Source organism: Rhizobium sp. G187 (genome assembly GCF_051549525.1).
Taxonomy (GTDB): domain Bacteria; phylum Pseudomonadota; class Alphaproteobacteria; order Rhizobiales; family Rhizobiaceae; genus Allorhizobium.
Genome location: NZ_JBPUGM010000001.1, coordinates 737,960 through 851,536, shown reverse-complemented (window position 1 = coordinate 851,536; position 113,577 = coordinate 737,960). Strand labels below are relative to the sequence as shown.

109 protein-coding genes, 6 tRNA genes and 1 pseudogene (1 of these 116 running past the window's edge) are annotated in these 113,577 nt (G+C 59.5%); 69 read left to right on the top strand and 47 right to left on the bottom strand.

Translation table 11 applies throughout. The features are described from left to right. Positions 1–730: 730 nt before the first annotated feature. The 7 genes from ACSV9I_RS04065 (at position 731) to ACSV9I_RS04035 (ending at position 7,533) form a co-directional block, all read left to right on the top strand. Positions 731–1,375, top strand: coding sequence for a precorrin-8X methylmutase (locus tag ACSV9I_RS04065; RefSeq protein WP_438327700.1), 645 nt, complete (start codon positions 731–733; stop codon positions 1,373–1,375). Then, positions 1,368–2,609 carry a precorrin-6y C5,15-methyltransferase (decarboxylating) subunit CbiE gene (cbiE, locus tag ACSV9I_RS04060; RefSeq protein WP_438327432.1) on the top strand — a complete coding sequence of 414 codons (1,242 nt, stop codon included), beginning with the start codon at positions 1,368–1,370 and terminating at the stop codon, positions 2,607–2,609. The genes ACSV9I_RS04065 and cbiE overlap by 8 nt, the downstream gene beginning before the upstream one ends. Beyond that, positions 2,606–3,346: a precorrin-2 C(20)-methyltransferase gene (gene cobI, locus ACSV9I_RS04055; protein WP_438327431.1), complete on the top strand. Its 741-nt coding sequence runs from the start codon at positions 2,606–2,608 to the stop codon at positions 3,344–3,346. The genes cbiE and cobI overlap by 4 nt, the downstream gene beginning before the upstream one ends. After that, the gene (gene cobJ, locus ACSV9I_RS04050; protein WP_438327429.1) at positions 3,343–5,229 is read left to right on the top strand and encodes a precorrin-3B C(17)-methyltransferase; all 1,887 of its coding nucleotides are present in this window, start codon (positions 3,343–3,345) and stop codon (positions 5,227–5,229) included. Before cobI ends, cobJ begins: the two co-directional genes overlap by 4 nt. After that, positions 5,226–6,011 (top strand): precorrin-4 C(11)-methyltransferase, encoded by a 786-nt coding sequence (cobM, locus tag ACSV9I_RS04045; RefSeq protein WP_438327426.1) that lies wholly within the window; start codon positions 5,226–5,228, stop codon positions 6,009–6,011. Before cobJ ends, cobM begins: the two co-directional genes overlap by 4 nt. 36 nt (positions 6,012–6,047) lie before the next feature. Further along, positions 6,048–6,503 (top strand): GFA family protein, encoded by a 456-nt coding sequence (locus ACSV9I_RS04040; RefSeq protein ID WP_438327424.1) that lies wholly within the window; start codon positions 6,048–6,050, stop codon positions 6,501–6,503. Positions 6,504–6,567: 64 nt separating this feature from the next. Then, positions 6,568–7,533 carry a nucleoside hydrolase gene (locus ACSV9I_RS04035; protein ID WP_054159919.1) on the top strand — a complete coding sequence of 322 codons (966 nt, stop codon included), beginning with the start codon at positions 6,568–6,570 and terminating at the stop codon, positions 7,531–7,533. 95 nt (positions 7,534–7,628) lie between these two features. On the opposite strand, the gene ACSV9I_RS04030 is transcribed toward ACSV9I_RS04035, so the two are convergent. Then, the gene (locus tag ACSV9I_RS04030; protein ID WP_082352630.1) at positions 7,629–7,775 is read right to left on the bottom strand and encodes a DUF1127 domain-containing protein; all 147 of its coding nucleotides are present in this window, start codon (positions 7,773–7,775) and stop codon (positions 7,629–7,631) included. 574 nt (positions 7,776–8,349) lie between these two features. On the opposite strand from ACSV9I_RS04030, the gene ACSV9I_RS04025 reads away from it, so the two are divergent. The 4 genes from ACSV9I_RS04025 (at position 8,350) to tig (ending at position 11,937) form a co-directional block, all read left to right on the top strand. Continuing rightward, entirely contained in the window at positions 8,350–9,459 is a 1,110-nt protein-coding gene (locus ACSV9I_RS04025) for a DUF2157 domain-containing protein (RefSeq protein ID WP_054159918.1), read from the top strand. After that, positions 9,456–10,043 carry a GDYXXLXY domain-containing protein gene (locus ACSV9I_RS04020; protein ID WP_438327421.1) on the top strand — a complete coding sequence of 196 codons (588 nt, stop codon included), beginning with the start codon at positions 9,456–9,458 and terminating at the stop codon, positions 10,041–10,043. The genes ACSV9I_RS04025 and ACSV9I_RS04020 overlap by 4 nt, the downstream gene beginning before the upstream one ends. A 147-nt stretch (positions 10,044–10,190) precedes the next feature. Then, positions 10,191–10,275: transfer RNA gene (locus ACSV9I_RS04015), tRNA-Leu, on the top strand. A gap of 186 nt (positions 10,276–10,461) precedes the next feature. Further along, positions 10,462–11,937, top strand: coding sequence for a trigger factor (tig, locus tag ACSV9I_RS04010; protein ID WP_054159916.1), 1,476 nt, complete (start codon positions 10,462–10,464; stop codon positions 11,935–11,937). A gap of 134 nt (positions 11,938–12,071) precedes the next feature. Here the strand turns inward: tig and ACSV9I_RS04005 are convergent, their stop codons facing one another. The 6 genes from ACSV9I_RS04005 to phaC all read right to left on the bottom strand — a co-directional run bounded on the left by ACSV9I_RS04005 (position 12,072) and on the right by phaC (position 19,412). Beyond that, entirely contained in the window at positions 12,072–13,280 is a 1,209-nt protein-coding gene (locus tag ACSV9I_RS04005) for an MFS transporter (RefSeq protein WP_438327419.1), read from the bottom strand. Between the two features lie 140 nt (positions 13,281–13,420). Next, the gene (gene sthA / locus ACSV9I_RS04000) at positions 13,421–14,845 is read right to left on the bottom strand and encodes a Si-specific NAD(P)(+) transhydrogenase (protein WP_438327417.1); all 1,425 of its coding nucleotides are present in this window, start codon (positions 14,843–14,845) and stop codon (positions 13,421–13,423) included. Positions 14,846–14,994: 149 nt separating this feature from the next. Continuing rightward, positions 14,995–15,843 carry a RadC family protein gene (radC, locus tag ACSV9I_RS03995; RefSeq protein ID WP_438327415.1) on the bottom strand — a complete coding sequence of 283 codons (849 nt, stop codon included), beginning with the start codon at positions 15,841–15,843 and terminating at the stop codon, positions 14,995–14,997. 142 nt (positions 15,844–15,985) lie between these two features. After that, positions 15,986–16,813 (bottom strand): type I methionyl aminopeptidase, encoded by an 828-nt coding sequence (map, locus tag ACSV9I_RS03990; RefSeq protein ID WP_054159913.1) that lies wholly within the window; start codon positions 16,811–16,813, stop codon positions 15,986–15,988. Between the two features lie 19 nt (positions 16,814–16,832). Beyond that, on the bottom strand, positions 16,833–17,567 hold the full coding sequence (sfsA, locus tag ACSV9I_RS03985; RefSeq protein WP_438327414.1) for a DNA/RNA nuclease SfsA: 735 nt from the start codon (positions 17,565–17,567) through the stop codon (positions 16,833–16,835). A 12-nt stretch (positions 17,568–17,579) separates the two neighbouring features. After that, positions 17,580–19,412, bottom strand: a complete 1,833-nt coding sequence (gene phaC / locus ACSV9I_RS03980; protein WP_438327412.1) for a class I poly(R)-hydroxyalkanoic acid synthase — start codon at positions 19,410–19,412, stop codon at positions 17,580–17,582. Between the two features lie 121 nt (positions 19,413–19,533). On the opposite strand from phaC, the gene ACSV9I_RS03975 reads away from it, so the two are divergent. From ACSV9I_RS03975 to recJ, 5 genes are all read left to right on the top strand, one after another. After that, the gene (locus tag ACSV9I_RS03975; RefSeq protein WP_438327410.1) at positions 19,534–19,974 is read left to right on the top strand and encodes an SHOCT domain-containing protein; all 441 of its coding nucleotides are present in this window, start codon (positions 19,534–19,536) and stop codon (positions 19,972–19,974) included. 228 nt (positions 19,975–20,202) lie between these two features. Continuing rightward, positions 20,203–21,423: an LL-diaminopimelate aminotransferase gene (locus ACSV9I_RS03970; RefSeq protein ID WP_054159910.1), complete on the top strand. Its 1,221-nt coding sequence runs from the start codon at positions 20,203–20,205 to the stop codon at positions 21,421–21,423. Positions 21,424–21,484: 61 nt separating this feature from the next. Continuing rightward, positions 21,485–22,804, top strand: a complete 1,320-nt coding sequence (locus ACSV9I_RS03965; protein ID WP_054159909.1) for a homoserine dehydrogenase — start codon at positions 21,485–21,487, stop codon at positions 22,802–22,804. Between the two features lie 156 nt (positions 22,805–22,960). Next, the gene (locus ACSV9I_RS03960; protein ID WP_438327407.1) at positions 22,961–23,161 is read left to right on the top strand and encodes a hypothetical protein; all 201 of its coding nucleotides are present in this window, start codon (positions 22,961–22,963) and stop codon (positions 23,159–23,161) included. Between the two features lie 154 nt (positions 23,162–23,315). After that, positions 23,316–25,130, top strand: a complete 1,815-nt coding sequence (gene recJ, locus ACSV9I_RS03955; RefSeq protein ID WP_438327404.1) for a single-stranded-DNA-specific exonuclease RecJ — start codon at positions 23,316–23,318, stop codon at positions 25,128–25,130. A gap of 18 nt (positions 25,131–25,148) precedes the next feature. Here recJ and ACSV9I_RS03950 read toward each other — a convergent pair. The 5 genes from ACSV9I_RS03950 to gloA form a co-directional block, all read right to left on the bottom strand. Continuing rightward, positions 25,149–25,223: transfer RNA gene (locus ACSV9I_RS03950), tRNA-Glu, on the bottom strand. A 179-nt stretch (positions 25,224–25,402) separates the two neighbouring features. Next, positions 25,403–25,477 (bottom strand) — tRNA-Glu (locus ACSV9I_RS03945). A gap of 182 nt (positions 25,478–25,659) precedes the next feature. Further along, a tRNA-Glu gene (locus tag ACSV9I_RS03940) sits at positions 25,660–25,734 on the bottom strand. A 94-nt stretch (positions 25,735–25,828) separates the two neighbouring features. Continuing rightward, positions 25,829–26,803 (bottom strand): hypothetical protein, encoded by a 975-nt coding sequence (locus ACSV9I_RS03935; RefSeq protein WP_438327402.1) that lies wholly within the window; start codon positions 26,801–26,803, stop codon positions 25,829–25,831. 97 nt (positions 26,804–26,900) lie between these two features. Continuing rightward, a complete protein-coding gene (gene gloA / locus ACSV9I_RS03930) occupies positions 26,901–27,341 on the bottom strand; it encodes a lactoylglutathione lyase (RefSeq protein WP_054158337.1) in 441 nt (146 codons plus the stop codon). 183 nt (positions 27,342–27,524) lie between these two features. Between gloA and ACSV9I_RS03925 the strand changes: the two genes are divergently transcribed. From ACSV9I_RS03925 to ACSV9I_RS03900, 6 genes are all read left to right on the top strand, one after another. Then, complete coding sequence (locus ACSV9I_RS03925; protein WP_054158338.1) at positions 27,525–28,103, top strand: cold-shock protein; 579 nt, start codon at positions 27,525–27,527, stop codon at positions 28,101–28,103. Positions 28,104–28,113: 10 nt separating this feature from the next. Further along, complete coding sequence (locus tag ACSV9I_RS03920) at positions 28,114–28,608, top strand: DUF192 domain-containing protein (RefSeq protein WP_054158339.1); 495 nt, start codon at positions 28,114–28,116, stop codon at positions 28,606–28,608. 94 nt (positions 28,609–28,702) lie between these two features. Then, positions 28,703–28,779 (top strand) — tRNA-Pro (locus ACSV9I_RS03915). An 83-nt stretch (positions 28,780–28,862) separates the two neighbouring features. Next, entirely contained in the window at positions 28,863–29,168 is a 306-nt protein-coding gene (locus ACSV9I_RS03910; RefSeq protein ID WP_438327400.1) for an ETC complex I subunit, read from the top strand. 39 nt (positions 29,169–29,207) lie between these two features. Further along, positions 29,208–29,284, top strand: a tRNA-Arg gene (locus tag ACSV9I_RS03905). Between the two features lie 146 nt (positions 29,285–29,430). Beyond that, positions 29,431–30,168, top strand: a complete 738-nt coding sequence (locus tag ACSV9I_RS03900; protein ID WP_438327398.1) for a nuclease — start codon at positions 29,431–29,433, stop codon at positions 30,166–30,168. 94 nt (positions 30,169–30,262) lie between these two features. Here the strand turns inward: ACSV9I_RS03900 and ACSV9I_RS03895 are convergent, their stop codons facing one another. From ACSV9I_RS03895 to ACSV9I_RS03880, 4 genes are all read right to left on the bottom strand, one after another. Beyond that, entirely contained in the window at positions 30,263–31,036 is a 774-nt protein-coding gene (locus ACSV9I_RS03895) for an amino acid ABC transporter ATP-binding protein (protein ID WP_438327396.1), read from the bottom strand. Between the two features lie 14 nt (positions 31,037–31,050). Further along, on the bottom strand, positions 31,051–32,205 hold the full coding sequence (locus tag ACSV9I_RS03890) for an amino acid ABC transporter permease (RefSeq protein WP_054158343.1): 1,155 nt from the start codon (positions 32,203–32,205) through the stop codon (positions 31,051–31,053). Between the two features lies 1 nt (position 32,206). Beyond that, complete coding sequence (locus ACSV9I_RS03885) at positions 32,207–33,400, bottom strand: amino acid ABC transporter permease (protein WP_438327394.1); 1,194 nt, start codon at positions 33,398–33,400, stop codon at positions 32,207–32,209. Between the two features lie 116 nt (positions 33,401–33,516). Beyond that, entirely contained in the window at positions 33,517–34,545 is a 1,029-nt protein-coding gene (locus ACSV9I_RS03880) for an amino acid ABC transporter substrate-binding protein (protein WP_054158345.1), read from the bottom strand. Positions 34,546–34,902: 357 nt separating this feature from the next. On the opposite strand from ACSV9I_RS03880, the gene ACSV9I_RS03875 reads away from it, so the two are divergent. Next, complete coding sequence (locus tag ACSV9I_RS03875; RefSeq protein ID WP_438327391.1) at positions 34,903–36,093, top strand: cystathionine beta-lyase; 1,191 nt, start codon at positions 34,903–34,905, stop codon at positions 36,091–36,093. 15 nt (positions 36,094–36,108) lie between these two features. Here ACSV9I_RS03875 and ACSV9I_RS03870 read toward each other — a convergent pair whose 3' ends face one another. Next, a complete protein-coding gene (locus ACSV9I_RS03870) occupies positions 36,109–37,272 on the bottom strand; it encodes an FAD-dependent monooxygenase (protein ID WP_438327388.1) in 1,164 nt (387 codons plus the stop codon). A gap of 27 nt (positions 37,273–37,299) precedes the next feature. Further along, positions 37,300–37,545: a zinc-finger domain-containing protein gene (locus tag ACSV9I_RS03865; RefSeq protein ID WP_438327699.1), complete on the bottom strand. Its 246-nt coding sequence runs from the start codon at positions 37,543–37,545 to the stop codon at positions 37,300–37,302. A 163-nt stretch (positions 37,546–37,708) separates the two neighbouring features. Here ACSV9I_RS03865 and ACSV9I_RS03860 point away from each other — a divergent pair, with 163 nt between their 5' ends. Then, positions 37,709–38,494, top strand: a complete 786-nt coding sequence (locus ACSV9I_RS03860) for an alpha/beta fold hydrolase (RefSeq protein WP_438327386.1) — start codon at positions 37,709–37,711, stop codon at positions 38,492–38,494. A 3-nt stretch (positions 38,495–38,497) separates the two neighbouring features. Here ACSV9I_RS03860 and ACSV9I_RS03855 read toward each other — a convergent pair whose 3' ends face one another. Beyond that, a complete protein-coding gene (locus ACSV9I_RS03855; protein WP_438327384.1) occupies positions 38,498–39,301 on the bottom strand; it encodes an enoyl-CoA hydratase-related protein in 804 nt (267 codons plus the stop codon). Between the two features lie 71 nt (positions 39,302–39,372). Between ACSV9I_RS03855 and cysE the strand changes: the two genes are divergently transcribed. From cysE to ACSV9I_RS03820, 7 genes are all read left to right on the top strand, one after another. After that, positions 39,373–40,197 carry a serine O-acetyltransferase gene (gene cysE / locus ACSV9I_RS03850; protein WP_054158350.1) on the top strand — a complete coding sequence of 275 codons (825 nt, stop codon included), beginning with the start codon at positions 39,373–39,375 and terminating at the stop codon, positions 40,195–40,197. 123 nt (positions 40,198–40,320) lie between these two features. Then, positions 40,321–40,524, top strand: a complete 204-nt coding sequence (locus ACSV9I_RS03845; protein ID WP_054158351.1) for a DUF3126 family protein — start codon at positions 40,321–40,323, stop codon at positions 40,522–40,524. A gap of 201 nt (positions 40,525–40,725) precedes the next feature. After that, positions 40,726–41,073 (top strand): phasin family protein, encoded by a 348-nt coding sequence (locus ACSV9I_RS03840; protein WP_438327382.1) that lies wholly within the window; start codon positions 40,726–40,728, stop codon positions 41,071–41,073. A 240-nt stretch (positions 41,074–41,313) separates the two neighbouring features. Then, on the top strand, positions 41,314–41,661 hold the full coding sequence (gene clpS, locus ACSV9I_RS03835; RefSeq protein ID WP_054158353.1) for an ATP-dependent Clp protease adapter ClpS: 348 nt from the start codon (positions 41,314–41,316) through the stop codon (positions 41,659–41,661). A 9-nt stretch (positions 41,662–41,670) separates the two neighbouring features. Beyond that, positions 41,671–44,151, top strand: a complete 2,481-nt coding sequence (gene clpA / locus ACSV9I_RS03830; protein WP_438327380.1) for an ATP-dependent Clp protease ATP-binding subunit ClpA — start codon at positions 41,671–41,673, stop codon at positions 44,149–44,151. A 69-nt stretch (positions 44,152–44,220) separates the two neighbouring features. Then, the gene (locus tag ACSV9I_RS03825) at positions 44,221–45,000 is read left to right on the top strand and encodes an AzlC family ABC transporter permease (protein WP_438327377.1); all 780 of its coding nucleotides are present in this window, start codon (positions 44,221–44,223) and stop codon (positions 44,998–45,000) included. Continuing rightward, positions 44,997–45,335, top strand: coding sequence for an AzlD domain-containing protein (locus ACSV9I_RS03820; RefSeq protein ID WP_438327374.1), 339 nt, complete (start codon positions 44,997–44,999; stop codon positions 45,333–45,335). The genes ACSV9I_RS03825 and ACSV9I_RS03820 overlap by 4 nt, the downstream gene beginning before the upstream one ends. A gap of 13 nt (positions 45,336–45,348) precedes the next feature. Here the strand turns inward: ACSV9I_RS03820 and ACSV9I_RS03815 are convergent, their stop codons facing one another. The 4 genes from ACSV9I_RS03815 to ACSV9I_RS03800 form a co-directional block, all read right to left on the bottom strand. Continuing rightward, a complete protein-coding gene (locus ACSV9I_RS03815; protein WP_438327371.1) occupies positions 45,349–45,771 on the bottom strand; it encodes an HIT family protein in 423 nt (140 codons plus the stop codon). Positions 45,772–45,843: 72 nt separating this feature from the next. After that, positions 45,844–47,043 (bottom strand): GNAT family N-acetyltransferase, encoded by a 1,200-nt coding sequence (locus ACSV9I_RS03810; protein ID WP_438327369.1) that lies wholly within the window; start codon positions 47,041–47,043, stop codon positions 45,844–45,846. Positions 47,044–47,064: 21 nt separating this feature from the next. Further along, positions 47,065–47,796 (bottom strand): glycerophosphodiester phosphodiesterase, encoded by a 732-nt coding sequence (locus tag ACSV9I_RS03805; RefSeq protein ID WP_438327367.1) that lies wholly within the window; start codon positions 47,794–47,796, stop codon positions 47,065–47,067. Continuing rightward, entirely contained in the window at positions 47,793–48,263 is a 471-nt protein-coding gene (locus ACSV9I_RS03800) for a RidA family protein (RefSeq protein WP_438327365.1), read from the bottom strand. Before ACSV9I_RS03800 ends, ACSV9I_RS03805 begins: the two co-directional genes overlap by 4 nt. Positions 48,264–48,379: 116 nt before the next feature. Between ACSV9I_RS03800 and ACSV9I_RS03795 the strand changes: the two genes are divergently transcribed. From ACSV9I_RS03795 to lpxB, 14 genes are all read left to right on the top strand, one after another. Further along, a complete protein-coding gene (locus ACSV9I_RS03795; RefSeq protein ID WP_438327364.1) occupies positions 48,380–49,207 on the top strand; it encodes a cell envelope integrity EipB family protein in 828 nt (275 codons plus the stop codon). 191 nt (positions 49,208–49,398) lie between these two features. Continuing rightward, a complete protein-coding gene (gene rpsB / locus ACSV9I_RS03790) occupies positions 49,399–50,166 on the top strand; it encodes a 30S ribosomal protein S2 (RefSeq protein ID WP_054158360.1) in 768 nt (255 codons plus the stop codon). A 248-nt stretch (positions 50,167–50,414) separates the two neighbouring features. Beyond that, a complete protein-coding gene (tsf, locus tag ACSV9I_RS03785) occupies positions 50,415–51,341 on the top strand; it encodes a translation elongation factor Ts (RefSeq protein ID WP_438327361.1) in 927 nt (308 codons plus the stop codon). Between the two features lie 97 nt (positions 51,342–51,438). Continuing rightward, on the top strand, positions 51,439–52,161 hold the full coding sequence (gene pyrH, locus ACSV9I_RS03780; protein WP_438327359.1) for a UMP kinase: 723 nt from the start codon (positions 51,439–51,441) through the stop codon (positions 52,159–52,161). 57 nt (positions 52,162–52,218) lie between these two features. Continuing rightward, positions 52,219–52,779 carry a ribosome recycling factor gene (gene frr, locus ACSV9I_RS03775; protein ID WP_054158511.1) on the top strand — a complete coding sequence of 187 codons (561 nt, stop codon included), beginning with the start codon at positions 52,219–52,221 and terminating at the stop codon, positions 52,777–52,779. Between the two features lie 48 nt (positions 52,780–52,827). Beyond that, entirely contained in the window at positions 52,828–53,574 is a 747-nt protein-coding gene (locus tag ACSV9I_RS03770) for an isoprenyl transferase (RefSeq protein WP_438327357.1), read from the top strand. 8 nt (positions 53,575–53,582) lie between these two features. Continuing rightward, the gene (locus tag ACSV9I_RS03765) at positions 53,583–54,416 is read left to right on the top strand and encodes a phosphatidate cytidylyltransferase (RefSeq protein WP_438327355.1); all 834 of its coding nucleotides are present in this window, start codon (positions 53,583–53,585) and stop codon (positions 54,414–54,416) included. 51 nt (positions 54,417–54,467) lie between these two features. Next, complete coding sequence (gene rseP / locus ACSV9I_RS03760; RefSeq protein ID WP_438327353.1) at positions 54,468–55,601, top strand: RIP metalloprotease RseP; 1,134 nt, start codon at positions 54,468–54,470, stop codon at positions 55,599–55,601. 195 nt (positions 55,602–55,796) lie between these two features. Continuing rightward, positions 55,797–58,151, top strand: a complete 2,355-nt coding sequence (bamA, locus tag ACSV9I_RS03755) for an outer membrane protein assembly factor BamA (RefSeq protein ID WP_438327351.1) — start codon at positions 55,797–55,799, stop codon at positions 58,149–58,151. Between the two features lie 50 nt (positions 58,152–58,201). Next, complete coding sequence (lpxD, locus tag ACSV9I_RS03750) at positions 58,202–59,266, top strand: UDP-3-O-(3-hydroxymyristoyl)glucosamine N-acyltransferase (protein WP_438327348.1); 1,065 nt, start codon at positions 58,202–58,204, stop codon at positions 59,264–59,266. Continuing rightward, on the top strand, positions 59,259–59,726 hold the full coding sequence (gene fabZ / locus ACSV9I_RS03745; RefSeq protein ID WP_438327346.1) for a 3-hydroxyacyl-ACP dehydratase FabZ: 468 nt from the start codon (positions 59,259–59,261) through the stop codon (positions 59,724–59,726). Before lpxD ends, fabZ begins: the two co-directional genes overlap by 8 nt. Further along, positions 59,723–60,538: an acyl-ACP--UDP-N-acetylglucosamine O-acyltransferase gene (gene lpxA, locus ACSV9I_RS03740; protein WP_054158369.1), complete on the top strand. Its 816-nt coding sequence runs from the start codon at positions 59,723–59,725 to the stop codon at positions 60,536–60,538. The genes fabZ and lpxA overlap by 4 nt, the downstream gene beginning before the upstream one ends. 11 nt (positions 60,539–60,549) lie before the next feature. Continuing rightward, on the top strand, positions 60,550–61,431 hold the full coding sequence (locus ACSV9I_RS03735) for an LpxI family protein (protein WP_438327343.1): 882 nt from the start codon (positions 60,550–60,552) through the stop codon (positions 61,429–61,431). Further along, positions 61,428–62,606 (top strand): lipid-A-disaccharide synthase, encoded by a 1,179-nt coding sequence (gene lpxB / locus ACSV9I_RS03730; protein WP_438327341.1) that lies wholly within the window; start codon positions 61,428–61,430, stop codon positions 62,604–62,606. The genes ACSV9I_RS03735 and lpxB overlap by 4 nt, the downstream gene beginning before the upstream one ends. Positions 62,607–62,676: 70 nt before the next feature. Here lpxB and znuA read toward each other — a convergent pair whose 3' ends face one another. Then, entirely contained in the window at positions 62,677–63,708 is a 1,032-nt protein-coding gene (gene znuA, locus ACSV9I_RS03725; protein WP_438327339.1) for a zinc ABC transporter substrate-binding protein ZnuA, read from the bottom strand. A 98-nt stretch (positions 63,709–63,806) separates the two neighbouring features. Between znuA and ACSV9I_RS03720 the strand changes: the two genes are divergently transcribed. Genes ACSV9I_RS03720 through ACSV9I_RS03710 form a run of 3 tightly spaced genes read left to right on the top strand, consistent with a single transcriptional unit; the run spans position 63,807 to position 65,954 of the window. Then, on the top strand, positions 63,807–64,754 hold the full coding sequence (locus ACSV9I_RS03720) for an ATP-binding cassette domain-containing protein (protein WP_438327337.1): 948 nt from the start codon (positions 63,807–63,809) through the stop codon (positions 64,752–64,754). Continuing rightward, entirely contained in the window at positions 64,744–65,565 is an 822-nt protein-coding gene (locus tag ACSV9I_RS03715) for an iron chelate uptake ABC transporter family permease subunit (protein WP_054158373.1), read from the top strand. The genes ACSV9I_RS03720 and ACSV9I_RS03715 overlap by 11 nt, the downstream gene beginning before the upstream one ends. Beyond that, complete coding sequence (locus ACSV9I_RS03710; protein ID WP_054158374.1) at positions 65,562–65,954, top strand: Fur family transcriptional regulator; 393 nt, start codon at positions 65,562–65,564, stop codon at positions 65,952–65,954. The genes ACSV9I_RS03715 and ACSV9I_RS03710 overlap by 4 nt, the downstream gene beginning before the upstream one ends. 13 nt (positions 65,955–65,967) lie before the next feature. Here the strand turns inward: ACSV9I_RS03710 and ACSV9I_RS03705 are convergent, their stop codons facing one another. From ACSV9I_RS03705 to ACSV9I_RS03680, 6 genes are all read right to left on the bottom strand, one after another. Beyond that, positions 65,968–66,495: a gamma carbonic anhydrase family protein gene (locus ACSV9I_RS03705; protein ID WP_438327335.1), complete on the bottom strand. Its 528-nt coding sequence runs from the start codon at positions 66,493–66,495 to the stop codon at positions 65,968–65,970. Between the two features lie 10 nt (positions 66,496–66,505). Further along, a complete protein-coding gene (locus tag ACSV9I_RS03700; protein ID WP_054158376.1) occupies positions 66,506–66,778 on the bottom strand; it encodes a hypothetical protein in 273 nt (90 codons plus the stop codon). Between the two features lie 41 nt (positions 66,779–66,819). Continuing rightward, complete coding sequence (locus tag ACSV9I_RS03695) at positions 66,820–68,229, bottom strand: serine hydrolase (protein WP_438327697.1); 1,410 nt, start codon at positions 68,227–68,229, stop codon at positions 66,820–66,822. Positions 68,230–68,390: 161 nt separating this feature from the next. Beyond that, the gene (locus ACSV9I_RS03690) at positions 68,391–69,137 is read right to left on the bottom strand and encodes a hypothetical protein (RefSeq protein WP_438327332.1); all 747 of its coding nucleotides are present in this window, start codon (positions 69,135–69,137) and stop codon (positions 68,391–68,393) included. A 304-nt stretch (positions 69,138–69,441) separates the two neighbouring features. Beyond that, positions 69,442–70,053, bottom strand: coding sequence for a transglutaminase-like cysteine peptidase (locus ACSV9I_RS03685; RefSeq protein WP_438327331.1), 612 nt, complete (start codon positions 70,051–70,053; stop codon positions 69,442–69,444). Between the two features lie 268 nt (positions 70,054–70,321). Then, positions 70,322–70,927, bottom strand: coding sequence for a PilZ domain-containing protein (locus ACSV9I_RS03680; RefSeq protein WP_156318551.1), 606 nt, complete (start codon positions 70,925–70,927; stop codon positions 70,322–70,324). A 181-nt stretch (positions 70,928–71,108) separates the two neighbouring features. Between ACSV9I_RS03680 and ACSV9I_RS03675 the strand changes: the two genes are divergently transcribed. Beyond that, positions 71,109–71,876, top strand: a complete 768-nt coding sequence (locus ACSV9I_RS03675; RefSeq protein WP_438327329.1) for a rhomboid family intramembrane serine protease — start codon at positions 71,109–71,111, stop codon at positions 71,874–71,876. 95 nt (positions 71,877–71,971) lie between these two features. After that, the gene (locus ACSV9I_RS03670) at positions 71,972–72,406 is read left to right on the top strand and encodes a CBS domain-containing protein (protein WP_054158515.1); all 435 of its coding nucleotides are present in this window, start codon (positions 71,972–71,974) and stop codon (positions 72,404–72,406) included. A gap of 30 nt (positions 72,407–72,436) precedes the next feature. Here ACSV9I_RS03670 and ACSV9I_RS03665 read toward each other — a convergent pair whose 3' ends face one another. The 3 genes from ACSV9I_RS03665 to folE form a co-directional block, all read right to left on the bottom strand. Next, positions 72,437–73,393: a patatin-like phospholipase family protein gene (locus ACSV9I_RS03665; protein ID WP_438327327.1), complete on the bottom strand. Its 957-nt coding sequence runs from the start codon at positions 73,391–73,393 to the stop codon at positions 72,437–72,439. Positions 73,394–73,477: 84 nt separating this feature from the next. Continuing rightward, positions 73,478–73,939 carry a phosphoribosyl-AMP cyclohydrolase gene (hisI, locus tag ACSV9I_RS03660; RefSeq protein ID WP_438327325.1) on the bottom strand — a complete coding sequence of 154 codons (462 nt, stop codon included), beginning with the start codon at positions 73,937–73,939 and terminating at the stop codon, positions 73,478–73,480. Between the two features lie 36 nt (positions 73,940–73,975). Beyond that, a complete protein-coding gene (gene folE / locus ACSV9I_RS03655; protein ID WP_054158516.1) occupies positions 73,976–74,581 on the bottom strand; it encodes a GTP cyclohydrolase I FolE in 606 nt (201 codons plus the stop codon). A 266-nt stretch (positions 74,582–74,847) separates the two neighbouring features. Here folE and ACSV9I_RS03650 point away from each other — a divergent pair, with 266 nt between their 5' ends. The 5 genes and pseudogenes from ACSV9I_RS03650 (at position 74,848) to ACSV9I_RS03630 (ending at position 79,219) form a co-directional block, all read left to right on the top strand. Then, positions 74,848–75,297, top strand: a complete 450-nt coding sequence (locus ACSV9I_RS03650; protein WP_438327694.1) for an iron-sulfur cluster assembly scaffold protein — start codon at positions 74,848–74,850, stop codon at positions 75,295–75,297. 1 nt (position 75,298) lies between these two features. Continuing rightward, positions 75,299–75,655: pseudogene (gene yidD / locus ACSV9I_RS03645) on the top strand (membrane protein insertion efficiency factor YidD); the annotation flags it as partial. Positions 75,656–75,676: 21 nt separating this feature from the next. Then, positions 75,677–76,042: a nuclear transport factor 2 family protein gene (locus ACSV9I_RS03640; RefSeq protein WP_438327693.1), complete on the top strand. Its 366-nt coding sequence runs from the start codon at positions 75,677–75,679 to the stop codon at positions 76,040–76,042. Between the two features lie 225 nt (positions 76,043–76,267). Then, complete coding sequence (gene thrS, locus ACSV9I_RS03635) at positions 76,268–78,265, top strand: threonine--tRNA ligase (protein ID WP_054158384.1); 1,998 nt, start codon at positions 76,268–76,270, stop codon at positions 78,263–78,265. A 99-nt stretch (positions 78,266–78,364) separates the two neighbouring features. Beyond that, the gene (locus ACSV9I_RS03630; RefSeq protein ID WP_054158385.1) at positions 78,365–79,219 is read left to right on the top strand and encodes a lysophospholipid acyltransferase family protein; all 855 of its coding nucleotides are present in this window, start codon (positions 78,365–78,367) and stop codon (positions 79,217–79,219) included. Positions 79,220–79,267: 48 nt separating this feature from the next. Here ACSV9I_RS03630 and ACSV9I_RS03625 read toward each other — a convergent pair whose 3' ends face one another. Next, entirely contained in the window at positions 79,268–80,215 is a 948-nt protein-coding gene (locus ACSV9I_RS03625; protein ID WP_438327322.1) for a hypothetical protein, read from the bottom strand. A 109-nt stretch (positions 80,216–80,324) separates the two neighbouring features. Between ACSV9I_RS03625 and ACSV9I_RS03620 the strand changes: the two genes are divergently transcribed. From ACSV9I_RS03620 to ACSV9I_RS03610, 3 genes are all read left to right on the top strand, one after another. Then, positions 80,325–80,909 carry a nitroreductase family protein gene (locus ACSV9I_RS03620; protein WP_438327319.1) on the top strand — a complete coding sequence of 195 codons (585 nt, stop codon included), beginning with the start codon at positions 80,325–80,327 and terminating at the stop codon, positions 80,907–80,909. Continuing rightward, positions 80,909–81,523: a flavin reductase family protein gene (locus ACSV9I_RS03615; protein WP_438327317.1), complete on the top strand. Its 615-nt coding sequence runs from the start codon at positions 80,909–80,911 to the stop codon at positions 81,521–81,523. Before ACSV9I_RS03620 ends, ACSV9I_RS03615 begins: the two co-directional genes overlap by 1 nt. Positions 81,524–81,700: 177 nt before the next feature. Then, positions 81,701–82,840, top strand: coding sequence for a DUF2336 domain-containing protein (locus ACSV9I_RS03610; protein WP_438327315.1), 1,140 nt, complete (start codon positions 81,701–81,703; stop codon positions 82,838–82,840). Positions 82,841–82,846: 6 nt separating this feature from the next. Here ACSV9I_RS03610 and ACSV9I_RS03605 read toward each other — a convergent pair whose 3' ends face one another. Further along, a complete protein-coding gene (locus ACSV9I_RS03605; protein WP_438327313.1) occupies positions 82,847–83,299 on the bottom strand; it encodes a hypothetical protein in 453 nt (150 codons plus the stop codon). 240 nt (positions 83,300–83,539) lie between these two features. Between ACSV9I_RS03605 and ACSV9I_RS03600 the strand changes: the two genes are divergently transcribed. Beyond that, entirely contained in the window at positions 83,540–85,267 is a 1,728-nt protein-coding gene (locus tag ACSV9I_RS03600; RefSeq protein ID WP_438327312.1) for an ABC transporter ATP-binding protein, read from the top strand. A gap of 9 nt (positions 85,268–85,276) precedes the next feature. Here ACSV9I_RS03600 and ACSV9I_RS03595 read toward each other — a convergent pair whose 3' ends face one another. From ACSV9I_RS03595 to parE, 3 genes are all read right to left on the bottom strand, one after another. Beyond that, on the bottom strand, positions 85,277–86,476 hold the full coding sequence (locus ACSV9I_RS03595) for an AI-2E family transporter (RefSeq protein WP_245281445.1): 1,200 nt from the start codon (positions 86,474–86,476) through the stop codon (positions 85,277–85,279). A 132-nt stretch (positions 86,477–86,608) separates the two neighbouring features. Next, positions 86,609–90,112, bottom strand: coding sequence for a putative Ig domain-containing protein (locus tag ACSV9I_RS03590; protein ID WP_438327310.1), 3,504 nt, complete (start codon positions 90,110–90,112; stop codon positions 86,609–86,611). A 348-nt stretch (positions 90,113–90,460) separates the two neighbouring features. Next, positions 90,461–92,542 (bottom strand): DNA topoisomerase IV subunit B, encoded by a 2,082-nt coding sequence (gene parE / locus ACSV9I_RS03585; protein ID WP_438327690.1) that lies wholly within the window; start codon positions 92,540–92,542, stop codon positions 90,461–90,463. Positions 92,543–92,763: 221 nt separating this feature from the next. Here parE and ACSV9I_RS03580 point away from each other — a divergent pair, with 221 nt between their 5' ends. The 5 genes from ACSV9I_RS03580 (at position 92,764) to ACSV9I_RS03560 (ending at position 97,390) form a co-directional block, all read left to right on the top strand. Continuing rightward, a complete protein-coding gene (locus ACSV9I_RS03580; protein ID WP_438327688.1) occupies positions 92,764–93,645 on the top strand; it encodes an alpha/beta hydrolase in 882 nt (293 codons plus the stop codon). A gap of 123 nt (positions 93,646–93,768) precedes the next feature. Then, complete coding sequence (gene tpiA / locus ACSV9I_RS03575; RefSeq protein ID WP_438327308.1) at positions 93,769–94,539, top strand: triose-phosphate isomerase; 771 nt, start codon at positions 93,769–93,771, stop codon at positions 94,537–94,539. Positions 94,540–94,658: 119 nt separating this feature from the next. Continuing rightward, a complete protein-coding gene (gene secG, locus ACSV9I_RS03570; RefSeq protein ID WP_438327307.1) occupies positions 94,659–95,060 on the top strand; it encodes a preprotein translocase subunit SecG in 402 nt (133 codons plus the stop codon). Between the two features lie 132 nt (positions 95,061–95,192). Beyond that, positions 95,193–96,830 carry a CTP synthase gene (locus tag ACSV9I_RS03565; protein WP_438327305.1) on the top strand — a complete coding sequence of 546 codons (1,638 nt, stop codon included), beginning with the start codon at positions 95,193–95,195 and terminating at the stop codon, positions 96,828–96,830. Between the two features lie 119 nt (positions 96,831–96,949). After that, positions 96,950–97,390, top strand: coding sequence for a hypothetical protein (locus ACSV9I_RS03560; RefSeq protein ID WP_438327303.1), 441 nt, complete (start codon positions 96,950–96,952; stop codon positions 97,388–97,390). Between the two features lie 6 nt (positions 97,391–97,396). Here ACSV9I_RS03560 and ACSV9I_RS03555 read toward each other — a convergent pair whose 3' ends face one another. From ACSV9I_RS03555 to gltA, 6 genes are all read right to left on the bottom strand, one after another. Further along, entirely contained in the window at positions 97,397–98,620 is a 1,224-nt protein-coding gene (locus tag ACSV9I_RS03555) for a molybdopterin molybdotransferase MoeA (protein WP_438327302.1), read from the bottom strand. Further along, entirely contained in the window at positions 98,620–99,117 is a 498-nt protein-coding gene (moaC, locus tag ACSV9I_RS03550; RefSeq protein WP_438327300.1) for a cyclic pyranopterin monophosphate synthase MoaC, read from the bottom strand. Before moaC ends, ACSV9I_RS03555 begins: the two co-directional genes overlap by 1 nt. Then, on the bottom strand, positions 99,114–99,929 hold the full coding sequence (trpC, locus tag ACSV9I_RS03545; protein WP_438327298.1) for an indole-3-glycerol phosphate synthase TrpC: 816 nt from the start codon (positions 99,927–99,929) through the stop codon (positions 99,114–99,116). The genes moaC and trpC overlap by 4 nt, the downstream gene beginning before the upstream one ends. Before the next feature lie 8 nt (positions 99,930–99,937). Beyond that, positions 99,938–100,960 (bottom strand): anthranilate phosphoribosyltransferase, encoded by a 1,023-nt coding sequence (gene trpD / locus ACSV9I_RS03540; protein ID WP_438327296.1) that lies wholly within the window; start codon positions 100,958–100,960, stop codon positions 99,938–99,940. A 24-nt stretch (positions 100,961–100,984) separates the two neighbouring features. Beyond that, a complete protein-coding gene (locus ACSV9I_RS03535) occupies positions 100,985–102,874 on the bottom strand; it encodes a SurA N-terminal domain-containing protein (protein WP_438327295.1) in 1,890 nt (629 codons plus the stop codon). Between the two features lie 213 nt (positions 102,875–103,087). Next, the gene (gene gltA, locus ACSV9I_RS03530; protein ID WP_438327293.1) at positions 103,088–104,377 is read right to left on the bottom strand and encodes a citrate synthase; all 1,290 of its coding nucleotides are present in this window, start codon (positions 104,375–104,377) and stop codon (positions 103,088–103,090) included. A 403-nt stretch (positions 104,378–104,780) separates the two neighbouring features. On the opposite strand from gltA, the gene ACSV9I_RS03525 reads away from it, so the two are divergent. Then, complete coding sequence (locus tag ACSV9I_RS03525; RefSeq protein ID WP_438327686.1) at positions 104,781–107,144, top strand: ComEC/Rec2 family competence protein; 2,364 nt, start codon at positions 104,781–104,783, stop codon at positions 107,142–107,144. 29 nt (positions 107,145–107,173) lie between these two features. Here ACSV9I_RS03525 and lexA read toward each other — a convergent pair whose 3' ends face one another. After that, the gene (gene lexA, locus ACSV9I_RS03520) at positions 107,174–107,887 is read right to left on the bottom strand and encodes a transcriptional repressor LexA (protein WP_054158404.1); all 714 of its coding nucleotides are present in this window, start codon (positions 107,885–107,887) and stop codon (positions 107,174–107,176) included. Positions 107,888–108,065: 178 nt separating this feature from the next. On the opposite strand from lexA, the gene ACSV9I_RS03515 reads away from it, so the two are divergent. The 4 genes from ACSV9I_RS03515 to eno all read left to right on the top strand — a co-directional run bounded on the left by ACSV9I_RS03515 (position 108,066) and on the right by eno (position 111,858). Next, the gene (locus ACSV9I_RS03515; RefSeq protein WP_438327291.1) at positions 108,066–108,617 is read left to right on the top strand and encodes a DUF1003 domain-containing protein; all 552 of its coding nucleotides are present in this window, start codon (positions 108,066–108,068) and stop codon (positions 108,615–108,617) included. A gap of 13 nt (positions 108,618–108,630) precedes the next feature. After that, positions 108,631–109,524: a VOC family protein gene (locus ACSV9I_RS03510; RefSeq protein WP_438327288.1), complete on the top strand. Its 894-nt coding sequence runs from the start codon at positions 108,631–108,633 to the stop codon at positions 109,522–109,524. After that, the gene (gene kdsA / locus ACSV9I_RS03505; protein WP_438327286.1) at positions 109,521–110,369 is read left to right on the top strand and encodes a 3-deoxy-8-phosphooctulonate synthase; all 849 of its coding nucleotides are present in this window, start codon (positions 109,521–109,523) and stop codon (positions 110,367–110,369) included. The genes ACSV9I_RS03510 and kdsA overlap by 4 nt, the downstream gene beginning before the upstream one ends. Before the next feature lie 214 nt (positions 110,370–110,583). After that, on the top strand, positions 110,584–111,858 hold the full coding sequence (eno, locus tag ACSV9I_RS03500; RefSeq protein ID WP_438327285.1) for a phosphopyruvate hydratase: 1,275 nt from the start codon (positions 110,584–110,586) through the stop codon (positions 111,856–111,858). A gap of 174 nt (positions 111,859–112,032) precedes the next feature. Here eno and ACSV9I_RS03495 read toward each other — a convergent pair whose 3' ends face one another. Continuing rightward, positions 112,033–113,280, bottom strand: coding sequence for a multidrug effflux MFS transporter (locus ACSV9I_RS03495; protein WP_438327283.1), 1,248 nt, complete (start codon positions 113,278–113,280; stop codon positions 112,033–112,035). An 88-nt stretch (positions 113,281–113,368) separates the two neighbouring features. Further along, positions 113,369–113,577, bottom strand: the 3' portion of a protein-coding gene (grxD, locus tag ACSV9I_RS03490) for a Grx4 family monothiol glutaredoxin (RefSeq protein WP_438327281.1). It continues 124 nt past the right edge of the window; the window shows 209 of its 333 coding nt (coding positions 125–333); the start codon falls outside the window, past its right edge — the gene reads right to left on this strand; its stop codon occupies positions 113,369–113,371.

Here is a 113,577-nt window from a genome sequence, read left to right as displayed (position 1 = left end):
CTCGCGCTGGAATGGAACCTATTTTCCCGGGGAACCGCGCTTTTGGGGGCGGCCGCATCAACATGCCTATCCGCATCTGGGCGCCAAAAAGCCCGGCCCGTGGCAAACCGCACCACTCGCGTTCCGTCGCTCTGAGGTGTCTGTCGCGACGGCGAAATCTGTTTGGCAATTGGTGGGCGTCGGCGTGGTCGGCAGTCAGTCGTTGCTCGGGATTGCCCGCCTCTCTCGCTTCCTCGACGATTCCGGCCTGAACAAGCACATCGCCGTCTGGCCCTTCGAGACCGGATTCAGCACGTTTCTCGACAAACCAGTGGTCTTTGCAGAGACCTATCCCTCGTTGTTCACGCTCCCAGATAGTGCAGAGGTCAAGGACGCAGCACAGGTTCGCACGGTAGCGGAAGCCTTCGGAGAATTTGACATCGACGGACGTCTGGCCATGCTGATGGAGCGACCGATCATGTTGTCGGACGAAGACGTTGAGGTTTCGATCGCAGAGGAAGGCTGGGTGCTTGGCATCGGTCACCGCGACCTGGTGGGGGCGGCTGCCGCGACTTTGCCTGATAGCCACCGCCCGCCTCAGACTGAGGTCGCTCTCGAACTCAAATACGAAGCCAACATGGAGGTTTCTCCATCGGCTATTGGTCTGGCAGAAACGGATTGCGGCGTTCCGCTTTCCTTGTGTTTCTCGCCGGCCCTGAGCGAGTCAAAAAGCGGCAATAGCGCGGCTGCCCTGGACACATCTCTCGACTACATCCGCGACCCCGCCGAGATCTATCGTCAGTCCTTTTCCACGATTAGGACGGAGGCGGATCTCGACCGGTTTCCGCCAGACCTGCAGCCGCTGGCCATCCGCCTCATCCATGCCTGCGGCATGGTCGATCTCGCCAATGATATTGCCTTTTCAGATGGTGCGTTTGAAGCCGGTGCTGCAGCACTTGAGGCCGGCGCCCCGGTGCTGGTGGATGTCGAAATGGTACGCCATGGGGTGATCCGTCGCCTGCTGCCTGCCGACAATGAAATACTCTGCCTGCTGAATGATGAGCGTGTGCGGCCCAGGGCGAGCGAGATCGGCAATACGCGCTCGGCGGCCCAGGTCGATCTCTGGGATGACCGGCTTGAAGGTGCGGTCGTCGCAATCGGCAATGCCCCGACGGCTCTGTTCCGTCTGTTGGAACGCATCGATTCGGGAAGTCCCAAGCCGGCGATCATTCTCGGTTTTCCCGTTGGCTTTGTCGGGGCTGCCGAAAGTAAGGACGCGCTGATCGCCGACAGCCGCGGCATTCCGTATATTGCGGTGCGTGGCCGTCGGGGCGGCTCGGCCATGGCGTCTGCTGCGGTTAACGCGCTGGCGGGAGGGCTCGGTACCAATGTCTGAGTTTCTCCAGGGGCCCTGGCTCACCATCATCGGTATCGGCGACAATGGCCTCGAAAGCCTGACACCAGAGGCCCAATCTGTGGTCTGGCAGGCCGAGACACTGGTGATCGGCGAACGCCTCGACGCTGTCATTGATGGCAGTTCTCTGCCGAGCCTCAAGCGCATCCTGACCTGGGGCGCGGGCTTCCGCGAGACGCTGGCCGAGATCTTGAAGCTGCGCGGCACGCCGGTAACGGTGCTGGCAACTGGCGACCCGATGCATTTTGGCATTGGTGCAACACTCCGGCGTTACGTGGCATCGGAGGAAATGTTTGTCCTGCCGAGCCCATCGGCCTTTTCGCTCGCTGCTGCACGCCTCGGATGGCCGTTGCAATCGGTCACGCAGATTTCGCTGCATGGTCGTCCGCTGTCTTTCCTCAATCGCCATGTCCTGCCGCGGGCCCGCATTCTGGCGTTAACATCAGATGCCTCGACCGTGCAGGCTGCCGCGGTGCTTCTGGCCGAGCGCGGCTTCGGGGCTTCGGTCCTGCATGTGCTCGAACATATGGGCGGGGCGAGGGAGCGTCTGCTGCGCATGACGGCGCTGGAAATGGCCGAAACCCGCCCCAAGATATCCGACTTCAACACGCTTGCCATCGACTGCGCTCAGGATGGCCCGCTACTCGCCCCCGTGCCAGGTCTGCCGGACGAGGCCTTTCGCCATGATGGTCAGCTGACCAAACGCGAGATCCGCGCTGCAACGCTGGCCCAGTTGGCGCCATTCCCCAATGCACTGCTTTGGGATGTCGGCGCGGGCTGCGGGTCGATCGCGATTGAATGGATGCGGGCCGGCATGGGCACGAAAGCGATTGCGATCGAGGCAAAGCCGGAGCGTCTGATGATGATCCGGCAGAATGCCGACACGCTTGGGGTCCCGGATCTGGAAATCGTTGAAGGGGAGGCACCGACAGCACTCGTCGGCCTGAAAGTTCCTGATGTCGTCTTCATCGGTGGTGGGATCACAGGCGAGGGCCTGTTCGAGACCTGCTGGCAGGCACTCGGCCCCGGCGGACTTCTGGTCGCCAATGCCGTGACCATCGAGGGAGAGGCGCGGCTTGCCGAACTGCGCGGCATCTGGGGGGGCGAGCTTACGCGCATCCAGGTCGCGCGTGCTGCGCCGGTCGGTCGCTATTGCGGCTGGAAGTCACTGATGCCCGTGACGATGTGGACGGTGGTGAAGGGAGAGGGTGTATGACGGGGAAACTTTATGGACTGGGCCTTGGTCCTGGCGATCCGGAACTCCTGACGCTCAAGGCGCACCGCATTTTGACTTCCTGCTCCGTGGTCGCCTATCCGGCACCCGGTACGGGCCCGAGCTTTGCCCGCCAGATTGCAGCGCCCTACCTGACGGCCGCCCAACTTGAAGTGCCAATCATCGTGCCGATGCGCGTCGAGCGGTTCCCGGCTCAGGACATCTATACCCAGGCCGCCGAGACGCTGTCGCGTCATCTGGATGCGGGTTCGGACGTCGCCGTGCTCTGCGAGGGCGACCCTTTCTTCTACGGCTCCTTCATGTATCTCTTCGAACGGTTGGCTGATCGCTATCCGACCGAAGTTGTCCCCGGCGTTTCCTCGATGATGGCCGCCGCAGCCGGTCTCGGACGGCCGCTCGCGGCCCGCAATGACGTCTTGACCGTCCTGCCGGGCCCACTGTCGGATGAGGAGCTTGCCGCCCGGATCCAAGCCTCGGGCGCTGTTGCCATCATCAAGCTTGGTCGCCATTTCGCCCGCATCCGTGCGCTGATCGAAAGCCTCGGGCTGACAGGACAATCGGGTTATGCCGAACGGGTAAGTCTCGCCGAACAGAAACTCGTGCCGCTTGCCGATGTGGCCGACGATACCGCGCCGTATTTCTCGATGATCCTGATCTACAAGGGCGAAGAGCGTTGGCACCCTGCATTGGCAAAGACGCTCGGAAGCGAGATGCGATGAGCGCACCCGTACCCGTACCCGTTGTAATCATTCTAAGCGAAGCAGCACGGCCGCTCGGTTGCCGTCTGGCGACGATGATCGGCGGCGAATTGCATGGTGCTGCCGCACGGGTTGGTGAAGCCGATGTGCTCTTTGCCTCGGTCAAGGACCACGTCCAGCAGCTTTTCCTGGCGGGCCGCCCGATCGTCTCGATCATGGCATCCGGTGCGTTGATTCGCCTTCTTGCGCCAATTCTTTCCAATAAACAGTCCGAGCCACCGGTTCTGGCGGTCGCCGAGGACGGAGCCTCTGTCGTGCCCCTTTTGGGTGGCCATCATGGCGCCAATGATCTCGCCCGCCAGATAGCAGTTGCCCTGGACGCCCATGCCGCGATTACCACCGCCGGCGATCTGAAATTCGGCGTGGCACTCGACCAGCCACCAAAGGGCCATGTGCTCGCCAATCCTGCAAGTGCAAAGGGCGTGATGGCTGAACTGGTCGCCGGTGCCAGCGTCCGTCTGAACCTTCAACCGTCCCTGATGCCGCCAGACGGTTCCCTTAGTGCCTATGGCCGACAAGCCAATGTCGCTGCCTGGCTCACCCAATCCAGACTTCCATTCGATCAAGAGGCCCGCGTGACCCTGACCGTGACCACAGAGAACAAAGCCGCTGGCGAGTTGGAACTCGTCTATCATCCAAAGACGCTGGTGCTTGGCATGGGGTGCGAGCGCCACGCTCATGCGCAGGAGGCGATTGCGCTGGCCGAAGAGGCACTCGCCAAGGGCGGTTTCGCCCGCCAGAGCCTGGCTGCCGTGTGCTCAATCGATCTGAAGGCAGACGAGACGGCGATCCATGCGGTCGCCCGCCATTTCGGCGTGCCGGCCCGGTTCTTTTCTGCCGAAACGCTGGAAGCCGAAGCCTCGCGCCTGAAGAACCCGTCCGAGGTAGTCTTTGCCGAAGTCGGTTGCCACGGCGTCGCTGAAGGGGCCGCATTGGCGGCGGTCGGGAAGGCCGGCGCGCTCGTCGTCGAAAAGATCAAGTCGAAAGGCGCAACGGCGGCCATTGCCGAAGCCGCTGACACAATCGATCCCGCCACGATCGGCCGGGCCCGAGGTACGCTTTTTGTCGTCGGCATAGGCCCAGGGTCTGATGACTGGCGCTCGCCGGAAGTGTCTCGCATGGTCGCCACCTCGACGGATCTCGTCGGATATTCGCTTTATCTCGACCTGCTCGGGCCGCTTGCTGCGGACAAGATCCGCCACGATTTCGATCTGGGCAAGGAAGAGGCTCGCGTGGTGCGTGCCATGGAGCTGGCGGGTGAGGGCAAGACAGTCTCGCTCGTCTGTTCTGGCGACGCCGGGATCTACGCCATGGCGACGCTGGTCTTTGAACTCTTCGAAAAGGGTGGCATCAGCAATGCGGCGAGCCGAATCGAAGTCCAGGTCTCGCCCGGCATTTCAGCGCTTCAGGCCGCTGCCGCGAGAATTGGCGCGCCGCTGGGCCATGATTTCTGCACGATCTCGCTCTCGGATCTGCTCACCCCCTGGGAACATATCCAACGGCGGGTCAAAGCGGCAGGCGAGGGTGACTTCGTCATCGCTTTCTACAATCCGGTATCGATGAAGCGTCGGACCCAACTCGCCTATGCCCGCGATGAGTTGTTGAAATACCGCCCGGCCTCGACGCCGGTCATCCTTGCCACCAATCTGGGTCGTGAGGGTGAGACTGTTCGCACCGTGCCGCTCGGGGAGTTGAATGTCGACGATGTCGACATGCTGACCGTCGTCGTCGTTGGTTCGTCCGAGAGCCGCACCGTCAGGACGGGCGATGGCAAGACCTGGGTCTACACGCCGCGCGGCTATTCGGGCAAAGCGGACACGGGAATGAAGGGAGTTGAAGCATGACCGTCTATTTCATCGGTGCCGGCCCGGGCGCCCCCGACCTCATCACCGTGCGCGGCTTGCGCCTGATCGAACGCTGCCCGGTCTGCCTCTATGCGGGTTCGCTGGTTCCTGCGGAAATCGTTGAGGCGGCGCCCGAGGGGGCGATCGTCAAGGATACCGCACCCATGCATCTCGATGAGATCGTGGCAGAAATGGTGGCCGCCCACGAACGCGGAGAGGATGTTGCCCGCGTGCATTCGGGAGATCCGTCGATCTATGGCGCGATTGCAGAGCAGATGCGCCGGCTCGACGCATTGGATATTCCCTATGATGTCGTTCCCGGCGTGCCGGCTTTTGCCGCGACCGCCGCACGCCTGAAGACCGAACTGACCCTGCCGGAAATCGCTCAGACAGTGATTGTCACCCGGACCGAGATGAAGGCATCTTCGATGCCGGAGTTCGAGACGCTGGAGATTCTGGGGAAATCACGCGCCACCCTCGCCATCCATCTGTCGATCCGCAATCTTCCTCATATCCGCGATACACTGACGCCCTATTATGGTGAGGATTGCCCCGTGGTCATCGCTTATCGATCCACCTGGCCGGACGAGCTCTTCATCCGCACTACGCTGAAGGATATGGCCGAGGACGTTCGCAAGGCAAAGATCACGCGCACCGCGTTGATCATGGTCGGCAAGGTATTCGGGAATGTGGAGTTCCGGGACAGCGACTTGTACAACGCCGGTTTTTCGCATGTTCTGCGCAATGTCGGTAAGAAGAAGACGGCAAAGCTCTCAAGCTGAGCAAGCCGGCACCGGAAGGACACGGCGGGAAGGCTGATGACAGGAATCAAAGACGCGGATCAGGGCAGCTGTCGCTGCGGACAGGTTACCCTCAAGGTTCGGGGGCGGCCGGTGATGACATTGGCTTGCCATTGCAAGGGCTGCCAAAAAATGACGGCCAGTGCGTTTTCCCTGAGCGCCCTCTATCCGCAAGACTGTGTCGAGATCACGGGACCTGAGCCCGTGATTGGCGGCATGCACGGAGAGCTCCGCCACCACTTCTGCCCGCACTGCCTGAGCTGGGTGTTTACGCGGGCGGAGCTGTTCGGACCTTTGATCAACGTTCGCGCCACCATGCTGGATCACGCCGCTGATCTTGTGCCGTTTGTCGAAACCTGCACCACGGAAAAACTGCCCTGGGTCACCATACCAACGCGCCACAGTTACCCGCAGTTTCCGCCAATGGAGGACTTCCCCAAGCTGATGGCGGAGTTCTCCGAAACACGAAACTGAGTGCTTCCTCCTTCTCAGCGCCTGCGATAGAAGGCGCGCTTCCATCTAATAGGCGATCGATTTCATGCATAAAGTCATCTTTGATACGGATCCCGGCGTCGACGACGCCATGGCGCTCCTCTTCCTCCATCACCACCCGGAGATCGATCTCCTCGGGATCACAACGGTGTTCGGCAATGCCGAGATCGACATTACCACGCGCAATGCACTGTTCCTGAAGCGGGAATGGAAGATCGAGGCCCCGGTTGCTCGAGGCGCCGGCGAGACCTTCATTCCGCATCGTGTCAGCCATGCACCCCCGAAGTTCATCCATGGTGACGACGGCCTTGGCAATATCGGCGTGCCTGAAGTCACCGATGTCGACCCAGACCCGCGTGCTGCCCATCGCTTCATCGTCGATACGGTTCGTGCAAATCCGGGTGAAGTCACCATCGTAGCTGTCGGTCGCATGACCAATCTGGCCAATGCGCTAAAGGAAGATCCTGAGATCGTCGGACTGGTCAAGGAAATCGTCATCATGGGCGGTGCCTTCGACTGCAACGGCAATGTCACGCCTGCGGCCGAAGCCAATATTCACGGCGATCCTGAGGCGGCCGATATCGTCATGACGGCCACATGGCCCGTCGTCGTCGTTGGTCTCGACGTGACGATGAAAACTGTGATGACGCGTAGCCAACTTGCCGACATCCGCGATGCGGCCGGAACCAGCCGTGCGCGCCTGCTTTTCGATCTGTCGCAGTTCTACATCGACTTCTACGAAGGCCTCGTCGATGACGGTATGGTCGTGCATGACAGCTGCGCCTGCGTCTATGTCGTGGCGCCAGAACTCTTCAAGACCCGCTCCGGGAAAATCCGGGTCGTATGTGGCGGCATTGCCGATGGCCAGACGATCCAGAAGCCTGATGGCCGTGGATTCGGTCCTTCGGACTGGGACGGAGATCTGCCGAGCCAGAAGATCTGCACCGACATCGACGCGAATGCCGTTCTCAAGCTGATCCACGATGTGATCGTCTCGGTTCGCGAAGACTGATTGAACAGACAATCGACAATGAAAAACCCCGGAACGCATTGCGATCCAGGGTTTTTATATATGCTCATGCAGGCGACAAAGGCCGCCGCGTAGGATCAGCCGTGAACGGCGCTGCGTGCAACGCGACGGATGTCTTCGCGGCCAATGCCGAGGTCACGCAGTTCGCGGTCCGACATGCGGCCGAGTTCGGTAACAGTCTGACGATACTTGCGCCAGTTGGTGAGCGAGCGAGCGATGTTCATGGGGTTACCCTCTTCAGTGGATGGACCCGATCGTGGGCCGCGTTCGAATTTGTTGATCCGAATGTATGCTGCGGTGCGAAACGATTGAAGAGCCAATGCATCAGAGCAACCATGCGTGCGTCGCATAGCTCAATAGTTAACCATGAGTAAACTGATGAAAAAATGGTCTCCCTGCGCGTGGCTCGCCGCTCGATAACGCAGTATTTGGGGAAAGGTGAGCAAAAAATAACGCCCACCGGGGGAGGAGGACCGGTGGGCGTCATTGGTAAAGATCGACAACCGGGAGGAGGTAGTCATCGATCAGATCAAAAAGCACTGGGAGGAGGAGCGTGCTTCCTGAAACTCTCCTGAGGCAGAACTAATGTTCTTCGCGTCTCAGTCATGCTTTCAGTAACGCGAACGCCAAATTTTGTGCAGTGCAATATCATCATGGAAGGCATGCGCTGTTTGCATGAGGGCCGCCGCGGCTCTTGGGCGCCGATGTATGGGCTGAGCGCCAGTGCCACGCATTGCGAATCTTGCCAATCATGCTGCTTGGTGGAACAACAAACCTAACAAGAGGGGGAGGCTCGCGATGTATCGTGGACGACTGAAACGGGATCTGGATGACTGGGCGCAGCGCGGACTGATCGATGCACCCCTAGCGGAACGGCTCCTCGCAGACCACGACCAGCGCGCCGGCGGCTTCAGTCTGGGATCCGTCCTCGGCATGCTTGCGGCAACGCTGATTGCCGCTTCGATCCTGATGCTGGTCGCAGCCAACTGGGATGCGATCCCGCGCCTGGTCAAACTCGGCGGCATCATCGCGATGATATGGATCTTCAATCTTGGCGGCTGGCTGGCGCGGGCGCGGGAGGCCAAGCGTATCGCTGCCGCCTGTCTCGTCCTGGGCTCTGCGAGCTTCGGCGCGGGCATTGCCCTGGTTGGTCAGATGTATCATCTGTCTGGCGATAACTTTACGGCGCTTCTCGTCTGGTTGAGCGTTACCTTCGTTTCCGCCTTGCTGTTCGGCTCTGCTGCACTCAGTGCTGTCACGGGTCTTCTGGCGATCGCCGCGTTCTGGGCTGGTTTGGAGGATGTCGGATATACAACGGCTGCGCAGGGCATGTGGGCCTATTGGCCGCCGGTCGTTGCCGCTGGCGTCGGCTGGCTCTGCGTCTGGACGTCCGCTGGCCGGGCGAAGCATCTTGCCTGGCTGCTGCTGCTGCAATGGGTCTGGTGGTTCTGGCTGATTGATGGGGAAATCTGGATGGCAGCAGGTGTTGCCACGGTCTCTGTCGCGATATTCCTCCTGCTCGCCGTGCCGCAATCACCGCTTTCTGCTCTGCGCAATCGGTTCGGACCCTCTGGGACCTTCTATCCCCTCGTTCTGGCGTTGAGCGCTCTCGGCACCCTGCATGTGAACACCTCCGGTCCGCTGCCAACGGCAGTTATCGCCATTGCCGTACTCGGGCTTTGTCTCGCTGCTGTCATCGTAGAGGGGCGTGGCAATGGCGCCGTTCGCTATCTCGCCTATGGAGTTTTCGCAGCGGAGGTCCTGTATCTGTCTTATGAAACGATAGACAGCATCCTTGGAACCTCGGCCTTCTTCCTGCTGGCCGGCCTCTTCGTCGCCGTCATCGCTTTCATCGTCGTCCGGCTAGAGAAGCGTTTTGGTGCAAAATCCGCAGGAGGTGTCGCATGATCCCGACCGTTCGTTCTCCCAGGCGCTTCCTCCTTGCGGCGCTCTTGGTGAGCCTCACCCAGTGTGGTGTCCTCGGCTACATGATCCAGAGCCGGGCCGCGATTCTGCAGGCAGGAACCGAGGTCCTGCTGAAGACGACCCCTGTCGATCCACGGGATCTGCTGCGCGGCGACTATGTCATTCTGAGTTACGAGATCTCGAGCATTCCGACGGACCGCATCCGCGGTGAGCGTCCGAAGGATGGCGCCAAATTGCCGCTTTTCGTTCGCTTGCGACCCGATGCCGCGGGCTTCTGGCAGGTCGACGAGGCCTCCTTCGCAACGCTGGCCGAGATGCCCGGGTCGGTCATCTTGCGCTCGAGACCCGTCTTTGTCGGGGAATGGATGTGGACGGCTGGCAGCGAACTCAGTGTCTCCTATGGCATCGAGCGTTACTACGTTCCGGAAGGAGAGGGCAGGCCGATAGAGGATGGGCGCAACGAAAACAGGGTCTCGGTCGCTGCCCGGGTCTCGGCCTCCGGCCAGGCGCAGATCCGCGCTCTGATGCTCGATGGCCAGCCGCTTTATGAGGAGCCGCTCTACTGACGCCGTCACTCGTCCGGCTGAGCGCCCCGAACCGCTGTTGATCCCCCTCGTGACACTGTCATTTTTCCTTTGCGTGCGGGAAAACGGGTGTTATAGAGACGCGCGCTCCGGAGGGGCCATGCGCGAATGCAGCATGCGCTTTTGGACGCGGGTATGGTGAAATTGGTAGACACGCCAGATTTAGGTTCTGGTGCCGCAAGGCGTGGGAGTTCAAGTCTCTCTACCCGCACCAGCTGAGCCGCGCGGGATCGATGAGAGGGGCACATTGGTGCATCTTCCGTCAGTCCGGCGCCGTTTTGCTTGGCAGATTGTTTGACGATTGCGACGCAGCCACGTCCGGAAACAGATGGATTCCGGCGTCGTGCTCAGAGAAACCAACGGTGTCCGAGCACGGCCGCCACGACATGAAGGTAAGAACATGCAGGTTATCGAAACGCTCGCTGAAGGGCTGAAGCGCGAAATCAAGGTCGTCATCCCGGCCAAGGACATGGAACAGCGGATGAACGAGCGTCTCGCCGACGTCAAGGACAAGGTCCGTATCAACGGCTTCCGTCCGGGCAAGGTACCGACGTCGCACGTCAAGAAGATGTATGGCAAGTCGATCATGGCTGAGCTCGTCAACGAGATCATCCGCGACAAGCCGTCGGCGATCCTGTCGGAGCGCGGCGAAAAGTCGGCAACCCAGCCGGAAATCGTCATGACTGAAGACGAGAAGGAAGCGGAAAAGATCCTGTCGGCTCAGGCTGACCTGGAATTCTCCTTCTCCTACGAAATCATCCCCGCAATCGAACTGAAGCCGGTTGATGGCATCAAGGTTGAACGCGAAGTGGTCGAGATCGCCGAGTCGGAAATCGACGAGCAGATCCTCAAGATCGCTGAAAATGCTCGCAGCTTCGAAACCAAGAAGGGCAAGGCCGCCGACGGCGACCGCGTCACCATGGATTACCTCGGCAAGGTCGACGGCGTTGCCTTCGACGGTGGCAAGGACGAAGATGCAGAACTCGTTATCGGTTCCAACCGCTTCATCCCGGGCTTCGAAGAGCAGCTGGTTGGCCTGAAGGCCGGCGACGAAAAGGTCATCACCGTGACCTTCCCGACCGAATACCCCGCAGCGAACCTCGCCGGCAAGGAAGCCACCTTCGACATCACCGTCAAGGAAGTCGCAGCCCCTGCAGCAGTTGAAATCAACGATGAACTCGCCACCAAGCTTGGCGTTGAATCGGTTGAGAAGCTGAAGGAAATCGTCCGCGGCCAGATCGAAGGCCAGTACGGCAACATCACCCGCCAGAAGGTCAAGCGTCAGATCCTCGACCAGCTCGACGAACTCTACAAGTTCGAAGCACCGTCGAAGCTCGTCGACGCCGAGTTCGAAAACATCTGGCGCCAGATCAACACCGATCTTGCACAGTCCGGCAAGACCTTCGCCGATGAAGACACGACAGAGGAAGAAGCCCGCGACGAATATCGCAAGCTGGCTGAACGCCGCGTCCGTCTCGGCCTGGTTCTCTCCGAGATCGGTGAAAAGGGTGGCGTTGATGTCACCGAAGAAGAAATGCAGCGCGCGCTCTACGCCCAGCTGCAGCAGTTCCCGGGCCAGCAGAAGGAAATCCTCGATTTCTTCCGCAACACCCCCGGCGCTGCCGCTTCGCTGCGCGCTCCGATCTTCGAAGAGAAGGTCATCGACAAGCTGTTGACCGAGATCACCGTCACCGACAAGACCGTGACCAAGGAAGAACTGATGGCCGAGGACGGCCAGGAAGATGGCGACAAGTCGCCTAAGAAGGCGTCGAAGAAGAAGGCTTCTGCGAAGGCTGACGACGCCGCTGAAGGCGACGAAGCCCCGAAGAAGAAGGCTGCAGCGAAGAAGAAGGCCGCCGAAGGCGACGCCGAGTAATCGCAAGCCGCAAACACTTGTGAAAAGCCGCCTTCCGGGGCGGCTTTTTGCGTTTCCGGCCTATGGTTGCGATGAGGGCTGCGCTGGGTCGAAGTGAGGCAGCATGTGAGAATGGTTTGTCGGCATTGAGCCGTTTAGGGCCGTTCGGTCGCCGGTTGCCTCTCCACCAGCACCAGTCCGCCGACGCCGGCGATGGCAAGACCAAGCCCGATCCAGGCGGTGCCCGAATAGCCAAAGGTTTGCGAGCCAAGGGCAAAAGCAAGAGCGCTGATTCCATTGCCGAGGAACGAGTTGATCGGCATGAAGGCGGTTCCCAGGCCAGGACGTGCCGGGAAGATATCCTGGAAATAGGTGAGTGGCAGCGAGAGAAGCGCCGCAGCGAAAGCGGCACCCGGCACGGACAGGGCATAGATATGCCAGGGTGCTGACGCCAGGCTCAACGCCGCCATGTAGCCGCCATAGAGCAGGGCGGCGCTGACGATCATGGTGACAATCCTGTAGCGTTTCAGCAGTTCTGAGCAGATCAGCATGAAGGGGATCTCAATCAGGGCCGTCAATCCCGAGATTAGACCGACATCGGCGGTTGTGCCACCGAGTTGCAGGGTGAGGATCAGGGGCCAGATCGTGCCGGACAGCCTGAGCGTGGCGGTGATTGCTGCCATTGCCGCCATGCGCACCAGCATGATGGGGGCTGCAAGTTCACGCAGTGCCGAAAAGAACCCCGGCGCACCAGGATCTCGCGCTGGCCTTTGTGCTTGTCGCTTCAGCAGCGCCGTGGCGCACAGGCAGATGAAGAGCGAGAAGATGGACGCCGCCCCCCAGGCCCCGAGCATCGAGCCGGACGCGCCGAGGGCAAGCCCGAGAACCGCAGGTGTCACGACCCAGGCAGCGGATACGAAAGCCCGCATGGTGGCATTGATCGAGGCAGCGTCGATTGGCGCGAGTTCGGCAGTCTCTCCTCGTGCACTGGCGAAAATGAGGGAGCTGGTGGCATAGAAAAAGGGGATTACGATCGAGGTCGCGCCGACAAAGACCGGGATCGACGGATAGAGATAGATCGCGCCATAACCCGCGAATCCCATGAGCGACATGAGGATCATCATCTTTCTGCGGTCTCCGAGGAGGTCGGAGAGGATGCCAAGTGACACGCTGATCGTGACGGCTGCGAGCGACGAGACGAAGATGAGAAGTGAATAGGCTTGGTCGCTCATCCCAAGCGTACCGATCGCCGTGACGGAGAGATAGGGCAGGGTGGCACCATAGGCGGACCCCTGCGCAAAGATCATCAGTGAGAGGACGAGCAGTTGCGGGCGGCCACCAATATGGCCGAAGGAAGCGAACATGAAACAAGCTCTGGTGCTGAAAATGCGCGGATGACGGGCGAAAAAGGTGTGGAGGTTGCTACTTTCGCACGAGTCGTCGCCGCCGTCAGCCCTTCATGGCCAACGGCCGCAAAAGGCTGCGCAGGCTAACCCTCTCGGAGTTATTCAGCAGCCTTTCGTTCCACCTTCTCGACTTTCAACTCGCCCATGCGGTTCCAGGCGTCGAGGCCAGCGATCTTGTAGGCTTCGGCTAGCGTCGGATAGTTGAAGGTATTCTCGACGAAGTACTCAACTGTGCCTTTGAGATTGAGAACAGCTTGACCGATATGAACAAGCTCGGTCGCACCCTCGCCGACGATATGCACGCCAAGGAGGCGACGGGTCTTGAGCGAAAAGATCATCTTCAACATGCCGCTATCGAGGCCCATGATGTGGCCGCGCGAGGTCTCGCGGAAATGCGCAATGCCGGCCTCATAGGGAATGCCGCGCTGGATAACTTCTTCCTCGGTCAGGCCGCAGGTCGAAATCTCCGGCACGGCATAGATGCCATAGGGGAAATATTGCGGCGGTTCCTGCGCTGGAGCGCCAACGGCATGACGGGCGGCAATTCGGCCCTGTTCCATCGAGGTGGAGGCAAGCGAGGGGAAGCCGACGACGTCACCAGCGGCGTAGATATGCGGTATGGCTGTCTGGAATGTCTCGGGGTTTACCTTGAGCCGACCACGATTGTCTCCCTCGAGACCGATCGCTCCGAGATTGAGTGAATCGAGCGCACCGACACGGCCGGCCGCGAAGAGCACCATTTCCGAAGTCAGGATGCGCCCATTCTTCAGCGTCACCCGGCACTTGCCATCGACCTTCTCCACGCCTTCGACGGTTTGGCCGAAGACCAGCTTCATGTTGCGGTCGCGCAGCTGGTAGGTGAAGTCCTCGACGATTTCCTTGTCGATGAAGTCGAGCATCGTATCGCGCGGTTCGACCACGGTCACCGCAGTATCGAGCGCGGAAAAGATCGTCGCATATTCGATGCCGATGACGCCCGCGCCGATCACCACCATGGATCGCGGCAGTTGCTTGATGTCGAGGATCTCGTCGCTGTCGATGATGCTCGTGCTGTCGAATGGAATATGCGTGGGCCGGAAGGGCCGGGTGCCGACAGCAAGCAAGACCGAGGTCGCGCCGACATGAAGCACTTCGCCATCCTCTTTCACCACTTCAAGCGTATGGGCATCGATGAAGCTCGCCTTGCCGCGCAGGTGGTGGACCCGGTTGCGCGAGAACTGGTGCTCCAGAACCTCGACCTCATGGTCAAGCGTGATCAGCAGGCGCCGTCTGAGATCGTCGGCATTGATCTCCTGCTTGACCCGGTAGCTGCGGCCATAAAAGCCGCGTTCGCGCCAGCCCGTCAGATTAAGGGCCGTTTCGCGCAGCGTCTTCGACGGGATCGTGCCGGTATGGACAGAGACGCCGCCGACGCGGCTTCCCTTCTCGATGACGAGAACCTTCTTGTCGAGCTTAGCCGCCTGGATCGCTGCGCGACGTCCGGCCGGTCCGCTGCCAATGACGACGAAGTCATACGTGTTCATGAAAACTGCCTTTGCCTTGCCCGGATCCGCATGCGACTCGGTCGGGTTCCTAAGCGTTTTCTACCAGAGCAATCTGACCGTTTCGTTATCTCCCGCGCGTCAAGCGACGTTTTTATGGTCCAATGACGACAGAACGGCACACCTCGAACTCACATCAGCTTCAGCCCTTTGAGGCTTGCATGACCTTCCTTGCCGATGATGATGTGATCGTGGACGGTGATGCCGAGGGGTTTGGCCGTCTCTACGATGGTCCGGGTCATGTCGATATCAGCCCTTGACGGTGTCGGGTCGCCGCTTGGATGATTGTGCACGAGAATGACGGCGGTCGCCGAGAGCTCGAGAGCGCGCTTGACCACTTCGCGCGGATAGACCGGCGTATGGTCAACCGTCCCACGCCCCTGGATTTCATCTGCGATCAGAGCATTGCGTTTGTCGAGGAACAGAATGCGGAATTGCTCGGTCGTCTCGTAAGCCATCGCTGCATGGCAATAATCGATGACGGCAGACCATGATGACAGGACCTGCTTTTCGCGCAACTCGCTCTTCAACATCCGCTGCGCCACCGTGGCGACCAGCTTGAGATCGAGCGCGACGGCTTCGCCGACGCCCTTCACCTCCTGCAAAAGGGCTGAAGGTGCGCCAAGCACGCCCGCAAGTGTGCCGAAACGCGTGAGCAGTGCCTTGGCGATCGGTTTCGTGTCTCGGCGTGGGATGAGGCGAAACAGGAGCAGTTCAAGAATTTCGTAGTCGGCGAGCACACCATCGCCGCCATCCTTGAAACGTGCTCGCAGACGGTCGCGGTGGCCGTGATAATGTTGGTCGTTCGCCGTTGGCGTCGATGTTTGCGGTTGCACCAGCCTGTCGCTCTTGGTTGGGCGCTCGGCAAAAAAGCTACGTTCGTCGATCGTTGCTGGCGTGGCCGGTATTGGACCGTCCGTGGGATACAAGCTCCCGTCGGGAAGGGGTGTTGCAAGATCGGAAAGGTAAGACTTCGTCATCTCTCGGTCCCGGCTTCGACCACTTTGGTCGCGCAGCGATCACCGCCGCACCGGTATTCTGCCATGACTTGCGGTCAGCGCAAGCGTAAGTTGCGCAAGCCCGTCCCCTCAAACGGCAGGAACGGGCTCAGGTCGCCGAAGGTCAGCGATTGAGGCCAGGTGCATCGAGGCCGGCGGGCGACAGCGTGAAGATCTCGCAACCGGTCGCAGTTACGCCGACTGTGTGTTCGTACTGTGCGGTGAGCGAGCGGTCGCGGGTCACGGCCGTCCAGCCGTCAGAAAGAACCTTCACATGCGGCTTGCCGAGATTGATCATCGGTTCGATGGTGAAGATCATGCCTTCGCGCATCTCCGGCCCTTCATTGGCCTTGCCGTAGTGCAGGATGTTCGGGCTGTCGTGGAACAGGCGGCCGACGCCATGGCCGCAGAAATCGCGCACCACGGTGCAGCGCTCAGCCTCGGCAAAGGTCTGGATCGCCTCGCCGATGGCACCCGTCCGGGCGCCGGGGCGCACCGCGGCGATCCCGCGCATCAGGCATTCATGGGTCACTTCCATAAGCCGCTCTGCCGCCCGCTTCACTTGGCCGACCGGATACATACGGCTCGAATCGCCATGCCAGCCGTCGAGTAGGAAGGTGACGTCAATATTGACGATATCGCCGTCACGCAGCGGCTTGTCTTCCGGCATGCCGTGGCAGACAACATGGTTGATCGAGGTGCAGACGGAATATTTGTAGCCCCGGTAGTTCAGCGTTGCAGGCAGGGCGCCGTGATCCATGCCGAATTCAAAGACAAAGCGATCGATGGCCGAAGTCGTCACCCCGGGCTGAACCATCGGCACCAGCGCATCGAGGCAGCGTGCCGTTAGCTGGCAGGCCCGCCGCATGCCCTCGAAATCATCAGCGCTGTAGAGCCGGATCGCGCCCGTATTCTTGAGGGGAGCCGAAGCGGCGTCGATATATGTCACCATCGGAGTGCTTTCCGTCTTTTTACCGTCGGGCCGCTTGTAATGCAGCAAGGGCAGGCTCGTCCATGCCAATGCGTCCGGTTGGGCTGATTTCCTCGGCACTCACCTGGCATTTCACGGCATAGACCTCGACGCCTGCTGCAATGGCGTGTGCGAAGGCGGCAGCATAACCCGGATCAAGATCGCCGCACAGTCTGAAGCGATTGCAGTCTGACCTCTGTACCACGTAGAGCATGATGGCACGCTGGCCGGATGCAGATACCACGGCGAGTTCCTCCAGGTGCCGCGCACCGCGCGTTGTCACCGTGTCGGGAAACTCGGCAAGTCCCGGTTCGCGGGTGAAATGCACGTTCTTGACTTCGACATAGGCATCCGGCCGTCCGGTCGAGGAGAGAAGGAAGTCCACCCTCGAATTGCGGCCATAACGCTGCTCGCGCCGTAGCGTGGAATAGCTTGCAAGGTCACTGACAAGGCCGGCGGAGATCGCCTCCTCGGCGAGACGGTTGGCAAGCGCAGCATGCACGCCGACCATCGTGCCATCAGCCTCGATGATCTCAAAAGCGTAGCGATGCTTGCGGGCAGATCCCTGATGATCGGACAACCAGATCCTGGAGCCAGGGCTCGTCAATCCGAGCATGGAACCGGTATTCGGGCAGAATCCGGTGATCTGCGTGCCATCACCAAGGACCGCATCGAACAGAAAGCGTTTGTAGCGGCGAACAAGGACCGCAGGAACCAGTGCAGGGTGGAACCGCAAGCTGTTGCGACCTCAGACCCGGGCCATGACATAGGCGCCCGGCGCATCGGCAATCGCATTGAGCGCACCGCCCCCCGGCGCTCTGGCTGGAACGCGGGCGTCGTCGAGCGCTTCGATCCACGTCTGCCAGTGGGGCCACCAGGAACCGGTGGTCTCTTTCGCTTCGGCAAGCCAGTCCTCATAGCTGCCGACAGCCGCGCCGTTGGTCCAGAACTGATACTTGTTTTTATCCGGCGGATTGACGACGCCGGCGATGTGGCCTGAGCCTGCGAGGACGAAATCGACTGGCCCGCCAAACAGGCTGCTACCAACGAAAACAGATTTCGCCGGCGCTATGTGGTCCTCACGGGTTGCCAGATTATAGATCGGGATCCTCACATCCTTCAGCGACAGGGTTTTGCCGGCCAGCTGCATCTTGCCCTGGCTGAGCGTGTTGTTGAGGTAGCAATTGCGCAGATAGTAGGAGTGGTTCGCTGCGGCCATTCGGGTCGAATCGGAGTTCCAGAAGAGAAGGTCGAAGGGCATCGGATCCTGGCCCTTCAGGTAGTTGTTGACGAAATAGGGCCAGATCAGTTCCGAGGCGCGCAGCATGTTGAAGGCCGACGCCATTTTCGAGCCGTCCAGGTAGCCACTCTCCTGCATTCGGGCTTCGAGCGATGTCAGCTGGCCCTCGTCGACAAAGACCTTGAGGTCGCCGGCATAGGTGAAGTCGACTTGCGTCGTAAACAGCGTTGCACTTGCGATTCGCTGATTGTTTTCCTGCGCATGCAGCGCCAGTGCCGCCGCAAGCATTGTTCCCCCGACGCAGTAGCCGATCGCGTTGACCTGTTTTTCCCCGGTCGCCTTTTCCACGGTATCGAGCGCGAAATCGACGCCCTCGCGAATATAGGCTTCCCAACCCTTGTCTGCGTGTCGCTCATCGGGATTAACCCAGGATATGACAAAGACCGTGTGCCCCTGGTCCACACACCACTTGATGAAGCTTTTCTGCGGGTTGAGATCAAGGATGTAGAACTTGTTGATCCAGGGCGGGCAGATGAGGAGAGGGCGCTTCAACACCGTCTCGGTCGTCGCTTCGTACTGGATGACCTCACAGATATCGCTCTGGGCAATCACCTTCCCCGGTGTCACGGCCATGTTGATGCCGACGGCGAATTTGCTGTTGTCGGTTTGGCGCATCTTGAGGTCGCCACCGCCGGCTTCAATGTCTTCGGCGAGCATCTGCATGCCCTTGACGAGATTGGCGCCGTTGCTCGCTACCGTCTCCCGATAGAGCTGAGGATTGGTCGCAACGAAATTGGCGGGCGACATCGCCGCGGTGATTTGCCGAACGTAAAAGGCAGCCTTGTGTCTGGTGTGTTCGTCCAAGCCTTGGGCCTCGTCGACCATCTTTTCGGCCCACTGCGACAGCACGACATAGGTCTGGCGCAGGAAGTCAAAGAAGGGATTGCGCTCCCAGTCCTCGTCGGAGAAGCGCTTGTCCTTCGGCAGCGGATCCGTGACGGGCACCTCCGGTGCTGCGAATCGGGCAAGTGACCGGCTCCAGACGCCAAACACGGCGTTCAGCAGATGCGTCTGGGCTTCGAGCGTCCGCTTGGGGTCGGACATCCAGTATTCGGCCACCTTGCCCATGGTGCGTGTGAGTTCGGTCACCGGCTCGCCCACGGGGTCGATGATCTCGCCGCTTTCGCGCGGCTTCAGCCAGACGGATGCGGCCTTGCCAAGGTTTTCAAGAGCCTTGGCCGCGTTGATCGCCAGTGCCTGCGGGTCTTTGACGATATAGGGTTCGATCAGCTTGGGATCGAAGGCGGCGCCGCTGTCGGTGTCTTCGCGCGTGCTGTCCATGACCTCCCCCAGACCATTCTTCTGAAATCTTTTGTATTTGCCTATCCTGCCCGAAAACGACTACAAGTTCCAGCGATTGGCGCATAGTCTTTATGAGAACGGTCATGCCGGATGCGCTGCGATGACAGAATTTGCCGCAAGGACGCGGCGGACCGAGGCTGATGTGAAAAGCTTTCTGAGTGAATGGGACCGGACACGGTCTGCCCTCCTTGTTGTTGGTGTGATCGCGCTTGCCGGTTCCGGCTGCCAGTCGGCCCCGCCTGCGCCCAATCCAATGTCCACGGCGCTGGAAGTCACGGTGGAAGACGAGGACCAGCCGAAGGCCCCGACACAGCGTCCCACTTATCCGGACGGCTATCCGAATTTCTCCGGGTCACTGACGGCTGCGAGCGTCCAGATGAACAACGAGGAGGCGTCGGCTCTGCAGCAGCGCCTGACCGCTCTGTCGACCGCGAGGAAGGCCGGCACGATCACCGAGGCCGAATATCAGCGCCGGCTCGTCGAGCTTCGACGCTTGGCGGCTGGACACGGGGCTGAGACCCAGGCCGAGATCGCCAATTAAGACTTGCGCTTCGCGTGATTTTTCCGCAAAGCAGCGAATGTTGAAACAGCGCTTTTTCCTGCTGATCCCGGCCTTTCGACCGGATTTGCGACACGATTAGATGGCAGCGCTGTAACGGGCATACACTAACGCGACTTCGGTTCTGCGGTTCGTTGCGGAGCGCGTGATCACTGGCGAGAACGAACCCGCCTGCGGCGAACAGCATTCGCGCAGTTTCAGGGGTTGAAGATGGAAGAGTTTCACAAAGTTCGGCGGCTGCCGCCTTATGTTTTCGAACAGGTCAACCGTCTGAAGGCCAGCGCCCGAGCCGGTGGCGCCGACATCATCGATCTCGGCATGGGCAATCCCGACCTGCCGACCCCGCAGGCGATCGTCGACAAGCTCTGCGAAGTGGTCCAGGACCCGCGCACGCACCGTTACTCTTCGTCCAAGGGCATTCCCGGCCTTCGCCGCGCCCAAGCCGCCTATTATGCCCGCCGCTTCAACGTGAAGCTCAACCCGGACACACAGGTCGTTGCCACGCTCGGATCGAAGGAAGGCTTCGCCAACATGGCGCAGGCCATCACCGCGCCGGGCGACGTGATCCTCTGCCCGAACCCGACCTATCCCATTCACGCCTTTGGCTTCCTGATGACGGGCGGCGTGATCCGGTCGATCCCGATCGAGCCGGACGAGACTTTCTTTCCGCCGCTCGAGCGCGCCGTGCGTCACTCGATTCCAAAGCCGCTGGCGCTGATCGTCAACTATCCGTCGAACCCGACGGCGCGTGTTGCAAGCCTTGACTTCTACAAGGATGTCATCGCCTTCGCGAAGAAGCACGATATCATCGTGCTCTCGGATCTGGCCTATTCTGAAATCTATTTCGACGACAACAATCCGCCGCCGTCGGTGCTTGAGGTTCCGGGCGCAATGGACGTCGCCGTCGAGTTCACCTCGATGTCCAAGACCTTCTCGATGCCGGGATGGCGCATGGGCTTTGCCGTCGGCAACGAGCGTCTGATCGCAGCGCTCACGCGCGTGAAGTCCTACCTCGACTACGGCGCCTTTACCCCGATCCAGGTGGCCGCGACCCATGCATTGAATGGCGACGGCACCGACATCGCCGAAGTGCGCAGCGTCTACAAGCGTCGCCGTGACGTTATGGTCGAAAGCTTCGGCAAGGCCGGTTTTGAAGTGCCGCCGCCGGCCGCAACCATGTTTGCCTGGGCAAAGATCCCGGAGAAATTCCGTCATCTCGGCAGCCTGGAATTTTCCAAGCTGTTGGTCGAGAAGGCCGATGTCGCGGTGGCTCCGGGCATTGGCTTTGGCGAAATGGGCGACGAATATGTTCGTCTCGCGCTGGTTGAGAACGAACACCGCATTCGTCAGGCCGCGCGCAACATCAAGAAGTTCCTCTCGACGGCTGACGAGACCATGCACAACGTGATCTCGCTCAACGCCCATCGTTGAGTCTTACCGGGCGGTCGTTGCAGACCGCCTGTCCCACCTACAGAACTTTCAGGAATGCCTCATGGCTGATGCCCTCAAAATCGGCGTGGCGGGTCTCGGAACCGTCGGCGCCTCGCTCGTCCGTATCCTTCATCAGCGTTCGAACGCACTCACGGTCGCCTGCGGCCGTCCGATCATTGTCACGGCGGTTTCGGCACGCGACAAGACGAAGGATCGCGGCATTGCGATGGATGGCATCCTTTGGTTCGACGATCCGGTAACGATGGCTGAGACGGCGGACATCGACGTCTTTGTCGAACTCGTCGGTGGCGCGGAAGGGGCGGCTGAACAGTCGGTCCGGACAGCGCTCACCCGTGGCCTGCATGTCGTAACGGCCAACAAGGCGCTGCTGTCGCGCCATGGCGTCGAGCTCGCCAAGCTTGCCGAGGCCAAGGGCTGCCTTCTGAACTATGAGGCCGCTGTCGCCGGTGGTATTCCGGTGATCAAGACGCTGCGCGAGTCGCTGACCGGCAACAATTTCTCCCGCATCTACGGGATCATGAACGGCACCTGCAATTACATCCTGACCCGGATGGAGCGCGAAGGGCTGTCGTTTGCCGATTGCCTCAAGGAAGCGCAGCGCTTGGGTTATGCGGAAGCCGATCCGAGCTTCGATATCGAAGGCAACGACACGGCACACAAACTGTCGATCCTGACGACTCTCGCCTTTGGCTGCGAAATCGCAGCCGACCAGATCTATCTTGAAGGCATCACCAATATTTCGATCGAGGATATCCATGCGGCGGCCGATCTCGGCTATCGCATCAAGCTTCTCGGCGTGGCGCAAAAAACCGAGAGCGGCATCGAACAGCGGGTTCACCCGACCATGGTGCCGCATGATTCGGTGATTGCGCAGGTCGATGGTGTCACCAATGCCGTGGCACTGGAGTCGGACATTCTCGGAGAACTGCTGATGGTTGGTCCGGGTGCCGGCGGTAACGCCACGGCCTCGGCTGTCCTGGGCGACGTCACCGATATTGCCAAGAGCCGTCCAGGCGCTCAGAACGTGCCGGTTCTCGGGCGTCCCGCCCATCTTCTCGACGCTTACCGGCAAGCTGAAATGCAAAGCCATGAAGGTGGCTATTTCATCCGCCTGACGGTCCAGGATCGCACCGGCGTTTTTGCCAGCATCGCGACGCGTATGGCGGAAAATGCCATTTCGCTCGAATCGATCGTCCAGCACGCCAAGGAACCTGCGACAGCCGACCGGCCGCAGACGATCATCCTGGTCACCCATGCCACCATGGAGAGTGCGGTCCGCAAGGCCGTCGGCGCCATCAAGGGCGAGGGCTACCTCATTGGTGAACCGCAGGTAATCCGGATCGAACGGCCGAAAGGCTGAGGCGACAATCCCTTACCCAGGTTGAGACCCGGACCGATCAGACCGCCAGAACTGGCGGGCTGATCGCATCCTGTGCGTCGATAGGTAGTGCTCGCCAAAAGGACCGGACTCGGCTAGGCTGACAGCATCATATGGATTCTTGGGAGGGGTTCCAGAATGATCAGCGGTAGCAGCCGTGCTCATGTCATCGATCGATCGGGTGAATTGCGAAGCGCTCGCCATGATGCGGGCGCTGAAGCGTGTGCGCATAACAGTGTGAGCTCCGACCTTGAGAGCACGACAGGCTGGCTCCAATTGCTGACACTGGCGCTCGTTATGATGCTTCCCTTCGTGCTCGTCGCCTGGCTTTTTTCCTGATCTCTATTCCCGAGGCTTGCGGAGAGAGCTGCGAGACCACTGGCGATTCTGTCCGATCTCTATAGAAGGAGAGGGAGTTGGCCGTCATTGACGGCCGCTCAAGTCCATTGATCGAGTGAGGGCATGGCCGCGCATGGTCGCCCGGAAGGCAGGCATGTCGACGCAACCGGTAGATCCCGTCCAACGCGCATTCCTGGGTGTCGAGCAATCCGCAAGCGGTCAGCGATGGATGTCGCGCACCGATCAGGCCGGTGAAAACAGGGCGCTGGCCATCAGCCAGTTGCATGGGATACCGGAACTCGTGGCCCGCGTTCTTGCCGGTCGAGGTGTCGGTGTCGACGATGCCCCCACCTTCCTTGATCCGACGATCCGCAATCTGATGCCCGATCCATCAAAGCTGACGGATTGCGATAAGGCGGCAAGCCGCATCGCATTGGCGATCGACAAGAAGCAGAGAGTGGCGATCTTTGGCGACTATGACGTGGATGGTGCCGCGTCGTCTGCGCTGATGTACCGGTTCCTCAGCCATTTCGGCGTCGAAGCGGAAATCTATATTCCCGACCGCATCTTTGAAGGTTACGGCCCGAATGCAGCGGCCATCGACCAATTGATCGACCGGGGGGCGGATCTGTTGATCACGGTTGACTGCGGCTCGACCAGCATTGAGGCGCTCGGCGCTGCAGAGCGGCGTGGTGTGGATGTTGTTGTAATCGATCACCACCAGATGGGCCACGAAATGCCGGTCTGTCACGCTCTGGTCAATCCGAACAGGGAGGATGACCTGTCGGGGCAGGGGCATCTCTGCGCCGCCGGTGTTGTATTCATGGTTCTGGTCGCCTCGCTGAGACACCTTCGCGAGGCGGGGCACCCTTATGCGCGCTCGCTCGATCTCCTGGCCTGGCTTGATCTCGTGGCGCTGGCGACCGTGTGTGATGTGGTGCCACTGAAGGGCCTCAACCGCGCTTATGTGACGAAAGGACTGATCGCTGCCCGCCATCAGAACAATGCCGGCCTTGCCGCGCTCTTGCGTGTGGCTGGCATCGGCGGGCCAGTCACTCCCTACCATTTCGGATTTCTGGTTGGTCCCAGAATCAATGCCGGTGGCCGAATCGGCGATGCTGCCCTCGGCAGCCGGTTGCTGACACTTGACGACGCCGGGCAGGCGGAGGAGATCGCAGCCAAGCTGGATGAACTCAACCGCGAGCGACAGGCGATGGAAGCCGTGATGCTGGCAGAGGCCGAGGCAGAGGCCATGGCCGAATATGGGACCGGCGAACGCGCGGCCGTGATCGTCACGGCCAAGGAGCAGTGGCATCCGGGGATCGTCGGGCTGCTTGCCGCGCGACTCAAAGAAAAATTCAAGCGCCCGGCCTTTGCGATCGCCTTCGATCCGCTCGGCAAAGGGACAGGCTCCGGCCGCTCGATCAGCGGCTTCGATCTTGGGCGTATGGTGCGGGCCGCTGTTGATGAGGGCTTGCTGCTCAAGGGCGGCGGCCATGCCATGGCGGCAGGCTTGACCGTGGAGCGTGCCAATCTTGGGCGGCTGCGCGCCTTTTTTGACGAGCAGGCCATGACGCAGGTGTCCGCCCTCGCGGCTAATCAGACGCTCAAAATTGACGGGGCAATCGGGGCATCCGGAGCGACGCTGGCACTGGTCGATCAGCTCGAATCGGCAGGCCCGTTCGGTTCCGGTCATCCGCAGCCGGTCTTTGCTGTGCCACTGCACCGTCTGCGCGACGTTCGGCCCGTTGGTACCACGCACATCAAGATTACGCTGGAGAGCATGGACGGTAGCCGTCTCGACGGCATCGCCTTCCGCGCAGCCGAGACGGAATTGGGTCGTTTTCTGATGAACAACAAGGGTAACCAGATCCATGTCGCCGGCAATCTGAGCGCCGACCAATGGCAGGGAAACCGCCGGGTCCAGTTCCGCGTCCTTGATGCCGCGGGAACGAAATTGATTGCCTGACGAGAACGGAATTGGAAGTGGCACGCCCTAGGGGAGTCGAACCCCTCTTCCCAGAATGAAAATCTGGTGTCCTAACCGATAGACGAAGGGCGCGTGCGCTTCGGTGGCGCCCTTATGGCCAAAACCAGAGGCGCTTGCAAGAGGTTTTCCCTCGTCTGTCGACAGTTTTTCCACAGCTTGCGAAGGGGTGTGCCAACGCAAAAGCATAAGCAACTGCAGCACGTTAAGTGCAGTCGAGATGTCTTATCCACGATGTCTTGAAAAATCCGAAGTGGCACGCCCTAGGGGAGTCGAACCCCTCTTCCCAGAATGAAAATCTGGTGTCCTAACCGATAGACGAAGGGCGCGTGCGCTTCGGTGAGGCCCTTATGACCAAAACCGGGCTGGCTTGCAAGAGGTTTTGCACGCTCTTTCAACAATTTTTCCACAGCTTCGAATGTGAGGTCCGGCAAGGGAAAAACGCAACGACGACGGCAACTTAGATGCAGTCGCCACCAAGCTTTTCCACAATGTCGTGTGATATCCGAAGTGGCACGCCCTAGGGGAGTCGAACCCCTCTTCCCAGAATGAAAATCTGGTGTCCTAACCGATAGACGAAGGGCGCGTGCGCTTCGGTGGCGCCCTTATAGTCAGAGAGTTTCAGGACCGCAAGCGTTGCTTTTGCGTTTTTGCACAAATTATGACGGAGGTCGTCACACTCAAGGGGAGGCAGGTTGAGCTTTCGCGGCTGTGCCCCCTGAGAGCAGCTTCGAGAGGGACGGCATCCACCGCTTCTTAGTGGTGGCGGGTGCTGCATTGGTCGCCGGATCAGCCAAAGGTTCCGCAGCCGAGGCGACGTCTGCCGCTGACGGTGCCGCAACGGCGCCGAGCGCCGTCAACTGCTCCTCTGTCATCTGCACTTGTTGCGGCACTTGCTGCTGCGGTTCCCGCAGCGCCAGCATCTTTCGCTTCGGGCGCGGATCGGAAAGCTTTCGCAGCACAGGTGGGCCGTCATCCGTGGTTTGGGCAGCCGGCGGCGTCGGCTCGGCCACCGGCATAGTGGCGGCGGCTGGATCAACAGCAGCAGACGCCTGGATGGTGGGGCTGAACAAGCTCTTGCTGACCGCACGCACGCCGACGACCGGTAAGTCTGACGGTACGATGCTGGTGGAGGCTGCATTCTGGCCGACCTGTCCAGGCTGTACGACCTCCGGCTCCGGGAGCGGTGCTGGGCTCCGCGCTGCCGCAAAAATGCTGTTGGTACCAGCGCGAACGCCGGTCTCCTGCATGGTCAGGTCGCCGAGATCTGCGGCGCTCGCTTGCGGTGTCGAGTGAGATTGCGCTGCATTCCCCATCTTGGCAATCTGTTGGGCGAGCACCTCGGGTGGTGGTTCCGCAATTTCGGTGTAAGCCGATGCCATGGGAGACGGATTGCGCTTCAAGGTTGGGGCCGGGCCGTCGTTCGGTGCATCAGGGGCATCTGACGCTGGTACCGTCTTGCCCGCCATCGCCACGACCATGGGATCCTGATAGCCGGACAATGTCCCATCTGGCCTGGCGATAGAGGCAGCCGGTGTAGCGTCGCCCATGGACAGCAATTCTTCCGCGCCCGTCTGACAGGAGGCGAGCAAGAGACCGGCCATCGCGACAGACGCGACATTGGCCAGTGTGGACGACGAAAGGAAAGTGGTCATGACGGCCCCGAAATTATCTTCCTTGGAAGAAAGAGGGCGACGACTTCGCCCTCTCGCATCGAGGCCAATCTAGGCGCGCAAACTTGCGCGAAGCGGATTACCAGGCGCCAGTATTGCCCATGGAAACCCAAGGCTCAGCGGGGGCGAGGTTTTCGCCCTTTTGCAGGATCTCGATCGAGATTCCGTCGGGCGAGCGAACGAAAGCCATATGGCCGTCGCGCGGCGGGCGGTTGATGGTGACACCATTGTCCATCAGCTTCTGGCAGATGGCATAGATATCGTCGACCTCATAGGCGAGATGGCCAAAATTGCGGCCGCCTGTGTAATCTTCCGTATCCCAGTTGTAGGTGAGCTCGAGGCAAGGTGCCATCTCGGCCTTTGCCCGATCGAGATCGTTCGGCGCAGCAAGAAAGACGAGTGTGAAGCGGCCCTTCTCGTTCTCGTAACGCCGGATCTCCTGGAGGCCGAAAAGCGTGCAATAGAAGTGGAGCGAGGCGTCGAGGTCTTTCACTCTGACCATGGTGTGCAGGTAGCGCATGCAGATTTCTCCTGTGACGTTGGGCATATGGTACAGCCGACAGTTTCGAGCAAGGCTGTCGCTGCAAAAGCAACTGGTGAAATGTGAAACAAGGGCTTGCGCAAAGGCATTGACCGAATGTTAATCTGAATCTCAAGAATCAGTTAACTAAGCAATGTGACGCGTTTTCGAGGGGCTTGGGGAATGGCGGACAGAATATCATCGAAGGGGCTCGATGGATTCGAGGAGTTGTCCGGCGAGGCCGTTGACCTGCTGGAGATCACCGGCGTGGTTAAGTGGTTCGACGTCGCCAAAGGCTTCGGCTTCATCGTGCCGGATAATGGCATGCAGGACGTTCTCCTGCACGTGACCTGCCTGCGCCGCGATGGATATCAGACCATTCTCGAAGGCACCCGTATTGTCGCCCTCATTCAGAAGCGTGATCGCGGCTACCAGGCCTTCCGGATCCTGTCGATGGATCAGTCTACGGCTGTCCACCCGTCGCAGATGCCGCCGATGCGGACACACGTGCAGGTCACGCCAACCAGCGGGTTGGAACGCGCTCTGGTTAAGTGGTTCAACCGCACCAAGGGATTCGGCTTCCTGACGCGCGGCGAGGGGACTGAGGACATTTTCGTCCATATGGAGACATTGCGTCGTTTCGGTCTGACCGAGCTGCGGCCTGGCCAGACGGTTCTGGTCCGCTTTGGACCAGGGGATAAGGGCCTCATGGCAGCCGAGATTCACCCCGATAATCCCGGCCCGGCGCTCCGGGCGCATTGAGGTCCTGGACATGTCCGCGCGATTCTTTGTAGCATCCTTCAAAAGCGCCATAGTGGCGCTTTTCCTGTTTATGGGCTTCTCGGGCGTCAGTCAGGCAGACGTGACGTTCGACAAGGGGCGAATCGCGTTCGAACTGTCTGGTGGCAAAACCATAGGCTTTGAGGTCGAATGGGCGCTGACCGCCGAGCAGCGCGCACGGGGACTGATGGAGCGCAGCAGCCTTGCCGCAGATGCTGGCATGCTGTTCGATTTCGGTGAAACACGCATGGTAACCATGTGGATGGCCAACACGCCGCTGTCACTGGACATGGTTTTCATTGATGACGAGGGCAGGGTGGTACGTGTTGCCGAGCGCACGGTGCCCTATTCGGAATCGATCGTCAGTTCGGGCGAGCCTGTGCACTATGTGCTCGAGATTCGCGGCGGTCGCGCAGCGGAGGTCGGGCTGGTCCCGGGAGCACGATTGCGCCTTCCGCTGGACCTGCCGCAACCGGTAAATCAATAGGCTTGAATTTTTTCAGTGAATTACGCCCAGGCAAAGCGTGTTTTTGCTGTTGCAGGCGGGAGGGGAACCGTGTATCCCCACACCATTGCTGGAGCGGAGTGTAGCGCAGCCTGGTAGCGCATCTGGTTTGGGACCAGAGGGTCGGGAGTTCGAATCTCTCCACTCCGACCAGCAATGAAAAGCCGGCCTATGCCGCGCTGAATGAAGGGCGGCGGGCTGCCTCGCCGTCATTGGCTTCGAGACGGATGGGACCAATGTCTGCAAAGATCTATCGCCCGGCAAAAACCGCCATGCAGTCCGGCAAGGCCAAGACACATCTCTGGGTGCTGGAATTCGATCAGGCCGCTCCGCGACGAATTGACCCGATGATGGGTTACACCAGCTCAGTAGACACCCGCCAGCAAGTCAAGCTGATGTTCGAAACGCTCGAGCAGGCTGAGGCCTATGCCAAGCGCGAAGCCATTGACTACCGTGTCATCCTGCCTAAGGACGCAAAGCGTCAGGTCGTTTCTTACACCGATAATTTCCGGTTCAGCCGCCTGCAGCCCTGGACGCACTGACCCCTTCTTGCCGCCGGCGCATGGTCGCCGGCCCTGGCCGGTCCCTTAGCTCAGCTGGATAGAGCAAGTGCCTTCTAAGCACTAGGTCGTAGGTTCGAGCCCTACAGGGATCGCCATTTATCCCATCAAGTCTCTGATATAATTCAAACATATGACCTGATGACTGAGGTGTGAAATCATCTGCGGTCGTCGGCGACTCGTCGCATCCGCCAACCATTTGGAAACCCTTGGCGGCGATAATGCCGGTGACGAAAGGTTAACCATGGCCAGCACATCGAACCGCCGCACACCGCGCAAGCGCCGTAAATCCACCCGCTCGTCCGCGAGCAGAAGCGGGCAGGGCCTCACATCGTGGCTTGTCGTTCTCGGTCTCGTCGCCGCGGGTATCGGAGTCTATGAGAACAGGGCGGCAGTGATGAAGGAGGTCGGCCCCTATCTGTCGCGCGACCGCCGCGAGACAAAGACTGAGACCCCGAGAGGAGAACGTCAGGCAGCGTTACCAACGCGCGCCGACAAGGATCTTCCCATCGGCGTCGTCCGAGCGCCTGTGCCGCCCAAAGCAGTTGCAAAGGCATTAGACTCGCCAGTTCCTGTCAGTCGCCCATCGGTATCAGTTGCATCAACGGCGACCGCAACAGCCACAGGCTTACACGGGCCCTTTTATTTTTGCGGCACCTCCGGCCTAGATAAGTGCGTGGCAAGCGGCGACAGTTTCTGGGTCAACAAGAAAAAGGTAGTGTTAGCAGACGTGATTGCGCCCGCGACAGAGAACGCGGCTTGCGCGCAGGAGCGGCAGAAAGGTTTTGCCGCCAAGGTGCGTCTACGGGCACTGTTGAATGCGGGAGAATTCGACCTTCAACTGTTGAAGGGGCAGGGCACGGAGGGATCCTCTGACGCCATGCGGGTTGCGACCCGTAACGGCCGCTCGCTCGGGTCAATTCTCGTTTCCGAAGGCCTGGCGCGACCGCGGATGGCGCGTGGTCATGCCTGGTGCAGCTGATCCACGCCGTTCACTCCAAACACAGAGGCCGAGAATCGAAAAAGGCCCGCCAATTGGCGGGCCTTTTGCGTAACGAGTCGAGGCAGTGCACGGCTTAGTGCAGGATCTGGCTCAGGAATAGCTTGGTGCGCTCATGCTGCGGATTGTCGAAGAACTCGGCAGGCGAGTTTTGCTCGACGATCTGGCCCTGGTCCATGAAGATGACGCGGTCCGCAACCTGGCGGGCAAATCCCATTTCATGGGTGACGCACAGCATGGTCATGCCTTCTTCTGCAAGGCCCACCATCGTATCAAGCACCTCCTTGACCATTTCCGGATCAAGTGCCGAGGTTGGCTCGTCGAAGAGCATGATCTTCGGCTTCATGCAGAGTGCGCGGGCAATGGCAACGCGCTGTTGCTGGCCGCCTGAAAGCTGGCCCGGATACTTGTTTGCCTGCTCCGGGATCTTGACGCGCTTGAGAAAGTGCATCGCGACCTCTTCCGCGTCCTTCTTCGGCATTTTGCGGACCCAGATCGGCGCGAGCGTACAATTCTCGAGGATTGTCAGATGTGGGAAGAGGTTGAAGTGCTGGAACACCATACCGACCTCGCGGCGCACTTCGTCGATCTTCTTCAGGTCATTTGTCAGTTCGATATTGTCGACAAGAATATTGCCCGACTGGTGTTCTTCCAGGCGATTGATGCAGCGGATCATCGTTGACTTCCCGGAGCCCGAGGGCCCGGCGATGACGATACGTTCACCCTTCATCACCTTGAGATTGATGTCGCGCAGAACGTGGAAGTCGCCATACCACTTGTTCATGTTGATCAGTTCGACAGCGACCTCGGTTTCGGAAACCTTGGCATTCTTGAGTTGAGCTTCAGCCATGGGCGTTTTCCTGTTTAGCGTTTATGTCCGGTGTCGAGATGCCGTTCCACGAAGGCGGAATAGCGCGACATGCCGAAGCAGAAGATCCAGAAGATGAAACCTGCAAAGATCAGCCCGGTCAATGGTGTGACGGGCGTGATCCATTTGGCGTCGCCGAAGCTTGCCTTCACGATGCCAAGCAGGTCGTACATATTGATGATGGAGACCAGCGAAGTGTCCTTGAACATGCCGATAAAGGTGTTGACGATGCCGGGAATGACGAGCTTGATCGCCTGCGGCATGATGATGAAAACCATCTTCTGCCCATAGTTGAGGCCAAGAGAATCAGCCCCTTCATACTGGCCCTTCGGTATGGCCTGAAGGCCGCCGCGAATGACTTCCGCCATGTAGGCCGATGCGAAGATCGACACACCGACGAGCGCACGCAGGAACTTGTCGATATTGTCCCCCGGTGGCAGGAACAAGGGCAGAAGTACGCTGGCCATGAACAGGACGGTAATCAACGGCACGCCGCGAACGAGCTCGATAAAGGCAACGCAAGCCGCCTTGACGATCGGCATTTTCGACCGCCGTCCCATGGCGAGCAGGATGCCGAAGGGCAGTGAGACAACAATGCCGATGAAAGACAGGATCAGCGTCACCATCAGGCCACCCCACATCGACGTTTCCACATGGCTGAGGCCGAAGGAGCCGCCGAGAAGCAGGACATAGGCGAGGATGGGCAGCACGACGAGCAGCAGGACGGCGTTCAGCCCCTTGCGTGGCATCTTCGGGATGAGGAAGGGCACCAGAAGCGCGACAAACAGCACGGCGATCAGGATCGGTCGCCAGAGCTGGTCGCGGGGGTAGGAGCCGACCATGAATTGGGTGAACCAGTCACCGACATAGGCCCAGCAGGCGCCACTCCAGCCATCCGGCTGGTTGCCGCCCTGCACGAGTGTCGCGCAGGCCGCGCGTCCGTCACCCGACCAAACAGCCGAGATGAACAGCCAATCAAAGACCGACAGCACGAACCAGACGATCACGGCGCCGAAGGCCAGCGTCATGATGGAGTCGAGCGGGGTGGCAAACAGGTTCTTGCGCATCCAGCCGCCGATCGACTTGTCGGATGTCGGTGCGGGCAGGGCCGGCAGAAATTCCTGGCGGAGATAGGAGATGTCTTTGCTCATCTTAGCGCTCCACCAGAGCCATCTTGGCATTGAACCAGTTCATAAACAGCGATGTCGCAAGGCTGATCGAAACATAGATCAGCATCCAGATTGCAATGATCTCGATCGAATGTCCTGACTGGTTGAGAATCGTCCCGCCCACGGCAACGAGGTCGGCATAACCGATTGCAACCGCCAGTGACGAGTTCTTGGTCAGGTTCAGGTATTGCGATGTCAGTGGCGGGATGATGATCCGAAGCGCCTGCGGCAGAACCACCAGGCGCGTGGTCAGACCGGAACGGATGCCCAGTGCATTCGCTGCTTCGCTCTGTCCTTTCGAGACACCTCGAATGCCGGCGCGAACAATCTCGGCAATGAAGGACGCGGTGTAAAAGGAGAGCGCCATGTAAAGCGACAGAAATTCTGGCCCGATGACGGTGCCGCCGCGCATGTTGAACTTGCCGAGCACCGGCGTATCGAACGTGACGGGTGAGCCGATGGCGACAAAAGCCAGGAGCGGCAAGCCGAGAATCAGTGCCAGATTGATATAAAGAACGGGCGGGCGCTTGCCGGTCGCCAACTGCTTGGCCGTGGCCCAGCGACTGTAGGCGATCGCACCGATGACGCCGAACGCCAGAGCAAGCAGCACAACAGACATGCCCTCGCCGAAGACGGGGGCCGGCATGTAGATACCGCGATTGCTGACGAAAACCGAAAGCGGCAGCGAAAGCGACTGCTTCACGTCGGGGAGCAGTGAGAGTACGCCCTTGTACCAGAAGAAGATGACAAGCAGCGGCGGAATGTTGCGGAAGACCTCGACATAGACGGTCGACAGCCGCGCGATCAACCAGTTGTTCGACAGCCGGCCAATGCCGACCAGAAGACCGATGATGGTCGCGGTGATGATGCCGGTGACCGCCACAATCAACGTGTTAACAAGACCGAGCGTGAGGGCGCGCATATAGCTGGAATCGCTGGTATACGCGATCGGCGTCTGGGCAATGTCAAAGCCCGCGCGGCTGCCGAGAAAGTCAAAGCCAGCGGTCATGTTGGCCCGCGCCAAGTTCTCTGCGGCATTGGTGCCGGCAAACCAGAACAGCCAGACAACGAAGATGACGGTCAGTGCCTGATAGACGAACTGACGCAGGGCGGGATTGTAAAGCAAAGAGGTCCCGGAGCGCGTAGCTCCGCCCCGGTTTGCAGTTTCAACTGCCATATATCTGTCCCCTGAACCGCAGCCTGTTCTGGCCGGGTGCTTATTTTTATTGATTTATGCGTCCTGCCATGAAGCGGGAAGGCGCAGAGCGCCTTCCCGTATGCGGCAATCCGGGTTTAGCGGATCGGCGGAGCGTATTGCAGGCCACCCTTGGACCACAATGCATTGAGGCCGCGTTCGATTTTCAGCGGGCTGCCCTGACCGACGTTGCGCTCGAAGGATTCGCCGTAGTTACCGACCTGCTTGATGATGTTGTAGGCCCACTTTTCATCAAGGCCGAGGTCCTTGCCGATCGTCTGGTCTTTTTCCTCGCCAAGGAAGCGCTTGATATCAGGGTTCTCCGACTTGACCATCTCATCGACATTCGCCTGCGTGATGCCAAAGTCTTCGGCAGTGACCAGCGCGTAATGTGCGAAGGTAACAACGTCGAACCACTTAGAGTCGTTCTGGCGAACGGCTGGCCCAAGCGGCTCCTTCGAGATGATTTCCGGAAGGATGACGTGGTCTGCCGGGTTCGCGAGCGACAGGCGGATCGAATAGAGGCCCGACTGGTCGGTCGTGTAGACGTCGCAACGACCGGACTGATAGGCGGCGTCAACCTCTTCCTGCTTTTCGAAAACGACCGGATTGTATTCCATGCCGTTGGCCTTGAAGTAGTCGGCGAGGTTCAGCTCGGTTGTCGTGCCGGACTGTACGCAAACGGCAGCGCCGGACAGTTCCAGTGCCGACTTCACGTCCAGCTTCTTCGAGACCATGAAGCCCTGACCGTCATAATAGTTCACGGCGCGGAAATCGAAGCCGAGCTGAGAATCGCGGCTGGCGCTCCATGTCGTGTTACGAGCAAGCATGTCGATTTCGCCGGACTGCAGGGCCGGAAAACGGTCCTTGGCAGACAGAGGCGTGAACTTGACCTTGGTGGCGTCACCGAAAACGGCAGCTGCAACGGACTTGCAGAGGTCGACGTCGAGGCCGGTCCAGTTGCCCGACGAATCCTGGGCGCCGAAACCAGCCAGATTGGAGCCGTTCACGCCGCACTGTACGAAGCCTTTTGCCTTGACGTCATCAAGCGTCCCCGCGACCGCGGCCGATGCGCCAAATCCCAGGACGGCAGCGCCGATGGCGACTGACAGGAACTTGTTGTTCATTTTTCCCAACCTTTTTCTCTTGTTTTTCGTGCGATGGCGTCAGCCTGAAACGAAACGCGACGACCATCGGCTCGATAGCCTCCCGGGCCGAGCGCTTCTATCACAATCGTAAATGGATGCATGGTCAAGTGTTTATGGAAACGCCTGATCAGAAAAGCGCTAATTTGCCGAAACCGCATCGAATTTAGGCAATTTTGGCGAGCAAGAGCAAAAATGTGATCATTTTTGTATCTGCAGCAGTGATTGCATTGCGTGGGAAGCATGGCTGCACCTGGCGGCGGAAGGGCGCAACATACTCTTGACCTCGGGCGCGACATCGGACGACAACAGCAGGGAAACGCAGACGGAATGAGAGCGATGAGTAAGAACAAGGACTGGCTGGCATCCGCCGGCAGCAACACGAAACTATGCCACTCGGGCTATGAGCCGACCGATTATTTCGGCTTCGTCAATCCGCCCGTCGTGCACGCGTCCACGGTCCTTTTCCCGAGTGCGCGGGCCATGGAAACGCGCTCCCAGCCCTACACATACGGCACCCGCGGTACGCCGACGACCGATGCGCTCTGCCGAGCGATCGACGAGCTTGAGGGTTCTGCCGGCACGATCCTGGTGCCGTCCGGTCTGGCCGCAATCACGGTTCCCTTCCTCGCCTTCCTGTCGGCCGGTGATCATGCGCTCATTGTCGATTCCGTCTATTCGCCCTGCCGTCATTTCTGCAACACCATGCTGACGCGGCTCGGGGTCGAGGTCGAGTACTATGATCCGGAGATCGGGGACGGGATTGAGACGCTGATCCGGAGCAATACCCGGCTGGTGCATACAGAGGCTCCGGGCTCCAACACGATGGAGATGCAGGACATTAGGACAATCTCTGCGATTGCCCACCGGCACGGCTGTGTCGTCACCATGGACAATACATGGGCGACGCCACTCTACTTCAAGCCGCTCGACCATGGCGTCGACATCTCGATCCATGCCGCGACGAAGTATCCATCCGGACATTCGGACATCCTGCTCGGCACGGTGTCCGCCAATGCGGAACATTGGGAGCGGCTGAAGGAAGCCAATATCACGCTCGGCATCTGCGGTGCTCCAGATGATTCTTACCAGATTCTGCGCGGCTTGCGCACGATGGGGCTCAGGCTCGATCACCACTACCGCAGCGCGCTTGCTGTTGCCCGCTGGCTTGAGGCGCGCAAGGATGTGGCACGGGTCCTGCACCCGGCTCTCGAAAGTTTTCCGGGCCACGAGATCTGGAAACGTGATTTCAAGGGGGCGAGCGGCGTCTTTTCCTTCCTCTTGCCTGCCTCATCACCCGATAAGATCAGGCCAAAAGCGCATGCATTCCTCGATGCACTCCAGCTCTTCGGTCTGGGCTGGTCCTGGGGCGGTTATGAGAGCCTGGCGGTTCAGGTCAATCTGGATGACCGCACGATCCGCAAGGGACCGGTAGACGCTGCCGTTATCCGCCTGCAAATCGGTCTCGAGGACGTCGAGGATATCATGGCTGACCTCGAACGCGGCTTCGCCGCGGCGTCGGTCGTGTAATCTCGCTTTGATGTCTCAGCTGTCGATCTTGTGGCCATAGAGCCAGTCAAGATCGGCGGCGAGCCGCTCGGGCGAACGCAAGGACAGGACAATGTCCCGCCCTAAGCGGATAGGACCGCGGGCGTGATAGGCGAGGCGGTTGAAATCACCGCGCGCCTTGACGCGGGAAGCCCTTGCTTTCCGAACCTTCTCGAAATCCGAGAGTGCGAGGGGGAGCGGCGTGCGGGCCACGTGATGAGCGAGCGCATAGGCGTCTTCGATTGCCATCGCGGCCCCTTGCGCCGAAAATGGCATCATCGCATGCGCGGCATCACCGATCAGCACGGTATCGTAGCCATTCTGCCAGTTGCCCTCTGAAGCCTGATAGAGCGGCCAGAATGTCGGGTTGATTGCCCCGGCCAGAATGGTCCGTATATCGCTATGCCAGCCGGAAAACTGCTCAAGCAGCATCGCCCGGCGCGCAGCATCTGCCTCGATCGCCCAGCCTTCGTCGCTTTTTGCCCCGCTCGCAATGGCGACCAGATTGAAGCCGCCGATTTCCCTTAGCGGATAGCAGACGAGATGCGCCTTGGGGCCAAGAAAGGCCGTCACCCCGTCGCGAGACAGGAAGCTGGGTGCCTTGTGCTGATCGACCGTGAACCGCCACGCGATATTGCCGGAAAAGCTGACACTGGGGCTGTCGGCGATGGCGTCACGCGCATTTGACCAGACGCCATCGGCGCCGACAACCAGATCCGGTCGGCGACCTGTCACGGCTTCGATTGCATCCGCCCCAACCCCTTGGATCCTCTGTCCAAGATGCAGGCGGCAAAGCGGCTGATTAAGTACGGCCCGAAGAAGGGCCTGCTGCAGGGTGGATCGATGAAGCACGCCGTAGGGCTTGCCCCACCGCATGCGGGCAAACGAGCCGGCTGGTACCTGCGCCAATTGCCGTAGATTGGTGCCTGAAGCCAACACAATGGACTGCGGCTCGATCCAGTGCCTCTCAAGGTCGGCAAGCACGCCAAGCTGATCGAGTACGCGCGTCGCATTCGGGGATAGCTGCAGGCCAGCCCCCACTTCGCCGAGTTGCGGCGCCTGCTCAATGATGTCGCTGGAGATGCCTTTGAGGGCAAGCGAAAGGGCAGCCGTCAGGCCTGCCACCCCGGCTCCGATGATGGCAGCGTGCGCGATAGCCATGATGTTATGCCGATCGATCCGCCGCGATCACGCCGCCTTAACGTGGAAGACGCAGCCTGGCGGGTTGGTCTGTTCGGCTTTCAGGCTCGGATTGTAACGATAAAGGGTCGAGCAGTAGGAGCAGACTTTCTCGTCATCATGGCCCATATCGATGAAGACATGCGGATGGTCGAAGGGCGTGGACGCGCCGGTGCACATGAATTCCTTCACGCCGATTTCGATCACGCGATGACCGCCGTCGTTCTGGAAATGGGGAATGGTGTGGCCGGCCATGACAGACTCCGAAACTGCTTCGATAATTTGGCCGGACATTAGCGCCCTCCGGTTCAAAAGTGTAGAGCCAAAGCCATGCTCGACCCACAGAAAATCGGCCTGCGGCAATTGATGTCAGGACCTGCTTGACTAAGGTGCGGATCGAGCCTGAAAGGACTTTACGATGAATCTCGATGCGCCGCCCTTTTCCCGTTTTCGCAATCATGGCCTGGAGCTTGCTTACTTCGATGACGGCGATCCGGCGGGCGAACCTATTCTTCTGATCCACGGGTTTGCCTCTTCGGCCAGCGTAAACTGGGTTTATACCGGCTGGCTGCGAACATTGGGGGATGCTGGTTTCCGCGTCATCGGCATTGACAATCGTGGCCATGGGGAAAGCGACAAGCCGCATGATCCAGAGGCCTATCACCCGTCGGATATGGCGAGCGATTCAGCAGCTTTGCTGACGCATCTCGGTATCGCTGACGCCCATGTAATGGGTTACTCGATGGGCGCACGAATCGCGGCCTTTCTGGCAATCGAACATCCCGACCGTGTGCGCTCCCTGGTCTTTGGTGGCCTCGGTATTGGCATGTGTGATGGTGTTGGCGACTGGGATCCGATCGCGGAAGCCCTTCTGGCGCCGTCGCTGGAGGATGTGACGCATGAGCGGGGCCGGATGTTCCGGGCTTTCGCCGACCAGACGCGGTCTGACAGGATGGCGCTCGCAGCGTGCATCAGCACGTCACGTGACCTCGTGTCACGCGAGGACATCGCCCGCGTCGATGTCCCGACCCTGATTGGTGTCGGCACGAAGGACGACATCGCCGGTTCCGCTCAGGAGCTTGGTGACCTGATGCAGTTGGCAACGGTTCTCGATATCCCCAATCGAGACCACATGCTCGCGGTAGGTGACCGCGTTTTCAAGAAGGCGGTCCTGGAGTTTCTCGCCGCGCGCGCTGCATCTTGATACTCACTTTCCGGTGAAGGTGGGCTGCCGCTTTTCGGCAAAGGCAGCCCGACCCTCGGCATAGTCGGCGCTGGTGAAGGTTGACACGCCCAGGATTTCTGCTTCGCGCAACAGGTCAAGGTCCGCAGTTTCAACCGCGCGGATCGCCAGCTTTGACGCCCTGATCGACAGGGGCGCATTCGCCGCAATTGCCTTGGCAACGACAAGTGTCTCCGCATCAAGCGCCGCCGGGTCTGTGACCGCAGAGAGGAAGCCGCAGGTGAAGAACTCGTGCGCGGTGAGGCTTGCGCCGGTGAATAGGGCACGGCGCGCCATTGCGCTGCCAAGTCCACGGACGAAATCCTGCACTGCATCGGCTGGATAAGCGATCCCGAGCCGCGCGGCCGGCACGGCGAAAACAGATCTGTCGGCCGCAATTCTCAGATCAGCGGCAGCCGCAAGACCGAACCCGCCGCCATAGCAGATCCCGCGGATAGCGGCGATCACCGGAACCTGTGCCTCGCGAACGGCAGCGAATGCGGCGCTGTTGCTGGCCTCATACACCCGTGCGGTCTCGGCATCTTTGCGCAGGGTTGCAAATTCCGAAATGTCTGCTCCAGCGCTGAAGTCCACCTCTCCGCCGCCTTGCAGCACGATGACGCGGGCACCGGCCGACGCCTGAAGCCATTGAATGGCGTCGGGGATTGCCCGCCACATGGCGGCATTGATCGCATTTTTTCGGGAAGGGCTGTCGATGACGAGATAGCCCACGCCCCCATCACAGCTTGCCTTGATCTGGTTCTGCGCGAAAGCGTTCGATTGTTTCATGCCGGCCCCATTTGTGTTCGTTGGGTCTTCGTCTATATAATAGCCTTCCAATACGAATGGGGAGACCGGCAATGGTCGCACACAACGACATCCTCAAGGCCGATATCGTGAAATCCATGGATCCGATCTGGGACAGTCTGCGGCATGAAGCCCGACTGGCGGCTGATCGCGATCCGATGCTGGCCGCATTCTTCCATTCGACCGTGCTGAGCCATCGCTCGCTTGAGGACTGCGTGATCTATCGGATTTGCGAGCGGCTTGACCACAGTGATGTCCCGGCGATCGTTCTGCGTCAGGCGTTTGAGGCCATGATGGCTGACTGGCCGGAATGGACCGGCATTCTGCGCGTCGATATCCAGGCCGTGTATGATCGCGACCCCGCCTGCACCCGTTTCATGGAGCCGGTTCTCTATTTCAAGGGCTTCCATGCGATCCAGACACACCGTCTGGCGCATTGGCTCTGGAATAACGGCCGTCGTGACTTTGCGCTGTATCTCCAGAGCCGCTCGTCCAACATTTTCCAGACCGACATCAATCCGGCCGCGCGCATCGGCAAAGGCATCTTCCTCGATCATGCGACCGGCCTGGTCGTCGGTGAGACTGCCCGCATCGGCGACAATGTCTCGATCCTGCATGGCGTGACGCTAGGCGGCACGGGCAAGGAGGGGGCCGACCGCCATCCCAAGATCGGCGATGGCGTGATGATTGGTGCGGGCGCGAAAGTGCTCGGTAATATCGAGGTTGGTAGTTGCTCGCGCATCGCTGCCGGGTCCGTCGTCCTCAAACCTGTGCCGAAATGCACCACGGTCGCTGGTGTCCCGGCGCGCGTTGTGGGTGAGGCGGGCTGTGCCGAGCCGGCGCGTTCCATGGATCAGATGATCGCATCGGTCGACTGAGGGCTGGCGTCAGCCACACGGGTCGCCTGGTCTTGGCCTGGGCAAAGTGCGGTTTGCGTCTTTACATCCGCGGAACGCCCGTGCGACAAGCGCGCAAATTCGAACCAAGCATGGAGACTGAGCGTGAAGCCCGATGAATTGAAGAAGCTCGACGCCTATTTCAAGCGGACCTTCAACCCGACGATGAGCGTCAAGGCTCGTCCGCGCAAAGATGACTCGGCCGAGGTCTATGTCGGTGACGAGTTTCTCGGTGTTGTCTTCAAGGACGAGGAAGATGGCGACCTCTCCTATAATTTCTCGATGGCGATCCTCGACGTTGATCTGTAATAGGGCTTGTAGCCCTGGGTTGAGGTGGTTGGGAAATTCCCTCGACCTATCAAAGACCTGAGGCCCTCGCGCCGACGAGGGCCTTTTTTATTGTTGCGTAATGCAACCTTGGGTGTTGTTGCGACGCACAATTTCGCTTGACGCTTTTTGTGCGGGTGCTATCTTTCGCAAGAGAATGACACGCTTGATGGAGGAAATCGCATGATCAATTTCGATGAAGCCAACAAGAAGGGCAAGGAAGCCATGGACACCATGCTGAAGAACTATTCGGAGGTGGCGCGCGGTTTCCAAGCGATCGCTACGGAGGCTGGCGATTATTCGAAGAAGTCGTTTCAGGACATGGCATCCTACATGGAAGCTCTGACCACCGTGAAGAGCGTTGAGGCTGTCTTCGAATTGCAGACTTCCTTCCTCAAGTCCTCCTATGAGAGTTTTGTCGCCGAGGCGACGAAGTTGAGCGAGATGTATGCAGATCTTGCAAAGACAGCCTATAAGCCATTCGAGGCGCAGATCGGCAAGATGCCATCCATGACGCCAGTCGCTGCCTGATCGAGGCTTGCGTGAGCCCTGCGAGACCGGTTGCGCCCTGCGCAGCCGGTCTTGTCATTTGTGCTCGCTGGTATAACTTGTCTCTCCTATATCTTCGGGTCTACCGTGCTGCGGGACAAAATCTCTTGAGCGTGCGGCCGGGGGCTTAAAATCACCAGAATATGACCTACCTACTGTGCTGAGTGTTCGTCCGCACCGATGTGCAAAGGCAAACGGCCGGGCAACGGAGAATGAACTGAAATGACTGCAAAGCCGGTCTTCATGCAAAGCCAGGGCGACGGGGAGAATGCCAACCGCGGCACCTCCGTGATCACCCGCACCAAGCCGAAGACAAAGAAGCCGAATCTGTACCGCGTACTGCTTCTCAACGACGACTACACGCCCATGGAATTCGTGATCCATATCCTGGAGCGCTTTTTCCAGAAGGACAGGGAAGCCGCCACCCGCGTCATGCTCCATGTGCACAATCATGGTGTCGGCGAATGTGGCGTCTTCACGTACGAAGTCGCCGAGACGAAAGTCTCGCAGGTGATGGATTTCGCGAGGCAACATGAGCATCCGCTTCAATGCGTCATGGAAAAGAAGTGAGGATCAGACGTGCCAACATTTTCGCCCAGCCTTGAGAAGGCGCTGCATCAGGCCCTGACCTACGCAAACGAACGTCACCATGAATATGCGACGCTCGAACACCTGTTGCTTGCTCTGATCGACGATGCCGATGCAGCCGCCGTCATGGGGGCCTGCAACGTCAATCTCGACGTTCTGCGCAAGAACGTTTCCGAATTCGTTGACAACGATCTCTCCAATCTGGTGACGGGATACGACGAGGATTCGAAGCCGACTTCGAGCTTCCAACGCGTCATCCAGCGCGCCGTGATCCACGTGCAGTCGTCAGGGCGCGAAGAGGTGACCGGCGCAAATGTTCTGGTCGCGATCTTTGCAGAGCGCGAGAGCAACGCTGCCTACTTCCTGCAGGAGCAGGAAATGACACGCTACGACGCGGTCAATTACATCTCCCATGGCATTGGCAAGCGCCCGGGCTCCTCCCAGGTGCGCACCCCGCGCGGCGCGGAAGAGGGTGAGGCTGAAGCCAAGCCCGGTCGTGAGCCAGAGGAAGGTGCTGCGAAGGGCGGCAAGCAGGAGGCGCTGAAGGCTTACTGCGTCAACCTCAACGAAAAGGCGAAGACCGGCCGCATCGACCCGCTGATCGGCCGCCATGATGAGGTCAACCGCACGATACAGGTCCTTTGCCGTCGATCGAAGAACAACCCGCTTTATGTTGGCGATCCCGGCGTCGGTAAGACGGCGATCGCCGAAGGCCTCGCCAAGCGCATTGTTGAAGGCAAGGTGCCGGAAGCGCTGGCAGACGCGACGATCTTCTCGCTCGACATGGGCACTCTGCTTGCAGGGACCCGCTATCGGGGTGACTTCGAGGAACGCCTGAAACAGGTCGTGAAGGAACTGGAAGACTATCCGGGTGCCGTCCTCTTCATCGACGAGATCCACACCGTGATCGGTGCGGGCGCAACGTCAGGCGGCGCCATGGATGCGTCCAATCTGTTGAAGCCGGCCCTGTCTTCCGGTGCGATCCGCTGCATAGGCTCCACCACCTACAAGGAATACCGCCAGTTCTTCGAAAAGGACCGGGCACTTGTGCGCCGCTTTCAGAAAATCGACGTCAATGAGCCGTCGATCGATGATGCGATCGAAATCATGAAGGGTCTGAAGCCCTATTTCGAGGACTATCACAAGCTGCGTTACACCAACGAGGCGATCAAGTCGGCTGTCGAGTTGTCGGCGCGTTACATCTCTGACCGCAAGCTGCCGGACAAGGCGATCGATGTGATCGACGAAACCGGCGCGGCCCAGATGCTGCTGCCGGCCTCCAAGCGCCGCAAGCTGATTACCGAGAAGGAGATCGAGGTCACCATCGCGACGATGGCCCGGATCCCGCCCAAGACGGTGTCCAAGGACGACGAGATGGTTCTCGCCAACCTGGAGAAGGAACTGCGTTCCGTCGTTTATGGTCAGGATGCGGCAATCGAGGCGCTGTCGACTGCAATTAAGCTCGCCCGTGCGGGGCTGCGCGAACCAAACAAGCCGATCGGCTCCTACGTCTTCTCCGGCCCAACCGGCGTTGGCAAGACGGAAGTGGCAAAGCAGCTCGCTGCCTCGCTCGGTGTCGAGATGCTGCGCTTCGACATGTCGGAATACATGGAGCGGCATACGGTTTCGCGCCTCCTCGGTGCGCCTCCCGGCTATGTCGGCTTCGACCAGGGTGGTCTTTTGACCGACGGCGTCGATCAGCATCCACACAGCGTGGTACTGCTCGATGAGATCGAAAAGGCGCATCCGGATATCTACAATATCCTGTTGCAGGTCATGGACCATGGATCTTTGACAGATCACAACGGCAAGAAGATCGACTTCCGCAACGTCATTCTGATCATGACGACCAATGCGGGTGCGTCTGAGATGGCGAAGTCTGCCATCGGCTTCGGTTCGTCCAAACGCACCGGGGAGGATGAGGAGGCAATCAACCGCCTGTTCACGCCGGAATTCCGCAACCGTCTGGATGCGATCATTCCGTTCGCACCGCTGCCAAGTGACGTCATTCACAAGGTCGTTCAGAAGTTCGTCATGCAACTGGAAGCACAGCTTTCGGAACGGGGCGTGACTTTCGATCTGTCGGAACCGGCGATCGCCTGGCTGGCCACCCGTGGCTATGATGAAAAGATGGGGGCACGTCCGCTTGGTCGCGTCATCCAGGAATACATCAAGAAACCGCTCGCTAACGAGATCCTGTTCGGCAAGCTCAAGAAGGGCGGCCTGGTCAAGGTCGGCGTGAAGGCCGGAGAAAACGGCGAAGAGGTCCTCGACCTTGAAGCGATTTCCGAGGTGGCGCCGGTGAAGCCCAAGCCCGAAGCTGAAGTCGTTTCTGCCAAGCCGGTCAAGGCTAAGCGCAAGTCAGCGCCAAAGGCGGCAGCCGTCGAGGATGAAGGTGAGGTGGCGGTGATCGAAGCCGCGCCGCAGCCGGCCAAGCGTAGCGCGGTGCCGAAAGTGCCGAAGAAGAAGTAAGTTCTCCGTTTCAGGAGATCGGTGCCGGGCGCAAGCCCGGCACTTTTGTTTGTCGATCTGGAATACGCAATGGCTTCGGCTCCACCTGCACTGTCTCAAGGCCGCTGGTTTCTTGCGGGGATGCGCGGCCTTTTCAGCCTCCCGGCCGTCATCCTGATGATTTCCTTCGTCGGCTTTTCGGCCTTCGCGCTGGAATCGGGCGTCAGCCGAACCGAGGCGATGGTGATGACTGCCACTGTGTGGGCACTGCCGGCCAAAATGATCCTCATCGGTACGATGACGAGCGGGGCGAACCTTCTGGCGATCTTCCTCGCCGTCTCCCTGTCCTCAATTCGGCTGATGCCGATGGTGGCCTCCCTCGTGCCGGAAATGCGCAACGACCGAACGCCGACCTGGTTGCTGCTGATCCTCTCCCATTTCGTCGCCATCACCGCCTGGGTCTTCGCGATGAGCTCGTTCAAGGAAGTGCCACGCGAAGCGCGCATCGCCTATTTCGCCGGCTTCGGCATCACGCTGGTCACGGTGAACACGGTGCTCGTCGGCGTCAGCTTCGGATTGGTTGCTAGCTTCCCGCCGGTCGTCGCCGGACTGCTGTTCTTCCTGACGCCCGTCTACTTCATCGCCTCGATCTGGGCGACCGGTCGCCAGTCGGTGGTCAAGGTAGCTTTCGTCGTCGGCGTCGTCGCTGGCCCACTCCTTGCAGTTCTGGTGCCCGGCTTCGACATCCTGATCGCCGGGCTTGGCGGCGGCACAGTGGCCTATCTGTTCGATCGCTACGTCATCCGTAAGGGCCAGTCTTCCGTAGCTGAGAGGGGCGAGGGATCGGGACAGCCGGAGGAGGCCGTATGATGGCGGAATACTGGCCCTATATCGTGATCCTCGTCGCCGGTTGGCTGGCAACCGACATCTGGCGATGGCTAGGGGTTCTGGCCGGCAACCGGCTGCAGGAAGGCTCGGAAACCTTGAATTGGGTGAGGGCGGTGGCCACAGCGCTGGTCATGGCTGTCACGGCAAAGCTCGTGGTCTTTCCGACAGGCACTCTGGAGGCCTCACCGCTGTGGTTGAGGCTCCTTGCCGCCGGCATTGGCTTTGCCGCCTTCCTGATCGCCGGCCAGCGCGTGCTGGTCGGCGTCGTCGTACCACTTGCCATTCTAGGCGCCGGTCTGCTTTGGCTACCGTCCTGACAGAGGGAAGGTATCAGAGGGCGGCTTTGATTTTTTCAGCCTGCGCTTTGAGAACATCGACATCAGCCATGCCGCCTGAATGCGGCTTCAGCGGCAGCGCCTCGTGCCGCGGGATCACGTGGAAATGGAGATGATATACCGTTTGGCCGGCCGCTGCTTCGTTGAACTGCGCGACATACACACCGTCCGCCTCGAAGGCGTCCTTCACGGCATTGGCGAGCTTCTGAACCACCGGCAAAACCTTCGCAAGCACGGCAGGATCGGCATCCAGGAGATTGCGCGAACCGACCTTGGGAATGACCAGGAGATGGCCGGGGGCCTGTGGCATCACATCCATGAAGGCCAGGGTATCGTCGTCTTCATAGAGCTTGACCGACGGAATGTCGCCGCGCAGGATCTTGGCGAAGATGTTGTTGGGGTCATAAGGCGCAGTCATCAGCAAAAACTCCTCGATTCGTCAGTTAGTTAACGCCAAGATCCGCCGTGCGACAAGCCTGGAGGCATCTGGTCAGCCGTCGATTTCCTCGCCCGGCCGCGACGGGCGCTCACCCTTTCGGAAAGGCGTGTGTCCTTCGAGATAGGCGCCGATCTGCGCCACCTCCTGTCGTTCCTGGTCGAGATAGTTTGCAACAGCGCGCCGCAGACCCTGATGCGCGATGAAATGTGCGGAATGGGTGGTTACAGGCTCATAGCCCCGAGCGAGCTTGTGCTCGCCCTGCGCGCCCGCCTCGACACGCGAGAGACCATGCGCCAGCGCAAAATCGATCGCCTGATGGTAGCAAACCTCGAAATGCAGGAAGGGGTGGTCTTCGATGCACCCCCAGTGCCGGCCATAGAGCGCATCGGCACCGATGAAATTGATCGCGCCTGCGACATAGCGGCCATCGCGCTTCGCCATGACCAGCAGGATATCGTCGGGCATGGTCTCGCCGATGAGGGCATAGAAGCTGCGGGTCAGATAGGGACGACCCCATTTGCGGCTGCCGGTGTCCATGTAGAAATGGAAGAAATGATCCCAGATCTCGTCGGTCAGATCTTTGCCGGTCAGCCAGTCGATGCTGACGCCGTTTTCCAGCGCAGCGCGGCGTTCCTTGCGCAGGTTCTTGCGCTTCGATGAGGACAACTCGCCGAGAAAGGCCTCGTGATCGGCGTAACCCCGATTGATAAAATGGAATTGCTGGTCCGTCCTATGCAGGAATCCTGCTTCTTCGAGCGCCGGCAGTTCCTGTTCCTGCAGGAAGGTCAGATGTGAGGATGAAACGCCGAGTTCGATGGTAATCTGTTGCAATCCCTGCGCAAGCAGTGCTTGGACGCGTGCCCGATCCTCGCCTTGTCGCACCAGCAAACGCGGCCCGGTGGCCGGTGTGAAAGGTACGGAAGCCTGCAGCTTTGGATAATACCGCCCTCCCGCCCGCTGGTAGGCATCCGCCCAGCCATGATCGAAGACATACTCGCCCTGACTATGGCTCTTCAGATAGCACGGCACAGCACCGATCAGTTTCTCGCCTTCGGAAAGCAATAGGTGGTGAGCAAGCCAGCCCGTTTCGGCATGAGCGGAGCCCGATTGTTCAAGCGCCGATAGGAAGGCATGCGAGATGAAGGGATTGTATCCTTCTCCGGAACGCGAGGTTCCGGAGAGGAGGGCCCATTCGGTCGGATCGATCTCCAGGAAGGAGCCGACAATGCGGATCGTAACCTCGTCTGCCATGCGGTCCTGTTGGTCGTTGTCTCAGGCAATGGCCGGTGATTGGCGCGGGTCGAAGCCTTCGAACGTCATCTGATCTGCATATGTATAGGTCTGTGCCCGCATGATTTCATCCCTGACGGTCCAGGTAATCACAGGCGTGGCCTTTTCACGCAGGCCGGAGATGAAATCATTTGGCAAATGCGCGACGCAATAGGAGACGAAATCGAGGCCGAGCGCCATAGCCTCTGCATGCTCTGCGAAATTCTCCGGTTTCTGCCCTTCTGCGGTGAGGCCCACTGGATAGGGGCAGTCTGCCTTCTTCAAGGCGCGCAGCAGATGGAAGTCGAAGCTCATCAGCGCAACCTTGCCCTGATAGCCCTCCAGAACTTCGAGAACGGCCTCAACATAGCCATCGTCCTGCTCGGCATTGATGCCCTTGAGCTCGATCACCAGCGGCACGCGTCCCTTAACGAGGTTCAGCATCTGGCGCAGCGTTGGAATGCGGTCCTTGGTGGCGCCGATTGACAGGAGGCCGAGCTCACTGGCCGTCCGCTCCCGAACTTCGCCCGCCATGCTGCAAAGGCGCTGAAGATCGTGGTCGTGGAACACCATCGGGACACTGTCGGACGAAAGCTGGATATCGCATTCGATGGCAAATCCGGCATCGATGGCCCTGGAAAAGGCAGAGAGGGTGTTTTCCCAGACCGCATGGTTCATGTCGTGATAGCCGCGATGCGCGACGGGCAGGTCCTTGATCCAGTCAGCCTTGGTCACGCACGGATCTCCATGATGGCGTCGATCTCGACTGCTGCATTGAGGGGCAGGGCAGCCATGCCGACGGCCGCGCGCGCATGCCGGCCGGCTTCGCCAAGGATTTCAGCGATCAAATTGGATGCGCCATTGATCACGAGGTGCTGCTCGACAAAGCCCGGGGCAGAAGCGACGAAGCCATTCAGCTTCACCACCTTGACGATCCGGCCGAGATCGCCGCCGAGTGCCGCCTTTGCTTGAGCAAGGATATTGATGGCGCAGAGCCGCGCTGCCCGCTGCGCATCTTCGAGGCCCACATCGCTGCCGACGAGCCCGGTGACGGCAATCCGTCCCCCGTCCATGGGGAGCTGTCCAGACAGGTGAAGCATGTTACCGGACACGACGAAGGGAACATAGTTGGCAGCAGGGGCGGCGGCTTCGGGCAGGCTGATCCCTGCGGCCGCCAGGCGGGCTTCGATGGTGTCGGACATGACGCAATCCCGGATTGTTGAAAAAGAGCGATAAAGTCGAAGTGACGAAAAGCATGTCTCGCTTTTGACGAATGTGGTCTTATAACATCGTGCCGGACTACAACAGGAGAATGTCGATGTACCCTCTGCGTTTGGCGCTTGGCGCCACCTTGGCTCTCCTGGTAATTCCGGCCGGCTATGACGCCCATGCGGCGCCAACGGGCCTTGTTCCGCACCGTGCGGTCTATGATATCGTCCTCAAGGAAGCCTCGGATCGTTCCGGCATCGAATCGATGCGCGGCCGCATGGTCTACGAATTCAACGGATCGAGTTGTAAGGGCTTCAGCACGGAATTCCGCTTTGTCACCCGTATCGACATGGGCGACGGCGTTCGCGTCACGGACCAGCGATCCTCGACTTTCGAGGATCTTGCCCAGGGTCGGTTCCGTTTTGACAATAAATCCTTCACCGACGACCAGCTCGACAAGGATGTCACTGGCGATGCGGCCGATACCGGCGGCAAGGTGAAGATCGAACTGACAGGCCCCGACAAGCGCGGCCTGGAAGTGGCAGCAAGCCGCTTCCCGGCGGAACATATGCTCGAGGTCATCGCGCGGGCGCATCGGGGGGAGCGCATCTTCGAATCACGGATCTTCGACGGCTCTGAAGATGGTGATCAGACATTTCTGACGACGACGATTGTCGGTCGGCCGCAGAAGCCATCGAAAACCGATCCCGAAGTGGAAGCGGCGGCGGAACTGGCGACCGCCGACTACTGGCCGGTCTCGATTGCCTATTTCAATGATCAGTCAACCGGCGACCAGGAGCCGATCTACAATCAGTCCTTCAAGCTCTACGAAAACGGTGTCACCCGCGATCTGACGCTGGACTATGGCGACTTCGTTCTCGCGGGCAAGCTGACCAAACTCGAAGTCCTCGGCAATCCTGAGGCTGATTGCCGGTGATTCTCGGCATCGACAGAGTGTTTGTCCGGATTGCGGCTTGATTTTTCATGGGCCGCCCTGTATGGGCCGCATCATTCCACACGCGAAGCTTGGGATCGACAGGGAGAAATCCTGCCGATTCCGCCCGGTGGCAGGTTCAAAAGGCTTGCTGTTTGTTTCGCGGGGGTTCAACCGGAAAAGGATAACAAGGCATGGCATTGCCCGATTTCTCTATGCGTCAGCTTCTCGAAGCTGGCATTCACTTCGGTCACCAGACTCACCGCTGGAACCCGAAGATGAAGCCGTACATCTTCGGCGATCGTAACAACATCCACATCATCGATCTGGCCCAGACCGTGCCGATGCTGTCGAAGGCCCTGCAGGTCGTCTCCGACACCGTTGCTCGCGGCGGTCGCGTTCTGTTCGTTGGCACCAAGCGCCAGGCTTCGGAAATCATCGCTGACAGCGCCAAGCGTTCGGCCCAGTACTACGTCAACTCCCGCTGGCTCGGCGGCATGATGACCAACTGGAAGACCATTTCGAACTCGATCGCTCGCCTGCGCAAGCTTGACGAGATCCTGGCTTCGGAAGGTTCTGGCTACTCCAAGAAGGAACGCCTCAACCTCGAGCGCGAGCGCGAGAAGCTCGAAAAGGCTCTCGGCGGTATCCGTGACATGGGCGGCACCCCGGACCTGATGTTCATCATCGACACCAACAAGGAAAAGATCGCGATCGACGAAGCCAAGCGCCTCGGCATCCCGGTTGTTGCTGTCATCGACTCGAACTGCGATCCGGACCTGATCGACTACCCGATCCCGGGCAATGACGACGCTTCGCGCGCCATCGCTCTCTACTGTGACCTGATCTCGCGCGCTGCCATCGACGGCATCGCACGCCAGCAGGGCGCTTCGGGTCGTGACCTCGGCGCCTCCGCCGAAGCTCTGATCGAGCCGGCTCTCGAAACCGAAGCCGACGCTTAAGACCTGTATTCGCGGCGGTCTCCGCCGCATCTTCCCGTCAAGGGAATGGCCGCCTGTGCGCTCCCCGGAGCAACGGGCGGCCTCCGTTCTTCCGGACGCCTCTGCGAGGTGTCGGAGACGACCCATGGGTTCCGTGGTGGCCGTTTCATCACGTTGTCACATATCCGGGTACATTTCGTCCCAAAACAGCGGCTCTCCGGCTTGTCCCAGACAGCGGACCGGCCGCCTGAACAGACAAGAGGCACACAATGGCTGAAATCACTGCAGCACTGGTTAAGGAACTGCGCGAGAAGTCCGGCGCAGGCATGATGGATTGCAAGAAGGCGCTGACCGAGAACAACGGCGACATCGAAGCCGCCATCGACTGGCTGCGCGCCAAGGGTATTGCCAAGGCTGACAAGAAGTCCGGCCGCACCGCCGCAGAAGGCCTGATCGGCATCTCCGGCGCTGGCACCTCGGCTGTTGTCGTTGAAGTCAACTCCGAGACCGACTTCGTTGCCCGCAATGATGCGTTCCAGGAACTGGTTCGCGGCGTAGCCTCCGTTGCTCTCACCACCGACGGGTCTGTCGACGCGATCGGCGCAGCCACTTATCCGGCCAGCGGCAAGTCCGTCACCGACACCATCAAGGATGCGATCGCTCATATCGGCGAGAACATGACCCTGCGTCGCTCGGTCAAGCTCTCGGTCGAAGATGGCGTCGTCGCCACCTACATCCACAATGCTGCTGCTGACGGCCTCGGCAAGCTCGGCGTCCTCGTGGCTCTGAAGTCGACCGGTAACAAGGACGTACTCGCTGCCATTGGCCGCCAGGTCGCCATGCATGTCGCCGCCACCAACCCGCTCGCCATCCGTGCGGACGAAGTCGACGCAGACGTAGCCGAGCGCGAACGCAACGTCTTCATCGAACAGTCGCGCGCTTCCGGTAAGCCGGACGCCATCATCGAGAAGATGGTCGAAGGCCGCATGCGCAAGTTCTTCGAAGAAGTCGCCCTTCTGTCGCAGTCTTTCGTCATCAATCCTGACCTGACCGTTGGCGACGCCATCAAGGCTGCCGAAAAGGATGCTGGCGCACCGATCGAAGTCGCCGGCATGGCACGCCTGCTGCTGGGCGAAGGCGTCGAAAAGGAAGAGTCCGACTTCGCTGCCGAAGTTGCAGCCGCTGCCAAGGGCTGATCTTTCCTTTATCCTTATCGCAGGGAAAACATCGGGCATCGCGTGACAACGCGATGCCCTTCGTGTATCGGGCAGACAATCGTATTCGGGAGACTTCATGACAGCCGAACCATTGTTCAAGCGCGTCCTTCTCAAGGCTTCCGGTGAAGCCCTCATGGGCAGCCAGGGCTTCGGGATCGACGTGGCCGTCGCAGACCGCATCGCCTCCGATATTGCACAAGCGCGCCACATGGGCGTCGAAGTCGGCGTCGTGGTCGGCGGAGGCAATATTTTCCGCGGCGTTGCTGTGGCATCGAAGGGCGGCGACCGTGTCACCGGCGACCACATGGGCATGCTTGCCACCGTGATCAACGCGCTGGCGCTGGCAACCTCGCTGCGTAAGCTGGATATCGACACCGTCGTTCTGTCCGCGATCGCGATGCCGGAAATCTGCGAAAGCTTTTCGCAGCGTGCAGCCATCCATCATCTGTCCCAGGGCCGGGTGGTGATATTTGCCGGCGGTACCGGCAACCCATTCTTCACGACAGACTCCGCCGCTGCACTCCGCGCTGCGGAAATCGGCGCCCAGGCAATTTTCAAGGGCACTCAGGTGGACGGCATCTATTCCGCCGACCCGAAGAAAGTGCCCGATGCGACGCGCTTCGACCGTTTGACGCATGATGAAGTGCTGCAGAAGGGGCTCGCCGTGATGGACGTCGCCGCCGTGGCACTGGCACGCGAAAACCACATTCCGATCGTTGTCTTCTCGATCCATGAGAAGGGCGGATTCTGCGAGATCCTGCAGGGCCGCGGCCGCATGACGATCGTTACCGACAATTGAACCTAAGGGGCCAGGCCCTATTCGGCCGGTCCATTCAAGAGCAATGGGAGAACCATGATGACCGCAGGGGTTGATCTCAACGACATCAAGCGCCGTATGGACGGCGCGATCAACGCGTTCAAGAACGATATCGCTTCGCTGCGCACCGGCCGCGCATCGGCCAATGTTCTCGATCCGGTGACAGTCGAAGCCTACGGTTCGCGCGTGCCGTTGAACCAGGTGGCAAACGTTACGGTTCCGGAGCCACGCATGCTCGGTGTCTCGATCTGGGACAAGTCCATGGTGGGCGCCGTCGATCGGGCTATCCGCGAAGCCAATCTCGGCCTGAACCCGATTGTCGATGGCCAGAACCTGCGTATTCCTTTGCCGGAGCTCAACGAAGAGCGCCGCAAGTCGCTGGTCAAGGTCGCCCATGACTACGCCGAAAAGGCGAAGGTTGCGATTCGCCACGTGCGTCGTGATGGCATGGACAGCTTGAAGAAGGCTGAAAAAGACGGCTCGATCAGCCAGGACGACAGCCGCAGCCTGTCCGAGAAGGTCCAAAAGATGACCGACGAGACGATTGTCGATATCGATCGCTTGCTCGTCGAGAAGGAAAAGGAAATCATGCAGGTCTAGACTGTCGCGACCGCGCATCGTTTGAACCGCCGCTTGGACACACACCCTATGTCGACTTCCGCAGAGCCTATCGTTCCCCTTCACGTTGCCATCATCATGGATGGCAACGGCCGCTGGGCGAACGCGCGTGGACTGCCCAGGACATTTGGTCACCGCAAGGGCGTGGAAACCGTGCGCGAGACGGTTAAGGCTGCTCGGGAAGCCGGGATCGGCTTCCTGACACTGTTTGCGTTTTCCTCGGAAAACTGGCGCCGTCCCGAGGCTGAGATCAATGAACTCTTCGGGTTGCTGAAGGCCTTCATCCGTCGGGATCTCGCTGAGCTCCACCGGGCAAATGTTCGCATCAGGGTCATTGGCGATCGCGCGACCTTGAAGGATGATATCCGTTCTCTTCTACTGGAAGCGGAGGAGCGGACAGCCGGCAATGCTGGCATGACGCTGGTCATCGCCTTCAATTACGGGGCAAGAGACGAGATCGCGAGAGCTGCTGCCCGTCTCGCTGAAGAGGTGAGGGCCGGGCGCCTTGAGCCGCACGAGATTGATGCCCAGCGGATCAATGACAGCCTCGACACCGCCGGTATCCCGGACCCCGATCTGGTCATCCGCACCAGCGGGGAGGAGCGGCTGTCGAATTTCCTACTCTGGCAGGCTGCCTATGCCGAACTGATGTTCGTGCCGGAGTTTTGGCCCGATTTTACGCCGGAGCTGTTTAGAGCCGTTTTGGAGCGCTTCGCAGCGAGAGATCGCCGTTTTGGCGGCCTTTCAGCTAAGCCCATGGCGGCGGTCGGTTCGTGATGGCGTCAATGTCTCGCGAATTGCAATTGCGCATTTACTCGGCGATCGTAATGATCGTCGTCGTCGTGGCTGCAACTTGGGCAGGGGGGGCGATCTTCCGCTTTCTCGCCGCCGCGATCGGCCTGCTGATCTACTATGAGTGGTCTAAGATAACGCGGTTATCGGAAAAGAGCCTGCGAGCCGATGCCTTTGGCTGGCTTTCGCTCGCCTTGATCGCGCTCAATCTCCTGTTCGGGTCCGATGACCTGACCGTACCGCTCTTTGCAGGTCTGGTCACCACCGCTATCATTCCTGCGATCTTCCGGCGGGTTAGCTGGTGGCAACCTGCCGGTATTTTCTACGCGGGTCTCAGCGCGATTTCTCTCTCTGCGATCCGTGGTGAAGACTCCCTCGGTTTGATCGCGATGTTGTTTGTCTTCGTGGTGGTCTGGGCGACGGATATACTCGCATATTTCGTCGGACGGGCGATCGGGGGGCCAAAGCTGGCGCCGCGCATCTCGCCCGGCAAGACTTGGTCAGGAGCGATCGGCGGGGCTTTGGCTGGCGTGTCGGGCGGCGTTTTGTTGGCGACGTCCTATTTTCAGGACGTCGGTGCCTGGGTCGTCGGAATTGCGTTGGCTCTGTCAATTTCGAGCCAGATTGGGGATCTGTTTGAATCCTTCATCAAGCGCCGCTTTGGTGTGAAGGATTCCAGCCACCTCATTCCCGGACACGGCGGCGTCATGGATCGCGTTGATGGCCTTGTATTCGCCTGTTTTGCGGCCTTCTTTCTGGCGATTGCCTTTTCTGCCGGTGGCAACCGCGTGGTCGTCTCCATGGGAGCCTTCCTCTTCGGTCTGTGAAGCGCTATCCAGAGGCTCTAAAGTCATACGCAACAGGATCGGACGAGAGTGATGCAAGAGATCAGTGCAGTCTTCGGTTTTCTCGGCGGCTACATCTTGCCGTATATCCTGATCCTGTCACTCCTCGTCTTCATCCATGAGATGGGCCACTATCTTGCGGGCCGCTGGTCCGGCATTCGTGTCCTGGCTTTCTCCGTCGGCTTTGGTCCCGAACTCTTCGGTTTCACCGACAAGCATGGCACCCGGTGGAAGGTCTCTGCTATCCCCCTCGGGGGCTATGTCCGCTTCTTTGGGGATGCCGATGCTGCAAGCCGTCCCGATGGCGAAGCCGAATCACTTCTGACAGATGCGGAAAAAGCGCAGACCCTGAACGGTGCAAAGCTGTGGAAACGCGCTTTCACGGTTGCGGCAGGTCCGCTTGCTAACTTCTTGCTTGCAATAGCAATCTTTGCTGTGATCTTCGGCACAATGGGTAAGCCGGTCTCTGATCCGGTGGTCGCCGACCTGAAGGCGGGCGGAGCCGCTGAAGAGGCGGGGATCGCCCGTGGCGACCTTTTGGTGGCGCTCGACGGGCGGGAGATCAAGACCTTCGACGACGTCGTCCGCTACATCTCCATGCGGCCGGAAGTACCGGTCACCGTAACGGTGAGCCGGGGCGGAAACATCCTTGATTTCCCGCTGACCCCGCGCCGCGCCGTGACCGAAGACCGGTTCGGCAACAAGATGGAAGTCGGCCAGATCGGTATTGTAACCGACCAGCAGGCCGGCAATTTCCGTATCGTGCAGCTGTCCCCCGGCCAGGCGCTTTGGGAAGGCGTACTGCAGACCGGGCACATCGTGACCGGAACCTTCGATTACATCGGGAACATGATTGCCGGCCGGATGAATGCAGATCAGCTCGGTGGGCCGGTTCGTGTCGTCCAGGCATCGGGCGAAATGGCGACGCTTGGCATCCTGGCATTGTTCAATCTGGCGGCAGTTCTCTCCGTTTCGCTGGGACTTTTGAATTTGATGCCAGTTCCGGTCCTTGACGGCGGCCATCTCGTTCTCTACGCGATTGAAGGTCTTCGCGGAAAACCGCTTGGCCAGAACGCGCAGGAAATCGCCTTCCGGATCGGATTTGCGATGATCCTCTCGCTCATGGTCTTTGCGACGTGGAATGACATCAGCCGCCTCATCGGTTAAGGGGCGGCGTGGAGGCTGGGAAAGGATTTGTTTACGCTGTTTCAAGTTGATAGTGGCGATTGGGTCACGGCTTGAAACGAAGTAAACAGAAATTAACGTGTGGTCTTGCTTGTAGGGTAAAAGCCGGTAAAACCTCACTGGGGCCGGAGTCGGGGTAACGGCTTGCGGGACAATGGAAGAAGGTAAAGTATACACATGAAGACTGGTTCAAGGTTTTTGAACGCAGTGTCAGCGGTCGCGCTGTCAGCTGGTGTGGTGTCTTCGGGCGCGGGTGTCGTCGTTCTTGGATCGGCTGCGTCGGCTCAGGCTGCAGTGGTTCAGCGCATCGATGTGCGCGGAGCGCAGCGTGTGGGTGCGGAGGCTGTTCGCTCGAATATTTCGATCAGGCCCGGTCAGAATTTCAGCAATGCGGATATCGATGAATCGGTTAAGCGTCTTTACGCGACCGGCTTCTTCTCGGATGTTCGCATGTCTGTATCCGGCGGTACGCTCGTCGTCACCGTTTCTGAAAATCAGCTGATCAATCAGGTGGTGTTCAACGGCAACCGCAAGATCAAGGACGACAAGCTCGTTGGCATCGTGCAGACCCAGCCCCAGGGTCCCTACAGCGAGAGCCTGATCACGGCAGATATTCAGCGTATTCGTGAAGCCTATGCTGCGATCGGCCGTTCTGATGTCGAAGTGACGACCCAGACCGCCACTGTGGCTGAAGGCCGCGTGAATCTTGCTTTCGTTATCAATGAAGGCGATCGCACGAAGATCAGCTCGATCAACTTCGTTGGCAACAATGCCTATTCGGACGGCCGCCTGTCGTCTGTGCTTCAGACGAAGGAATCCGGCGTTCTGTCGTTCCTGACCCGCAAGGACGTCTACAACGAAGACAAGCTTCGCGCAGACGAAGAAGTCCTGCGTCAGTTCTACTACAACCATGGTTATGCAGACTTCCGCGTGATCTCCTCTGAAGCCATCCTCAATGAGGCCGGCAACGAGTACACGATCAACATCACTGTTGACGAAGGTCAGCGCTACAAGTTCGGTGCAGTCGCGGTTGAATCCACCGTTGAAGGTGTCGATGGCAAAGAGCTCGAAGGTCTTCTCGAAGTTCGTGAAGGCAACACCTACAGCGCTCGTGACGTACAGAAGTCGATGGAAGCCATCTCCCGTCGCGTGTCGTCTGCGGGTTATCCGTTCGCCCGCGTCGTTCCGCGCGGTGACCGTAACTTTGAGACGAACACGATCGGCGTGACCTTCCTGGTTGATCAGGGCGAGCGCGCCTACGTGGAGCGTATCGAAGTCCGTGGTAACACCCGCACACGCGATTACGTTATTCGTCGCGAGTTCGATATCTCCGAAGGCGATGCGTTCAACCAGGAAACGATTTCCCGCGCAAAGCGTCGTCTGGAAGCGCTCGGCTTCTTCTCGTCGGTGAACATTTCGACCCAGGCTGGCAGTGCTCCCGACCGCGTCGTGGTTGTCGTCGATGTACAGGATCAGCCGACCGGTTCGTTCGGCATCGGCGCCGGTTACTCTGTCGGTGACGGCGGTCTGGTGCTTGAAGCGTCCGTCGAAGAAAAGAACTTCCTCGGTCGCGGCCAGTTCATCCGCGTTGCTGCAGGCGGCGGCTTCGATGAAGCGCGTACCTACAACTTCTCGTTTACCGAGCCTTACTTCCTCGGTTATCGCCTTGCAGCCGGTTTCGACCTCTTCAAGAGCTCGACCAGCAGCAACAGCTACTACGACTACGAGGAGCAGGGTGGTACCATTCGCGTAACCGCGCCGATCACCGAAGACCTCGCGACGACGCTGCGTTATACCTACAAGCAGATCGATTATATCGAAGATGGCGCCTACGGCGCGGACGGCCTTCCGACCGGCACCGACAACAAGGTTGCTGACCCGTATATCGATGCGATTGAAGGTGGTACCTGGAAGCAGTCCATCCTGGGGCACTCCGTCGTGTACAACACGGTTGACGATCGCCAGAACCCGCATGAAGGCATCTATGCAAGCTTCACGCACGAATACGCGGGCCTCGGTGGCGACTCCGAGTACTACAAGGCCTATGCCCGTGCGCGCATGTACTACACGCTGTCGGACGAGTTCGATGTTGTCGGCTCGCTGGCGGGTTCTGCCGGTCATGTCGTGGCGCTCGGCGACAATCTGAACGTCTTCGATCAGTTCAAGATCGGCGGCAAGGAAATCCGTGGCTTCTCCAACAGCGGTATTGGTCCGCGTATGGGAGACGACTCCATCGGTGGTACGACCTACTTCACAGCTTCGGCTGAGGCGACCTTCCCGATGCCGCTCATCCCGCAGGATCTCAACTTCCGTGGTGCGGTCTTTGCTGATGCCGGTACACTCTACGGCAGCAACCTGGCCAGCGATGGTGGGGCTCTCGGGACTGACATGTCGCTCCGCGCATCTGCCGGTGTGGGCGTGATCTGGAATTCGCCCTTCGGTGCTCTGCGTGTCGACTACGCCGTTCCGGTGGCGAAGGAAGAGTTCGACGATACGCAGGAATTCCGCTTCAGCATGGCGAACCAGTTCTAAGACTGGCGATCCAGAACCGCTGGCAGTTTGACGTTCTGGAGCGTTTGCCGATGATTGAGAATGATTTCTTTCCGCCCCATTCCGGGCTGACGCTCGCCGAACTGGCAGCACAGACCGGGGCGGAATTGACGGACGAAAGCGCAGGCGGACGGATCGTACGATCCGTTTCGCCGGTCGCTCGCGCAGGTGAGGGGGATGTATGCTACATCCTGTCGCGTCGAAATCGCGCCGATCTTGATACCTGCAAGGCCACGGCCGTCTACTGTGAGAAGGCGCTGGTCAGCCTGATCCCACCCCATATTCCTGTTTTGGTGGCAAAAAGCGCCCATACCGCATTTGCGGTCGCTGGTGGCATTTTGCATCCGCAGGGGCTCCGCCCGGTCCGGATGACGTCGGAAGCTCCTAAGATTTCACCCGCTGCCTATGTCGACCCGACAGCCCGTCTAGAGGATGGTGTCGAAGTAGAGCCCATGGCTGTGATTGGCGCCCGAGCGGAAATCGGCAGCGGGACGCGCATTGGACCCGGAGCCATCATCGGCTCGGATGTCCGGATCGGTCGGGACTGCACGATTGCTGGTGGTGCAACCGTTCAGGTCGCCCTTGTCGGCAACAATGTGATTATCCACAACGGCGCCCGTATCGGGCAGGACGGCTTTGGTTACGCGCCAGGTCCACGAGGCATGTTGAAGATCGTTCAGGTCGGACGCGTAATCATCCAGGACAATGTCGAGATCGGTGCCAACACAACAATCGATCGTGGCACGATGGATGACACTGTCATAGGTGAAGGCACAAAGATCGACAACCTGGTGCAGGTCGGCCATAACGTGCGCATCGGCCGGCATTGCGGCATCGTCAGCCAGGTCGGCATTGCTGGCAGCACGGTGATCGGCGACGGCGTGATGATCGGCGGTGCCGCCGGCGTCAATGGTCATATCAAGATCGGTGATGGCGCCCAGATCGCGGCCATGAGCGGTGTTCTGGCGGATGTGCCGCCGGGAGAGAAGTTCGGCGGCGTTCCGGCGCGGCCTCTGAAAGATTATTTGCGGGAAGTGGCCGAAACGCTCAGCCGCTATGACAGCCGCACCAAGGACAAGGGAGCGAGCAATGACTGACGTTGCCAAGACCGAACTGGGTTCGGCGGATATTCTGGAGATCATGAAGCTCCTGCCGCACCGCTATCCCTTCCTGCTGGTCGACAAGATTGTCGAAATTGACGGCGACGACTCGGCAATCGGCATCAAGAACGTGACGGCGAACGAGCCGCACTTCACCGGCCATTTCCCTGAATCGCCGATCATGCCGGGCGTCTTGCTCGTCGAAGGCATGGCGCAGACGGCAGGTGCAATCTGCGCCCGCAAGCAGGGGGAGGCGGGCAATCTCGTCTACTTCATGACGATCGACAATGCGCGTTTCCGCAAGCCGGTGGTTCCCGGAGACCGCGTGGAGTTTCATGTCGTCAAGCAGAAGCAGCGCGGCAACATCTGGAAGTTTCATTGCGATGCCAAGGTCGACGGAGCGCTCGTAGCTGAGGCGGATATTGGCGCCATGATCATGCGCAAGGACCAGAAATGAGCACGATCGCTGCCAGCGCCCAGATCCACCCGATGGCCATCGTCGAGGACGGCGCGGTGATTGGCGAGAATGTCCGTATCGGTCCCTTCTGCCATATTGGTCCGCGTGTGACCTTGAAGGATGGTGTGGAACTGCTGTCGAATGCGGTAGTGACCGGGCTGACAGAAATCGGGGCTGGATCGAAAATCCATCCGATGGCGGTTATCGGCGGAGCCTCGCAAAGTCTGCATGAGGCGGGCACAGAATCGACCCTGGTGGTCGGCGCCAACTGCACCATGCGCGAAGGCGTGACGATGAATTGCGGTTCGGTCGGTGGTGGCGGCATTACCCGTGTCGGCGACAACTGCCTGTTCCTGGCCAATTCGCATGTTGCCCATGACTGCATTCTCGGCAACGATATCATTCTGTCGAACAATGTCATGCTCGCCGGTCATGTGCGCGTGGAAGACCGGGCCATTCTGAGCGGCGGCTGTGCCGTTCACCAGTTTACCCGCATTGGCCGCCATGCCTTCATCGGTGGTTTGTCGGCGGTTGCCTATGACGTCATTCCCTATGGCATGCTGAATGGCAATCCCGGCATTCTCGGTGGGCTGAATGTCGTTGGTATGACGCGCGCCGGCATTGAGCGTGCGGTCATCCACCAGGTCCGCCGTGCCTTCAAGCAGATCTTCGAGGCCGAAGGTTCTGCCCGTGCAAACGCAGCCGCGATCCGTGACGAGTATCTGGATTGCCCGCAGGTCATCGAGATCCTGGATTTCATCGCGGCAGAGAGCGACCGGGCGCTGTCTTCGCCCAATCGCGGCAAGAATTGAGGTCTGGGGTGGTGGCCGGGGTCGCTCCGAACTCGGCACCGGCTGGACGCCTCGGCATCGTGGCGGGCAGCGGTAAGCTACCGCTTTACCTTGCAGAGGCTGCCCGAGCAGCCGGAGAAGATCCTTTCATCTTCCGCCTGAAGAATGAGGCCGACGGCCTGTTTGATGGCTATGACAACACAGTGCTGGGTGTGGGAGACCTCAAAGGTCTTGCTCACAACCTTGCAGGTCACGGCATCACGCGCATCGTGATGTCAGGCGCCGTGAAGCGGCGTCCGCCCTTTGGCGATATCAGGCCGAACTTGCGTTCGTTGATGAAGCTGCCGTCTGCCGTGCGCACGCTTTTATCCGGCGGCGATGACGCCGTTTTGCGGATGGTAATCGCGCTGCTGGAGGCACAAGGGTGCACCGTGCTCGGTGCCCACGAAATCCTGCCGGGATTGCTAGCAACCGTCGGTCCACTTGGCACAGCGGCGCCTTCGGTAGAAGACCAACGCGACATTGCCCGTGCTGCAGATGCAGCCGAAGCGCTCGGACGTCTTGATGTCGGGCAGGGCGCAGTCTCTGTCGGTGGTCGCATCGTGGCTCTCGAAGGTGTCGAGGGTACGGATGCAATGCTTGGACGAGTGGCGGCCTTGCGCGCAGAAGGCAGGATTTCAGCGCGGCGCAAGGGCGTGCTCGTCAAGCTTTGCAAGCCGCAGCAGGATCTGCGTGTTGATCTGCCGACCATTGGCGTATCGACGGTCGAGAACGCGATCGCTGCAGGGCTTGCAGGCATTGCCGTGGAGGCGGGCAGGGCGCTGGTGGTCGAGAGGGAGGCGATGATCAGCGCTGCGAACAATGCGGGCCTGTTTGTGGTCGGTATCGAGCGCAATGGGGAGAGTGGAGCATGAACCGCCAGCCGCTGAAGATCGCCGTCGTCGCCGGCGAAGTGTCCGGCGATCTGCTCGGCGCTGACCTGATTGCGGCCCTGAAGCGCCGTTATCCCGGCCCGATCGAGCTTGTCGGCGTGGGTGGCGAGGCACTCGAGGCGCAAGGATTGCGGTCGCTGTTCGATTATTCCGAACTTTCGATCATGGGGTTCACGCAAGTCCTGTCCAAACTGCCCCGATTGCTCGGCCTGATCTCGTTGACGGCTTCTAAAGTTGTCGAAGCAAAGCCAGATCTTCTTCTGATCGTCGACAGCCCTGATTTCACCCACAGGGTGGCGAAAAAGGTGCGTCAGGCACTGCCTGATTTGCCGGTTGTCAAATATGTCTGCCCTAGCGTCTGGGCATGGAAAGAATACCGCGCCAAGGCGATGCTGGGCTATGTCGATGCCGTCTTGGCAGTGCTACCCTTCGAGCCGGAGGTGATGCAGCGTCTGGGCGGGCCGCCAACCCATTTTGTTGGCCACCGTCTGGCAAGCCATGCCGAGATCCTGCGCATTCGAGCATTGCGCAAGACGCGCCCGGCTAAAAGTGCCGGCGAACGGTCGACGCTTCTTCTCCTGCCCGGGTCGCGGTCGAGTGAAATCACCCAGCTTCTTCCGATCTTCCGAGAGGCGGTCGAAGCCTTTGCGAACCGCAATAGTGTGCCGCGCCTTATCCTCCCAACGGTCCCGCGCCAGGAGGCGCGTGTCAGGGAGCTCACCAGAGATTGGTCGATCCAGCCGGAAATCGTTCTGGGTGACGAGGCCAAATGGCAGGCGTTCGGGCAGGCGGATGCCGCCCTGGCAGCATCCGGAACGGTCATCCTCGAACTGGCACTCGCCCATGTTCCGGTCGTCTCGACCTACAAGGCAGACTGGATCGTCAGGATGCTGGCCAATCGCATCAAGGTCTGGACGGGCGCCTTGCCCAACCTGATAGCGGACTATGTCGTGGTGCCGGAATATTTCAACGAACTGGTGCGCGCGGCAAGTCTGGTCCGCTGGATGGAGCGGCTGTCCCAGGACAGCCTGCAACGGACTGCTATGCTGGCGGGGTTCGATGAGGTCCATCAGAAACTGGCGACAGAAAAACCGGCAAGTGAGGCAGGGGCGGATGTCGTGCTTGAACTCATTGCTCGCAAGGGGCGGGGCGCGTAGCGGCAATCCTCTATCATATCAGTCGCATAGAGATCAGACGCAGACATTGTCTGCGTCTGATGGATTGCATTTATTGACCGAGGCAATCGACCATCGAGGTCGCCAGATTGCGCATCAGTTGGCCGTAGAGTTCTGGTCCTTCCGTCAGTGCGCCGCCTTCCGGATCCAGCGTGCCGGTTTTGGCATTGGTGCCCTCGGTGACAACCTTGATCAAGCGAGGTTCAAATTGCGGTTCGGCGAAGACGCAAGCCGCATTCAGTTCCTTGATCTTTGCATGCATTTCTGACAGCCGCTCCGCCCCCGGCATGGTCTCGGGGCTCACCGTGATCGAACCCGCGACGCGGACCTGGTAGCGCTTTTCGAAATACTGATAGGCGTCGTGGAAAACGACGAATGGCTTGTCGAGGACTGGAGCAACCGTTGTCTTGATCTCGGCGTCGAGCGTATCGATTTCGGCCTCCAGCGTTCGTGCGTTCGCCTCATAGGTAGGAGCATTGTCCGGATCGACGGCTGCGAGGTGCTTCGCAATGGCGCCAGCCATGGCTTTGGCATTGGCCGGATCTAGCCAGAGGTGCATGTCCGTACCGCCGTGCTCATGCTCCCCGTGAAGCTCGTGTTCTTCATGGCCATGCTCCTCGGCCGGTTCAGCTTCGGGCGCATGCTCGGCCTCGGCAGAGTCGTGACCGTGCTCGTCATGCGCTTCTCCCTCACCATGTTCGCCATGGTCATGCGCTTCGAATGCTCCACCTTCGCGGAAGGCGAGCTTAGTGAGGCCATCTACATCGTCTAGGTCGACGATTTTTGCCTTGGCGGGCAGTGTTTCAAGAGGTTTGGTCAAAAAGGCTTCGAGACCAGGCCCCACCCAGAACACCAGCTCCGCGTTCTCCAGTGCCCGGGCGTTCGATGGCTTGAGCGTATAGGTGTGTGCGGAGGCCGCACCTTCGACAATCAGAGAGGGCTCACCGACACCTTTCATGATCGAGGCGACCAGCGAGTGGATCGGCTTGATCGACACGACCACCTGCGGCGCGGCTGCGGCGATCGCAGGCGCAAGAAACAGGGCGGCGGTCGAGGCGGCGAGACCAAGGCGAAGGGCGTGCATCTGCATCTCCAATGCAAGTTATGTAATACAGTTACATATGTTGCGTTATGCTATAACGTGTGGCATATGGGAGCGCAACAGGGAATTTCTGGGAAGTCATGTCAGTTTTCGACAAGAGCGGCGCTCAAGCCCTCGTTAGTCTGGCCGGCGCAGGCGTGTCGCGCAATGGTCGATGGCTTGTCCGCGGCGTCGACCTTGCGGTCCGTCCGGGTGAAATCGTCACGTTGATCGGGCCGAACGGCTCGGGCAAATCAACCACGGCGAAGATGGCGATCGGCATCTTTTCGGCGAGCGAAGGCAAGGTTTGGCGCAAGCCTGACCTCAAGGTTGGCTACGTCCCACAAAAGCTCGCTGTCGACTGGACTATGCCTCTGACTGTCCGTCGTCTGATGACCCTGACCCAGAACCTGTCGGCTACGGACATTGACGCTGCTCTTGATGCCGTCGGTATCCTGCATCTGGCCGCAGCAGAAGTTCAGCATCTGTCGGGTGGCGAGTTCCAGCGCGCATTGCTGGCGCGTGCGATTGCCCGCAAGCCGGATATTCTCGTGCTTGATGAGCCGGTGCAAGGCGTCGATTTCTCGGGCGAGATTGCGCTCTATGACTTGATCACGTCGATCCGCAACAAGACCGGTTGCGGCATCCTGCTGATCTCACACGACCTCCATGTGGTCATGGCGGAAACGGATACGGTCATCTGCCTGAACGGTCATGTCTGTTGCCGAGGCACGCCGGCTGCCGTCAGCCGGAGCCCCGAATACATGCGCCTCTTCGGCGGCAAGGCGGCGGGTACGCTTGCCGTCTACAGCCACGATCACGACCACACGCATCTGCCGGACGGTCGTGTCCTTCATGCCGATGGCAGCGTGACAGATCACTGCCATCCTGAGGACGGTCACCACCACGACCAACCCCATGATGACCACGACCATGATCATCACGATCATCATCATCATCACGATAGTGGTCACGCTCATTCGCATGATGAAGTGAATGGAAAGACCGGCGAGTCTGTGATCAGCCGCGAGGTTACCGATGTTCGATGATTTCTTCGTCCGCGCCCTTCTCGCCGGTGTCGGTCTTGCGCTGACGACCGGTCCGCTGGGCTGTTTCGTCATCTGGCGCCGCATGGCCTATTTCGGCGATACCATGGCCCATTCGGCGCTGCTGGGTGTGGCCCTGTCCCTGTTTTTCTCGATCAACCTGATGCTCAGCGTATTTCTGGTGGCAGCCTTTGTGTCGCTGGTTCTCGTTGTCCTGCAGAAGCGACAGGGGCTCTCCGCCGATGCCCTGCTTGGCATCCTCAGCCATGCCACGCTGGCGCTTGGCCTCGTGATGGTTGCCTTCATGTCCTGGGTCCGTTTCGACCTCGTCAGCTTTCTGTTCGGCGATATCTTGGCGGTCAGCATGGCCGATGTCGCCTTCGTCTGGGGCGGCGGTGTCCTGGTGGTGGGTGTGATCGCCTATCTCTGGAAGCCACTTCTGGCAGCGACTGTGAACCAGGAGCTGGCAGAGGCGGAAGGGCTGAAACCCGAGCGCGCCAAGCTTGTCTTCATGTTGCTCATGGCGCTGGTGATCGCGATTGCCATGAAGATCGTCGGCATCCTTCTGATTACCTCGCTGCTGATCATTCCGGCTGCCGCAGCCCGGCGTTTTGCAACGACGCCTGAAGCCATGGCCGTGATGGCCTCGCTCATCGGTGCCGTCGCCGTTGTCCTCGGCCTCTTTGGCTCTCTCACGCAGGACACCCCTTCGGGACCCTCTATCGTGGTCGCTGCATTGATCCTGTTTCTGCTGAGCCTTGTCCCAAGGCCGGGCGCTAAATCTGTCGATGCCAATCAGGGAGCCGGATCATGAAGACCGACCTCACAAAGAACCAAGCCCTTGTCTTCGGCGCGCTGCAACAGGCGCATTCGCCGCTCTCGGCCTACACGCTGCTCGACAAATTGCGGGATGACGGGTTCAGAGCGCCGCTGCAGGTCTACCGTGCGCTCGACAAATTGGTGGAATTCGGGATGGTGCACAGGCTGGAAAGCCTGAATGCCTTTGTCGCTTGTGCCCATCCGCACGAAGGTTGCGCAAGCCACGGTATCGTGGCCTTCATGATCTGCGACAAATGCGGCGGAGTGACCGAGTTTCACGACCACAGTGTCGATCATCGCCTCGCTGACGTCACGCAGCACCGCCAGTTCAAGCCGCGCAAAACGACCATCGAAATCCGTGGCGAGTGCAAGGCCTGCCATTGAAAGTGGGAGGGCGTCAGAGCCTTTCGAGACCCTGCGCATAGCGCTGCCAGTTGCGCACATAGCCGTCTGCCGAGGCCTTAAGCCGCGCGACGGAGGCCTCGTCCAGGGGACGGACGACGCGCGCGGGGGAGCCCACGATCAGAGAATTGTCGGGAAAGATTTTGCCTTCGGTCACGAGGGCATTGGCGCCCACGAGGCTGTTTCGCCCGATCCTTGCCCCATTGAGAATGGTAGCGCCCATGCCGATGAGGGAATTGTCGCCGATGCTGCAGCCATGGATGATGGCGTGGTGTCCGATCGTGCAGCCTCGGCCGATCTCGGTGGGATAGCCAGGATCGGCATGAACCATGACGCCATCCTGGATATTCGTGTCCGCACCGATCGTGATCGGATCGTTGTCGCCACGCAGCACCGCGCCGAACCAGACGCCGACATTGATGCCAAGTCGCACGTCGCCGATCACATCCGCGCTCGGTGCGATCCAGAATTGCCCTTCCGGAGGCAGTTGCGGGCGCTTGTCCCCAAGGGCGTAGATCGGCATCGGGGAGCCGTCAGCGTAGCCGAAGGATCACGGGGATACGACCGCTCTGGGCTGGCACATGCAGATGAATATGCGTGTCCGGCTGCGAGTAGCGCCACGCTCTAGCGCCATGGCAGAGCAGGGAGGCGATCAGATCCTTGGTCTTGGACCGCTTTTGCCGAATACCAAGGTCGGCGAGGCGAAATGCAGCCTCGTGAAGAGGATGCAGGCCAGCAGAAGGTGATCTGGCTCCAGCATTGTCCTGAGGCCTGTCGGCATCAAGGGAGAAGTCGTTCGTCGCCATCGGAATTCCTCGTACACAAATACAAATCGAGGGTCAGTCCATTATTGGGCAGCGGCCCAGCAGCCGATGCCCTTCTTCTTCAGCGCATTGCAAGCATTCACAGCCTCGCGCTGATCGTCAAATCCACCGAAACGGGCGCGGTAGACTGGCTGAGAACCGCCGTTGAAGGCAACGGTGAAGGGGGTGGCGGAACGCAATACCTTTCCGCCTTTCGCCTGTGCATTGCGCAGGAGATCCATGGCCATTGATTGATCGGGCGACGTGCCGACCTGAACGATCCAGCCGCTCGCCGGTTTTGTCGATGCGGTCGTGACAGCATCAACATCTGCGGGCGCTGCTGCGGCGATCGTGCCGGTCGGCATGCTGTCGGTCACGACAGCACTTTGGTCCGGCATATAGGCAGGTGCCGGCTGTGGTACCGGGGCGAGGGGCCGCACACTCTCGATGACGGCAGATGCAGCGTTGCCGGATGGGCTTGACGCATAAGCTGAAGCTTGAACACCCGTGAAGCGTGCGTCCGGAACGGGGCCGGTCTCTGGCAGTGCAAAACCTGACGCCGCCGGCGCCACAGAAGCCGTTACTGCACCGGCGTCTTCAGGAGCATCGACCGTGGTGTTCTTGACAATCAGGTTGCCGCCGCGGCCACGAGACGCCTGTGGAAGATAACGCTGCACCAGGGTCGTCATCTGTGCATTACGGCTCGCGCCCGAACGCGCACCGAGAATGACAGCAACGATCGAGCGGCCATCGGCTTCTGCCGAAGTGGCGAGATTGTAGCCGGATGCTCGCGTGTAGCCTGTCTTGATGCCGTCCACACCGCGCACCTGACCGAGCAGGCGGTTATGATTGGCGATCGTTTGCTTGCCGAACTTGAAGCTGCGTGCGGAGAAGACGCCGTAATATTGTGGGAAATGCTGGCGCAGGGCGATGCCGAGGCGCGCCTGGTCGCGTGCCGTGGTCATCTGCGCCGTGTTCGGCAAACCATGCGCATTGCGATAGGTTGTCTTGGTCATGCCGAGGCTGCGGGCCTTGGCCGTCATCATCTGTGCGAAACGGGTTTCCGAGCCGCCAATGAGTTCGGCAAGTGCCGTTGCAGCGTCATTGGCCGAGCGCGTCACAAGAGCGTAAATTGCCTGTTCGACAGTGATGCTACGACCCGTGCCGACGCCAAGTTTGGTCGGCGGCTCGCCCGCTGCATTGGCAGAGAATGGCACCTTGCTCTTCAGTGTAATGCGACCTGAGTCCAGCGCTTCGAACACCATGTAGAGGGTCATCATCTTGGTGAGCGACGCCGGGTAGCGCAGCGCATCGGCATCCTCGCTATAGAGGACCTTGCCGCTTTTGGCATCGATCACGACGCCTGCGTATTTCGGATTGGCCTGAGCCGACTGGATGCCGAGGACGCCAGACATCAAGACCGCGACCAGCACAACCGAAACACGGCCAACGATCACTGAGAGGAGACTTCCCGGAGTTTTATGCACCACGACACTCTTTGAAAATTCACACTGCGTTCTGGCGCACGCCGTCGCCGATACCAGTGGGCACACTAGGCAATTAGCCTTACCAAGAGGTTTATGATGAATGTTCCATTGACGAATTCCCGGCACTTTTAGAGAGCGGGATCCGCACTTGCCGCAACGGTGCGATTTTCAACATACGACCGAATGGCCGTTTCCAAGGCTTTCCAGTCCGGCAGTCGTGAGCGGGGGAAGCGGTAGAGGACGGTCAGGTCCTGGCCGACATGAATATCCCTCTGGCAATCTCCACCGGAGGATTGTGATGCTTCGGTCTCGATAAGGCATCGCACCGCATAGCTTCCGAACTCCCCATTCTCTGCCGTATACAGGCTCTCTCCGTCGTAGCCAGAGCGAGGTTTGAAGCTGTGCCCGGTCAGGCCTGCGGGGCCGGGGCGCTCTGTCTCTTGCAGCAGTTGGCGATAGATTGGATCCAGGCGGCCGGACATGTCGCGAGACATGGTGCTCTGGGAAATCTGCAGGAAAATCAGGGAAGGGCTGGGGTTTGATTCGAAAAGTGTGCGTGTCTCGCGGGTGAAGCCGGACATGCTGGGCCAGGAGAGATAGAGATCTATTTGCTCATGTAGGCCGGAATGCCGCTGGCTCTCAAAGCGCATCGTATTCTCGGTCAACCGAAGTCGATCTCTCCCGATGGTGACCACAACGTCCCTGGTGCTTTCCGAGTGGCCGGCGAGAGACAATTGGTCGCCATAAAGCTTGCCGGCAATGCTGATCGCCATCGACGCCAGAGCAAGCAGGCAGATGATGGATGTTGCGATTATGAGGAACCGGTTTGAAAGAAGAGGCGTCTGCTCGCCTTTCTGATGGTCGATCATGTCCATGGTCTGCCGCCTTTGATCCCCAATCGACAGGCGAAATTGTCATCCTGCAAGCCGCAGTCTTCTGTGATTGTGGTTAACGGCGTCTTAATGGACTTGGTGGCAAAAAAAGGAGCCGGTCCCGGATTGGCCGGGACCGGCTCAATGGCGCCGGTCGGGGGACGGGTAGGCGGGGACAGACCGGTGCCAGGGGCTCTGGAGCAATTCCGGCAGAAACAAGAATCGGTATTGCGATCGAAATTGCTCGGAGAAAAGAAAGAGCCTTTCCGCGATGCAGATCTTGTCGCGGAAAGGCTCTGCAGTCGGTTCAGTTCGAATTCACACTGCCAACGAAACTTGTGCGACCGTCCTGCAGCTTGACCCAGCGGCCAGGATGCGACGACGACTGGCGCTTCAGGTAAGTGTATTCAGTATCCGACCACAGCAGCACCTTGTTGCGCATGTTGTCGAGTATGAAATCTCCGTGATCTGTCCGAACGGTCAGAACGGCATGTCCTTCTCCACTCGGCTGCAACACGACCGTAATCAGAAGATTGGAAGGGTCGAAGCCCTTGTCGATCAGAAGCTTCCGTTTCATGAGGGCAAAGTCCTCACAGTCGCCAACGGTCCGTGGAAACGCCCAGCGTTCCTCGACACCGTAGATCTCCATATCCGTCAGTGGCGTGATCGCGCTGTTGACGTCGTAGTTGACCTCAAGGATCGTTTTCCAGTCTGTTTCGGTCAACGCATGGGCGCCTGCATCGCGTCCGGTGGGCGCGCATTCCGCCATGTTGATCTGACAGAATTCGTAGTGACCGATGGGTGGGTTGGCTTTTCCGACCACGGTCATGCTGGCAGTGTTCGCGAACGTGCCGGCAGCCGAGGTGCCGAGCAGAGCCGATGCCAGAATGATACTTCCCAGGATTTTCTTTGTTGTCATTGCTTATCTCCCTGTGATGAGGAGGACAATGACACAGAAGATTTGATCTCTCGCGAAAGTATTCACCGGCATTCAGTGTAACTTCGCGGCAATGTTGAATAATATCAGATTTGTATTTGAGGAAATTTTACTTTATATTTTATCTGTATTTGTCGAAAAATTGTGTAAAATTCTAATCATTCTCGATGTGGCTGATGGGGGCGTCTGCGCAAACAAAAAGGGCGCCATGCGATGTCGCAGGCGCCCGTGTTCGCGGTGGGGAGTTGTGTCAGAGGAATTCTGCGAGACTGTCGCGTGATTGCAGCGTCAGGAATTCGATAGCCACGCCTTCGAGGAAGTGGCGCACGATCCGGCCGCGCATATTCTGCCCTAGCCGAACAGCAGTTCCGATGGGTGGGCGAATATCAATGTCGACCGCTGCGCCAGAGAGCGAAAGGTCGATCAGGCGGCATGGATAAGCTTTGCCGTCCTCGAGCGTCAGTTCAGTTCGCGTCTGGCGCGGCGACAGGCGATCGTGGCGACGGTCTTCCGGCAGGCCAAGTTCGTGCTTGTTGGCGAGCCAGGTCAACTGAGCTGCGAGCTTTTCGCGTTTGCGCGGTGTCGCGTTGATGGAGATGACGAAGCCATCATCCATGATCTTGATGACGGTGCCTTCAAGACGTCCGAGATGGTCGATATAGGCGACGATACGCTCATTGACGCGCGGGCAACCGGCGCAGGCAAAGCGGACGTCGCCCGGAGACATGTCTACGACCTTGCAGACGTACTCCTCGTAATTGGCCAGCATCAACCGCCCCTGCAGGCTTACGGAGACGCGCTGAAACGCCCGCTGAACGCCGGGAGGTGCGGGGATCGTAGAGGGCTGGCTGCTCATCGAGGATTGCATCATCGACTATCTGTCTATTTTTGCTATGAGAGGAAGATTTATCCGGCAGCCGTTAATATAACGTTTGCTTTCGCCGCCAGTTTTCAGTCTCGTGACCTTTCAGCGTCCAGTCGGCTACTGCCTTCGACGGGTGTTGTATAAGATAAAACAAAGACATAGAGGATATGTGATGCAGCAGGCCCGAGACGAAGATATTCCCGCAAGTGAAGGGACTATCGGATCGCATCACGCCTCAGGCGACGAGCCGCCGGTTTTCAATCTTCCTGTCTCGGTGCTCGTCTCGCTTGTATTGATCATTGCGATCTACTGTCTGCAGGCCCTTGTTCTTCCAGTCGACATGAGTACCTGGATCTCGGTTGAATTCGGCTTTTCCCCGATCCGCTATCTGTATCCGCTTGATGAACAGTCGCTAGCCTGGCTTTGGTCACCCGTCACCTATTCCTTGCTGCATGGCGGCTGGGAGCATCTGGCCTTTAACAGCCTTTGGTTAGCCGCCTTCGGAACCCCCGTGGCACGCCGTATCGGTGGCGTCCGGTTTACTCTCTTGTGGGTGGTTTCAGCTGCGGCAGGGGCGGCCCTGCATCTTGTCGTCAATTGGGGCGAACCATCCCTGATGGTCGGCGCCTCGGCTGTCATCTCGGCGCTCATGGGGGCGGCTTGCCGCTTTGCCTTTGGTGCGCACCGCCAACTCGCGGCAAGGACTGGCCGAAGCGTGCCGCTTCTGAGCGTGGTCTCTGCATTGAAGGACAGGACAGTCCGGGTGTTCATCCTGGTCTGGTTTATCGGCAATGTTGCGGTTGCCGTTGGCGTCCCATTGATGGGAGAAGGCTCCGCTGCCATTGCCTGGGATGCCCATATCGGCGGGTTTGTTCTTGGCTTCTTCGGTCTGGCTCTGTTCGATAGAAAGGTCAATCCAGGTTTCTCCCCTGAATTTTAGAGATGTTGCATTCTCTTAAGGTTCGATGCACCATCTGCGGGATCGACGGATGAGGAGGGTGTCCGGTCGTATCAGCGCTTCAAATGGAGGAAAGAATGACTGCATCTGCCAGGAGCATTCTCGAACAGAAGGGCCGCAATGTTTTGACCATCGGCCCGAACGTCACGCTCGGAGAAGCGGCCCGTACACTTGAGGAGAACAAGATCGGTGCCGTTGTCGTGGTCGGAATGGAAAGCAGGATCGTTGGCATCTTCACCGAACGCGACGTCGTCCGGGCAATCGGCACAACCGGCCGGGACGCCTTCGATGAACCGGTATCTGCCTACATGACGGCCAATGTCTACCGGTGCAAGGAAGAAACCACGGTCAACGAGCTGATGGAGATAATGTCGTCGCGGCGTTTCAGGCACGTACCTGTCGAGAGTGACGGCAAGCTTTCGGGCATCATTTCGATTGGTGACGTGGTGAAGTCCCGCATTCGCGAAGTCGAAGCGGAGGCCGAGCACATCAAGGCCTACATCGCTGGATAAGGCACGCGGGGCGCCAGCCGGTCTGGCGCCTCAGCGCAGGATGGCGTCCTGCATACGGCGAATTTCGCCAACGCGAACCTTGGCTTCCTGATAGCCGCGGTCGATTGCTTCCCCTGCACGGTGGAATTCCGAAAGCCCGATATCGCTGAGCCTTGGATGGAGCGCAAGATCCGGCGGATCGCCGGCAAGCCGCGCCCGTGAAATTCGGTCCTGAATGATGTTGAACGCCTGCACCATGACGCCGGTCAGTCCGACGCGCTTGGGGTCCCGGGTCTGTGGTGTCTCCGCTGTCTCGCGAGTCGCGACATGCTTGACCACCGCGGAGCGGCCAAAGACGTCGTAGTTGAGGTTTACCGCCATCACCAGCGCCTGTTCATTGGCGCGGCAAACAGACACTGGCACGGGATTGACCAGTGCACCGTCGATCAGGGTGCGGTTGTTGCAGCGAACTGGTTCGAAAATGCCGGGCAGGGCGTAGGAAGCCCTGAGCGCCGTGATCAGATCACCACCACCGATCCACACTTCGTGACCGCTGTTGAGTTCCGAAGCCACCGCAATAAATGGCTTGGGCAGGTCTTCGATCGTCAGACCTTCCAGATGCTCCTGCATTCGCTTGGTCAGACGCATACCGCCAAGTAGACCGCCGCCACCGATGGTGAGATCAAGCAGGGATGCGATCCGGCGCATGGTCAGTGACCGCGCAAATGTCTCAAGCTCGTCAAGCTTGCCGGCAAGATAGCAGCCGCCAACCAGGGCGCCGATTGAGGTCCCCGCAATCATGCCGACCTCAATGCCTTCTTCATCCAGAGCGCGAAGGACACCAATATGGGCCCAGCCACGGGCAGCACCACCGCCCAGGGCGAGCGCCAGGGCAGGCTTGCCAGATGTTTCGACAGGTTTTGTTGCGTGCCCTGCTGATTCGATGGGTTGCGAGGACGTCTCCGCCATCGGGGCGCCACCGCCTGACATGAAATTCCAGTTCAGCATTGGTCCCCGTCCCGAAACAAAACACCCGACCTCGATTAGGCCACTGTCTGCTTACGAAATCGTTAGGGAAAGAGTTCGACGGAATCAGGACTTTGTTTCGGCATAGACCGACAAGGGATCGAAATGCCGATGATCATCGGCGACTTCAAGCCTCGCTTCGCCGCCGTCGATGACGGCTCGACGATAGAAGCAGGATCGACGGCCGGTATGGCATGTTGCGTCGTGTCCAGCCACTTCCACCATTAGCCACACCGCATCCTGGTCGCAGTCGACGCGGATTTCCTTGACCGACTGCAGGTTCCCCGAGCTTTCGCCCTTTTTCCAGATCTTGCCGCGCGAGCGGCTGTAGTAATGGCCGATTCCGGTTTGCAGCGTCAGCTGCAGAGCCTCGTCATTCATGTGCGCTACCATCAGGAGATGGCCATCCCGCGCATCCGTAACCACGGCAGTGACCAATCCCTTTTCGTCGAACTTGGGGGTAAGGACCAGCCCTTCCTCAAGCACAGTCTTATCCGGCGAGGGAGGTGAAAACTGCGGCGCCGTCATGAAAATCTCTTTCTGCTATTTGGATCGCTGCCGACCTTACCGGCTGCGGACCATCGACATGAAGCGGGCCTGTTCCGCAGCATTATCCTGAAACGAACCCTTGAATGTCGTGGTCAACGTGGTTGAGCCCGTCTTCTGTATCCCGCGCATCGCCATGCACATGTGTTCGGCTTCAAGGAAGACGGCAACCCCCCTTGGCTGAAGTGTCTCGTCAATCGCCTGAGCGATCTGCGCCGTCATGTTTTCCTGGGTCTGTAGGCGCTTTGCGAAAACATCGACGATGCGGGCGATCTTCGACAAGCCGAGAACACGACCATTCGGCAGATAGCCGACATGCGCCTTGCCCATGACTGGCAGCATATGGTGCTCGCAATGCGAGAAGAAGGTGATGTCGCGCACAAGGACCATGTCGTTGTAGCCGCCAACTTCCTCGAATGTCCGACCCAGAACATCGTCGATATCGGCTCCATAGCCGGAAAACAGTTCCGCATAGGCTTTGGCAACGCGGGAAGGCGTGTCGAGCAGCCCCTCGCGTTCCGGGTCGTCTCCGGCCCACAGCAGCAGGGTGCGCACGGCTTCCTCCGCTTCCTCGCGTGACGGGCGGCGCGGTTCGGTGGTCAGCTTCTTGACGATGGCGTCCATGCCCTTGGTCTCCCGATCCCGATCCTTTCGGGTCGCTTGTTTGGCTATGCCGGAATTCAAAAGTTCAATGCGGCTCATAGTGCAAATCCCGTATCGAGGTCTAGCTCTTCGGGGCATCCAGTCGAGTGCGCTTCGGTATTTGTGAAACCGCGCCCGGACAGATATAATCGTGCACGACCTCCAGTTAAAGGTACCAACTGCGACCTGAGGTCTGGGACATCGACCGTTATGCTCCCTATATACGGCTTGAAACCCAAGGCGGATTGATCATGGACGACATCTACAACACCAAGATCCTCGAATTTGCAGGCAATATTGGACGGATCGGAAAGCTGGCTGACGCACAGGCAGTTGCCGAGAAGCATTCCAAGCTCTGCGGGTCACGCGTCAAAGTCTATCTCTGTCTCGACAAAGGGGTCGTGAGCGACTTCTCCCATGAGGTCAAGGCCTGCGCGCTCGGGCAGGCCTCGTCCGGGATCATGGCGCGCCACGTCATTGGGGCCACGCCGCAGGAGTTGCGGCAGGCACGTCTGGAGATGCTGGCCATGCTCAAGGAAGACGGCGAAGGCCCCGCCGGCCGCTTTGAGGATATGCGTTTCCTGAAGCCTGTACGGGAGTATAAGGCACGCCACGCTTCGACCATGCTCACTTTCGATGCCGTGGTCGATTGCCTCAATCAAATCGAAAGCGAGACGGCATCGGCGCGGGCTGTTTGAGATGTGCGAGGCGCCTCAATGTGGCCAACGCACGCCGCCGGACACGCGACGCAGCCGAAATTTTTCCGGCCCGTTTCGTAAGACACCTGACCGGATTTTCGGTACCGGGCTGATTCGGCTCTATCAATTGACACTCTCCAGTGTGATCGGCAGTTCGTGCCGGCACTCGCCGACATGTTCCGAATATGGATATGAAGCCATAGCGCGCCACGGACTCTGGTCAGGCGGTTGGCTGACCTTGTTCCGTGTGTCCAGGTGCGGTCCGGGTGGAAGTTGGGGTTTTGATCCTGTACCGCCGCGCCTTGATAACGAATATCGATGGTGGAAGCCTTGGTCGCTCTGGACCGTTGGTCGCAAATCGAAAGAAAGCGTGACTGTCATGCCGAATGCCGCCTTTGACCCTGTCCGTCAGTTGATTGACTTCCATGCGGCGATCAATCGCCTTGATTATAAGTGGATCGAACAGGCCTTTGCGGAGGATGCCGCTTATATCTCCGCGGGAACCGGCCCGAAGGTCGGGCGCGATGCCATTCTGGTTGCCTTCCGTGCCTACTTTGAGACCTACCCGGACCAGATCGCCTGGAATGATCGCGTCGAGCAGGTCGATTCCCATGTGGCGCGCTCCTACTGGAACCTGAAAGCCACCCATGCCCAGACCGGCCAGCCGCTGGAGCGCACCGGCGTCGAGACGATCGAATTCGATCACGGGGGACGCATCATCAAGGTTCTGGTCGAGGATCGCTGAAAAGGGGTCGCGACATCGCGGCTTACCCGGCAATTGTTTCCATTTGTCTCCGCCGGTGTTGGCAAGGCCTGCATCGGGGAGACCTTCTCGCCCATTGCGCCCAATCTGTAAGATCCTTTACTCAGCAGCGCTTTCAGCCTATCAAGCGCGCGTTCATGGCGGAGATTAAAATCCCGCAAATTTCACCACCCGCATTCGTTGGCGGGACTGGATCAGGAGACGTTTATGTCCGCTTCCGTATCTCTCACTTTCCCCGATGGCTCCATTCGCCAGTATGACGCCGGCACGACTGGCGCAGCCGTTGCCGAATCGATCTCCAAGTCGCTGGCCAAGAAGGCTGTTGCGATTGCGCTCGATGGCACGCTGCGCGACCTGTCTGACCCTGTCGTCGATGGCGCGATCGAGATCGTCACCCGCACCGACCCACGCGCCATCGAGCTCATTCGCCATGACGCGGCCCATGTCATGGCTGAAGCCGTGCAGGAATTGTGGCCCGGGACCCAGGTCACCATCGGTCCGGTGATCGAGAACGGATTCTACTACGATTTCGCCAAGGACGAACCCTTCACGCCCGACGATCTGCCCAAGATCGAAAAGCGGATGAAGGAGATCATCCAGCGCAACAAGCCCTTCACCAAGGAGATCTGGTCGCGCGACAAGGCGAAGGAAGTCTTTGCCTCCAAGGGCGAGAAGTACAAGGTCGAACTGGTCGATGCCATCCCAGCGGACCAGGATCTCAAGATCTACTATCAGGGCGACTGGTTCGATCTCTGCCGTGGGCCGCATATGGCGTCCACCGGGCAGATTGGCATGGCGTTCAAGCTGATGAAGGTGGCCGGCGCCTATTGGCGCGGTGACAGCAACAATCCCATGCTGACCCGCATCTACGGCACGGCCTTCGCCGAGCAGGAGCAGCTCGACAACTATCTCCATATTCTCGCCGAAGCCGAAAAGCGCGATCACCGCAAGCTTGGCCGCGAAATGGATCTCTTCCATTTCCAGGAAGAGGGTCCAGGCGTCGTCTTCTGGCACGGCAAGGGCTGGCGCATGTTCCAGACCCTGACTTCCTACATGCGCCGTCGTCTCGAAGGCACCTATGAGGAAGTGAATGCACCGCAGGTGCTCGACAAGTCGTTGTGGGAAACCTCCGGCCACTGGGGCTGGTACCAGGAAAACATGTTTGCCGTAAAATCGGCCCATGCCTTCACCCATCCCGACGACAAGGAAGCCGATCAGAAGGTCTTCGCCTTGAAGCCGATGAACTGCCCGGGTCACGTGCAGATTTTCAAGCACGGCTTGAAGTCTTACCGCGAGCTTCCGGTCCGTCTCGCCGAATTCGGCAATGTTCACCGCTATGAGGCCTCCGGAGCGCTTCACGGCCTGATGCGCGTTCGCGGCTTCACCCAGGACGATGCGCATGTCTTCTGCACGGAAGAGCAGATGGCGGCTGAATGCCTGCGCATCAACGAGCTGATTCTGTCTGTCTATGAGGACTTCGGCTTCAACGAGATCGTCGTGAAGCTCTCGACCCGTCCGGAAAAGCGCGTCGGGTCCGACGAGCTCTGGGATCGCGCCGAAAGCGTGATGATGGACGTACTGAAGCAGATCGAGGAACAGTCCGGCGGACGCATCAAGACCGGCATCCTGCCGGGCGAGGGCGCTTTCTACGGTCCGAAGTTCGAATACACGCTCCGCGATGCCATCGGCCGTGAATGGCAGTGCGGCACGACCCAGGTTGACTTCAACCTGCCGGAACGCTTCGGTGCCTTCTACATCGACCAGAACTCGGAAAAGGTTCAGCCGGTCATGATCCACCGCGCCATCTGCGGCTCGATGGAGCGTTTCCTCGGCATCCTGATCGAGAACTTTGCCGGCCACATGCCACTCTGGTTCGCACCGCTGCAGGTCGTGGTCGCCACGATCACGTCGGATGCTGATGATTATGGTCGCGAGGTTGCCGAACAGCTGCGCGATGCGGGCCTGCAGGTTGAGACCGACTTCCGCAACGAGAAGATCAACTACAAGGTCCGCGAGCATTCGGTGACCAAGGTTCCGGTGATCATCGTCTGCGGCAAGCGCGAGGCAGAGGAAAAGACGGTCAATATCCGTCGTCTCGGTTCGCAGGAACAGGTGTCGATGCCGCTTGCCGAAGCGATCGCGGCCCTGTCTGGCGAGGCAACGCCGCCGGACGTCAAGCGAAAGCTGGCACGCAGGCTTGCTTAAGACATACCGTCTGACAGGAACCTCATCGTTCCTGTCAGACGACTGTCATGCAAATTGCATATGACAGTCGGATGAAGAAGGTCGCAGCCGAGGTCTCCCGTGAAGTTCAAGGAACTGTCTTATGCCAACGAGCGTGATCCGCGCCTGAAGCGCTGGTTCATACGGTCGATCGAGGGGCTGTCGGGTCGTGATCGCTTCACCCGGCTCTACGACCTCTGGCGTCACGACATCGTTGGTAAGACCGATCGCGTGTTCGGCAAGATGCTTGACCTGATCGACGTGGACCTGAAGGTTCACGGCACCTGGCCACCCGCTGAGCTGCCGACAGGGCCCGTGGTGATGATCGCCAATCATCCCTTCGGTATTGGCGACGGGATCGCCGTTCTGGCCCTGGCCGAGCAATTGGGGAGGCCGTTCCGCGTTCTGATCAATGACGAATTGCTGAAGGTGCCGGAGATGGCACCGTATTCTCTTCCGGTTTCTTTCGAGGAAACCAAGGAAGCTTTGGCGATCAACATGCGCACCCGCCATGAAGCGCTTCGCCTGCTGCAGGAAGGCGTGACAATCATCGTTTTCCCGGCCGGCGGCGTCGCGACGGCGAAAAAAGGCTTCGGCCGCGCCGAGGATTTGCCCTGGAAGATGTTCCCTGCAAAGCTGGTGCAGTCGGCTAAAGCGGATGTTCTGCCGATCTTCTTCGAGGGGCAGAATGGTCGCCTGTTCCACCTTGCCAGCAAGATATCGCTGACGCTGCGTATCTCTCTGTTGATTCGCGAATTCCGCCGCCTGTCTGGCTCCACCATGTCGGCACGCGTTGGTGCCACGATACCTTGGACGGAATTGCGCGAAATAGCAGATAGGAAAGATCTTTTGGCTCGTCTCTATTCGGCGGTCTTTGTCATGGCGCCGCCGCGCAAGGTTCGTGGATTTCGGGCGCGTTGGCAGAAGGCCGCCTGAATATCTAGGTAGACTAGGGATCTTGGGGCTGGGGTAGGTGGATCTGGATCAGTCGAGCAAGAGCTCGACGTCCTGATTGACGCCGGCGACGACTTCGAAATCCTTCTGGAAGATCTCGTCCTTGTTCCGGGCGATCGCGGTATACTGACCTTCCGACAAAACCATCACCGGAAAGGCGCTGACGCTTTCCGCAACGATATCGCCGCCTGACGTCACGATCGACCAGGCCGTGTCGGCAATCGCTTCACCGCCTTCGTCGGAGACGAGTTTGAAAGAGACCTGCGAGGCGCGGTGCTGGATTGTCGCCTCCGTCAACTCGCCTGCCTCGACCTTGATATCCGCACGGACGACCGCGTTGATTGAGCCATATTCGGAAACGACGTGATAGGTTCCGGCATTCAGGCGAACGATGGTGTTCGGCCTGATGTCAGCCAGCATCAGTCGTCGCTCACCGTTCTCTGCCACCTCGGAAGAGTAGATGTCGAAGGTCAGCTGCTTGTCGGAGATCTGCGTGTCTGTACCGGATGTCGCGCTGAGCGACAGTCCGCCGGCATTGAGCACCATGACCTGCGTATCGACGTCCTTGTCGACGGTTACGGTCAGCTTTTTCGTGGCGCCGGCGCGCCCAAACGAGACGTTGACGAAATAGTCGCCGGGAGCGAGCTGGAAATCGGCCGACCCACCCTCGGCGCTTGCGAGCAGCGGCAGTTTGCCATCGGAGCCCGGAATTGGGCTGAAGACGCGCCAGGAGAGGCCTGCATTCATCGGGGGGGCCTTATCCGTCAGCTTGGCCTCGAGCTTGACGCTGCGGGTCTGGGTCATGGCGGCAAGTGCTGCAGGATCCGGAGCGGTGAATGCCTTGATCTTCGGCATCTTGGTGGAGCTATTCAATTGCTTGAATGTCTCAAATGCTTCCTGAGCAAAAGACACGTGTCCTGCCGCAAGCATCGAAACGATCGCGAGCGAAAAAACTGTGGCAATGCGGAGACGCGGCATGCGGAACACGGTGTGTTGACTTCCTTCCCGATGGCGGCAAGTTCAAACCGAAGCAGATGGCAATTTCAAGACCTGCCGCCACGCCATGCTACATCTCGGGTGTTTAAAAATGAAAAATGATATCAAACTGATCGACTATCTCGCAGTCCGCCGCTCCGTACCGGCTTTCCAGATGTGTGAGCCCGGGCCTGACCGTGCGGAAATCGAGGCGATGCTGACGCTGGCGATTCGCGTTCCCGATCATGGCAAGATCGCGCCCTGGCGCTTCATCGTCTATCGTGGTTCGGAAAGGCAGGTCATCGGTGAAGCGCTGTTGCAAATGGCGCTGACCAAGAATCCGGCGCTTTCGCCGGAAATGGTTGAGGTCGAACGCAACCGCTTTACGCGCGCTCCAGTCGTGATCGCCGTCGTATCCACGGCCGCTCCCCATGCAAAAATCCCGGAATGGGAGCAGGTCATGTCGGCCGGTGCCGTCTGCCTTAATCTGCTCATGGCTGCAAATGCGCATGGCTTCGTGTCGAATTGGCTGACGGAATGGTTCGCTTTTGACGAGAGCGCTTACCCGCTGCTCGGCGTCAATCCGGGCGAAAAGGTTGCCGGGTTCATCCACATAGGTTCTACCGAGTTTCCGATCACCGAGCGACCGCGTCCCGTCCTTGAGGATGTGGTCAGTTGGAGAGGCGAGGGCGCTTGATGTTTTATGAAACGGAAGGCAATGCCCACGGTCTGGCCCACGATCCCTTCAAGGCGATCGTGGCGCCGCGACCGATTGGCTGGATTGGCACGCGGGGCGTGGACGGAAGCCGGAATCTCGCGCCTTATTCCTTCTTCAACGCGGTCGGTGACCGGCCGAAGCTTGTCATGTTCTCCTCGAGCGGGCGCAAGGATAGCCTGCGCAATGCTCAGGAGACGGGTGTCTTCACGGCAAATTTCGTCGGCCGACCCTTGCTTGATCCAATGAACGCCTCTTCGATAGCCGCACCTTACGGAACGGATGAGTTTATCGTTTCAGGGCTGACGCCGCTCGAGGGGCGTGTCGTCTCGGCACCCTATGTTGGCGAGGCCGTGGCCGTGCTCGAATGCCGTGTCACGATGGTGACAACGTTGAAGGATGTCGCCGGACAGGACACCGACAGTCACATGGTGGTCGGACAAGTCATGGGTATCCATATCGACGAGAGCGTCATCCGGGACGGACGTTTCGATCTGGCTCTGGCCGATCCGGTCGCAAGGCTCGGCTATATGGATTATGCGGGCCTGGGCCCACTCTTCCAGCTTGGGCGGCCAAAAGCGCCGGGTGCCGAGTAGAGGGCTCTGATCCTTCAGAAGAGCTGGGCACTGTTGGAGCGGAAGACACAGTATCGTCCTTCTCTCGCTCCTTTGAGGTTACGGTTAATGAACGTGGTGAACGTTTCTTAAACTCTTTGCCGGTAGTCTTCAGCCTACGGAAATACAAGGCTTTCCAGTAAAGAGTAGGTTGGAACTGTGATCGTGGCAGCATTTCTCCGGTGGGTCGAAACCGCAAAGGCACAGGATCGGGCAAGAGCGGCGACCGCCCTTGCCAAGGCCTATGTCGGCGGCCGGATGCGGCCGGAGGAGCGGCAGGCTGCCCAGGTGGGCATGACCTATCTTCTCGATGATGCGTCTCCTCAGGTGCGTCTGGCGCTTGCTGAGGCGCTGGCCTCTGAACCATCCGCGCCCCGCGCCATCATGGTGTCTCTCGCTGAAGATCAGGCAGAGATCGCATGCCCCGTCATCCTCTTTTCGCCAGTTTTGACCGACCACGATCTGGTCGATATCGCCGGTCGTGGGACCACCGAAACGCGGGCGCTGATTGCTTCCCGCCAGAGAGTCGGTGCCGCCGTTGCAGCCGCGCTTGCAGAGATTGGTGACGCGGCTGAAATCGAAGTGCTTCTCGAGAATCCGGGCGCTGCCTTTACAGGCTTTACCCTTCGCCGCATAGCCGAGCGGCATGGTCGCGATGAGGCGGTGCGCTCGCACCTTCTCGTACGCGATGATCTCTCGGCCGAGGTCCGTCAGATGCTGGTTCAGTATGTCGCGGAAGCGCTTGTCGGATCAGATCTCGTACTGGGCACGATTGGGAGCCGGCGCCTGGACCGGATTGCGCGCGAGGCAAGCGATACCGCCACAATATCACTCCTGGCGGATCTGCACGGCGATGAACTCTCCCGGCTTGTTTCGCATCTCTGCCAGGCGAACCGTTTGACACCGGCATTTCTGATGCACGCGCTTTGCGCAGGCCGGACTGACTTTTTCTCGGCTGCCCTGTGTTTCATTTCTGGCATGGAGGAGCGCAGAGTCCGGTCAATCCTGGCGACTGGGCGTTTCCATGCCGTGCGCGCGCTCCTTGAAAGTGCCGGCTTGTCGCGTGAGGTAAGTCCTCTCTTCGTGGATGCGATCATGCAATGGCGCGATGTCTTCCACGCGTCGGCCGTGCTTGAGCTTGACAATATCGCGCATCGCCTGGTCGCCCGTTATCGCAGCGTTCCCGACCTGACCGAGGGCGCTCGCACGCTCCTCGATCTCGTTGAACGGTTGGCAATTGCCGAGGAACGTCGGCTGGCACGCGATTATGCCAGCGGCCTTGCGCTGGCAGCGGCCTGAGCGGCCTCAGTCGCTGATTTTCTTTGCGACCCAGGAATAGCTGTCCGAGACGACGTGTATCGGTGTCTCGAAAATCATCTTAATGTCGCTGGTTCCGGGCAGAACATTCCGGATCCGGTCGACTGCGCGGGCAGCAAGCGTTCTATGCTTTTCCGTCACTTCCGGGGCTTCGGCGCTCGCGGTCGGCACCGAGGTATTGGCCGAATCGGGCTGCGCATTGGCGGCTGGGTTTGACGGGGGCGCGACAGCCGGGTCAGAGGCAATCTCCGGCGGTGGCTGCTGACACACGGCAACGGCGGTAGGAAAGCCGATATTGCCATAGCGTTCCAGCACGTTTTCCGAGGCCGCGTCGCAGAGTTCGATGGAGACGAAGCGTTCCGGCGGCGTGGCGTAGTATTCGCATTGGCTGACTTTGTCGTCACATCCCAGGATCGTGATCATGATCAATGCGGTCTTCATCGCGCCATTCCTTGTATCGTCTCCAAACGCCGGGACGAAAGCGTAGGAATGCAGCCAAAGCAAGACGCAGCCAATGGCGGGCGTGCGATCGCATGCGTGAACGCAGCGATGTCAGGGGAGGGACTGGCGAAAGCAATTTGCCCGAGCCTCAGCCCTTGGATAGATCCATAAAATATGAGATGACCGCACCAGTTTGGGCCGGCGGGCATTCCTCCGGCGAAAAGTCCGGTCATCAAAGTTATGCTTCGTAAGTTTTTTGCTTTCTACCAACCTTATCGTGGTCTTTTTCTTCTCGATTTCGGCTGCGCCGTTCTCTCGGGCGTGCTGGAACTCGCTTTTCCGATTGCCGTGAAGCTCTTTGTCGACGAGTTGCTGCCGACTGGCCAATGGGTTGTGATCGTCGGGGCCTCGGTAGTGCTGCTGGCCATCTATGCGATCAATACAGGACTGATGGCTGTGGTGACCTATTGGGGTCATATGCTCGGCATCAATATCGAAACTGACATGCGCCGTATGGCATTCAGCCACTTGCAGAAACTGTCCTTCCGCTACTTCGACAATCAGAAGACCGGTCATCTGGTAGGCCGGCTGACGAAGGATCTGGAGGAAATCGGCGAGGTTGCCCATCACGGGCCCGAAGACCTATTCATCGCGGTCATGACCTTCATTGGTGCCTTCCTGCTCATGCTGTCGGTCAATGTGGACCTTGCTCTGCTTACGGCGCTGATCGTGCCTCTGACCGGTTATGTGACCAGCCGCTATGGCAGCCGGATGACCGACAACTTCCGCCAGCTGTTCGGCCGCGTTGGCGATTTCAACGCGCGGATCGAGGAGAATGTGGGCGGCATCCGTGTGGTCCAGGCTTTCGCAAACGAGGCGCATGAGCGCGTCCTGTTCGAGCAGGACAACCAGAATTATCGGCGCACCAAGCTAGATGCCTATCGAATCATGGCGGCCAGCACCTCGCTCTCCTATATGAGCATGCGTTTGGTCCAGATGGTTGTGATGATCGCCGGCGCTTATCTGGTCATTCTCGGCGAATTGACGAATGGCGGCTTTGTCGGCTTCCTGCTGCTGGTCGGTGTCTTTTTCCGCCCGGTGGAGAAGATCAACTCCGTCATCGAGACCTATCCCAAGGGTATTGCCGGTTTCCGCCGTTTCACCGAACTGATGGAAACTGAACCTGATATCGAGGACGCCCCGGGTGCCATAGAGGCTCCGGTGCTGAAGGGCGATATCGCCTTTAGCAATCTCAGTTTCGGATACTCGGCCGACCGATCGGTCTTGCAGGGTATCAATCTCAATATCCGCGCAGGTGAGACGATTGCCTTTGTCGGCCCATCGGGGGCTGGCAAGACCACCCTCTGTTCGCTGCTGCCGCGCTTCTACGAGCCGACCCAAGGCGCGATCACAATCGACGGCATCGATATTCGCAGCATGAAGCTTGCATCACTGCGCAGCCAGATCGGCATCGTTCAGCAGGACGTCTTCCTGTTCGGTGGCACCGTGCGGGAAAACATTGCCTATGGCCGGCTCGATGCCAGTGATCGTGACATCCTGGAAGCGGCGCGCCGCGCCCGGCTGGAGGCGGTCATCGACGCGATGCCGAATGGTCTCGACACGATCATCGGTGAGCGTGGCGTCAAACTCTCGGGCGGTCAGAAACAACGTCTGGCTATTGCGCGGATGTTCCTGAAGAACCCGCCGATCCTCATTCTCGATGAGGCGACATCGGCGCTTGATACAGAAACTGAGCAGGCGATCCAGCAGTCCTTGTCGGAGCTCGCCGTTGGGCGTACCACACTGGTGATTGCTCACCGGCTGGCAACCATCAGGGATGCGACGCGGATCGTCGTTGTTGACCAGTCCGGCATCGCCGAGACGGGTACGCATGACGAACTCTTGGCAAGGCAAGGTGCCTATGCCCGCCTGCATGCAGCCCAGTTTCGGCTTCAGGCCACCGGGTGACCTCGATACTTAGCGCCCGGGGAGTTTTTCCTTCAGTGGCGCAATCGTGTGCGGGGGCTCTGCGAGCTCCGCCACGGTTTCGGGTTCCTCGGCCAGTTCGACCTCACGTATCCATTCGCGCCAGATCGAGACGAGAAGCGCCATCAACACGGGGCCGATAAAAAGCCCGAGGAATCCCATGGTCTTCACGCCGCCGACAAGGCCAAAGAAGGTTGGCAAGAATGGGAGCTTGATGGGGCCTCCAACCAGGCGCGGCCGGACGGTCTTGTCGACGATGAACAGTTCGACCGATCCCCAGATGAAGAGTGCGACGCCCTGCACCAGGGATCCGCTGGCAATGAGGTAGATCGAAACCAGGGTGAAGGACAGAGGCGCCCCCCCTGGAATGAGGGCCATGATGCCAGTCAGGACGCCAAGCGTCACCGGGGAGGGAACGCCCGCCAGCCAGTAGGCGATGCCGAGCACGATACCCTCGGCAATCGCAATCAGCGTCATGCCTGTGACGGTGGAACTGATTGTAGCGGGCACGACGCGCGAAATGCGTTCCCACCGGGTGGGGAGAATGCGTTCGCCGAGCAGGTCAACTTGCCTGGCGAAACTTGCACCGTCGCGAAAGACGAAAAACAAGGCGATCAGCATGAAGATCAGCGTCAGCACGAGATGGAAGATCCCATCGCCGGCTGCAATCACGGCACGATAGATATTGCCGATATTGGCGCCGCTGACGATCTGTATCAGCTCACCGATAGACCCAGGCGAGCCGATATAGGCGCTCCAGCGTTGCCCTAACCACTCACCGATACCTGGCAGGCCGAGAATCCAGTTTGGTGTCGGCGCTCCGATCCGGTTCGCCTCAACAGCCCAGACGATCCATTGCCGAACTTCATCGACGGCGTAGCTGATCGCGATGCCGATCGGAACGACAAGAAAGCTGATGATCGCGAGGATCGCCAGGGTCGCGGCAATCGTGGTGCTGCCGTTCACGCGTTCGAGCAGTCTGCGGTAGAGTGGCCAGCTTGCGAAGGCAATTACCAGCGAAGCGAGAACCGGCACGAGGAAGCCGTGAAAGAAGTAGATGGCGGCTGCGCCGACGAGAACGAGCAGCCAGCGTGCTGCCGAGATCGGCGTGATCAGCGCCGTCTGGGCCGTGCGGGTGGGGCCCAACCAACGTGGCCCCTGTTTCAGGTTCTGCTCGTCTGATTTGCTCACGTGCATTCAATCCCGGTTTCGGTCCTCCGCATATGGTTTATTCCCATGACAGAGACAAGTCACCGGCTTGTGGGAAAGGAAGTTGAGCGCATAGCCGATCACTTCCAATCCACCCTCTTTGACCATCAAGCGTCAGAATTGACCGTTAATGTCGACGGCGAACCGTTGGGATTGGATCCCTTCACCATTAAAGCTGGTCTTGTAGCGGCCACTCACCGTGGCTGCGCCCTGTTTCGCTACGGTGAACCCGAAGCCAAGTGTCATGGTGTCGCGGTTGCTGGATGACCCGGGGATGACGTAGTCAATTGGCCAGTTGTCGTCCGCATAGGTAACGGTCGACGTGCCGGTTTCGAGGAACTCCTTCGAGAAGTCCAACGACAGTTCAGGGGTCAATGTGGCGTCTTCAATCGCAATGTCATAGCCGACGATGAGGCCAAGTGTGGCGGCAAGGCTATCGCTCTCCATGTCGCCAAATTGAGCATTTTCCCAATCGGCGCCCGTCTCTTTCGTATCGTCCAGGACCGAGTGAGAGGCACGGATGCGGGCATAGGAGGTAACTTTGAGGTCGCCACTTGCATAGTCGTAGCCGCCGGTCAGCACGCCAAACACTTGGCTGCCTGAGCGGGATGCCTCAGCCTCTCGTCCCGATGGCGTTGTCCGCAGGGACTCGAAGCTGAGAAGGGCCGCACCGACAGAGCCTTCAACGAAGAGACCGCCTCCCGGTTGGTAAACGCCATAGAGCGACGCGCTGGCCGCCTCGTTGACGCTGGATGTTCCGTTCGAGCCAATTGCGGTGCGATCGCGCGCGTAGCCTATGGCAAGGCCGCCGATGATGGTTTCACTCAATCTGTAGTCGATCCCACCAGTCAGGGACAGTGTCGCGAAGTCATAGGCACTTTCTCCGTTCAAGCTATCGCTGTCGCCGAGATCAATCGAACCGGAGGACCAGATGGCGAGGTTGCCACCCGCAAGCGCGGAGCACGCTGTTTCGACATTGACAGGTGCCTGACCATCGGCACCGTCTGTCATCGTGACAGAGACCGTGTTCTTCAGGCAAGAACTGCCATGAAGAGATCTGAGGTGATCGGAGATGTTCTCGATCTGACTGTCTGCGAGCCGGCTGGCAGCGGCCGCCTGAGCCTGAACCAGCCCGACAAGGTCCGGATCGGCTGATAGGATCGGTCGGGCGGAGACTTGGATCTGCACGCTCGCGGGCGCAGATGTCCCGGATGCGCCAGTCAGAGTGTAACTCGCAACGAAGGTTCCGGTAAAATCGGGATTGGCGGTGAAGCGCAATTTATATCGCCCGGCAGAAAGAGCGGCTGCAAAGGAGGCGGCCGGGTCGGATGCGGCCGTGTCGTCGAGAACGATTACGGCTGTTCCGGCATTGGCTGGAGAAATGGATAGAAGGTTCGCTCCCGTAAAGGGGCCCCCGGTTGCACCTTCCGTTAGATCGATCGTGACCGTTCGCCCGGAATTGGTCGGAACGGTAATGGAGGGAGCGACGGGACGTGCTTCGGCGATATCCAGCGTAATCGCTGTCGACAGTGTAGCCCCGTAGAGATCGGTCGCGGTAAGCGTCAGCGGAAAGTTACCCATGATTTCAGGTGTGCCGGAAAGGACACCGCGTGCTCGATCGAAACTCAGGCCGTCTGGCAGGTCTCCACCGAGAGCATAGTCGTAAGGAGCTGTGCCGCCATCAGCGGAAAAGGCTTGGGTGAACGCCTCTGCCTGGCGCAATGTCAACGTGCCGGTCGGCGTGAGCGCCAACTGCGGCTTGGCCACCGTGATGGTCACCGTTGCCGGATCCGAGGTGCCCGTCGCATTGCTTGCGGTATAGGTGAAGCTGTCGGAGCCGGAATAGCCAGCTGTCGGCGTGTAGGTGATCGTCGTGCCGCTGGCTGCGGCCGTCCCGTGTGAGGGCGCCGATGCGATTTCCAAGCTGTCTGCTGCACCACCCGAAAGTGCGAGTGTAATAGCGTTGTCGGCACTATTGGCGTCGACGGCAGCATTGACGTCACCGGCAATCGGCGGGGCAATTGCGATGGACATCGTATAGGAGAGACGGCCTTTCGCACCATAGGCATCGGTGACCGTCACTTCAAAGGCCGTAGTGCCTTCGATACTGGGTGTACCTGAAACTATCCCGTTCGATGTCAGCGAGAGACCATCTGGCAACGCGCCAGTGGTGACTTCGAAGCTGTATGGCGCAGTCCCGTTTGCGGCCGACAGTGCCTGGCTATACGGGGCCGCCGCAGTTGCCGGCGGAATGGTGGAAGGCGAGATGGCAAGCGTCGGTGGTGCGACGGTCACCGTAACAGTCGCCGGTGCCGATGGCCCGGTCGTGTTTCTTGCCTCGTAGGTGAAACTATCCTGACCGGAGTATCCCGCGTCAGGTGTGTAGGTAATCGAGGTGCCGATGACGCTCGTCGTTCCATGAGCGGGATCGCTCGCCACGGAGACGCTTGAAGCGGTTCCTCCGGAAAGTGCAAGGGTAATGGGGTTATTCGTGCTGTTGGCGCTGACATTCGCTTCAACGTTAGCAGCGATCGGTGCCGCTATTCGAACTTCCAGGCTATACGCCCTGGATCCCATTGCGCCATAGGCATCGGTTGCGGTGATCGAGAACTGGAAAATGCCTGGAGCACTGGGGATGCCGGAGAGGGTTCCGTCATTCGATAGCGTCAGCCCGGCTGGGATAGCGCCGGCGGAAACCGAATAGCTGTATGGCGCTGTGCCATAGAGTGCAGACAGATTTTGATTGTAGCCCACTGTCGTCGTACCGTTAGGCAGATTTTCCGGCGCTAAGGACAGGGTTGGTGGTGTGACGGTGACGGTGACGGTCGCCGTGTCCGAAAGTCCCGTCGTGCTGTCGGTTACGGTGTAGGAAAAGCTGTCTGATCCAGAGTAGCCTGGATGCGGCGTGTATGTCAGGACCGCACCTGTGGCGGCCGCTGTGCCGTAAGAGGGGGGTGATACGCCGGTGACGCTGAGCGCGCCCGAAAGTCCGAGGGAAACGACGTTGTCACTGCTGTTGGCAGCAACAGTTGCCGCGACGTCGTCGATTTGCGGACCGACAACGATCTTCATTGATTGTAGCGCGCTGTCGCCATCTCCGTTCGTTGCGTGGAACTGAAAGTATGAAGTTCCGCTTGCCGATGGTGTCCCGGAGATTGTCCCGGTTTGAGGGTCTAGGCTGAGGCCTGCCGGCAGAGTGCCGGCGCTGACCCAATAGGAGACACTTTGCGATCCGGCATTGAAGGACGCCGTCACCGACTGGCTGTAAGCCTCTCCCTGCTTCGCGTTCGGCCAGGTTGAAGAAGAGAACGTTATCTTCGGTTTCACGGTGATATGGAGCGTATCCGAGGCAACGGCCACCCCCGCATCGTTATAGGCCGTGTAGGTGAAGACGTCCGTTCCGACAAAGCCGTTTCGAGACGTGTACGTTACGTCGAAAGACATATCGTATACCGCTTCGATCAGACCTACAGTGCTAGAATGATCATATCCGACAGTGTGTTGACCGTAGTTGTTGACGGTGATCCTGACGGTGTCGCCATAGTAGATGGTGTAGTAGAGATCTGCCGCAGCGGCAGGCGAAGGTAAAATGTAGGCGATTGTCCACAGCGCGAGCATCGCACAAGCCGCGATTTTTTGAAGTTGTTTAAATATCATCAATGGCATCGCTAGGTTTGCTCGCAGGGGTATGAACCGCTGATCAGGCCAGCGGTGGCGCATCATTCCAAACGACGTCTAGCGTGAGGTGGGGGAATGCTGATCGCCCAATCCTGGGTCAAAAAGAAATCCTAGAGGCCAAATGTGGGCTCTTTGTAGGCCGTAAGGCGCACACTTCGATAGCTACGGGGCACGTAGAGAAGGTCGTTGACTTCTATCGCAGACGCTCAGCGGGAAGCGCAGTATTCGCCGCCCCGGGCCGCGCCGCGGCAGCCCGTGGCGCAAGCGCGGCGAACCGGGCGAAACTTGTCAGATGTCGAGATTATCCGCGAATGCAGCGCGTTCCTGGATGAAACGGAAGCGGGCTTCCGGTTTCGTGCCCATCAAGGCATCCACAGCGTCGCGGGTACCCTCGAAGTCGACTTCGTCGATACCGACCAGAAGAAGTGTACGCTTGGCCGGATCCATCGTGGTTTCCTTCAGCTGCGCCGGCATCATTTCACCGAGACCTTTGAAGCGGCCGATTTCGACTTTCTTGCCCTTGAAAACCGTTTCCATCAGTTCGGCGCGATGCGCATCGTCGCGGGCATAGACGGTCTTGGCGCCCTGACGGATGACATAGAGCGGTGGCACGGCGAGATAGAGATGGTTGCCGCGGATCAGCTCCGGCATTTCCTGATAGAAAAAGGTGATCAGCAGCGATGCAATATGCGCACCGTCGACATCGGCATCGGTCATGACGATGATCCGCTCGTAGCGCAGGTCCTCGTCGCGGTACTTCGTCCGCGTGCCGCAGCCGAGCGCCTGGATGAGGTCAGCGATCTGCTGGTTGGCCATCAGCTTCTCGCGGCTGGCCGAGCCGACATTGAGGATCTTACCACGCAACGGCAGGATCGCCTGGTTGGCGCGATTGCGCGCCTGTTTGGCCGAGCCACCAGCCGAGTCGCCCTCGACGATGAACAGTTCGGCACCTTCAGCGGTGTTCTGCGCGCAATCGGCAAGTTTGCCCGGCAAGCGCAGCTTGCGCACGGCGGTCTTGCGGTTGACTTCCTTTTCCTTGCGGCGGCGCAGGCGCTCTTCCGCACGCTCGATCACCCAGTCAAGAAGCTTGGCCGCCTCATTCGGATTGTCGGCGAGGTAGTGGTCAAACGGATCGCGCAGCGCGTTTTCGACGAGGCGTTGGGCCTCGACGGTCGCGAGCTTGTCTTTCGTCTGGCCGACGAATTCCGGTTCGCGGATGAACACGGACAGCATGCCAACGGCCGATATCATCACGTCGTCGGTGGTGATTTGCTGGGCACGCTTGTTCTGAGTCAGTTCGGCATAGTTCTTCAGGCCCTTGGTCAGCGCAATGCGCAGGCCTGCTTCATGCGTGCCGCCTTCGGGGGTCGGAATGGTGTTGCAATAGGAATGCACGGTCGGATCGCCACCATACCAGGTGATCGCCCATTCCATGGCGCCATGGCCACCGGTCTTTTCCGTCTTGCCGGAGAAGATTTCGCGGGTCACGGTGAATTCCTTGCCGAGCGTCGCCGCAAGATAATCCTTCAAGCCGCCAGGGAAGTGGAAGACCGCCTTTTCCGGAATGTCCCCACCTTCCGGCACCATGCCTGGATCGCACGACCAGCGGATCTCGACGCCGCCGAAGAGGTAAGCCTTGGACCTTGCCATCCGGAAAATCCGGCCTGGGTCGAACTTGGCATGATCGCCGAAGATCTGCGGATCCGGATGGAAGCGGACGCGGGTACCACGCCGATTGTGCACTTCGCCCAGTTCCTCAAGGCCACCTTGCGGCACGCCCCGGGAGAATGTCTGGCGATAGAGCTTGCGATTGCGAGCCACTTCCACTTCGAGCAGATCCGACAGCGCGTTGACGACGGATACGCCGACACCATGCAGACCGCCCGAGGTCTCGTAGGCCTTGCCATCGAACTTGCCGCCGGCATGCAGCTTGGTCATGATCACTTCAAGCGTCGACTTGCCGGGCACCTGCGGATGCAACTCGACCGGGATGCCGCGACCATTGTCGGTGACTGTAAGGTAACCTTGTGCATCGAGATGAACGTCGATGAAGTTTGCATGGCCCGCCACCGCTTCGTCCATCGAGTTATCGATGACTTCGGCAAACAGGTGGTGCAGCGCCTTTTCGTCCGTGCCGCCAATATACATGCCGGGACGCATGCGCACTGGCTCGAGCCCCTCGAGAACGCGGATCGAGGACGCGCCATAATCGTCACCACTGGATGTCGTGCCAGCGGGACCCGGAGCAGGCGGAGCAGTGACGGTTTGCTTTGCTGCCGAGACCGCTGCCGCAGGTTTCGCCGAAGCCGATGGTTCGGGCTCGACCTTTTGCGCCTGAGGCATAGAGGAAAAGAGATCGCTATCGTCCATGGCGTCGTTCGATACTTTGCTGTTGCGGGCGGCGTTTCGGTATCGCCTTCGCGAATCGCCCGAGCCAGACCTCGCTTTCACGAATCGTCCTGACTGTGCCAGAAAGGCGGGGCGGGTGCGAAGGGCCGGACGGCCGGCGCTCAATGAAATCAAGCCAGCTTTGCGTTCGGCATTCCCGGAACGCAAGGCGAAGGCCCAGAGGAAACCGGTCTTCCATGCAGATGTCCACAATTCATTTCCGCGCTGCGGTGATTTGCTGTGTTCTCCTTCCGTTTCTGTTTCCCGTCATGGCTGCGGCGGAAGTCCTGAAGCCCTACAAAGATGATCTCTTTTCCGATCAAGCCATCTTGGAAAGCCGTGATGATGGCGACTTCACCCGGATCGATTACCAGGAGATGCGCGACATCAATGGTCGCGACAGCATTCCTGAGCGCAGGGTCAAGGATCGTTACGTCTCGCTGAAGGTCCGCCGCCAACAGGACAACCAGACACTCGATCTGTCTTCGGGTCCGCTTGATGTTGCCCGTGTGGGTCAGGATTCAGGGCAAGCCTTTACCGTGATATTCATCCACGGCAGAGGCGGTGATCGCCGCCTGGGTATGAATGATGTGACGTTCGGTGGAAACTTTAACCGTCTGAAAAACCTCGCGGTCGAGAATGGCGGGACCTACTATGCGCCCTCGATCGCAACGTTTGATGTCAGCGGCGTTGCTGCGACCGCTGCATTGATTGACTATGCCGCGCGCAACTCCGGTGGCCGCCCTGTCGTGCTAGCCTGCGCATCGATGGGCAGCTTTATCTGCTGGGGCATCAGTCGGGATGCTGCGACTGTGGCAAAGCTGTCCGGCATGGCCGTGCTCGGCGGCGCGCCCGATCCTGATCTCCCGAAGAGCGCAGCAGCAAAGGCGCGGTTGCCAATCTGGTTCACCCACGGGAGCAATGACAGCGTCTATAAGTCCGATGATGTAACGGCACTCTATAGTCGCCTTCGAAAGGGCGGGAATCCGGTCCGCTTGACCGTCTACGAAACCGGTTCACATGGCACCCCTGTTCGGATGACCGATTGGCGGCAGGTTTTGAGCTGGCTGCTAACAGCGCGATGAAATTAAGTGTCGCATAAAATTCACGCATTTCGCTGAATACGGTGCCAATTTGATTGGCAAACCTTCCCATCCGGCCCCGGATTTGCTACCTCCGCAATGAGTAGGTAGGGGTTTTTGGACGATATGACACCAGATGTACGTCCGCTTGTCGCGGGCAATTGGAAGATGAACGGCACGCGTGCCTCCCTCGATCAGATCAAGGCGATCGCCGAGGGTGTGCAAGGGCCATTGGCAGACAAGGTCGACAGCCTGCTTTGCCCGCCGGCCACGCTGCTTTATGTGGCGACGGCGCTCTGCACCGACAGCCCGCTTGAGATCGGCGCGCAGGATTGCCACCAGAACGCCTCGGGTGCGCATACCGGGGATGTGTCTGCTGAAATGGTCGCGGATTGCTTCGGCACCTCCGTCATCGTCGGGCACTCCGAGCGTCGTACCGATCACGCCGAAACGGACCATCTGGTCCGCGCCAAGGCAGAGGCTGCATATGCTGCCGACCTGACCGCCATCATCTGCATCGGCGAGACCGCCGACGAGCGCAAATCCGGTCAGACGCTCGATATCCTTAAGCGGCAATTGGCCGGCTCTGTGCCGGATGGTGCAGTCGCAGAGCGCACTGTAATTGCCTATGAGCCCGTCTGGGCGATCGGTACCGGTGTAACGCCGACCACTGCGGATGTCGCAGAGGCTCATGCTTTCCTGCGTGGTGAGCTGGTCAAGCGTTTCGGCGATGAAGGCCGCAAGATGCGGATCCTTTACGGTGGCTCCGTCAAGCCTTCCAATGCGAAGGAATTGATGGGCGTGGAGAACGTCGACGGAGCGCTTGTCGGCGGAGCGAGCTTGAAGGCCGAAGATTTCCTCGCCATATATCGCGCCTACACCGACCTCACGGCTTGACGCCAAAGGGACGACCAATGGTTTGAAATGCGGGGAAGGGGCTTTCAATGCCCGTTCCTCTCATGTAAAGAGCCGCCAACCCTCTTGATTTTGCCCTTTGCGGGCAGGATGGACATCCCATGCAGACCGTATTGCTTGTTATCTATCTCATGGTCGTCGTCGCCCTGATCGGCGTCGTGCTGATCCAGCGTTCTGAAGGCGGCGGCCTCGGCATCGGCGGTGGCTCCGGCTTCATGTCGGCGCGCGGCACGGCCAATGCCCTGACGCGTACGACAGCCATTCTGGCGGCGCTGTTCTTCGTCATTTCGCTCGCGCTTGGCATTATGGCGCGTCATGAATCGCGTCCGACCGACATTCTCGACCGTATTCCGGCCGGCAATGGCACGACGCAGCCTGGTGGTGGCAGCGTGCTTGATCAGCTTCCGGGCGCTGCCCCTGCGCAGCCGACCACGGGTACTGCGCCTGCAACGCCGGCTCCGGCGGCCCCTGCGGTCGACCCGAACGCTGTTCCGAACAACTGATCGGGACGACCCTCATCATTCCGGCGGGCTCCAGGGTCCGCCGGTTTTCTTTTGTCTGAATTCTGCCTGCCGCATAAAAATGCGGGACAAACGCGATTGGGGCTGGCGGAATCTCATCTTAAACGGTATCCGGTGAAGCCCATGGCGCGATATGTATTCATCACTGGCGGCGTGGTTTCCTCTCTTGGCAAAGGAATTGCGGCCGCGGCACTCGGAGCATTGTTGCAGGCTCGCGGTTACCGCGTGCGTCTGCGCAAGCTGGACCCTTATCTCAACGTTGACCCGGGCACCATGAGCCCGACTCAACACGGCGAAGTCTTCGTTACCGACGACGGCGCCGAGACCGACCTCGACCTCGGTCACTATGAACGCTTCACGGGGCGGTCGGCCACCAAGACCGACAACATCACCACCGGTCGCATTTACAAAAACATCATCGACAAGGAACGCCGCGGCGACTATCTCGGCGCGACAGTTCAGGTCATTCCGCACGTCACGAACGAAATCAAGGATTTCGTTGTCGAAGGCAATGACGAGTATGATTTCGTCATCTGCGAAATCGGCGGTACCGTCGGCGACATCGAAGCCATGCCATTCATGGAAGCGATCCGCCAGCTCGGCAACGACTTGCCGCGCGGCACGGCCGTCTATGTCCACCTGACCCTGATGCCGTTCATCCCGGCAGCTGGCGAGCTGAAGACCAAGCCGACCCAGCATTCGGTCAAGGAACTTCAGGCGCTCGGTATTCATCCCGACATCCTGCTGGTTCGCGCCGACCGCGAGATCCCGCAGGCCGAACGCCGCAAGCTCTCGCTGTTCTGTAACGTGCGCGAAAGCGCCGTGATCCAGGCGCTTGACGTTGCCAACATCTATGACGTGCCGATGGCCTATCACAAGGAAGGTCTCGACAACGAGGTGCTGGCTGCGTTCGGCATCGAACCCGCGCCGAAGCCGCGTCTCGACGCCTGGGAAGAAGTCTGCAACCGCATCCACACGCCGGAAGGCGAGGTCACGATCGCGATCGTTGGCAAGTATACCGGCCTCAAGGATGCCTATAAGTCTCTGATCGAGGCGCTCTATCACGGTGGCATCGCCAACCGCGTCAAGGTCAAGCTCGAATGGATCGAGTCGGAAATCTTCGAAAAGGAAGATCCGGCTCCATGGCTCGAAAAGGTCAACGGCATCCTGGTGCCTGGCGGCTTCGGCGAGCGTGGATCGGAAGGCAAGATCCTGGCGGCCCAGTTCGCCCGTGAACGCAAGGTGCCGTATTTCGGCATCTGCTTCGGCATGCAAATGGCCGTTGTCGAAGCGGCTCGTCACCTCGCTGGCATCGAAAACGCTTCTTCCACCGAATTTGGTCGTACCGATGAACCGGTGGTAGGCCTGATGACCGAGTGGATGAAGGGCAACGAACTTGAAAAGCGTTCGGCTGCCGGTGACCTCGGCGGCACAATGCGGCTCGGCGCCTACAAGGCTTCGCTCAAGAAGGGCACCAAGATTGCCGAGATCTATGGCTCCTCGGACATTTCCGAACGTCATCGCCACCGCTACGAAGTGAATGTCGACTACAAGGATCGCCTGGAAACCTGCGGTCTGGTGTTCTCGGGCATGTCGCCGGATGGTCTTCTGCCGGAAACGGTCGAATACCCCGATCATCCGTGGTTCATCGGCGTTCAGTACCACCCGGAACTGAAGTCGCGCCCGCTTGATCCGCATCCTTTGTTTGCGAGCTTCATCGGTGCAGCATTGGATCGCAGCCGACTCGTCTGAGATCGGAAAATCCAGTAAGCCTTTGGTAAACCCGGCCTTTGTGCCGGGTTTTTCGTTATGAAATCCAGCTCCAGGTAAGTCGCGCCCTGCAATCTCAAGTGGTGATCCGGGAGATATCTATGCGAATCGGCGACAACACGATCTATTCGACGACCTATAACACTCCATCCAGACAAAGCTCGGCGGAGCCGGCGCCCAGCACCACGACCGCGACGGCGTCTGGAAAATCTATCGGCGTGGAAGCGGATGTCTCGGCAAAGACATTGACCAGCAGCCTCTGGATTCTTCAGACAAATGTCTATTACTCGAAAGATGCCGAGAAGGCGGCTGTTGCCAAGGATGATTTGGCTTCGGAATTCAGCGACATGGCAACCAAAAGCCTCGCCGAGCGTCTGCGGGAACAGTACCTCGAAAGCCACGGACTGACCGAAGAAGATGTGGCAGCCCTTCCGGACGAGGAACGAAAAACTGTCGAGGATGACATCCAGCAGTTCATCAAACGCCAAATGGGTTTCGATGAAGATTCTGCAGCGGAAGACACAGCCGCGATTGCGTCGTAAGAGCCGTCAGAACGACGATGGACGCAGTTTCAGGATGGAGCAAGTTGCACCGGCTTCGACTGCCGGCGCATGCGGTGGGCGGATGATGAGGCAGTCAGACTGCGCGAAGATATTCATCATCGAGGAGTCCTGCTTGCCGAAACTCTGCGCGAGCAGATCTCCAGCCGTGTCTTTCGATAGTCTGGCGCGGAGATAGTCCTGTCGCCGGTCGTTGGCGGCAAGAGGGGCGGCAAGGCGGGCGCTGGCCAAACGGTCGGGCAGGGGGCGATGGCCCATGACCGCCAGAAGCGGTTCCAGAAACAGCAAGCCGCAGACCATGCTCGATACCGGGTTGCCGGGTAGTCCCAGAACATGCATGTCGCCGAGTTTGCCGACCATCAGCGGCTTGCCGGGTCGCATGGCGATCTTCCAGAAATCGAGAACCATGCCGGCGGCTAGCAAGGTCGATTGAACGAGATCATGGTCGCCGACAGAAGCACCGCCCAGGGTTACCACCACATCCGCCTTGGCGGCCTGTGCCTTTGCGATTGCGCCTGCAATAACCACACGGTCATCACCGACTATGCCGAGATCGATGATCTCTGCGCCGAGCGCACGCGCCATAGCCGCGATGCCGAACGTGTTCGAGCCGATGATCTGATGCGCGCCGGGTCGGTCTCCAGGGGATACGAGTTCGTCGCCAGTGGCGATGATGGCGACGCGAGGTTTACGATAGACGGGCAAGGCCGCGTGGTTCATCGCGGCCGCCAGCGTGATGCGTGTGAAGTCGACGAGCGTGCCCGCCGTCAGGGTGGTGTCACCCTCGCGAAAATCCTGGCCGCGTGGACGGATATGACGTCCCATGGTCACCGGAAATGTCGTCCGGATCTGGCCACCTTCAAGCTTCTCGGCATCCTCCTGCAGCAGCACCGAATCGGCACCTTGCGGGACTGGGGCGCCGGTGAAGATCCGCACAGCCTCTCCGCGCTGCACCGTACCCACAAAACCACGGCCGGCAGCCGATTCGCCGATGACGCGCAGAACGGCGCCGGGTTCCGTCGCATCGTCTGCCTTCAGCGCGTAGCCGTCCATGGCCGAGGCGTCGAAAGGTGGTTGTGTGAGCCTGGCACCCACATCGGCGGACAGCACCCGGCCGTCGCAATCATGCAGCGAGAGGTATTCCGTCTCGGTGATTGGCCGGATGGCCGACTGCAAGCGTGCCTGCGCCTCCTCGACGGCAATCAGTGACATCAGCCAGCCTCCGGGTGGCGGAACGGACCGGATTTGCCGCCCGTTTTTTCCAGAACCCGAATGCCGCCAATCTCCATGGTTTTGTCGACAGCCTTCGCCATGTCATAGATTGTCAGGCAGGCAACGGAAACGGCCGTCAACGCCTCCATCTCGACACCGGTCTTGCCCGTTAGCTTGACTGTCGCTTCGACCCGAAGGCCGGGCAGGGTCTCGTCTTCGGTAATGTCGACGGACACCTTTGACAGCATCAGCGGATGGCACAGCGGAATGAGATTGGCGGTCTGCTTGGCTGCCATGATACCGGCCAGCCTGGCCGTTCCGATCACGTCGCCTTTCTTGGCATTGCCGTCCCGGATTATCTCGAGTGTTGCCATGGCCATGCGGATATGGCCTTCGGCAAGCGCGACGCGCACGGTTTCCGCCTTGTCGCCGACATCGACCATATGTGCCTCGCCGGAGGCGCCAATATGGGTGAGGCCAGGGAGGTTGCTGGTCATTCGGCTGCCAGGGCGCCGCTTCCGCCGTTCAACAGCAGGCGGGTAGCAGACGTCACGTCATCTTTGCGCATCAGGCTTTCACCCACAAGGAAGGTGCTGATGCCGGTTGCCTGCAACCGCTTGCAGTCGTCATGGGTGACAATCCCGCTCTCGCCGACAAGCAGGCGGTTCGCCGGCACCATCGGCGCCAGCTCTTCGCTGACCGTCAGGCTAACCTCAAACGTCCGCAGATTGCGATTGTTAATGCCGACCAGCGGAGAGGTGAGCCGGAGGCCCCGCTCCATCTCTTCTGCATCATGCACCTCGACCAGAACATCCATGCCAAGCGCGTGGGCCTCAGCTTCCAGTTCAGCGGCCTGATCGTCGGAGAGCGAGGCCATGATCAACAGGATGCAATCGGCTCCCCAGGCACGCGCCTCGTAGACCTGATAGGTCTCGAACATGAAATCCTTGCGCAGCGCCGGAAGTGCGCAGGCATCGCGTGCCGCGACCAAAAACTCTGGTGCACCCTGGAAACTCGGTGTATCCGTCAGCACCGAGAGGCAGGCGGCACCGCCGGCCTCATAGGCAGCCGCCAGCGACGCCGGATCGAAATCGGGACGGATCAAACCCTTGGAAGGGCTCGCCTTCTTGATTTCGGCGATCAGGCCGAAACGGCCTTCGGCCCGTGCGGCCATAAGCGCCTTGTAGAAACCACGAGGCGCCGCTTGCGCTTCGATGGCCGCTTTCAGGCTGTCCAGCGGCCGCGCAACCTTGGCAGCTGCGATTTCTTCACGCTTGTAGATCTCGATCTGTTTCAAAATGTCGGTCATGGCCAAGTTTAGCTCGTAACAGCGGAATTGGAAATGGCGACCAGCTTGGCAAGCGCTGCTGCCGCACCACCACCATCGAGCGACTGGCTGGCAAGATGCATACCCTCGGTCACGTCGGCAGCCTTGCCGGCAACGATCAGGGAGGCAGCCGCATTGCAAAGCGCCACGTCGCGATAGGCTGTCTTCGCACCTGACAGAACATCCTGGAGAGCGGCCGCATTGACGGCGCCATCACCCCCACGGATTGCATCGAGTGAAACGGTGGCAACACCAAAATCATCCGGGGTCAGTTCGAAGTTGCGGATTTCGCCATCGCGCAGTTCCGCCACCATGCTTGGACCCGTCGTCGTGATCTCGTCCAGCCCGCTGCCATGCACCACCCAGGCGCTGGTCAATCCAATATCCCGTAGCGCTTCCGCGCCGGGGACCACCCATTCCGGTGAATAGACGCCGAACAGCTGCTTCTTAACCCGCGCCGGGCTCGATAGCGGTCCAACGATATTGAAGATCGTCCGTGTCCCGAGTTCGACCCGTGCGCCGCCGACGTGGCGCATCGCGGGATGATGGAGCTGGGCGAACATGAAGCCGATACCGGCCTCGCGAATGCAGCGTGAAATCGTCTCCGGATCGATGTCGAGCTTCACGCCGAGTTGAGACAGCGCATCGGCCGTGCCCGATTTAGAGCTGAGCGCCCGGTTGCCATGCTTGGCAACCGGCACGCCGGCACCCGCAACGATCAGCGCTGCAAGTGTCGAGATATTGTAGGTGTTCGTGCCGTCGCCGCCCGTGCCGACGATGTCGATGGCATCGTCAGGTGCGTCTACGGTGATCATTTTCTGGCGCATGATCGCGACCGCACCGGCGATCTCGTCAACGGTCTCCCCGCGGACGCGCAGGCCCATCAGGAAGGCGCCGATTTGCGCCATGCTGGCCTCGCCCGACATCAGGATCTCGAACGCGTCACTCGCTTCCTGTCGTGTCAGCGGATGCCGCGTCGCGATCCTGGCAAGGAAGGGTTTTAAACCGGACATGGACACACTCCCCCTTGCGTCGTGTTAGCGGACGATGGCCTGCTGAGCCAGCGCCTGATTGATGCTGACGCCGTATTGTGCCTGCAGCTGGTTCACCATCTGGTCGAGAATGTCGTCACCGACGGCGTTCGCGAGTGACAGCAACTGCTGTTCTTCATCGGGAGCCACCATACCGGTCGGCTCGTCGCGTACGGCGGTCACCTTGAGCAGGATCTGCGTCGCCGGATCAGCGCCAGCGGCTGAGGCCGTTGTGCCGACGGGGCCGCCGAACGCCGAGAACACGGCGGTCGGGCCGAGAACGGCGTCTTCGGTACGGCGCGACAGGCCCGCCTTGCGCTCGACGGCAAGGCCGAGTTCGGTGGCAATTGTCTCTAGCGGTGTTCCATCCTGAACACGCTGGCGAAGGCTTTCGGCGCGTGCACCAAGAGCTGCTCGTTGCTGCTCGGCTGTCCAATCTGCGACGGCGCGATCCCTGACTTCAGCGAGCTCGCGATCGCGCTCGCTCTTGATGTCTGTCACCTCGAACCACAGGTAACCGGTGGTGCCGAGGTTCACCGCATTGGCTTCGAGCCCGATATCGGTGCGGAAAACTTCAGTCAGCACGGCATCACGCGCTGGAATGTCGGTGACTTCGGTTTCGCGGGTATTGAGGCCACGGCTGTCGATGTCGGTTACAGTCACGACCTGCAGCTTCAGCTGGTCTGCTGCTTCCTTCAAAGTCGAGCCGCCGGCGCGGAAATCCTCGAACTGATCATGGACGGCGTTGATATCGGCGATTGCTGCTGCTTCGGCAAGTTCCTTGCGGATCTCTTCGCGCACTTCGTCAAGGCTGCGGGTGCGGCCATCCTTGATATTGGTGACACGCAGAATGACGGGGCCGAGTGCGCCCTCGACCACCGGCGTCGTGCCGCCATCGGCCGCAACCGCAAAGGCTGCGTCGGCAATGGCAACATCGGGGAGGCGGTCACGGGTGTATTCGCCGAGCAGAACGTCGCTGGCAGTTTTGCCCTGATCCGTAACGAGCTGATCAAACGTGGTACCATTTTTCAATTCAGCCAGGGCGGCATCCGCGAGTTCGCGATTCTCGAAGCTCAGCTGCTCGATGGTTCTGCTGCCAGCAATGGTGAAGCTTGCTTTGCGGCGCTCATATTCAGCCGCAATCTGCTCGTCCGTTACAGTCGCAGCATCGGCGATATCGGAAGGCTCAAGCTTCACATAGGTAAAGGAGCGATATTCAGGCGCACGGTAGCGGGCTTTCGCTGTTTCGAACCAGGTCTTCAGCACTTCTTCTTCGGGAGCCTTCACGGGATCGATATTGGCATTCGTCAGCAACAAGTAGTCGATATCGCGATTTTCAAACCGATAGTCGCGGATCGCGTCGACCAGCACTTTCGGTGCAGCAAAGCCTTCCGACGTCGCGTCGACGATCTGGCTGCGCACGGCAACGCGAGAGCGTTCATTGATATAGTCTTCCTCACGCAGGCCTGCATTCCGCAACCGGCTGGAGAAGAGTGCGCGATCGAAATTGCCAGCCGTATTGATGAAGGCCGGGTCCTCGCCGATCAACTGCGCCAGGCGATCCTGAGACAGGCCGAGGTTCATATCGGACGCCAGCTGATCGAGCGCTGCGCCTGCGGCCAGCTGCGAAAAGACCTGGTTTTCGGCGCCGAGGGAGCGGGCCTGCTCTGTTGTCAGCTGTGTCCCGAAACGCCGGCTCATCTCAGCGACTGTGCGCTGATAGGCGAATGCGTAGTCACTGCTGGAGACGGCCTGATCCCCAACCGACACCACAGTGTCAGTGGTGGTGCTGAACAGGGATGCGGAGACCCCCCAGACGCCGAAGGAAACGACCAGAAGCAAAAGCAGCAACTTGGCGAAAATGGTCTGGGAAGCTTTTCTCATGAACACGAGCATCGGGACGCATAAACTCCTTGGCGGTTCGTTGCATCGAACGAATTGGGTGGACTTCCTTAGAACAAAGCCGCTGGGAAATGAAGGCTGTCACGACCGAAAACCGCAGTGATCACGGCGAGTTTCAGGTGGAGGCTCCCTCTTTGGCTCAACCTCAGCCCGGAAACGAAAAAAAGGCCGGACAATGCCGGCCTTTTTGCAGTGATGAAAAAGCGCTCAGCGCTCGGTCAGAGACTTGTAGTCGCGCTTCGGCGCGCCGGTGTAGAGCTGCCGCGGACGGCCGATGCGCTGTTGCGGATCTTCGATCATCTCGTTCCACTGTGCGATCCAGCCGACGGTACGGGCGAGCGCGAAGAGAACGGTAAACATCGTCGTCGGGAAGCCGAGGGCGCGCAGCGTGATGCCCGAATAGAAGTCGACGTTCGGGTAAAGCTTCTTCTCGATGAAATAGGGGTCGTTGAGCGCGATCTTTTCGAGCTCAAGCGCAACCTTCATCAGCGGATCGTCGCCGTGGCCGGTGGCTTCCAGGACCTCATACATGGTCTTCTGCATGATCTTGGCGCGGGGATCATAGTTCTTGTAGACACGATGGCCGAAGCCCATAAGGCGGAACGGATCGTTCTTGTCCTTGGCGCGCGCAATATATTCAGGGATGCGATCGACCGTGCCGATTTCCTGCAGCATGTTGAGCGCTGCCTCGTTGGCGCCACCATGGGCTGGGCCCCAAAGGCAGGCGATGCCAGCCGCGATGCAGGCGAACGGGTTGGCACCCGACGAGCCGGCGAGGCGGACGGTCGAGGTGGACGCATTCTGCTCGTGATCAGCATGCAGGATGAAGATGCGGTCCATGGCGCGGGCGAGGACCGGGTTCACCTGGTACTCTTCGCAGGGCACGGCAAAGCACATGCGCAGGAAGTTGGACGCGTAGTCGAGATCGTTCTTCGGGTAAACGAAGGGCTGGCCGACATGATACTTGTAGGCCATGGCAGCGATCGTCGGCATCTTGGCGATCATGCGGAGCGAGGCAACCATGCGCTGATGCGGATCGGTGATGTCGGTCGAGTCGTGGTAGAAGGCGGACAGCGCGCCGACGGTGCCGACCATGACGGCCATCGGATGCGCATCGCGGCGATAGCCGGAGAAAAACTTCGACATCTGCTCATGCACCATCGTGTGATGGGTCACGCGATAGTCGAAATCCTTCTTCTGTGCAGCGGTCGGAAGTTCACCGTAAAGCAGCAGGTAGCAGACTTCGAGGAAGTCACCCTTTTCGGCCAGCTGCTCGATCGGATAGCCGCGATGCAGCAGCACGCCTTCGTCGCCGTCGATATACGTGATCTTGGATTCGCATGAGGCGGTGGACGTGAAGCCCGGGTCGTAGGTGAATGCGCCGGTGTGCTTGTAAAGGGCCGCGATATCGATCACGTCGGGCCCGATCGTGCCGGCCTTGACGCCCAGGTCGACCGTCTTGTCACCGAGTTTCAAAGAAGCGCTTTTGTCCGTCATGCTGATCCTCCGGAATTGGCGGGAAGGCGCCTTGAAAAAGCCGCCATCGGTTAAGCGTGTGTTGTAGCTATATGATACCGAAGTTAATGCCAACCTATCCAAAGGGCAAATTGTGCATCGCGAAATCGGCAACAATCGAACCGATCGGTTCGAGGAAGTAAACGCCTCAAAGGTTGCTCTGCGTTGCAAATTCCGCACGCTTTGATTGTTTTTCGGAATGTCTTATGGTCTGGGCGCGGGCGCAGTTGTCGACCCGGCGGGGGCGCGCCGAATGGTGGATTTGGCGAACAGAACGAAAGAGATTTCGGGGGCGGAGCCGGGGCCGTTTAAGACGGCACCGAAAGAGCGCTCAATTGATCGCACCGTCGAAATTTTTGCACGATCGGTACGGTGGTATCCTCCGCTGCGCCATCGCCTGAATCATCTGAACGTCGCCATCGTAACCGCTCTGCAGGAAGAGGCACGCCACGGCCATCTCTTTCTCTTCGTTCCAGTCTGGCTGGGCCTTGGGGCGGTAATCTGGTTCCTGGCACCCGCGCCGCCGTCAACCGTAATGCTTTCAGCGCTGCTGGCTGTGTGCCTTTGCGGAGCGATCGTCCGGCGGGCATCGGAACTGCATAGGGCCATGTTCTTGTCCCTTGCCCTGATGGCGGCCGGCATGCTGCTCGCAGGCTGGGAGACCCATCGTGCTGGCACCACGATCCTCGATCAACCGGTGGTGACGATTGCAACAGGTATCGTCGAGCGGCGGGAGGCGGGATCCGGCGCTGAATGGCGCTATGTCGTCCGACTGACGGCAACGGCCGAGCCGACAATTCGCCGCCGGCCAGAGCGCGTGTCGCTGCTGGCCCGCAGCCGGCATGAGCCGGTGGCCATCGGCGCTGTCATCACTGGACGCGTGCGGCTATCGCCGCCTTCGGGGCCTGCTTTGCCGGGCATGAATGACTTTGCCTTCCAGAGCTACTACGCAGGCATTGGTGCGGTCGGCTTCTTTCTCGGACCGCCAGCATCGGCGGGTCTTGATCCCGAGGCTCGCAACGGGTGGTTACAACGATTCGACAAGGCGCTCTTTTCCTTCCGTGATCGGATCTCCAGCCGAATCCGTGATGTCCTGCCGGGCGATACCGGCGCTTTTGCTGCCTCCATCATCACGGGCGAGCGCCGTTCCATGTCACCCGAGGCGACCGAGGCGCTACGGGTGTCCGGACTTGCCCATATCACGGCGATTTCCGGACTGAACATGGCGCTCGCCGCGGGCATTTTCTTCGTAGGGCTTCGCGCCACCCTCAGCCTTTTGCCGGTCATAGCCCAACGGGTTCCAATCAAGAAACTGGCGGCTGGCGGCGCCCTTGTCGCAACGACGGGCTATGTGTTGATCTCCGGTTATCAGATCTCGGCCCTGAGAGCCTATCTGATGACGGCCATCATGCTGACAGCCGTCCTCCTCGATCGACCAGCGATCAGCCTACGCAATTTCGCACTGGCGGCCATCGGGATGTTGGTTGTTCAGCCGTCATCGGTGATGGGGCCAAGTTTCCAGATGTCTTTTGCTGCGACTGCAGCCCTGATCGCCGGTTACGCCGGATGGACGGCAAAGCCGCCGCCGCTCCTGCCCAGGGGCAGATCTTTGCCGGCGCGATTCGTGGCGGCTGCCGGAAAGTTTGCGGGCGGTACACTTGCGACATCCCTGATCGGTGGCATGGCCACCGCCATTTTCTCAATTTCGCATTTTCATCGTCTCTCGACCCATGGACTTGAGGCCAATCTTGCCGCCATGCCCCTGATTTCGGTTGTGGTGATGCCGGCCGGTTTCGTCGCCATGCTGCTGATGCCATTTGGCCTCGATGCACCTTTTCTTTGGGTGATGGGGGCGGGGCTGGATCTTGTTATGGTCGTGGCGCACACCGTCGCTGCCTGGGGCGATGGTTATGTCTTCCCGCGCCAGCCGGCCTGGTTTATTGCCGGAACCGTTCTTGGCCTGCTGCTCTTGACCTTGCTGCGCACGCGGCTCCGCCTCGTCGGCGCATGCCTGTTCATCGTGACGGCGGCTCTGGCGTGGTTGGCGCCCCTTGAAAAGCCTTCCAATCTTTTTGTCAGCGAAGACGGCCGCCTCGTCGCCTTCTTTGTCGATACGGACCGCGGCATCCTCGCCACCAATAAAAAGAAGCCGCCAGCTTTCCTCTTCGATCAATGGCGCCCGGTTCTCGACGTTGACACAGTGGCCGTCCCGATCGAGGCAGACGTTCCGCCGTTGCCTGAGCGAGCGGCTTGGAGCCCGGATACCGTGCAAAGCGGGGACGTCAAAGATTCTTCACGACAAGGTCCGCCACGGCAAGAATTGAGCGATACCGATCAAAGAGAGGCAGCGAAGATCTTTACGGAACTGGTGCGCAAGGCGACGCCGAAGGCATTCACCTGCCTGAAAGGCGCCTGCGTGGCAAAGTTTAGCACCCGGACACTCATGACCCTCGATCGGCCGGATCTCCTCGGCGCAGCGTGCGACACCGCCGACATCGTTATCCTAGCCTCGCGAAGTCGTATGTCCCAATGCCGGTCCGGCACTATCCTCTTCACGGAGAGCACCCTGCGCATGAGTGGCGCGCTAGAAATAGAAATCGCACCGGGACGCGGAAAGAAAAGTTCGATCCAAGTGCGCGCGGCCTTCGACGGCCTGCCGCGCCCCTGGACTGCACATCGCCTCTACGACTGGCGTACAGGTGAGAGCGCAGACAAGCATGATAGTGCGACCATGGCCGGCATACGATGAGCACCGAAGCCGACCATAAGAGGCTGTCCTCAGTGATAGCGGCGGATCAGCCCAACCAGCTTGCCCTGAATCTTCACCCTGTCTGGGCCGAAGATTCGGGTTTCATAGGCTGGGTTCGCGGCTTCAAGCGCAATAGAGGCACCCCGACGGCGGAAGCGCTTCAATGTTGCTTCTTCGTCATCAACCAGGGCGACGACAATGTCGCCGGGATTTGCATTGGACGCATTTCGAATGATGACCGTATCACCGTCGAGAATGCCGGCATCGATCATCGAGTCGCCTTTGACCTCGAGAGCGTAGTGCTCGCCCGAGCCGATCATTTCATGGGGCACTGAGATGTCATGGGTGTTGTTCTGAATGGCTGAAATCGGAACGCCCGCTGCAATCCGCCCCATGACTGGTACAGTAACCGATGGGCTGCGCTCTTCACTCGGTGCCTTGACGACCGAAGGGGCAGGCGGCTTGCCGAGACTGCCCTCAATGACGCTTGGCGAAAAGCCACGGCGTGGCTGCAGGCTCTGCGTATAGGCCTCGGGCAACTTTATAACTTCGAGGGCTCGCGCCCTATTCGGCAGCCTGCGGATAAAGCCGCGTTCTTCAAGTGCCGTGATCAGTCGGTGAATGCCTGATTTCGAGGCGAGATCCAGCGCATCCTTCATTTCGTCGAAGGAGGGCGGAACGCCCGATTCTTTCATCCGCTCATGGATGAAAAGAAGCAGTTCCTGTTGCTTTCGCGTCAGCATATCCGATGCCTCATCAATGAAACAAATCCAGAACGGACCCTATATGTTCCATTTGTGTTCCGCAAGTGGATAAATTTCCGTGAAGATCACAGCAGAAAATGCGATAGGCGGGGGAAGGTGGGTTTTTGCACCGAGATTGGTGTATTGAATGCCGCCGGCGAGAGGAAAAGGGTTGGCGATGCTAAAGGAGATCGAGCGGACATTGCTCGGCAAGCGTGAGTCGGATCTTACATCTTCGGAGAAGCGCGTTCTCGCGCGCGCCCTCGAACGTCGTGTCGTATCGACAGATGCAAGTCAGGAATTCCAGGCGGATGCGACAACCGGTCAGAGACTGGCCGACTCGATCGCCCGGATCGGCGGCTCCTGGGCCTTCATCATCGGCTTTTTCCTGTTTCTGACAGGCTGGACCGTTACCAACACCGTTCTGCTGGCCAGCAATGCACTCGATCCTTATCCCTTCATTTTTCTCAATCTCATCTTGTCCATGCTGGCTGCCATTCAGGCGCCAATCATTATGATGAGCCAGAACCGGCAGGCCGAGCGCGATCGTTTCATGGCTGCCAAGGATTATGAGATCAACCTAAAGGCTGAAATCGAGGTGCTGGCGCTCCATCACAAAATCGATGAGCAGGTTCTGACGGAGTTGCGCGAGGCACGGCGCGAGCTCGCCGAATTGCATCACGTCATCAGTGCACTTTCGAATCCGACCACCAACACTCCGCAATCCTGAGCAGGAGCTGGACATGATTGAAGATAGTCAAGCATCACGCGCCATCGACCATCTGGTGCTGCCGGTTGGATCTCTTGATCAGGCAAGGGCTCGGCTGTCCGCGCTCGGTTTTACCGTGGCGAGCGATGCGCGCCATCCCTTTGGCACCGAAAACGCCTGTGTCTTCTTCACCGACGATACCTATCTTGAGCCCTTGGCGGTCGGTAGCCGCGAGGATTGCGAGGTCGCGGCAAAAGGCGGCAATGTGTTCGTTGCCCGTCATCTTGCCTTTCGGTTCCGTCGTGATGAGGGTTTGTCGGCCGTTGTCGTCAAGTCTGATGGTGCCGAAACGGATCACAAGCGTTTCGTCGAAGAGGGCATGAGTGCGGGTGAGGTGCTTCAGTTCTCGCGGACCTTTCGGTTTCCCGACGGGCGAACTGCGGATGGCACGTTTCGTCTCGCCTTCGCCGCCGATCTGCGCGCGCCGGACTTCTTCGCCTTTGCCTGTCAGCGGGTGAATGTCTTGCCGGTGGATCGCGGGTTGCTAGCAGTCCATCCGAATGCGTCAATCGGCTTGGCGCGTGTGGTTCTCGTTGAAGATAATCCGAGCGACTTCCAGTATCTGTTCGAAACGGTTTTGGCGCAGCGCGACGTCACGGCCCATTCCTTCGGTCTGTCGATCCAGAGTGGCAATGCGGTGGTCGAGGTGCTGACGCCCGAAGGTTTTGTCGCCCACTACGGCCAGACGGTGGTAACGGCGGGCAGGGGCTTGATCGGCGCGGCCGTTGTCATGACGAGCCGGGATCTCGGCGTGACAGAAGCCTGTCTCGCTGCTAATGGCGTCACCTATCAGAGAAAGGGCGCGCGCATTGTTGTCGCGCCGGAAAAGGGCCAGGGCGTCGCCTTTGCCTTCGAGGAGATCAAATGAGTAAGGCTACCAATTCTGAAGTGACCGTTGGTGAAGGCGCGGGTAAGGCCGTTTTCTCGCAAACGGGCCGTTTTGCGCTGATCGCCGGACCCTGCCAGATGGAAAGCCGTGATCATGCCTTCATGATCGCCGGCCAGCTGGTTGAGCTCTGCCGCGAGCTCGGCCTCGGTCTCGTCTACAAGTCGTCCTTCGATAAGGCAAACCGTACGTCGCTTTCGGCCGAGCGTGGTATCGGCCTCGAAACAGCAATGGAAGTCTTTGCCGACATCAAGAAGGAATTTGGCGTTCCGGTCCTCACCGACATCCATACCGAGGAACAGTGTGCGGCCGTTGCACCGACTGTGGACGTTTTGCAGATCCCGGCCTTTCTGTGCCGCCAGACCGATCTTCTTGTTGCGGCCGCCAAAACAGGACGTGCCATCAATGTCAAGAAGGGTCAGTTTCTGGCGCCCTGGGACATGAAAAACGTGCTGAACAAGCTGAATGCCAGCGGCAACCCGAATGTCCTTCTCTGCGAACGCGGCGCCTCCTTCGGCTATAACACGCTCGTCTCCGATATGCGCTCTTTGCCGATTATGGCGGCCATGGGTGCACCCGTCGTCTTTGATGCGACCCATTCAGTGCAGCAGCCCGGCGGGCAGGGTGGTTCTTCTGGCGGCCAGCGCGAGTTTGTCGAGACGCTTGCCCGTGCGGCGGTGGCTGTTGGCGTTGGTGGTCTGTTCATCGAGACCCACCAGGATCCCGACAATGCACCGTCGGACGGCCCGAACATGGTCAAGATCACCGACATGCGGCGCCTCTTGGAAAAACTGATCGCCTTCGACGATATCGCCAAGGCTGTCTGAGAGGTATTTTCGGCGCTTCAAACGGTTCAAGCCCGAGAAGCGCTAGCTCCCTCCTTTTCAATCGATTGAATATCGATCTTTCTTCACTCGATCTGTCATTGTATTTTCCCGATCATCGGATAAGACAGGGGGGACTCAAAGGCGGGTCTGGTGGCTCCAAGGCCCTGTGACCGGCCTCCGAGCCTTGTCAATTTTCCGTCCACAGGGAGCGAACATGACCGCCATTACCGACATCATCGGCCGCGAGATCCTCGACAGCCGCGGCAATCCGACCGTCGAAGTCGACGTCCATCTCGAAGACGGCAGCATGGGCCGTGCCGCTGTGCCGTCGGGCGCGTCGACGGGTGCGCACGAAGCCGTCGAACTGCGTGACGGTGGGTCGCGTTACCTCGGCAAGGGCGTCGAGAAGGCTGTCGAAGCCGTCAATGGCGAGATCTATGATGCGCTTGGTGGTCATGACGCCGAGAACCAGATCCTCGTCGACAACCTGATGATTCAGCTCGACGGCACGCCGAACAAGTCGCGCCTCGGCGCCAACGCCATCCTCGGTGTTTCGCTTGCTGTGGCCAAGGCTGCCGCTCAGGCCTCTGGCCTTCCGCTCTATCGTTACGTGGGCGGTCCAAACGCCCATGTTCTGCCGGTGCCGATGATGAACATCATCAATGGCGGCGCGCATGCAGACAACCCGATCGACTTCCAGGAGTTCATGATCGTTCCTGTCGGTGCCGACAGCATCCGCGATGCGGTTCGTATGGGCTCCGAAGTCTTCCACACGCTGAAGAAGCAGCTTGCAGCGGATGGCCACAACACCAATGTCGGTGACGAAGGCGGCTTTGCCCCTGGTCTCGCTTCGGCGCCTGCCGCCCTCGATTTCATCATGAAGTCGATCGAAAAGGCTGGCTATCGTCCGGGCGAAGACATGCATATCGCGCTGGACTGCGCGTCGACCGAATTCTTCAAGGACGGCAAGTATGTGCTCGAAGGCGAAGGCCGCACGCTTGAGCCGGAAGCCATGGCCGACTATCTGGCCGAGCTCGCTGCCAAGTACCCGATCTTCTCGATCGAAGACGGCATGGCAGAAGACGACTGGGACGGCTGGAAGGCGCTGACCGACAAGATCGGCAAGACGGTTCAGCTCGTCGGCGACGATCTCTTCGTCACCAATTCCTCGCGTCTGCGCGACGGCATCAAGATGGGCGTTGCCAACTCCATCCTGGTGAAGGTCAACCAGATCGGTTCGCTGTCGGAAACGTTGGACGCCGTCTCGACCGCCAACCGTGCCGCCTACACGGCCGTCATGTCGCACCGTTCGGGCGAGACCGAAGATTCCACCATCGCCGATCTCGCGGTCGCTACGAACTGCGGTCAGATCAAGACCGGTTCGCTCGCGCGTTCTGATCGCACCGCCAAGTACAACCAGCTGATCCGCATTGAGGAAGAGCTGGGCCCGCAGGCCCGTTACGCAGGCTCTTCCATCCTGCGCGGCTGATCTCAAGGGTCGTCCAAATCAAAAGGCCCGCGTTGCATCTGCAGCGCGGGCCTTTTTCTGTCTGTCGTCTGGGTATCTAACGCAATTCCAGCGAAAAGTGCGAAGCGGTTTTGCGTCCGGCATTGCGTGAAAACAAAGACATGGAGCTGTTCCACAACTCCGTGTTCGTCTAAGTCAGAGCGGCTTGTTTTGCGCGTGGAACAGCCGTCCCTTTTCTCCAAGCAAAACGAAACCGAGGCCGATAATCGATACGATGAAATAACCTGCGACCATCGGCAGGGCCGTCCCGTTATAGGCCTGACCGATGCCGGCGCCGATCAGGGAGCCGCCAACCGTTCCCATGAAGCCGAGGACGGAGGAGGCAGTGCCGGCAACATGCCCGAGCGGCTCCATAGCGAGCGAATTGAAGTTCGATCCGATCCAGCCGAACTGGAACATCGCCAAAGAGAAGAAGGTGATGAACAGGAAAAACGGCATAGGCTGCGGTCCAAGCACTTGCACGACAAGCCAGAGGAAAGTGATCGCGATGAAGCCGAGCAATGAAGCATGCGAGAGTTTGCGCATGCCGAAACGCCCGACAAGCTTGGCGTTCACGAAGGACGACAGCGCCATGAAAAGCGCAACGGCGGCAAAAGCGACGGGGAACCAGACGCCAAGGCCGTAGATGCCGACATAGATCTGCTGCGCGGAGTTGATGAAGCCGAACAGCGCGCCGAAGATAAATGTGCTGGCGATGGTGTAGCAGAGCGCAACGCGATTGGTCAGCACAATGCGAAAGCCGTCGAAAATCACCCGTGGCGTGAAGGGGCGGATATCTTCCTTGGCCAGTGTTTCCGGCAGTCGGACATACATCCAGACCCCGACGATCACGGCGATGATTGCCATGAACACGAAAATCCAGTGCCAGTCGCCAAAAAGCATGATCACCTGGCCGGTACCCGGCGCCACGACTGGGATCACCATGAAGACCATCATGATCAGCGACATAACTTCGGCCATCTGGCGACCGCCGAACACGTCGCGCACGATCGATATGGTGATCACGCGCGTTGCCGCAGAGCCGATACCCTGGATAAAACGCAGCAGAAGCAGCGATCCGAACGAGGGTACAAATAGCACCGCAATCGATGACAATACATAGATTGCCAGGCCGAACATCATCGGCTTGCGCCGGCCGAAACGATCCGAAATGGGGCCATAGAAAAGCTGCGCAACACCGAAACCGATCAGATAGGCCGAGACGACATATTGCCGGTGGTTTTCGTTCTCGACATTGAGGGCGGCACCGATTTCCTGGAGGCCCGGCAGCATGATGTCGATGGCGAGGGCGTTGAGCGCCATGAGAAAAGCCATCATCGCAATGAATTCGGCGCGCCCCATGGCGCCCAGCGTCTTGCGTGACGCCTGTAACAAATCTGACATGATGAAATACCTAATAACGAGAACAAGGCGTTGCAGTGAGCAACGCCTTGTTCCGCGTGTTGTGTTGATGGCCCTTTGGCCTTGTATGTCAGGCGGCGCCGCGAACGGCGATGCCCTGGTCTTCGAAATGTGTCTTCAGCTCACCGGCCTGGAACATTTCCCGCACGATGTCGCAACCGCCGACGAACTCGCCCTTGATGTAGAGCTGCGGAATGGTCGGCCAGTTGGAAAATGTCTTGATGCCCTCGCGGATTTCCATATCGGCGAGCACGTTGATGCCCTTGTAGTCGACGCCAA

Coding starts and splice junctions, on each gene's coding strand:
- ACSV9I_RS03685 (WP_438327331.1), bottom strand. CDS start 70,053: ATGACAACAAAGAAAATCCTGGGAAGTATCATTCTGGCATCGGCTCTG.
- tig (WP_054159916.1), top strand. CDS start 10,462: ATGCAGGTTATCGAAACGCTCGCTGAAGGGCTGAAGCGCGAAATCAAG.
- ACSV9I_RS03615 (WP_438327317.1), top strand. CDS start 80,909: ATGTTTTATGAAACGGAAGGCAATGCCCACGGTCTGGCCCACGATCCC.
- znuA (WP_438327339.1), bottom strand. CDS start 63,708: ATGCACGCCCTTCGCCTTGGTCTCGCCGCCTCGACCGCCGCCCTGTTT.
- ACSV9I_RS03880 (WP_054158345.1), bottom strand. CDS start 34,545: ATGAACAACAAGTTCCTGTCAGTCGCCATCGGCGCTGCCGTCCTGGGA.
- ACSV9I_RS03885 (WP_438327394.1), bottom strand. CDS start 33,400: ATGGCAGTTGAAACTGCAAACCGGGGCGGAGCTACGCGCTCCGGGACC.
- ACSV9I_RS03680 (WP_156318551.1), bottom strand. CDS start 70,927: ATGAGCAGCCAGCCCTCTACGATCCCCGCACCTCCCGGCGTTCAGCGG.
- ACSV9I_RS03555 (WP_438327302.1), bottom strand. CDS start 98,620: ATGTCACTGATTGCCGTCGAGGAGGCGCAGGCACGCTTGCAGTCGGCC.
- gloA (WP_054158337.1), bottom strand. CDS start 27,341: ATGCGCTACCTGCACACCATGGTCAGAGTGAAAGACCTCGACGCCTCG.
- kdsA (WP_438327286.1), top strand. CDS start 109,521: ATGAGTAAGGCTACCAATTCTGAAGTGACCGTTGGTGAAGGCGCGGGT.
- ACSV9I_RS03820 (WP_438327374.1), top strand. CDS start 44,997: ATGATGGCGGAATACTGGCCCTATATCGTGATCCTCGTCGCCGGTTGG.
- tpiA (WP_438327308.1), top strand. CDS start 93,769: ATGACACCAGATGTACGTCCGCTTGTCGCGGGCAATTGGAAGATGAAC.
- ACSV9I_RS03825 (WP_438327377.1), top strand. CDS start 44,221: ATGGCTTCGGCTCCACCTGCACTGTCTCAAGGCCGCTGGTTTCTTGCG.
- ACSV9I_RS03495 (WP_438327283.1), bottom strand. CDS start 113,280: ATGTCAGATTTGTTACAGGCGTCACGCAAGACGCTGGGCGCCATGGGG.
- ACSV9I_RS03625 (WP_438327322.1), bottom strand. CDS start 80,215: ATGCCGCGTCTCCGCATTGCCACAGTTTTTTCGCTCGCGATCGTTTCG.
- ACSV9I_RS03640 (WP_438327693.1), top strand. CDS start 75,677: ATGCCGAATGCCGCCTTTGACCCTGTCCGTCAGTTGATTGACTTCCAT.
- ACSV9I_RS03770 (WP_438327357.1), top strand. CDS start 52,828: ATGTCGACTTCCGCAGAGCCTATCGTTCCCCTTCACGTTGCCATCATC.
- bamA (WP_438327351.1), top strand. CDS start 55,797: ATGAAGACTGGTTCAAGGTTTTTGAACGCAGTGTCAGCGGTCGCGCTG.
- map (WP_054159913.1), bottom strand. CDS start 16,813: ATGGTGACATATATCGACGCCGCTTCGGCTCCCCTCAAGAATACGGGC.
- ACSV9I_RS03620 (WP_438327319.1), top strand. CDS start 80,325: ATGAAAAATGATATCAAACTGATCGACTATCTCGCAGTCCGCCGCTCC.
- lpxD (WP_438327348.1), top strand. CDS start 58,202: ATGATTGAGAATGATTTCTTTCCGCCCCATTCCGGGCTGACGCTCGCC.
- lpxB (WP_438327341.1), top strand. CDS start 61,428: ATGAACCGCCAGCCGCTGAAGATCGCCGTCGTCGCCGGCGAAGTGTCC.
- radC (WP_438327415.1), bottom strand. CDS start 15,843: ATGACGAAGTCTTACCTTTCCGATCTTGCAACACCCCTTCCCGACGGG.
- ACSV9I_RS03715 (WP_054158373.1), top strand. CDS start 64,744: ATGTTCGATGATTTCTTCGTCCGCGCCCTTCTCGCCGGTGTCGGTCTT.
- tsf (WP_438327361.1), top strand. CDS start 50,415: ATGGCTGAAATCACTGCAGCACTGGTTAAGGAACTGCGCGAGAAGTCC.
- trpD (WP_438327296.1), bottom strand. CDS start 100,960: ATGTCCGGTTTAAAACCCTTCCTTGCCAGGATCGCGACGCGGCATCCG.
- ACSV9I_RS03900 (WP_438327398.1), top strand. CDS start 29,431: ATGGCCAGCACATCGAACCGCCGCACACCGCGCAAGCGCCGTAAATCC.
- cobM (WP_438327426.1), top strand. CDS start 5,226: ATGACCGTCTATTTCATCGGTGCCGGCCCGGGCGCCCCCGACCTCATC.
- thrS (WP_054158384.1), top strand. CDS start 76,268: ATGTCCGCTTCCGTATCTCTCACTTTCCCCGATGGCTCCATTCGCCAG.
- cobI (WP_438327431.1), top strand. CDS start 2,606: ATGACGGGGAAACTTTATGGACTGGGCCTTGGTCCTGGCGATCCGGAA.
- ACSV9I_RS04025 (WP_054159918.1), top strand. CDS start 8,350: ATGTATCGTGGACGACTGAAACGGGATCTGGATGACTGGGCGCAGCGC.
- ACSV9I_RS03590 (WP_438327310.1), bottom strand. CDS start 90,112: ATGCTCGCGCTGTGGACAATCGCCTACATTTTACCTTCGCCTGCCGCT.
- ACSV9I_RS03875 (WP_438327391.1), top strand. CDS start 34,903: ATGAGTAAGAACAAGGACTGGCTGGCATCCGCCGGCAGCAACACGAAA.
- ACSV9I_RS03925 (WP_054158338.1), top strand. CDS start 27,525: ATGGCGGACAGAATATCATCGAAGGGGCTCGATGGATTCGAGGAGTTG.
- ACSV9I_RS03920 (WP_054158339.1), top strand. CDS start 28,114: ATGTCCGCGCGATTCTTTGTAGCATCCTTCAAAAGCGCCATAGTGGCG.
- ACSV9I_RS04040 (WP_438327424.1), top strand. CDS start 6,048: ATGACAGGAATCAAAGACGCGGATCAGGGCAGCTGTCGCTGCGGACAG.
- cobJ (WP_438327429.1), top strand. CDS start 3,343: ATGAGCGCACCCGTACCCGTACCCGTTGTAATCATTCTAAGCGAAGCA.
- ACSV9I_RS03810 (WP_438327369.1), bottom strand. CDS start 47,043: ATGGCAGACGAGGTTACGATCCGCATTGTCGGCTCCTTCCTGGAGATC.
- ACSV9I_RS04005 (WP_438327419.1), bottom strand. CDS start 13,280: ATGTTCGCTTCCTTCGGCCATATTGGTGGCCGCCCGCAACTGCTCGTC.
- folE (WP_054158516.1), bottom strand. CDS start 74,581: ATGGACGCCATCGTCAAGAAGCTGACCACCGAACCGCGCCGCCCGTCA.
- ACSV9I_RS03870 (WP_438327388.1), bottom strand. CDS start 37,272: ATGGCTATCGCGCACGCTGCCATCATCGGAGCCGGGGTGGCAGGCCTG.
- ACSV9I_RS03675 (WP_438327329.1), top strand. CDS start 71,109: ATGCAGCAGGCCCGAGACGAAGATATTCCCGCAAGTGAAGGGACTATC.
- lpxA (WP_054158369.1), top strand. CDS start 59,723: ATGAGCACGATCGCTGCCAGCGCCCAGATCCACCCGATGGCCATCGTC.
- ACSV9I_RS03700 (WP_054158376.1), bottom strand. CDS start 66,778: ATGGCGACGAACGACTTCTCCCTTGATGCCGACAGGCCTCAGGACAAT.
- ACSV9I_RS03860 (WP_438327386.1), top strand. CDS start 37,709: ATGAATCTCGATGCGCCGCCCTTTTCCCGTTTTCGCAATCATGGCCTG.
- rpsB (WP_054158360.1), top strand. CDS start 49,399: ATGGCATTGCCCGATTTCTCTATGCGTCAGCTTCTCGAAGCTGGCATT.
- ACSV9I_RS03600 (WP_438327312.1), top strand. CDS start 83,540: ATGCTTCGTAAGTTTTTTGCTTTCTACCAACCTTATCGTGGTCTTTTT.
- secG (WP_438327307.1), top strand. CDS start 94,659: ATGCAGACCGTATTGCTTGTTATCTATCTCATGGTCGTCGTCGCCCTG.
- moaC (WP_438327300.1), bottom strand. CDS start 99,117: ATGACCAGCAACCTCCCTGGCCTCACCCATATTGGCGCCTCCGGCGAG.
- ACSV9I_RS03965 (WP_054159909.1), top strand. CDS start 21,485: ATGGCTGATGCCCTCAAAATCGGCGTGGCGGGTCTCGGAACCGTCGGC.
- ACSV9I_RS03855 (WP_438327384.1), bottom strand. CDS start 39,301: ATGAAACAATCGAACGCTTTCGCGCAGAACCAGATCAAGGCAAGCTGT.
- ACSV9I_RS03895 (WP_438327396.1), bottom strand. CDS start 31,036: ATGGCTGAAGCTCAACTCAAGAATGCCAAGGTTTCCGAAACCGAGGTC.
- ACSV9I_RS03690 (WP_438327332.1), bottom strand. CDS start 69,137: ATGGACATGATCGACCATCAGAAAGGCGAGCAGACGCCTCTTCTTTCA.
- ACSV9I_RS03720 (WP_438327337.1), top strand. CDS start 63,807: ATGTCAGTTTTCGACAAGAGCGGCGCTCAAGCCCTCGTTAGTCTGGCC.
- ACSV9I_RS03710 (WP_054158374.1), top strand. CDS start 65,562: ATGAAGACCGACCTCACAAAGAACCAAGCCCTTGTCTTCGGCGCGCTG.
- ACSV9I_RS03935 (WP_438327402.1), bottom strand. CDS start 26,803: ATGACCACTTTCCTTTCGTCGTCCACACTGGCCAATGTCGCGTCTGTC.
- ACSV9I_RS03910 (WP_438327400.1), top strand. CDS start 28,863: ATGTCTGCAAAGATCTATCGCCCGGCAAAAACCGCCATGCAGTCCGGC.
- cysE (WP_054158350.1), top strand. CDS start 39,373: ATGGTCGCACACAACGACATCCTCAAGGCCGATATCGTGAAATCCATG.
- trpC (WP_438327298.1), bottom strand. CDS start 99,929: ATGACCGACATTTTGAAACAGATCGAGATCTACAAGCGTGAAGAAATC.
- ACSV9I_RS03815 (WP_438327371.1), bottom strand. CDS start 45,771: ATGACTGCGCCTTATGACCCCAACAACATCTTCGCCAAGATCCTGCGC.
- rseP (WP_438327353.1), top strand. CDS start 54,468: ATGCAAGAGATCAGTGCAGTCTTCGGTTTTCTCGGCGGCTACATCTTG.
- sthA (WP_438327417.1), bottom strand. CDS start 14,845: ATGAACACGTATGACTTCGTCGTCATTGGCAGCGGACCGGCCGGACGT.
- cbiE (WP_438327432.1), top strand. CDS start 1,368: ATGTCTGAGTTTCTCCAGGGGCCCTGGCTCACCATCATCGGTATCGGC.
- ACSV9I_RS03515 (WP_438327291.1), top strand. CDS start 108,066: ATGCTAAAGGAGATCGAGCGGACATTGCTCGGCAAGCGTGAGTCGGAT.
- ACSV9I_RS03840 (WP_438327382.1), top strand. CDS start 40,726: ATGATCAATTTCGATGAAGCCAACAAGAAGGGCAAGGAAGCCATGGAC.
- eno (WP_438327285.1), top strand. CDS start 110,584: ATGACCGCCATTACCGACATCATCGGCCGCGAGATCCTCGACAGCCGC.
- ACSV9I_RS03960 (WP_438327407.1), top strand. CDS start 22,961: ATGATCAGCGGTAGCAGCCGTGCTCATGTCATCGATCGATCGGGTGAA.
- ACSV9I_RS03795 (WP_438327364.1), top strand. CDS start 48,380: ATGTACCCTCTGCGTTTGGCGCTTGGCGCCACCTTGGCTCTCCTGGTA.
- ACSV9I_RS03510 (WP_438327288.1), top strand. CDS start 108,631: ATGATTGAAGATAGTCAAGCATCACGCGCCATCGACCATCTGGTGCTG.
- ACSV9I_RS03580 (WP_438327688.1), top strand. CDS start 92,764: ATGTCCACAATTCATTTCCGCGCTGCGGTGATTTGCTGTGTTCTCCTT.
- frr (WP_054158511.1), top strand. CDS start 52,219: ATGACCGCAGGGGTTGATCTCAACGACATCAAGCGCCGTATGGACGGC.
- ACSV9I_RS03970 (WP_054159910.1), top strand. CDS start 20,203: ATGGAAGAGTTTCACAAAGTTCGGCGGCTGCCGCCTTATGTTTTCGAA.
- ACSV9I_RS03560 (WP_438327303.1), top strand. CDS start 96,950: ATGCGAATCGGCGACAACACGATCTATTCGACGACCTATAACACTCCA.
- ACSV9I_RS03865 (WP_438327699.1), bottom strand. CDS start 37,545: ATGGCCGGCCACACCATTCCCCATTTCCAGAACGACGGCGGTCATCGC.
- parE (WP_438327690.1), bottom strand. CDS start 92,542: ATGGACGATAGCGATCTCTTTTCCTCTATGCCTCAGGCGCAAAAGGTC.
- ACSV9I_RS03800 (WP_438327365.1), bottom strand. CDS start 48,263: ATGTCCGACACCATCGAAGCCCGCCTGGCGGCCGCAGGGATCAGCCTG.
- gltA (WP_438327293.1), bottom strand. CDS start 104,377: ATGACGGACAAAAGCGCTTCTTTGAAACTCGGTGACAAGACGGTCGAC.
- ACSV9I_RS03975 (WP_438327410.1), top strand. CDS start 19,534: ATGACAGAATTTGCCGCAAGGACGCGGCGGACCGAGGCTGATGTGAAA.
- ACSV9I_RS03765 (WP_438327355.1), top strand. CDS start 53,583: ATGTCTCGCGAATTGCAATTGCGCATTTACTCGGCGATCGTAATGATC.
- clpS (WP_054158353.1), top strand. CDS start 41,314: ATGACTGCAAAGCCGGTCTTCATGCAAAGCCAGGGCGACGGGGAGAAT.
- lexA (WP_054158404.1), bottom strand. CDS start 107,887: ATGCTGACGCGAAAGCAACAGGAACTGCTTCTTTTCATCCATGAGCGG.
- ACSV9I_RS04020 (WP_438327421.1), top strand. CDS start 9,456: ATGATCCCGACCGTTCGTTCTCCCAGGCGCTTCCTCCTTGCGGCGCTC.
- ACSV9I_RS03605 (WP_438327313.1), bottom strand. CDS start 83,299: ATGAAGACCGCATTGATCATGATCACGATCCTGGGATGTGACGACAAA.
- ACSV9I_RS03890 (WP_054158343.1), bottom strand. CDS start 32,205: ATGAGCAAAGACATCTCCTATCTCCGCCAGGAATTTCTGCCGGCCCTG.
- ACSV9I_RS03535 (WP_438327295.1), bottom strand. CDS start 102,874: ATGCTCGTGTTCATGAGAAAAGCTTCCCAGACCATTTTCGCCAAGTTG.
- pyrH (WP_438327359.1), top strand. CDS start 51,439: ATGACAGCCGAACCATTGTTCAAGCGCGTCCTTCTCAAGGCTTCCGGT.
- ACSV9I_RS03665 (WP_438327327.1), bottom strand. CDS start 73,393: ATGCTGAACTGGAATTTCATGTCAGGCGGTGGCGCCCCGATGGCGGAG.
- ACSV9I_RS04030 (WP_082352630.1), bottom strand. CDS start 7,775: ATGAACATCGCTCGCTCGCTCACCAACTGGCGCAAGTATCGTCAGACT.
- ACSV9I_RS04035 (WP_054159919.1), top strand. CDS start 6,568: ATGCATAAAGTCATCTTTGATACGGATCCCGGCGTCGACGACGCCATG.
- recJ (WP_438327404.1), top strand. CDS start 23,316: ATGTCGACGCAACCGGTAGATCCCGTCCAACGCGCATTCCTGGGTGTC.
- ACSV9I_RS03705 (WP_438327335.1), bottom strand. CDS start 66,495: ATGCCGATCTACGCCCTTGGGGACAAGCGCCCGCAACTGCCTCCGGAA.
- fabZ (WP_438327346.1), top strand. CDS start 59,259: ATGACTGACGTTGCCAAGACCGAACTGGGTTCGGCGGATATTCTGGAG.
- ACSV9I_RS03670 (WP_054158515.1), top strand. CDS start 71,972: ATGACTGCATCTGCCAGGAGCATTCTCGAACAGAAGGGCCGCAATGTT.
- hisI (WP_438327325.1), bottom strand. CDS start 73,939: ATGACGGCGCCGCAGTTTTCACCTCCCTCGCCGGATAAGACTGTGCTT.
- phaC (WP_438327412.1), bottom strand. CDS start 19,412: ATGGACAGCACGCGCGAAGACACCGACAGCGGCGCCGCCTTCGATCCC.